The organism is Flavobacterium degerlachei (assembly GCF_900106645.1).
Classification (GTDB): Bacteria; Bacteroidota; Bacteroidia; order Flavobacteriales; family Flavobacteriaceae; genus Flavobacterium; species Flavobacterium degerlachei.
The window spans coordinates 1-115,343 of sequence record NZ_FNMV01000010.1; the positions used below are offsets into that span (position 1 = coordinate 1).

At 33.6% G+C, this 115,343-nt stretch carries 98 protein-coding genes and 1 tRNA gene (1 of these 99 running past the window's edge); 29 read left to right on the forward strand and 70 right to left on the reverse strand.

Annotation, left to right across the window (positions count from 1 at the left end; genetic code table 11):
* On the forward strand, nt 1-181 hold a 181-nt coding region (locus BLV91_RS17125; RefSeq protein WP_217636965.1), incomplete at its 5' end, for a hypothetical protein.
* On the opposite strand, the gene BLV91_RS10945 is transcribed toward BLV91_RS17125, so the two are convergent.
* Nucleotides 179-252: transfer RNA gene (locus BLV91_RS10945), tRNA-Arg, on the reverse strand. The two genes, BLV91_RS17125 and BLV91_RS10945, sit on opposite strands and share 3 nt — an antisense overlap.
* Nucleotides 253-365: 113 nt before the next feature.
* On the opposite strand from BLV91_RS10945, the gene BLV91_RS10950 reads away from it, so the two are divergent.
* Nucleotides 366-878: an adenine phosphoribosyltransferase gene (locus tag BLV91_RS10950; RefSeq protein WP_091433094.1), complete on the forward strand. Its 513-nt coding sequence runs from the start codon at nt 366-368 to the stop codon at nt 876-878.
* Here BLV91_RS10950 and BLV91_RS17190 read toward each other — a convergent pair.
* The 4 genes from BLV91_RS17190 to BLV91_RS10970 all read right to left on the reverse strand — a co-directional run bounded on the left by BLV91_RS17190 (nt 875) and on the right by BLV91_RS10970 (nt 4,540).
* Nucleotides 875-1,015, reverse strand: coding sequence for an SsrA-binding protein (locus BLV91_RS17190; protein WP_091433096.1), 141 nt, complete (start codon nt 1,013-1,015; stop codon nt 875-877). The genes BLV91_RS10950 and BLV91_RS17190 overlap by 4 nt on opposite strands.
* 76 nt (nt 1,016-1,091) lie before the next feature.
* The gene (locus BLV91_RS10960; RefSeq protein WP_091433099.1) at nt 1,092-2,687 is read right to left on the reverse strand and encodes a M56 family metallopeptidase; all 1,596 of its coding nucleotides are present in this window, start codon (nt 2,685-2,687) and stop codon (nt 1,092-1,094) included.
* Nucleotides 2,688-2,731: 44 nt separating this feature from the next.
* Entirely contained in the window at nt 2,732-3,100 is a 369-nt protein-coding gene (locus BLV91_RS10965; RefSeq protein ID WP_091433101.1) for a BlaI/MecI/CopY family transcriptional regulator, read from the reverse strand.
* 219 nt (nt 3,101-3,319) lie between these two features.
* Nucleotides 3,320-4,540, reverse strand: a complete 1,221-nt coding sequence (locus BLV91_RS10970; protein ID WP_091433104.1) for an MDR family MFS transporter — start codon at nt 4,538-4,540, stop codon at nt 3,320-3,322.
* 96 nt (nt 4,541-4,636) lie between these two features.
* Between BLV91_RS10970 and BLV91_RS10975 the strand changes: the two genes are divergently transcribed.
* The 5 genes from BLV91_RS10975 (at nt 4,637) to BLV91_RS10995 (ending at nt 8,302) form a co-directional block, all read left to right on the forward strand.
* Nucleotides 4,637-5,239, forward strand: a complete 603-nt coding sequence (locus BLV91_RS10975; protein ID WP_091433107.1) for a DUF1684 domain-containing protein — start codon at nt 4,637-4,639, stop codon at nt 5,237-5,239.
* Nucleotides 5,239-5,895, forward strand: a complete 657-nt coding sequence (locus BLV91_RS10980; RefSeq protein WP_091433109.1) for a TatD family hydrolase — start codon at nt 5,239-5,241, stop codon at nt 5,893-5,895. The genes BLV91_RS10975 and BLV91_RS10980 overlap by 1 nt, the downstream gene beginning before the upstream one ends.
* Before the next feature lie 77 nt (nt 5,896-5,972).
* Nucleotides 5,973-6,686, forward strand: a complete 714-nt coding sequence (locus tag BLV91_RS10985) for a tRNA threonylcarbamoyladenosine dehydratase (RefSeq protein WP_091433111.1) — start codon at nt 5,973-5,975, stop codon at nt 6,684-6,686.
* Between the two features lie 44 nt (nt 6,687-6,730).
* Nucleotides 6,731-7,402, forward strand: coding sequence for an HAD family hydrolase (locus BLV91_RS10990; RefSeq protein WP_091433113.1), 672 nt, complete (start codon nt 6,731-6,733; stop codon nt 7,400-7,402).
* Nucleotides 7,403-7,459: 57 nt separating this feature from the next.
* Nucleotides 7,460-8,302 carry a DUF2911 domain-containing protein gene (locus BLV91_RS10995; protein WP_091433115.1) on the forward strand — a complete coding sequence of 281 codons (843 nt, stop codon included), beginning with the start codon at nt 7,460-7,462 and terminating at the stop codon, nt 8,300-8,302.
* A 79-nt stretch (nt 8,303-8,381) separates the two neighbouring features.
* Here the strand turns inward: BLV91_RS10995 and BLV91_RS11000 are convergent, their stop codons facing one another.
* The 12 genes from BLV91_RS11000 to BLV91_RS11055 form a co-directional block, all read right to left on the reverse strand.
* Complete coding sequence (locus BLV91_RS11000) at nt 8,382-10,097, reverse strand: sodium:solute symporter family transporter (protein ID WP_091433118.1); 1,716 nt, start codon at nt 10,095-10,097, stop codon at nt 8,382-8,384.
* Nucleotides 10,098-10,218: 121 nt separating this feature from the next.
* Complete coding sequence (locus BLV91_RS11005) at nt 10,219-12,750, reverse strand: PIG-L family deacetylase (protein WP_091433121.1); 2,532 nt, start codon at nt 12,748-12,750, stop codon at nt 10,219-10,221.
* Nucleotides 12,751-12,904: 154 nt separating this feature from the next.
* The gene (locus BLV91_RS11010; RefSeq protein ID WP_091433124.1) at nt 12,905-13,528 is read right to left on the reverse strand and encodes a hypothetical protein; all 624 of its coding nucleotides are present in this window, start codon (nt 13,526-13,528) and stop codon (nt 12,905-12,907) included.
* Between the two features lie 497 nt (nt 13,529-14,025).
* Entirely contained in the window at nt 14,026-14,511 is a 486-nt protein-coding gene (locus BLV91_RS11015; protein WP_091433127.1) for a hypothetical protein, read from the reverse strand.
* A gap of 172 nt (nt 14,512-14,683) precedes the next feature.
* Nucleotides 14,684-15,001 carry a hypothetical protein gene (locus BLV91_RS11020; protein WP_091433129.1) on the reverse strand — a complete coding sequence of 106 codons (318 nt, stop codon included), beginning with the start codon at nt 14,999-15,001 and terminating at the stop codon, nt 14,684-14,686.
* Between the two features lie 160 nt (nt 15,002-15,161).
* Nucleotides 15,162-16,982: a BamA/TamA family outer membrane protein gene (locus BLV91_RS11025; RefSeq protein WP_091433132.1), complete on the reverse strand. Its 1,821-nt coding sequence runs from the start codon at nt 16,980-16,982 to the stop codon at nt 15,162-15,164.
* Between the two features lie 78 nt (nt 16,983-17,060).
* Nucleotides 17,061-18,254 (reverse strand): AI-2E family transporter, encoded by a 1,194-nt coding sequence (locus BLV91_RS11030; protein ID WP_091433135.1) that lies wholly within the window; start codon nt 18,252-18,254, stop codon nt 17,061-17,063.
* 177 nt (nt 18,255-18,431) lie between these two features.
* Complete coding sequence (locus tag BLV91_RS11035) at nt 18,432-18,962, reverse strand: mechanosensitive ion channel domain-containing protein (RefSeq protein WP_091433139.1); 531 nt, start codon at nt 18,960-18,962, stop codon at nt 18,432-18,434.
* An 11-nt stretch (nt 18,963-18,973) separates the two neighbouring features.
* Nucleotides 18,974-19,558 (reverse strand): Maf-like protein, encoded by a 585-nt coding sequence (locus BLV91_RS11040; protein ID WP_091433141.1) that lies wholly within the window; start codon nt 19,556-19,558, stop codon nt 18,974-18,976.
* The gene (locus BLV91_RS11045) at nt 19,545-20,477 is read right to left on the reverse strand and encodes a geranylgeranylglycerol-phosphate geranylgeranyltransferase (RefSeq protein ID WP_091433144.1); all 933 of its coding nucleotides are present in this window, start codon (nt 20,475-20,477) and stop codon (nt 19,545-19,547) included. The genes BLV91_RS11040 and BLV91_RS11045 overlap by 14 nt, the downstream gene beginning before the upstream one ends.
* 60 nt (nt 20,478-20,537) lie before the next feature.
* Nucleotides 20,538-21,065 (reverse strand): KdsC family phosphatase, encoded by a 528-nt coding sequence (locus tag BLV91_RS11050; RefSeq protein WP_091433147.1) that lies wholly within the window; start codon nt 21,063-21,065, stop codon nt 20,538-20,540.
* A complete protein-coding gene (locus BLV91_RS11055) occupies nt 21,049-21,822 on the reverse strand; it encodes a Rossmann-like and DUF2520 domain-containing protein (protein WP_091433150.1) in 774 nt (257 codons plus the stop codon). Before BLV91_RS11055 ends, BLV91_RS11050 begins: the two co-directional genes overlap by 17 nt.
* Before the next feature lie 197 nt (nt 21,823-22,019).
* Between BLV91_RS11055 and ccsA the strand changes: the two genes are divergently transcribed.
* The 4 genes from ccsA to BLV91_RS11075 all read left to right on the forward strand — a co-directional run bounded on the left by ccsA (nt 22,020) and on the right by BLV91_RS11075 (nt 37,351).
* Nucleotides 22,020-25,211: a cytochrome c biogenesis protein CcsA gene (ccsA, locus tag BLV91_RS11060; RefSeq protein ID WP_091433154.1), complete on the forward strand. Its 3,192-nt coding sequence runs from the start codon at nt 22,020-22,022 to the stop codon at nt 25,209-25,211.
* Nucleotides 25,212-25,447: 236 nt separating this feature from the next.
* A complete protein-coding gene (locus tag BLV91_RS11065) occupies nt 25,448-25,921 on the forward strand; it encodes a T9SS type A sorting domain-containing protein (RefSeq protein WP_091433156.1) in 474 nt (157 codons plus the stop codon).
* 289 nt (nt 25,922-26,210) lie between these two features.
* Nucleotides 26,211-34,184, forward strand: a complete 7,974-nt coding sequence (locus BLV91_RS11070; RefSeq protein WP_091433159.1) for a beta strand repeat-containing protein — start codon at nt 26,211-26,213, stop codon at nt 34,182-34,184.
* 26 nt (nt 34,185-34,210) lie between these two features.
* Nucleotides 34,211-37,351: a beta strand repeat-containing protein gene (locus BLV91_RS11075; RefSeq protein ID WP_091433161.1), complete on the forward strand. Its 3,141-nt coding sequence runs from the start codon at nt 34,211-34,213 to the stop codon at nt 37,349-37,351.
* 219 nt (nt 37,352-37,570) lie between these two features.
* Here the strand turns inward: BLV91_RS11075 and BLV91_RS11080 are convergent, their stop codons facing one another.
* From BLV91_RS11080 to BLV91_RS11090, 3 genes are all read right to left on the reverse strand, one after another.
* Nucleotides 37,571-38,515, reverse strand: coding sequence for a tRNA dihydrouridine synthase (locus tag BLV91_RS11080; protein ID WP_091433164.1), 945 nt, complete (start codon nt 38,513-38,515; stop codon nt 37,571-37,573).
* Between the two features lie 181 nt (nt 38,516-38,696).
* Nucleotides 38,697-39,482, reverse strand: a complete 786-nt coding sequence (locus tag BLV91_RS11085) for an anti-sigma factor (protein ID WP_091433167.1) — start codon at nt 39,480-39,482, stop codon at nt 38,697-38,699.
* A complete protein-coding gene (locus tag BLV91_RS11090; protein WP_091433171.1) occupies nt 39,482-40,012 on the reverse strand; it encodes an RNA polymerase sigma factor in 531 nt (176 codons plus the stop codon). The genes BLV91_RS11085 and BLV91_RS11090 overlap by 1 nt, the downstream gene beginning before the upstream one ends.
* A 229-nt stretch (nt 40,013-40,241) precedes the next feature.
* Here BLV91_RS11090 and BLV91_RS17250 point away from each other — a divergent pair, with 229 nt between their 5' ends.
* The 5 genes from BLV91_RS17250 to BLV91_RS11115 all read left to right on the forward strand — a co-directional run bounded on the left by BLV91_RS17250 (nt 40,242) and on the right by BLV91_RS11115 (nt 45,810).
* Entirely contained in the window at nt 40,242-40,892 is a 651-nt protein-coding gene (locus BLV91_RS17250; RefSeq protein WP_091433462.1) for a DUF4331 family protein, read from the forward strand.
* 28 nt (nt 40,893-40,920) lie between these two features.
* Complete coding sequence (locus tag BLV91_RS17255; protein WP_091433174.1) at nt 40,921-41,472, forward strand: DUF4331 family protein; 552 nt, start codon at nt 40,921-40,923, stop codon at nt 41,470-41,472.
* Between the two features lie 95 nt (nt 41,473-41,567).
* The gene (locus BLV91_RS11105; protein ID WP_091433178.1) at nt 41,568-42,863 is read left to right on the forward strand and encodes a tetratricopeptide repeat protein; all 1,296 of its coding nucleotides are present in this window, start codon (nt 41,568-41,570) and stop codon (nt 42,861-42,863) included.
* A 7-nt stretch (nt 42,864-42,870) separates the two neighbouring features.
* Nucleotides 42,871-45,084, forward strand: a complete 2,214-nt coding sequence (locus BLV91_RS11110) for a TonB-dependent receptor (protein WP_091433181.1) — start codon at nt 42,871-42,873, stop codon at nt 45,082-45,084.
* A gap of 138 nt (nt 45,085-45,222) precedes the next feature.
* Complete coding sequence (locus tag BLV91_RS11115) at nt 45,223-45,810, forward strand: glutathione peroxidase (protein WP_091433464.1); 588 nt, start codon at nt 45,223-45,225, stop codon at nt 45,808-45,810.
* 76 nt (nt 45,811-45,886) lie between these two features.
* Here BLV91_RS11115 and BLV91_RS11120 read toward each other — a convergent pair whose 3' ends face one another.
* On the reverse strand, nt 45,887-46,384 hold the full coding sequence (locus BLV91_RS11120; RefSeq protein WP_091433184.1) for a GNAT family N-acetyltransferase: 498 nt from the start codon (nt 46,382-46,384) through the stop codon (nt 45,887-45,889).
* A 142-nt stretch (nt 46,385-46,526) separates the two neighbouring features.
* On the opposite strand from BLV91_RS11120, the gene menD reads away from it, so the two are divergent.
* From menD to BLV91_RS11135, 3 genes are all read left to right on the forward strand, one after another.
* Nucleotides 46,527-48,188, forward strand: coding sequence for a 2-succinyl-5-enolpyruvyl-6-hydroxy-3-cyclohexene-1-carboxylic-acid synthase (gene menD / locus BLV91_RS11125; RefSeq protein ID WP_091433189.1), 1,662 nt, complete (start codon nt 46,527-46,529; stop codon nt 48,186-48,188).
* A gap of 141 nt (nt 48,189-48,329) precedes the next feature.
* Complete coding sequence (locus BLV91_RS11130) at nt 48,330-48,671, forward strand: DUF2853 family protein (protein ID WP_091433193.1); 342 nt, start codon at nt 48,330-48,332, stop codon at nt 48,669-48,671.
* A gap of 149 nt (nt 48,672-48,820) precedes the next feature.
* Nucleotides 48,821-51,097, forward strand: a complete 2,277-nt coding sequence (locus BLV91_RS11135) for a hypothetical protein (RefSeq protein WP_091433196.1) — start codon at nt 48,821-48,823, stop codon at nt 51,095-51,097.
* A 129-nt stretch (nt 51,098-51,226) separates the two neighbouring features.
* Here BLV91_RS11135 and BLV91_RS17290 read toward each other — a convergent pair whose 3' ends face one another.
* On the reverse strand, nt 51,227-51,640 hold the full coding sequence (locus tag BLV91_RS17290; protein WP_317039694.1) for a fibronectin type III domain-containing protein: 414 nt from the start codon (nt 51,638-51,640) through the stop codon (nt 51,227-51,229).
* A gap of 104 nt (nt 51,641-51,744) precedes the next feature.
* Nucleotides 51,745-52,578, reverse strand: coding sequence for a M20/M25/M40 family metallo-hydrolase (locus tag BLV91_RS17295; RefSeq protein WP_317039695.1), 834 nt, complete (start codon nt 52,576-52,578; stop codon nt 51,745-51,747).
* A gap of 298 nt (nt 52,579-52,876) precedes the next feature.
* On the opposite strand from BLV91_RS17295, the gene BLV91_RS11145 reads away from it, so the two are divergent.
* The 9 genes from BLV91_RS11145 (at nt 52,877) to BLV91_RS11180 (ending at nt 61,625) form a co-directional block, all read left to right on the forward strand.
* Nucleotides 52,877-53,731, forward strand: coding sequence for a CvfB family protein (locus tag BLV91_RS11145; protein WP_091433200.1), 855 nt, complete (start codon nt 52,877-52,879; stop codon nt 53,729-53,731).
* Nucleotides 53,732-54,337: 606 nt separating this feature from the next.
* Entirely contained in the window at nt 54,338-55,168 is an 831-nt protein-coding gene (locus BLV91_RS11150) for a 1,4-dihydroxy-2-naphthoyl-CoA synthase (protein ID WP_074724270.1), read from the forward strand.
* A gap of 70 nt (nt 55,169-55,238) precedes the next feature.
* On the forward strand, nt 55,239-55,754 hold the full coding sequence (locus BLV91_RS11155; protein WP_091433203.1) for a PH domain-containing protein: 516 nt from the start codon (nt 55,239-55,241) through the stop codon (nt 55,752-55,754).
* Nucleotides 55,754-57,256 carry a PH domain-containing protein gene (locus tag BLV91_RS11160; protein WP_091433206.1) on the forward strand — a complete coding sequence of 501 codons (1,503 nt, stop codon included), beginning with the start codon at nt 55,754-55,756 and terminating at the stop codon, nt 57,254-57,256. The genes BLV91_RS11155 and BLV91_RS11160 overlap by 1 nt, the downstream gene beginning before the upstream one ends.
* 45 nt (nt 57,257-57,301) lie before the next feature.
* Nucleotides 57,302-58,264, forward strand: coding sequence for a 1,4-dihydroxy-2-naphthoate octaprenyltransferase (gene menA / locus BLV91_RS11165; RefSeq protein ID WP_091433209.1), 963 nt, complete (start codon nt 57,302-57,304; stop codon nt 58,262-58,264).
* Nucleotides 58,265-58,284: 20 nt separating this feature from the next.
* Complete coding sequence (locus BLV91_RS11170; protein ID WP_091433211.1) at nt 58,285-58,962, forward strand: metal-dependent hydrolase; 678 nt, start codon at nt 58,285-58,287, stop codon at nt 58,960-58,962.
* Nucleotides 58,963-59,090: 128 nt separating this feature from the next.
* Complete coding sequence (locus BLV91_RS11175; RefSeq protein ID WP_091433214.1) at nt 59,091-60,293, forward strand: tetratricopeptide repeat protein; 1,203 nt, start codon at nt 59,091-59,093, stop codon at nt 60,291-60,293.
* A gap of 5 nt (nt 60,294-60,298) precedes the next feature.
* Nucleotides 60,299-60,475, forward strand: a complete 177-nt coding sequence (locus BLV91_RS17020) for a hypothetical protein (RefSeq protein ID WP_175514001.1) — start codon at nt 60,299-60,301, stop codon at nt 60,473-60,475.
* A gap of 94 nt (nt 60,476-60,569) precedes the next feature.
* The gene (locus BLV91_RS11180) at nt 60,570-61,625 is read left to right on the forward strand and encodes an o-succinylbenzoate synthase (RefSeq protein WP_091433216.1); all 1,056 of its coding nucleotides are present in this window, start codon (nt 60,570-60,572) and stop codon (nt 61,623-61,625) included.
* On the opposite strand, the gene BLV91_RS11185 is transcribed toward BLV91_RS11180, so the two are convergent.
* The 44 genes from BLV91_RS11185 to BLV91_RS11395 form a co-directional block, all read right to left on the reverse strand.
* On the reverse strand, nt 61,609-63,336 hold the full coding sequence (locus BLV91_RS11185; RefSeq protein WP_091433466.1) for a PAS domain-containing hybrid sensor histidine kinase/response regulator: 1,728 nt from the start codon (nt 63,334-63,336) through the stop codon (nt 61,609-61,611). The genes BLV91_RS11180 and BLV91_RS11185 overlap by 17 nt on opposite strands.
* Nucleotides 63,337-63,525: 189 nt before the next feature.
* Nucleotides 63,526-64,755, reverse strand: coding sequence for a cation:proton antiporter (locus BLV91_RS11190; RefSeq protein WP_091433218.1), 1,230 nt, complete (start codon nt 64,753-64,755; stop codon nt 63,526-63,528).
* Nucleotides 64,756-64,757: 2 nt separating this feature from the next.
* Nucleotides 64,758-65,657, reverse strand: a complete 900-nt coding sequence (locus BLV91_RS11195; protein WP_091433221.1) for a mechanosensitive ion channel family protein — start codon at nt 65,655-65,657, stop codon at nt 64,758-64,760.
* Between the two features lie 5 nt (nt 65,658-65,662).
* A complete protein-coding gene (locus BLV91_RS11200; RefSeq protein WP_091433223.1) occupies nt 65,663-66,472 on the reverse strand; it encodes a mechanosensitive ion channel family protein in 810 nt (269 codons plus the stop codon).
* A 56-nt stretch (nt 66,473-66,528) separates the two neighbouring features.
* Nucleotides 66,529-68,271, reverse strand: coding sequence for an APC family permease (locus BLV91_RS11205; RefSeq protein WP_091433227.1), 1,743 nt, complete (start codon nt 68,269-68,271; stop codon nt 66,529-66,531).
* A 650-nt stretch (nt 68,272-68,921) separates the two neighbouring features.
* Nucleotides 68,922-69,365, reverse strand: coding sequence for a DUF1572 family protein (locus tag BLV91_RS11210; RefSeq protein ID WP_091433230.1), 444 nt, complete (start codon nt 69,363-69,365; stop codon nt 68,922-68,924).
* The gene (locus BLV91_RS11215; RefSeq protein WP_091433232.1) at nt 69,365-69,838 is read right to left on the reverse strand and encodes a nuclear transport factor 2 family protein; all 474 of its coding nucleotides are present in this window, start codon (nt 69,836-69,838) and stop codon (nt 69,365-69,367) included. The genes BLV91_RS11210 and BLV91_RS11215 overlap by 1 nt, the downstream gene beginning before the upstream one ends.
* A gap of 354 nt (nt 69,839-70,192) precedes the next feature.
* Nucleotides 70,193-71,281: an alkene reductase gene (locus BLV91_RS11220; RefSeq protein ID WP_091433235.1), complete on the reverse strand. Its 1,089-nt coding sequence runs from the start codon at nt 71,279-71,281 to the stop codon at nt 70,193-70,195.
* Between the two features lie 259 nt (nt 71,282-71,540).
* Entirely contained in the window at nt 71,541-73,571 is a 2,031-nt protein-coding gene (locus BLV91_RS11225; RefSeq protein ID WP_091433238.1) for an OmpA family protein, read from the reverse strand.
* A gap of 78 nt (nt 73,572-73,649) precedes the next feature.
* On the reverse strand, nt 73,650-75,428 hold the full coding sequence (locus BLV91_RS11230; protein ID WP_091433241.1) for an Ig-like domain-containing protein: 1,779 nt from the start codon (nt 75,426-75,428) through the stop codon (nt 73,650-73,652).
* Between the two features lie 549 nt (nt 75,429-75,977).
* Nucleotides 75,978-76,778, reverse strand: a complete 801-nt coding sequence (locus tag BLV91_RS11235; protein ID WP_091433244.1) for a diguanylate cyclase — start codon at nt 76,776-76,778, stop codon at nt 75,978-75,980.
* Between the two features lie 159 nt (nt 76,779-76,937).
* Entirely contained in the window at nt 76,938-77,276 is a 339-nt protein-coding gene (locus BLV91_RS11240) for a hypothetical protein (RefSeq protein ID WP_091433248.1), read from the reverse strand.
* A 1-nt stretch (nt 77,277) separates the two neighbouring features.
* Nucleotides 77,278-77,625 (reverse strand): hypothetical protein, encoded by a 348-nt coding sequence (locus tag BLV91_RS11245; protein WP_091433250.1) that lies wholly within the window; start codon nt 77,623-77,625, stop codon nt 77,278-77,280.
* A gap of 33 nt (nt 77,626-77,658) precedes the next feature.
* Nucleotides 77,659-77,991 (reverse strand): YtxH domain-containing protein, encoded by a 333-nt coding sequence (locus BLV91_RS11250; RefSeq protein ID WP_091433253.1) that lies wholly within the window; start codon nt 77,989-77,991, stop codon nt 77,659-77,661.
* A 32-nt stretch (nt 77,992-78,023) separates the two neighbouring features.
* Entirely contained in the window at nt 78,024-78,176 is a 153-nt protein-coding gene (locus BLV91_RS16885) for a lmo0937 family membrane protein (RefSeq protein WP_139262324.1), read from the reverse strand.
* A gap of 337 nt (nt 78,177-78,513) precedes the next feature.
* The gene (locus BLV91_RS11255; RefSeq protein WP_091433256.1) at nt 78,514-78,699 is read right to left on the reverse strand and encodes a CsbD family protein; all 186 of its coding nucleotides are present in this window, start codon (nt 78,697-78,699) and stop codon (nt 78,514-78,516) included.
* A 226-nt stretch (nt 78,700-78,925) separates the two neighbouring features.
* Nucleotides 78,926-79,663: an MlaD family protein gene (locus BLV91_RS11260; RefSeq protein WP_091433258.1), complete on the reverse strand. Its 738-nt coding sequence runs from the start codon at nt 79,661-79,663 to the stop codon at nt 78,926-78,928.
* Nucleotides 79,664-79,686: 23 nt separating this feature from the next.
* Nucleotides 79,687-80,466, reverse strand: a complete 780-nt coding sequence (locus BLV91_RS11265; protein WP_394331837.1) for an ABC transporter ATP-binding protein — start codon at nt 80,464-80,466, stop codon at nt 79,687-79,689.
* Entirely contained in the window at nt 80,467-81,225 is a 759-nt protein-coding gene (locus BLV91_RS11270) for an MlaE family ABC transporter permease (RefSeq protein ID WP_091433261.1), read from the reverse strand.
* Between the two features lie 99 nt (nt 81,226-81,324).
* On the reverse strand, nt 81,325-81,768 hold the full coding sequence (locus BLV91_RS11275; RefSeq protein ID WP_091433264.1) for a PA2169 family four-helix-bundle protein: 444 nt from the start codon (nt 81,766-81,768) through the stop codon (nt 81,325-81,327).
* Between the two features lie 210 nt (nt 81,769-81,978).
* Nucleotides 81,979-82,362, reverse strand: a complete 384-nt coding sequence (locus BLV91_RS11280; RefSeq protein ID WP_091433267.1) for a hypothetical protein — start codon at nt 82,360-82,362, stop codon at nt 81,979-81,981.
* 299 nt (nt 82,363-82,661) lie between these two features.
* Nucleotides 82,662-83,585, reverse strand: a complete 924-nt coding sequence (locus BLV91_RS11285) for a YihY/virulence factor BrkB family protein (RefSeq protein ID WP_217636966.1) — start codon at nt 83,583-83,585, stop codon at nt 82,662-82,664.
* 220 nt (nt 83,586-83,805) lie between these two features.
* On the reverse strand, nt 83,806-84,234 hold the full coding sequence (locus BLV91_RS11290; RefSeq protein WP_245709678.1) for a hypothetical protein: 429 nt from the start codon (nt 84,232-84,234) through the stop codon (nt 83,806-83,808).
* A gap of 131 nt (nt 84,235-84,365) precedes the next feature.
* Entirely contained in the window at nt 84,366-84,839 is a 474-nt protein-coding gene (locus BLV91_RS11295; RefSeq protein WP_091433273.1) for a Dps family protein, read from the reverse strand.
* Nucleotides 84,840-84,946: 107 nt separating this feature from the next.
* Nucleotides 84,947-85,162: a hypothetical protein gene (locus tag BLV91_RS11300; RefSeq protein ID WP_091433276.1), complete on the reverse strand. Its 216-nt coding sequence runs from the start codon at nt 85,160-85,162 to the stop codon at nt 84,947-84,949.
* Nucleotides 85,163-85,276: 114 nt separating this feature from the next.
* Nucleotides 85,277-85,471: a hypothetical protein gene (locus tag BLV91_RS11305; protein WP_091433278.1), complete on the reverse strand. Its 195-nt coding sequence runs from the start codon at nt 85,469-85,471 to the stop codon at nt 85,277-85,279.
* A 300-nt stretch (nt 85,472-85,771) separates the two neighbouring features.
* Nucleotides 85,772-87,136 carry an NAD-dependent succinate-semialdehyde dehydrogenase gene (locus tag BLV91_RS11310; RefSeq protein WP_091433283.1) on the reverse strand — a complete coding sequence of 455 codons (1,365 nt, stop codon included), beginning with the start codon at nt 87,134-87,136 and terminating at the stop codon, nt 85,772-85,774.
* A 242-nt stretch (nt 87,137-87,378) separates the two neighbouring features.
* Nucleotides 87,379-88,209, reverse strand: coding sequence for an ice-binding protein (locus BLV91_RS11315; protein WP_091433286.1), 831 nt, complete (start codon nt 88,207-88,209; stop codon nt 87,379-87,381).
* A 212-nt stretch (nt 88,210-88,421) separates the two neighbouring features.
* Entirely contained in the window at nt 88,422-88,856 is a 435-nt protein-coding gene (locus BLV91_RS11320; protein ID WP_091433289.1) for a response regulator, read from the reverse strand.
* Nucleotides 88,856-92,218 (reverse strand): PAS domain S-box protein, encoded by a 3,363-nt coding sequence (locus tag BLV91_RS11325; RefSeq protein WP_091433292.1) that lies wholly within the window; start codon nt 92,216-92,218, stop codon nt 88,856-88,858. Before BLV91_RS11325 ends, BLV91_RS11320 begins: the two co-directional genes overlap by 1 nt.
* Before the next feature lie 15 nt (nt 92,219-92,233).
* Nucleotides 92,234-92,809 (reverse strand): helix-turn-helix domain-containing protein, encoded by a 576-nt coding sequence (locus BLV91_RS11330; protein ID WP_091433295.1) that lies wholly within the window; start codon nt 92,807-92,809, stop codon nt 92,234-92,236.
* A gap of 335 nt (nt 92,810-93,144) precedes the next feature.
* The gene (locus BLV91_RS11335; RefSeq protein WP_091433298.1) at nt 93,145-93,618 is read right to left on the reverse strand and encodes a hypothetical protein; all 474 of its coding nucleotides are present in this window, start codon (nt 93,616-93,618) and stop codon (nt 93,145-93,147) included.
* 4 nt (nt 93,619-93,622) lie between these two features.
* Nucleotides 93,623-94,303: a peptidoglycan DD-metalloendopeptidase family protein gene (locus tag BLV91_RS11340; protein WP_091433301.1), complete on the reverse strand. Its 681-nt coding sequence runs from the start codon at nt 94,301-94,303 to the stop codon at nt 93,623-93,625.
* A gap of 95 nt (nt 94,304-94,398) precedes the next feature.
* On the reverse strand, nt 94,399-94,653 hold the full coding sequence (locus BLV91_RS11345) for a hypothetical protein (RefSeq protein WP_091433304.1): 255 nt from the start codon (nt 94,651-94,653) through the stop codon (nt 94,399-94,401).
* Nucleotides 94,654-94,764: 111 nt separating this feature from the next.
* Nucleotides 94,765-97,173, reverse strand: coding sequence for an alpha-ketoacid dehydrogenase subunit alpha/beta (locus BLV91_RS11350; protein WP_091433307.1), 2,409 nt, complete (start codon nt 97,171-97,173; stop codon nt 94,765-94,767).
* 186 nt (nt 97,174-97,359) lie between these two features.
* Nucleotides 97,360-100,107, reverse strand: a complete 2,748-nt coding sequence (locus BLV91_RS11355) for an aminopeptidase (protein WP_091433309.1) — start codon at nt 100,105-100,107, stop codon at nt 97,360-97,362.
* 192 nt (nt 100,108-100,299) lie between these two features.
* Entirely contained in the window at nt 100,300-101,028 is a 729-nt protein-coding gene (locus BLV91_RS11360) for an LOG family protein (protein WP_091433312.1), read from the reverse strand.
* A 121-nt stretch (nt 101,029-101,149) separates the two neighbouring features.
* Nucleotides 101,150-103,981 carry an excinuclease ABC subunit UvrA gene (uvrA, locus tag BLV91_RS11365; RefSeq protein WP_091433315.1) on the reverse strand — a complete coding sequence of 944 codons (2,832 nt, stop codon included), beginning with the start codon at nt 103,979-103,981 and terminating at the stop codon, nt 101,150-101,152.
* A gap of 100 nt (nt 103,982-104,081) precedes the next feature.
* On the reverse strand, nt 104,082-105,035 hold the full coding sequence (locus BLV91_RS11370) for a Fic family protein (protein ID WP_091433318.1): 954 nt from the start codon (nt 105,033-105,035) through the stop codon (nt 104,082-104,084).
* 58 nt (nt 105,036-105,093) lie between these two features.
* Nucleotides 105,094-106,878, reverse strand: coding sequence for a chloride channel protein (locus tag BLV91_RS11375; protein ID WP_091433321.1), 1,785 nt, complete (start codon nt 106,876-106,878; stop codon nt 105,094-105,096).
* Between the two features lie 35 nt (nt 106,879-106,913).
* On the reverse strand, nt 106,914-107,588 hold the full coding sequence (locus BLV91_RS11380) for a DNA alkylation repair protein (RefSeq protein WP_091433325.1): 675 nt from the start codon (nt 107,586-107,588) through the stop codon (nt 106,914-106,916).
* A 4-nt stretch (nt 107,589-107,592) separates the two neighbouring features.
* On the reverse strand, nt 107,593-109,278 hold the full coding sequence (gene ggt / locus BLV91_RS11385) for a gamma-glutamyltransferase (RefSeq protein ID WP_091433328.1): 1,686 nt from the start codon (nt 109,276-109,278) through the stop codon (nt 107,593-107,595).
* A 51-nt stretch (nt 109,279-109,329) separates the two neighbouring features.
* On the reverse strand, nt 109,330-111,015 hold the full coding sequence (gene ggt / locus BLV91_RS11390; protein ID WP_091433472.1) for a gamma-glutamyltransferase: 1,686 nt from the start codon (nt 111,013-111,015) through the stop codon (nt 109,330-109,332).
* A gap of 38 nt (nt 111,016-111,053) precedes the next feature.
* Nucleotides 111,054-111,641 carry an acyl carrier protein phosphodiesterase gene (locus BLV91_RS11395; protein WP_091433331.1) on the reverse strand — a complete coding sequence of 196 codons (588 nt, stop codon included), beginning with the start codon at nt 111,639-111,641 and terminating at the stop codon, nt 111,054-111,056.
* 97 nt (nt 111,642-111,738) lie between these two features.
* Here BLV91_RS11395 and glmM point away from each other — a divergent pair, with 97 nt between their 5' ends.
* Complete coding sequence (gene glmM / locus BLV91_RS11400) at nt 111,739-113,142, forward strand: phosphoglucosamine mutase (RefSeq protein ID WP_091433335.1); 1,404 nt, start codon at nt 111,739-111,741, stop codon at nt 113,140-113,142.
* 112 nt (nt 113,143-113,254) lie between these two features.
* On the opposite strand, the gene BLV91_RS11405 is transcribed toward glmM, so the two are convergent.
* From BLV91_RS11405 to BLV91_RS11415, 3 genes are all read right to left on the reverse strand, one after another.
* The gene (locus BLV91_RS11405; protein WP_091433338.1) at nt 113,255-113,653 is read right to left on the reverse strand and encodes a DoxX family protein; all 399 of its coding nucleotides are present in this window, start codon (nt 113,651-113,653) and stop codon (nt 113,255-113,257) included.
* Between the two features lie 100 nt (nt 113,654-113,753).
* On the reverse strand, nt 113,754-113,999 hold the full coding sequence (locus tag BLV91_RS11410) for a DUF1059 domain-containing protein (protein WP_091433342.1): 246 nt from the start codon (nt 113,997-113,999) through the stop codon (nt 113,754-113,756).
* 497 nt (nt 114,000-114,496) lie between these two features.
* Nucleotides 114,497-115,343: the final stretch of a TonB-dependent receptor gene (locus BLV91_RS11415; protein ID WP_091433346.1), read on the reverse strand. Its footprint extends 1,682 nt past the window's final position; the window shows 847 of its 2,529 coding nt (coding positions 1,683-2,529); its start codon lies beyond the right edge, outside the window — the gene reads right to left on this strand; it ends in the stop codon at nt 114,497-114,499.

A 115,343-nucleotide genomic window follows, 5' to 3' on the forward strand; every position in this document is an offset into this window, starting at 1 on the left:
TTCAATGCAAAAATTAAAGCTTTTAGATCGCAATTTAGAGGCGTTAGAAAAATTGATTTCTTCTTGTTTAGATTATCTAATCTTTTTGCTTAATCCCCAACTTTTGAACTTGATCCATTATAGCTTTGCAATTTTCGCTAAAAAGCATAAAAAAACCCCAACATCTGTTGGGGTTTTGTGACCTTGACTGGATTCAAACCAGTAACCTCTTGAGCCGTAATCAAGTGCGCTATTCAGTTGCGCCACAAGGCCTTTTTATTTGCAAACCTTTATTTTCATAAACGTTGTGTCAACGTGTTTGCGGGTGCAAAGATAAGGATAAATGTGTAAATTGCAAGTCTAATTTAATATAAAAATCAAAAAAAATGCAGTTAGCAAATTATATACGTGATATTCAGGGATTTCCAAAAGAAGGAATTTTGTTTAAAGACATTACACCCTTGTTAATTGACCAAAAAGCGAGAAAAGAATGTCTGGAAATTTTAGTTTCATCGCTAAGAGATAAAAAAATAGACAAAGTTATAGGGGTAGAGAGTCGTGGTTTTTTCTTCGGGATGCTAATCGCACAAGAATTGAACGTAGGCTTCGTTCCGGTTAGAAAACCCAATAAGTTACCTTATGATACTATTTCGGCTTCCTATGAACTAGAATATGGTTCGGATAGGCTAGAGATTCATACTGATGCTATCTGTAAAGGCGATAGAGTGCTTATTCATGATGATGTTCTTGCCACTGGAGGTACGGCCAAAGCAGTTTGCGAATTGGTGGAGCAATTAGGCGGAGAAATTGTCCAATTCAATTTCCTGATGGAGCTAAGTTTCCTCAATGGAAGGGACAGAATTAAGGGGTATGATATTTTTGCGGCAATAACATATTAGCGCAATGCACGAGTAGTTACATAATAACGGTAGCCAATGATTGCCATTTGCCATTTTTTGGCTTTGGCTAGATCCATTCGCTGTTTGCTGAAACTCGGTAAGAGCACTTTATTTATCTGAGCTAAAATTTTGAACATAAGTATATTATTTGGTGCAAAGGTATAAAAAAAGACGGTCTAGTGGTAGACCGTCTTTTTTAGATTTATTGAGTTACTATTTTTCTTTTTTAGTGATTACTTTAATTATTTTTTCACCGGTACTGGATTTATTTACATCCATTCTTTCGATTATGCCTGGATCAATTTTATCTAATTCCGTTTTGTCCGATTTTATACCATCGATATAAATTTCAGTTTCATAAGGAATTCCGTCTTTTTGCTTGGCAATTACTTTAATAGTTCTAGTTGTTTTACTAGTTTGTAGGTTATTGATGTTTTTGGGATCAATTTTCTCTAAGTTTAATTCGGTCATATTAACTCCGCCTATCATCAATTGCGAGCTATTAGAAATATCATTATAATTTTTAGTAATTATTTTAATTGTTGGTTCTTTTCCATTTTTACTGACGTCCATGCTTTCAATTAAATTAGGATCCAATTCATCTAATTCTTTTTTGCTTGTTTTTTTTCCGTTAATAAAAATTTCAGTGTTATCTGGAACCTCATTTGAGTTTTTAGTAACTATTTTTATACTTGAAGTTTTTCCGTTTTTATTAACGTTCATGGACTTAATTACTTCTGGATCCATAGCATCCAACTCTGCTTGGCTTGCTTTTTCACCATTAATATAGATAGTGGTTACTTCATCATTATCACCGTCTTTTGTTGAGTGTACTGTGATTGTTTTAGTTTTTTTAATAGTATCACCTCTGTTTTCGCTAAGTTCTGTAGTCAATTCTTTATCAGAACTTTCTTTGACTGTAGTCATCGTTTTATTTACTTTCTCTTGAGCAATTACTTCAATTTGGAATAATAGAATAAAAGCTATTAATGCCGGAAGTATTGATAAGTACTTCCAGGAATTCCTTTTTTTAGATTGATTTTTGTTTAACATAACGATTCGTTTTTTGATTAATGATTGATAAAAATGATTGGATAAGGCAACACAATTTTCATGGGTTGTTATTTTTAAAAGCGTGATTTGATAGGCTTTTTTGTCTGAAATTTTCAATAAGGCTTCACTATCAGCGATGAATTCCAAATTTTGAAGAATGGCTTTCTGGTAAAGCCAAATTATTGGGTTGAACCAAAATAGGATGCTAAATATTCGAGTTACTAAAACATCTATCGTGTGATTTTGTTCGGAGTGTACTTTTTCATGCTCAATGATATTTTCTAGTTCAGCTTCGCTATATAAAGCTGAATTGTATACAATAGTATTAAAAAATGAAAATGGAGCTAGTTTTTCATTGACATCAATAAACTTAAAATCGGCTTGCTTTTGAATAGTTTGGCCTTTAAATACTTTAGTTAAACTGTAATAATCCAATCCAAATTTGATTAAAAAAACGACTATTCCCAAAGCATAACCAATTCCTACAGTCAAAAACCAATCTATTTCAAAAGTGCTTTTTTCGAGTGAATCAGCGGCAGAAATTTGCGACCAATCAATCCTTGTGGGACTTGCTTCTACCCAAATCGTCTTCGTGAAAACCAGTAATGGAAGTAGGACGGAAGTGATTAAACCGGCCAACAGAAACCAACGGTTACTGATGAAAAAGGTTTCTTTTCGCAATAAAACATAGTATGCCAGAAAGAACAAAGTAACTAAGCCACTTGATTTTATGAGGTAAATAAATAGTATTTCCATTGTTTGAATTTTTAAATACACAATTATTATTACTTAGAAAAAGTCTATTTTTCGTCTTTCGGATTTTCTATCATCGCTAAAATTTCACGAAGTTCTTTGGCTGATATTTTCTCTTCTTTGGCAAAAAAGGACACCATATTTTTATACGAACTATTAAAATAATTATCAATTGCCGTATTCATAAAACCTTTTCTGTAGTCTTCAATCGCAATGATTGGGTAGTATTGATGCGTGTTTCCATAGGCATTATGTGCAACATATCCTTTCTCCTCCAGGTTGCGTACAATGGTCGATAAGGTGTTGTAGTGAGGTTGGTCCTCTGTGATTTCCGCCATGACTTCCTTTACGAATGCTTTTTTCAGCTTCCATAATATGTGCATGATTTCTTCTTCTTTGTTGGTCAATTTTTGCATAGCTCAGATTTATTTGGGCGTTACCCGCAAGGGCGGGTCAGGCTTTCGGCTATATCTCTTCGTTTCACTACGAGGATACCGCCTCAATCCTTAACGCAATTCAAACTTACAACTATATTTATAGTTACGCAACTATAAAAGCAGTTAATTAACTATTTTTCAAGTTTAATGGTTTAAATCAACTAAAAAAGAGAGTTTTTAAGAAATAAAAAAATAGTATTAGATAGTTTGGTTTTCAAGTTTCAACAGCTTTTGTATCCAGATACAACAAACGGCAGCTGCAATACCTAAAGTCCCCATAACAACCCAATTTACTTGGTATCCAAAACGGGCAATGACTTCTAAACCCACTTTAGAACTTACAATATGTGCTAAACTAAAGCTCATCGTGTACAGAGCCATATAACGACCTTCATGTCCTTTAGGTGCTCTGCTCATGGCAAAAGTATTCGAGAACGGAAAAGCAAATATTTCGCCTATTGATATAAAAATCATGGCTATAATTAAAATTCCCGCCCAAACATTGAAAAGTAATAAATAAAAACTGCTTCCCATTAGTAGCGATCCCCAAAGAATAATTTTGAGTTTCTGCACTTTTTTCCTTTCAAAATAACCAACAAAAGGCATTTCTAAAGCAAAAATCAACAAACCATTTAGGGTCATCAACAATCCAGTTTGTAACTCACTCAACCCAAATTGTTCACTATGGTATAAAGGTAGCGTAGTAAATAGTTGAAAGAAAATCATGGCTGTGGCGAAACTTACAAATAAGAAAACCCAGAATATTTTATCTTTAAATACTGAAGCAGCTTCTAAAATAGTCGCATGTGGATCCTGATGAGAACCTTTTTTCTTTTCTTTTACCAATACAGCAAAAATCAAAATTGCGACAATGCAAGAGGTTCCATCAACCCAAAATAAGCCCTGATATCCCATTCCCATAATTATCAAACCACCCAAAGCAGGTCCGGCAGCAAAACCAAGGTTTACGGCTAATCGAACTAAAGTTAAGGATCGTGTTCTGTTTTCGGGTTTTGCATAGGCACCAAGGGAAACAAACATCGCTGGTCGAAACATATCGGCGAGCGTCATAATACTGAACATTCCCAAGCATAAGCCCCAAAAACTCGTTATATATTGTAGTGCAAAAAAGAATAGTCCACTACTGAACAAACTAAAAACCATTACTTTATAAAAACCTATTTTGTCGGATAGTTTCCCGCCCAGCCAGGAACCCAACATGGATCCCATACCAAAAGCAACCATAATCCAACCCACCTCACCGTAGCTAAACTGTAAATCTTCCTTTAAATATTTAGATAAAAAGGGAAGAACCATCGTTCCAGCACGATTAATAAAGGTAATGAGGGTAAGTATCCAAATTTCTCTCGAAACCCCCTTGAAATTGTTAATATATCGATTGAAAGCAGTTGTAAGCATTATAATTAGGTTCTTTTTCGTAAAGGTAAAAAACTTTGTAACTTTCAGTCTTTGTGGCTTTGTAACTTTTAAACTATTTTTGCTAAAATTAAAAAAATGAAAAAGATTCTAATTCTGGTGTTTTTGATACAATTCAGCTTTGGCTTTGCCCAAGGGAAATTTGATAGCAAGACCGCAGAAAAATTTCAAAAGGAAATCAATTCTGAGTATGCTGATGCCAAGACCAGTCCACTAATGGCAGCTGATTTGGCTACATTCAAGTCGCTGGATTTTTACCCTATAAATGAAAAATACTTCGTGACGGCTACTTTTGTAAGAACAGCTAAAGAGAAGCCATTTGGAATGAAAACATCGACAGAAAGAACACCAACTTATATTAAATACGGAGAAGTACATTTCAATATTGATGGCAAAGCATTAAAACTAAATGTTTATAAGAACATCGAGCTTTCAAAAAAGAAAGAATATAGAGATTATCTTTTTCTACCTTATTCAGATCTTACTTCGGGCAAAGAAAGTTACATAGGAGGGAAATATATCGATTTAAAAATACCAAAAGGCAACACCATTGCGATTGATTTCAACACTTCTTACAACCCGTATTGTGCCTATAATCACAAATATTCGTGTCCAAGAGTACCTTTAGAAAACGATTTAAATATCGAAATAAAAGCGGGCGTTAAAAAATTTCACGACTAATGAAATTATTTAATTTGCATACGCACAGCTTCACCAATCAAACGGATGTGTTGGAATTGGTGAATCAATATCCACAAGAATTTGATGCCTCGATTCCTTTTTATTCCATTGGGATTCATCCTTGGTATATTGTGGAGGAACGACTGGAAACCGATTTGGAAGTAATAGAAAACAAGTTAAAGGAGATCAATTGCCTTGCCATAGGCGAATGCGGTCTCGACAAAAGAGTTGAAATGCCAATGGATTTACAGCAAGTGGTTTTTGAAAAACAATTGCTTTTGGCACAAAAATACAACAAGCCCGTTGTGATACATTGTGTGGCTGCTTTTCAAGAAATAATAGCCATAAAGAAAAAATTGAACATCAGCGTTCCCATGATTATTCACGGTTTCTCTAAAAATGAGCAAACGGCAAAGCAACTAGTAGACAACGGATTTTATATTTCGTTTGGGAAATATCTATTAAGAAATCCAGAACTAGAATCTGTTTTTAAAAGTGTTCCCAACAATAGGTTTTTTCTGGAAACGGATACTATTGCAGAAAATATAGATGTTGTATATGCTTTAGCAGCAAAATACAAGGACGTAAATTTGGAGGAAATCCAAAAACAAATAAGCAGTAATTTTCAAGTCGTTTTTAAAACAACCTTGATTTAGAATAATAAATATTCAGAAGGAGAAGTTTTTTTTGAACTTTAAACCTTAAACCTTAAACTTTTAAACAAAAAATAGCAATGGCAGAATGGACAGAAAGAGCGGAACTTTTATTTAAAAAAGAAGGATTAAATAAATTGCAAAATGCTAACGTTTTAGTCGTTGGATTGGGTGGAGTAGGATCATTTGCGGCTGAATTTTTGGCAAGAGCAGGAGTAGGGTCTATGACAATTGTAGACGGCGATGTGGTAGATATTACCAATATTAACCGACAATTACCAGCCTTGCATTCCACCGTAGGACAACCCAAAATTAAAATTGTAGGAGATCGCTTGATGGATATTAATCCAATGTTGAAATTGACCCAAGTACAAGAATTTCTTTCGCCAGAGCGCGCTTTCGAAATCGTTACTGAGGAATTTGATTACGTTTTGGATTGTATCGATAGCGTGACACCCAAATTAAATTTGATTATTGGCGCCAAGCGTAAAAGAGTTAAAATTATATCAAGCATGGGCGCTGGTGGAAAAATGGAAGCTGCAAAAGTGAAAGTTTCTGATATTAATAATACAGAAAATTGCTTTTTGGCAAAAACCATTCGAAAAAGATTAAAAGAGCATAAAATTGATAAGTTGAAAGTCGTTTTTTCATCAGAAATTCAAGATGATGCTAGTTTGAAAATGACAGATGGATCTAACTATAAAAAATCATTTTACGGAACTAACAGCTATATGCCAGGATTGTTTGGTTTATATGCCGCAGAAACAGTAATCCGATACTTGCTTAAAAAGTAGTATCCCGATTTGGTAAACTAAAACTAAAAATTTAAAATCATAATATGATACAAACCGTAATTTTTGACATGGATGGTGTAATTGTAGACACTGAACCGGTACACCGTTATGCTTATTTTCAGCAATTTAGTGAACTTAAAATTGATGTTACCGAAGAGATGTTTACTTCTTTTACCGGAAATTCGACTCGAAATACGTTTCAGAAAGTGAAAGATATTTTTCAGCTTGATCACGATGTTGAAGATTTAATTCAGAGAAAAAGAACTATTTTTAATGATGCTTTTGATAAAAAAGCAGATTTAGAATTGTTAAGTGGTGTCGAAATCTTGATCAAAGATTTTTATCAAAAAGGGATGCAGTTAATTTTAGCATCATCAGCTTCAAAAGTAACAATTGAGCGTGTTTTTAACCGATTCAAATTACACGATTATTTTACCCATATTGTTAGTGGGGAGGATTTTCCTAAATCAAAACCGCACCCTGCCATATTTGAACATGCGGCATCTTTATCGATAGCTCCTAAAGAAAATTGTATCGTTATTGAAGACAGTACAAATGGTATCAAAGCAGCAAAAGCAGCGGGGATATTTTGTGTAGCGTACAATAGCTTTCATTCAAAGGACCAGGATTTATCAGAAGCAGATGTGGTAATCAACCATTTTAATGAAATTGATTATGAAAAAGTGGCGCGCTATAGATTAGATATTAATAAATAATTAACAGCATCATTGGCTGTATTTTGTAAATTTGGAAAAACATATAAATTTTAGAAAATGAAAAAAATACTTATTGCATTAGCGATCATCATTACTCAATTTACAATTGAGGCACAGGTTCAAACGCCACAGGCAAGTCCTAAGGCGACAATAAATCAAGTCGTAGGCTTGACTGATGTAGAAGTTGTTTATTCTAGACCTTCGGCTAGAGGAAGAGCTGTTTTTGGCAATTTAGTTCCTTTTGGTAAACTTTGGAGAACTGGAGCAAATGAAAATACAACCGTTTCTTTTAGTGATGATGTAATCATTGGTGGTAAAACGCTGAAGAAAGGGAAATATGCATTATATACCATTCCAAATATTCAAAGTTGGGAAGTACTATTTTATTCGACTACTGATAACTGGGGAACTCCGCAAGAATTTAAAGAGTCAAATGTGGCATTAAGAACTACTGTAAAAGAAGAAGCAATGCCAAAAGCAACTGATACATTTACCATAGGAATAAATGGTTTAAGCAGTGATTTTGCCTTTCTTGAAATATCTTGGGAGAATTCTTACGTGGCTATAAAATTTGAAGTACCTACCCAAAAGACGGCTATCGCAAATGTAGAAAAAGCTTTGGCTGGTCCTTCATCTGGTGATTATTTTTCAGCAGCACAGTATTTTTATCAGTCGAATGGCGATATTAGTAAAACAAGATCTTATGTTGATAAAGCATTAGAATTGAATAGCGAGCAACCCTTCTTTTACTTGAGATTAAAATCATTAGTACAAGCTAAGCAAGGAGATAAAAAAGGAGCTATTGAAACAGCTAAATTATCATTAGCAGCTTCTGAAGCAGCAGGTAATCAAGACTACGCTAAAATGAATAAAGACAGTATTTCTGAATGGAGTAAATAATCAGTTCTATTTTCTTAATACTATAAATCCCGTTTCAAATAATTGAAACGGGATTTATTTTTTATAATATATTTATCATTTAGCTTTTTTCTTTTCTGAAAATAGACAGTTGCATTAGGGAAGATAATACAATGGTAAGCATTGCTCCAATGAAATTCAGCCATAAATAACCCAGTTTCTCTTCGCCAGCTGGATATATATAAATAGCGTAATAGTATATGATGAAAATGGTAATTTGGCTCACAAGAGCACTATAAAATATGGCTTTCGCTTTTACAAATTTGATGTAAAATCCGACCAAGAAAATTCCCAATACGGTTCCGTAAAAAATAGAACCAATGATGTTTACCAATTGGATTAGGTTTTCAAATAGGGTACCAATACTTGCAAACAATATAGCTACAATTCCCCAAAATAAAGTAAAGAATTTTGTAGCATTGAGATAATGCTTTTCGGATTTTTCTTCCTTTAAATTACGTTTGTATATGTCGATAGCCGTTGTAGAGGCTAATGCATTTAGTCCAGAAGCTGTTGAAGACATGGCTGCCGATATAATTACTGCCAGCAATAATCCGATTAATCCTTTAGGCAGATAATTCAAAATAAAATGGAAAAACACATAATCTTTATCATTTGTTTCGCTGCCACTATCTGCTTTTAATATGATTTCTTTGGCACGGTCTCTCAGGTCCTTTTCTTTGGCTGACAAGCCTATCAATTCCTTGCGTAGAATTGGATTGTCATAATCTTGGTTGAGTTGGTCGATATACAATAGATTAATTACTTTTTTATCTTCTGAAAGGGCATCCAGTTTCTTTTCTAATGCATGGTACTCGTTTTTATATTGCGATTTTTCTATCGTTACTTTATTGTTTGGATTAAAGTTTAAAGGAACGGGGTTAAATTGGAAAAAGACAAAAACCATTACTCCCGTAAGCAAGATGAAGAATTGCATTGGCACTTTCAACAAACCATTCATAATTAGTCCCATCTGGCTTTCACGAACCGATTTCCCAGATAGATAACGGCCCACTTGTGACTGATCTGTTCCAAAATAAGCCAAAGCTAGGAAAAAACCACCCGTTATACCACTCCAAAAAGTGTATTTTTCTTCGGGATCAACAGAGAAATTAACGATGTTCATTTTGTCGTTGGCACCAGCAATATGCAATGCATTACTAAATGTCATTTCATTGGGTAGAAAATGTAGAATGAGGAAAAAAGTAATCAACATTCCAGACATGATTACAAACATTTGCTGCTTTTGTGTAACGTTCACCGCTTTTGTACCTCCTGAAAAGGTATAAATAATAACGAGAACCCCTATGGCAATGGTCATATAATTAAGATTCCATCCTAATATTGCCGATAAGATGATTGCAGGGGCATAAATGGTGATACCGGTTCCCAAACCTCTCTGGAACAAGAAAAGAATGGCGGCGAGGGAACGCGTTTTCAAATCAAACCTTTTTTCTAGATATTCATAGGCCGTATAGACTTTATATTTATGATAAATGGGAATAAAGGTCAAACAGATAACGACCATGGCAATGGGTAAACCAAAGTAGAATTGCACAAAACCCATTCCGTCATGATACGCCTGTCCAGGTGTGGATAGAAAGGTTATCGCGCTGGCTTGTGTTGCCATTACGGATAGCCCTACAGTATACCAGGGTGTTTCGTTTCCGCCAAGAATATAATCTTCAACATTTTTACTTCCCTTGGTTTTCCAAGCGCCGTAAATTACTATAAATAGTAAGGTTACAATAAGTACAATCCAATCAAATAGCTGCATAATTTATGAATATAATTTCATTATTATATAAAATATCAAAATGTAAATCGCATTGGCGACCAGAACCCAAGTATAGTTCTTTTTCCAATTCTTTGTTTTTTCTTGTTCCATATTGCTTGTGTTATGGTTTTATTTTTTGGGAAGGTAATGTTGTAGCAGCCTTTAACGAAATGATGTTTGCTAATATACGGTATGCACCAGATACGCCTTCGGGCAATTCTCTAAATAAACTTAAACCGGTATAAATATAATATCCCTTTCCGTACGGAGCAACTAATAAGGCTCCATTTTTTGGACTCTCGCCCTGGTCATTGGAAGATATAATAGGAGTGAAGGCTTTATCAAATTCATTGGGATAGTATAATCCTTGTTCTTGTTTCCAGCCCACAAAATCCTTAGCAGTAATTTTATTTGGATAGTTTAAAACGGGATGATTAGGTGCTAAAAATCGAACTTCTGCATTTTCTTCTGTAACTCTGTCTCGAGAAATTTGTAATGGATAAGGAGCAATATCCGTCGTCTGAAATTGATCTGGCGTATTGTATTGCACTAACATCGTTCCTCCTGCTTTTACAAAATCAAACAATATATTTTGTTTGTTAGCCAATGTTTCCACCGTATTGTAAGCACGTATTCCAGTAATTACAACATCAAATGATTCTAGTTTTTCAGGTGTTATTTCCTCTGGATTTATTATACTTACGCTGTAACCCATTTGAGCCAAACTTTCAGGAACTTCGTCACCGGCTCCCATGATATAAGCAATTTTTTGTCCGTCAGTCTTCAAATCCAGTTTAATGAATGTGGCTTCTGAAGGTTCTAAAACTTGCTGTTTCGTAATATGATTGTAGTCAATTATTACTTGGTCTTTATCATATTTTACAGTATTGACAGTAGCGATACTTTTAGCAATAACTTCAGAAGATTCTGTTGGAGGAGTAACGTCAAAGTATAGTACTTGTTCCATTCCCTTTTTAGCTAAGTCGAAAGGAATTAATTTTGGGGAAACTGTCCAATTCTTTGGTAAGTCCAATTGCAAATCACCTTTGACATTGTCTTTTCCTGATTTAATTTTAACGGCTATTGATTTATGGGCACCATTATTAAAAAGTGCAACTTTGTTAAGTATACTTGTCGTTATTTCTGGAACAATATCAAGATAGTTGTACATTTCTCCTTTTACACTGTCGTTGTATTTGTAAACTACAGTTCGTTCAAAAGGGATTTCGATTCCGTTAATAGTGATGTTGAAAATAACCTTTATATCTCTAATAACATCTGGAATCCCAATGTTTTTTTGATCCTCTACCGTGTACATTCCCACAGTTCCTTTTTCTTTTAACCAATACGGTTGCGTGTATTCTATGGTCGATGGAATTTGCAAATCAAGTGCTATATTTTGCAAATCGTTGTTTTTAAGAGCTATATTCTGAGCAATATTTTGTTGATTTGGTAGCATGGTTACGCTTTTCAATTCCATAGACGTAGAACTTCTATTTATTGCTTCGAGACTAAGTATTAAGCGGCTTCCAGGAGTTAATTCTTGAGTGTGAGTAACAGCTTCAAGATACAAGCCAGCACATGAAGCAATAATTTGCTTTATTTCTTCGGTTTTTATTTGTTTCCAATGACTTTCGTCCAAAGACTGAATCATTTGATATGCTTTTACCAAATTAGGGATACTAGCGGAAGGATTTGTGAAATCAAATTTCGAAGTAATTTCGGTAATTAATTCGCCGATAGGTTTTCCGCCTTTTACTCGGTTCCAACTGGTGTCAATTCCTTCAAAAATATTGGATTTGTCTTTTAATGGTTCACCATTAATAAATTCAAGGTACTCAGTGTCTTCACCGCGACTTCCTGTGCTACCAAAGCCTTGTGACTGATGGCTACTTCTACTCAAGGCGGCAATTTCTTGGTTTGATTTCCCTAAATTTGGATAGTAAACTCCAGTTTTAATTGTTGATAAATTAGATTTGTCAGCAGCATCAAATTTTTCTTTACTACCATAAAACCACCAAGAGGTATTAAAGAACTGGCGTTTTGGTTGCCAATTCTGCACTAATTTTAACTGATCGGGAAAAGCGGTTGGATTATTTGTCAAATGAAAACTTTCTGTGCTCAAAAGAGCCGAAGCCGTATGATGACCATGCGTTGTGCCCGCAGTTCGATGGTCGAACCTATTTATGATCACATCAGGCTGAAATTTTCTGATGGCCCATACCACGTCGGACAAAACCTTTTCTTTGTCCCAGATTTGCAATGTTTCCTCGGGATTTTTTGAGTATCCAAAATCATTGGCTCTTGAGAAAAACTGTTCTCCACCATCTATTTTTCTGGCTTCGATTAGTTCTTGAGTACGAATTACACCTAAGAGTTCCCGTAATTGCGGCCCTATTAAATTCTGGCCTCCGTCACCTCTAGTCAAAGACAAGTAGCCAGTTCTGGCCTTTACATCATTAGATAAATAGGAAATTAAACGTGTGTTCTCATCGTCTGGATGTGCAGCTATGTAAAGAACGGAACCTAAGAAATTAAGCTTCTGAATTTGATTGTATATTTCTGCTGAATTCAGTTTTTGTGGCTTTTGGGCCAATAGTATTTGAAAAGAAAAAATAAATAGTAGTAAATACTGAATTTTGTTTTTGTACATTTTTTTTTGATTTTTTGTGCAATTAGTTCAAATGTAGTAATTAAATATTTTTCTGTAAAATGATTCTTATTTTCTTTAGCAAAAAGGAGTATTATGGCAACAAAAAAAGAGCCCCATTGTGGAGCTCTTTTAATTTTCAATCAATGATCAGGAATTAACGTTTCCCGTGACCTCTATTTTCTTTTTTGTTTTTATTTCCATGGTCGTTGTTTCTGTTGTGACCTCTCTTGCTATAATACTTAGCATGATTGTTTGAAGATTTACGGTTATCAGCATATCTACGATTTGTCGAATTTTTATGATTGTTTGAATATTTACGGTTTTCAGCGTATCTGCGAGAATCATATTTTCTATGATTTACAGCGTTTCTGTTGTTAGAATATCTGTGATTATCATGTCTTTGTCCTATTGCTCTTTGGTTCCCACCTCTATATCCCTTGTAATATGTTTTTCTATCATTATGGAAATTTGCGTAAGGTCTATTACCATGGTAATTATTTAATACTACTTTATACCCACGATTCAAATCATAGTCTCTATATTGTCTTGGTAAATATCTTGATCTTACCCATCTTCCGCTTCCAAAATAGATAAATTGAGAAGCCCTAATATCGTAGTAAGCTTGAACATCAGGTAAATAATAGTAATCTACATTTGCATATCCTGAAGGCCCCCATGATGGTGCTGTTCCTATATTTAAACTTACTGATAATTGAGCTTGTATTGAACTTGATACGAGTAGAATTATTCCAACGGCGAGTAGTTTTAATGTTTTCATCTTTTCTAATTTTTACAATTATTATATTAATTTTTTATTCCTTTTGTATATACTTTCAAGCTAAATCCAACAACTGTGCCACAATGGCTTTATAGATGTTTAATTAGGGGTATGCTTAGAAAAAGAAGGATAGCTTTTCAATATGTCTTATTGTGGTAACAGCTAGTTTCACTGAAGCTATATCGTTTTTATTCTTTTTACGCTAGGGTGATTATTGCTTTGGTTAAGCTCTTACTGGTATTGTCTTTGTTTATATAGTTTAGTTAACTTGCTCTTCCATAGTAAATTAAAGTAATGACCTTGAGAAATAATAAGCTTCTAAATAGGGCAAATAGTGCTATTGTTTGAGAACACTATACTTTATTTTTTCCCTTTGTAAAAAAAAAATCAGTTCACTATTGTGCAATGTTGAATTTCTTATAATATAAAGAAGCTTATGTCGCAAAAAAAAAGAAACGCAATTAGCGTTTCTTTTTTTAATTTTTAATATTTGAGAATTAATGTTTCCCTTTTCCATGACCTTTATCTTCATGACCACTCTTGCCATTTCCTTTTTTATGATGATCGTTTCCTTTTTTAGAATAGTTATTATGTTTATAATTTCTGTTACCTATGGATTTTTGTGGTTTACCTTTATATCCTTTGTAATATTTAACTTTATGTTGTTTATAATGGGTATAAGGTGTTTTACCGTGATAATCGTTTAATACCACTTTGTATCCATTATATAAGTTATAGTTACGGTATTGTCCGGGTAAATATCTTGATCTTACCCAATTTCCGCTACCTAAATAAATAAATTGAGAGGCTCTGATATCATAATAGGCTTGAACATCAGGTAAATAATAATAGTCGACATTAGAATAGCCTGCTGGACCCCATGAAGGAGCAGTACCAATATTTACGTTAACTGAAACCTGAGATTGCATGGAAGTCGATACAAAAAGTACAATTCCTAAAGCAAGTAATTTTAATGTTTTCATTTTGGTTTTTTATTTAAATCATTTTTGAGGCAAGGATAATATCAATGCTTTATAGTGTAGTTCAACTATTGTGCCACAGTATTAAATTAACGTTTAATTGTATTTCATTTTTGGCAAAAAAAAAGAAACGCAAAAAGCGCTTCTTTCTAACTTTCAATACTATTGAAATTTATTATAATAATAAAATCAATAGTAGGATAATGATAATTATAGCACCAACTGAAAAGTAAACACCATTTCCAGTGGATCTTAATTCCGATTTAAGTTCGCGAACTTCTTTGCGCAATTCTTTCTTTTCAGAAGAATTTAAAGAGGATTTGTCCATCGCTTTTATTTCCTCTAAGCGATTAAGCATAGTCTTTACTTCAGCAGGAATTTCCTTTGGTTCTGGTTCGACTGCAACTCCATTTTTTTCAGCAGCAAACAATGTGGTTGGAAAAGCACCTAATGATAATACCATTACCATTAAGTAGAATGTTAATTTTTTCATCTTTTATTTGGTTTTAAGTTAGTACGGTTAATGGTATAAAGATAATAACAAATTAGCTATTAGGATTATATAATTGATTATAAAACTTACAAAATTTACACTTCTTTAAAAAATAAACAGGACGGTGCTATAACTATGACTCTATAAAAAGGTTTGTTTTTTATTTGAACAGTACAGTTTTTGGTTTTGCCAACTCAAAATCCTGTAGGCCAAAATCACCAGTTTCAAAAGCATTAGTCCTGAAAATATTATCACCATCAAAAGGTATTGTAGGATAGTACGAAAGAGATAGCTGGAAAGAACTAAATACTAAGTAATCATTAGTAATAATAACTCCTATTCCTACTTTTGAATACGCTTTTGTCACTTTTCCTCCATTTTCTTTTTGCCCCAATAAAGCTATAGAATAGTTAAAATAGGGATTCAATCTAAACCCCCAAACGTCATGTGGAGCGTAGGCTTGTGTTTGTAATGTGAGCACCATTTTATTAGTACCATATACTGCACTATTAAAACCCTGAATTCCATAGTTGCCATTAATACTCAATTCATCTCCTATCGAATTTTGGCGGTTTATTCCAACAACAACTTGAGGTTTGATGAATTGCCTTAGTTTCCATTTTCCAAATTCAGTGAGATTAGTAAAATAATTAGCTTGAAAGGAAAAAACGGTCTGTTCTGTTACTGATTTATTAAAGAAAGTGCCTAGTTCAAAGTTGGTGCTTAAGAAACCCCATTTATGATAACTTCCAAAGGAAACTTGGGCTCCCAAATAAGGTCTCCAGTTGTTGTTTTTGTATTGATAACCTAGGGTTAGTCCATATATTCTCCCTATAGGAACATCTTCAACGACTCCATTTTTAAAAATATACTGGTCTTGAATAAAGTTACGTGTATTAATACCAATTCCAGAAAGTATGAATTTTTCATTGGAATAAAAATCGATGGGGTCGTAAGCTGCAGTTGGACTTTCGACATAATTTATATTTAAGAATCTTCCAGAAATAATTAAATTTGTGGTCTTCGAATTTACAGCACTGCCTTTAAAAATTGGAACGGATTTTCCAATCCAGAAATCATGTGAACTATATTTGAAGTTTTGGTTTTCGTATTTTGAATCTATTCCCTGTAAAGTGTCTTTTCTAAATTGTTGTGCTAAAGAAATACCTCCTGCCCATTTAGTTAAAGGAGAGTAAAAAGGGCGTTCTAATGAGATGCTTTTTTCATAATAATTATCTAGATCTATTTGGTATTTAAGCTTTGTTTTAATGAATGTGTTTCTAATGTTTGGGATAGTATATGCTAAATTATTTGCAGTTTTCCCATCGCTTGACCTATTGGTAAACTTATAATCAAATTGGTGACCTATTCCAAAAAAGTTTCTTTCATTTAACCCTACAGAATTTTGCGAACCAGAAACAGAAATTTTTGGTATTGTACTCCATGAATCGAGTACGCGTATGGTAATATCAACGGAATCAGCTTTTGTACTAGTGAATTCCTCGCTAATTGTTACTCGGTTAACAAACTTTTGTGCTCTAATAATACGCTCAGATTCCTGTATTTTTAATAAACTATATGCCGTGTTTTTTTTGAAGAGTAACAAGTCTTTAATTGCGAGTTTTTTTGTTTTAAGATGAAATCTGTTTCCAGTTCTTTCTCCCCAATTTCCAGGCCTCCTCAAGGTATCTGTATCAGAATACCCAAAAGGATCTAGTGTTATGATCTTGATGTTTCTAATTATTTTGTCCTCAGCGGCTATTCTTTTTATGGGCTTAACAACAGGAAGTGGCTTTTTTGACTTTATGGGTTTAAAAATCAAGCCGTGCATGAACTTAGTAAATTTATTTTTTTTAGAATAGGTATGAATTTGCTTATACACTTCGGTACTATCTTTCTCTTGTTTTGTGATTTGTGAAAAAGAGTTCTGAACGCCCAAAAGCATCAAAATTAGTAGTGCTATTTTTTGATTTTTAGACATTTAGATGTTAATTTTCGACAAAATAAAAAAAGTCGCTTTGGTTCAAACTATTGAACAGTAAATTTAATAATAATAGTATTATACTACTCCGTTTTGGTTAAAATCAGAAGAATTGATATCATTGTCAAGTGGATCATAAGTAATTCCTTCATTTGTCTCAATTGTTGTTTTTTTAATAGTTTTTTGAGATTTTAAATGTTTCCAAATGAATGTTTTAGGCATATTATCTCCCATGAGATAGCCCCAAGGTTCTAAGCTTTCGATTCGGTCAAAAATTATTTTTAAGATTGCCAATATTGGAATAGCTAAAAACATCCCTGCAACTCCCGCAATACCACCTCCGATAATAATCCCTACAATTGATACGAATGCATTTATCTGAACTTTTGTGTTTATTATAAGAGGAACCAGTATATTATTGTCAATTACCTGAACAACGATGTTTACACCTATTACCCCCAAAATTATGGATAGATCAGGAGCCCCTGTCAGTGAAGACAAGATAGTTAAAACACCTGCGACAAGTATACCTACGTAAGGGATAAGATTAAGAATTCCCGTTATAATTCCCAGTAAAATTGCATATTTTACACCAATAAAATAGAGTCCAGCACTTGTCAAAACAGACACAAAAATCATTTCTATAATCAAACCTACGATGTAGCTTTGCACAGATCCTTTGATTTGCGTTAAAATTTCTTGCAATTTTGGATGATGTTCTTTTCTAAATAGTTTGGCAAAAAACAAAATAAAGTGAGTTCTGTAAAGCAGAATTAAGAATGTATAGATAGGCACTAATATAATATTAGTTATCGTGTCTGAAACTGATATTAATGTGGTTGCCATGCTTTCTTTCCCCTTTTTAACAGAGTCCTGAGTAACATCTTCTATGTATTTTCTTTGTTCCCAAATACTAACATTAAAACTAGTTCGGATGTATCGTTGAATATCGGTTATAAAAATATTGATGTTTTTCCTGATAGTATCAAAGTCATCCGCAATATCACTAATCTGATAAGATATAAATGCTAAAATTACAATAATGCAAAAAACAAATAAAATAACAGTGATGAACACCGCTAACCCTTGCGGAAAACGCAGTTTTGAATTTAAAAAATTAACTACTGGCAATAATAGAACAGCAAATAAAAAAGCCATTAATACTGGGACTAATACACTCTTACCAAGATAGAAAATATAGGTAATACTTATTAAACATATTAAAGAAAAACCGAGTCTTATATAAAACGGATATTTGGTAGTGGTTTCCATAGAACTTTCGGAATTTAGTGAGACGGTAAATTTATTTTGCAATCATCTATTATTTAGTAAACAAATATGATGTTTTTTTACTTTTAAAAATTATAGTGTTTTTAATATTTTTTATATAATTACCACTTAAAATGGATAAAGATAAAGCGAAGAATCGGGGCTTTTTATAACAATATATTAGTCGACGAACTCAGTTTCAGGGAAATGATCTTTCATGATAGATATCCCTTTTTGAAACAGTAAATTATTAGGGTATACAATTCTCTCGCCATCTTTTGTTTTTAAGGCAACGTGAAAAGCACGAATATCTTCGATTTCTGCGACTATGGGGAAATCTTTATCGTGAATTCTGATAACGTCCCCAATTTTAAAAGGAAATGAAAAGAACAGTATTATTCCAGATGTTATGTTACTTAAAATAGACCATTGTGCAAACATGGCAACCCCAACTACTGTCGTAATGGAAGAAATAGCTATTATAATGTCTTTGGGTTGAACGCCCCAAATTATAATTAAAGCAATTATTGACAAAATATTAGTTAACAAATGAATGTATTTGATTACCAGATTTGTTCGATGTTCAATTCTATGTGTTGTTTTTGCAAAGCGCCTCACTAATTTTGAGACTATAATTCGCAATGTTACCATCAAAATTATCAAAACTCCAGTTGCAATTGCTTCTTTGAAAAAATCATTAATAAAAGTCATCTTTTTCCTTTTTATGCTAATTTACTTAAATATTCGTAAACTTTGTCAACAGGTAATCCCATAACATTAGCATAAGAACCTTCAATTTTTGAAACTCCAATAAACCCAATCCATTCCTGTATTCCATATGCACCCGCTTTGTCATAAGGTTTGTATTTGTCTATGTAATAAAGAATTGATTCGTCACTTAATTCGTTAAAGGTGACTTTTGTTGTCTCTGATATAATGTCTGTTTTTAAATTGGTTTTAAAACAAACAGATGTTATTACATCGTGAGTTGAATTTGACAGTGATTTGATGATTTCAAAGGCATCTTGTTTGTCTTTTGGCTTACCTAAGGCTTTTTCATTGTGCCAAACTATAGTGTCGCTGGTAATTAGGATCTCATTGTCCTTCAAGTCGCCTTCAAATGCATTGGCTTTTAATTCAGCAAGAAAGTTCGTGATTTCAGCCGCTTTTAATTCTGGTGGAAAAATTTCTTCTATATCTTTTAATCTTATTTCAAAATCTAATTCTAAATCTTTAAAAAACTGCTGTCTTCTAGGTGAACCGGAAGCAAGGATTAGTTTGTACTGTTTTAATTTATTTTGAAGCATTGTATTTTATATTTAAAGTAATGATTGCAATGGATATAATTCCGAAAAACAGAATCCATTTTAGTAGTAAACTAAATTTCTGGAACTCCTTCTTTGTTTTGGCTGGCCAGACTTTTATACTGAAATAAAGCAATGGTGCTACCACAAAAATAAAAGCGTAGATTGTTGTTGCGAGCAAATTGTTAGCAACAAAATAATTGTTGATGTACACCAAAAGGAATACTGTAGGGATTAATCCTAAAGTAGCGGCTAATTTTGATGTGTTTTCAACTCCTAAAACAATTGCTAAGGTTTTCATTCCTTGATTAGAATCTCCTTTTATATCTTCTAAATCCTTCACAATTTCCCGTATAAAATTGATCATAAATGCAAATACAGCAAAGTCCAATAGAATTGAAAAAAGGTTTGCCATTACTGGCTGATTATTTTGATTAATAACAGGAAATAAATCAAAAATACCGATGATGATAACGCTAAAGGAAAGTAATAAAGCAACAATTAAGTTTCCTAGAATCAGCATTTGCTTTAAGCTTGTCGCGTAAATATAAAGTGTCGCTGCAATTAAGATAAAAATGGCAGCAAAACCAGGTTTTAATATCACATTCGACAAATAAAAACCAATCACAACTCCTGTAATGTTTAAAGCAATATAAATGTTGTATGCTTGCGTTTCAGTGATTTTATTACCTACAATAAGTTGTTTTGGTTTGTTTTCAATATCAGTATCCTGATCAAAAATATCGTTGATTACATATCCTGCTGCGGCTAATAAAACAGTACTTAAAACTAATAAGCCGTATTGCCAGTCTGCTAAAGCCAAAGGGACATTTTGCAACTTCAAAAAACCATATCTGAAAATCAATTGCATGAAAGCCAGCATCAGTAGATTTTGATATCGAATCAATTTAAGAAAATTCATAGATGAGTTTTACGTTAACGGTTTACTGTTTTGTATTATTTGGTAGCTACTGACTGTTCGCTAGTCAAGTTTTCCGTCAAAATGTGCCATCCACTTTCCTTGTACTTTCATTACTTGTTCTATAACATCACGTGCAGCACCTTTTCCACCATTTTTATTGGAAATGTAAGTAGAAATAGCTTTAATCTCAGGGCTGGAATCTTGTGGGCAAGTAGGTAATCCAACTAATTTCATAACATGATAATCGGGTATGTCATCACCCATATAAAGAACTTGTTCAGGATTGATATTGTATAGTTCGGTGTATTCTTTAAACGTTTCCACTTTATCAGGTGTTCCTAAATGGATGTCAGTAATCCCTAAATTTCTTAAACGTACACGAACTCCCTCGTTACTTCCTCCTGAGATGATACATACGTTATATCCACTTTCTACTGCTGCTTTCATGGCATAACCATCACGAATATTCATTGTTCTTAAAATTTCGCCTTCGGTGGTTACAAATACTGAGCTGTCTGTAAGTACGCCGTCAACATCAAAAATAAAAGTAGTGATGTCATTCATTAATTCTTTATAACTTTTTGCCATTATCTTGTATTGATTGTGTTAGTATTTTATAAATGTTTGATTGATTGCTGTTGGTCAAAAATAATTGATGTGCTTCAATTGTTTGCTGATCATTACGTTTTGCAGGCCCTGTTTGAGCATCTTCTGGAGAAAGCGTCGTTATTTTTTGAGCTGTTTCTTGAATCAAAGGCTTTAAGATGTCAAAAGGGACTTGATGATCCTTACAAATTTCATTACCTAAATGGTATAGATGATTGGTGAAATTATTGACAAAAACCGCAGCCACATGCAAAGCTTTTCGTTGTTGAGAGTTTATAGCAAAAACCTTGTCAGAAATTGATTTCGCCACTTTCTCTAATAGTCGAAAATCAGTACTATTTTCACTTTCTAAACAAATAGGGATATTCTTAAAATTGACTTCCTTGTTTTTAGTAAAAGTTTGAAGCGGATAAAAAACCCCTTTTCGGTTGTTATTATTCAAGGAGTCTAGTGCAACACTACCTGATGTGTGAACAACTAATCTGTTTTTGAAAGGGAGTTGGTCAGAAACACTAGCTATAGCATCGTCAGAAACGGCTATTATATAGAGATCAGCTTCTACTAGATCATTAAAATCGGTTACAATTTTGCTAGAATCTAGTAGGGCAGTAATGGATTCTCTTTTTCTAGAATACACTTGAACTAATTCAATTTCGTTCCCAGTATTTTGGTTTTTTTGTAGGGCAGCTATCAAATGTTGCGAAACATTTCCAGAGCCAATGATAGTAACTTTAAGCATTCGACAAAATTAGCATTTTTTTTTAAAGTGTTTACAACTATTCGTACTATACATTTTCGATAAAAAAACCAATAAATCCAATTGATTGACTGACAATAAAAGGCTTAATTTTAGATTAAATTAACAATTATACAAATATAGAAGTCAACATTTTTAAGTACTTTTGTCGGACTTTTATAAAACGTAATTACTTACAAATGAATAAAAAATATTTTTCCTTTTTATTTTCTACACGCTTAATGGCTCTTCTTTTCTTGACTTTTGCAATAGCAATGGGTGCAGGAACCTTCATCGAAAGTAAATACAATACAGATACCGCTAGAATTTTAATATATAACTCTTGGTGGTTTGAAGCAATAATGGTGTTTTTTATGATCAATTTCATTGGGAATATAAAACGTTATCAATTGCTAAAAAAAGAGAAATGGGCTACATTAATGCTTCATTTGGCTTTTGTTTTGATTCTGTTAGGTGCTTTTGTAACACGATACATAAGTTATGAAGGAATGATGCCAATACGTGAAGGGGCGGCTGAAAACCAATTCTATTCTGATAAAACTTTCCTTACTGTCTTTGTTGATGGTGAATATAAGGGAGAAATGAAACGTAGAGTCTTTGAGAAACCATTACTACTTTCTCCAGTAACCAATAATAATTTTTCTATTTCTGAAAAGTTCGCTGATACTCCATTTAAAGTCGAGTACAAGGACTTTATCATGGGAGCTAAGGAATATGTGAAAGCAGATGATAAAGGTGTTTTCTATTTAAAATTAGTGGAAGCAGGTGATGGAGGTCGTGAAGAACATTTCTTGAAAGAGGGAGAAGTTCAAAATATTCACAATGTTCTTTTTGCTTTAAATAAACCTACTGAAGGCGCTATAAATATCAATACAACAGGAACTGAATATACCATTCAAACTCCTTTTGAAGGAAATTTTATGAGAATGGCAGACAAACTGGAAGGCGCAGTTACTAAAGATATTGTGCAACCGTTAATGATGCGCTCGCTTTATACCATTGGAGAAAAACGTTTTGTATTTCCTGATCCAGCCGTAAAAGGAGTAATTGCTTATGAGTCTAATAATGATTTTAAAGCTAAAACTCATGATGATGCTCTAATATTGAAGGTAACAGCGGACGGACAAGAAAAAGAAGTTACCGTTGTGGGTTCAAAAGGTAAAATAGGACAGTTTCAAACAGTTAAAATAGGGGCTATTGATTATACTTTTTTCTTTGGAAGCAAAGCCTATGTTTTGCCATTCAAAATTAAACTGAATGATTTTATTGCTGAAAAGTATCCTGGTACAGAAAAAAGTTATTCTTCGTTTGAAAGTAAAGTTACTGTACAAGATACGACTGAAACTTTTGATGCCAGAATATTTATGAATAATGTATTGGATTATAAAGGATATCGCTTCTTTCAATCTTCATTTGATCCAGATGAAAAAGGGACTGTGTTATCAGTAAATCATGATTTTTGGGGTACTGGTATAACTTATGCAGGATATTTCATGTTGTTTTTTGCCATGATGGCTATTATGTTTACGAAGCACTCTCGATTTACTGATATAAAAAGAAAATTAGAAGTGGTAAAAGATAAAAAATCAAAACTAATCACCGTTTTAGTATTATTGTTAAGTTTTAATGGATTTGCTCAAACCCATAATCATGATCATGATGCTGATGGCAATCATGCAGACCATACGGAAAGTGCAACTCATACGCGTGTAGCTCCAACTGAGAAGCAATTGGATTCTTTGCTAAATAAATTTAAAGTTAAAGAAGAGCATGCGTCTAAATTTGGTAGATTAATTATTCAAGATGCGGGCGGAAGGATGAAGCCAATTAATACTTTCTCGTCAGAGTTATTAAGAAAGGTAAGCCATTCGAATGATTACGAAGGGATGAATTCTGATCAGGTTTTCTTATCGATGTCTCAATATGCACAATTATGGATTGAAATTCCGTTGATTCATTTAAGAAGCGGGAATGATAGTATCCGTAAATTAATAGGAGTAGATGTAAAAGCTGAAAAAGCGCCATTTATCGCTTTCTTTGATGAAAAGGGGAATTATAAATTATCACCTTATTTAGATGCTGCCTATAAAGCTGCAAATCCAAATCAGTTTGAAAAAGACTTTATCGAGACAGATAAAAAAGTAAATTTAATGGAATCTGCCTTGAGCGGTAGAATATTAAAGATTTTCCCAATTCCGAATGATCCAAATAATAAATGGGTTTCTTCATTAGAATTAGGTGAAGCAGGATTAAAGGGAATGGATTCTACTTATACTAAGAGTGTTTTGCCTTTGTATTTTGGATCATTAAATAATGCTTCAGTCTCCAATGATTATAAAAATGCAGATGATTTAGTTGAAAGTTTGAATGGTTTCCAAAAGAAATTTGGAGAAAAAGTAAGACCTAGTGAAGATAAAATTTCAATGGAGATTTTGTACAACAAGTATGATTTACTTCAAAAGTTGCCATTTGCATATTTATTCGCTTCAATTTTAATGTTAGCTTTTACTATACTTCAAATTTTTAAAGAAACGAAGCTAATGCGGACTCTGGTTAATACCATGCATATTGTAATTGCGGTATTCTTTACACTACATACTTTAACATTAGCTGCTCGTTGGTATATTTCAGGTCATGCTCCTTGGAGTAATGCGTATGAAGCCATTGTATATGTGGCTTGGGCAACGATGTTCTTTGGTTTGGCTTTCGATGTTAAATCAAAATTAACAGTTGCTTCTGCGGCATTTGTTACGTCTATGATTTTATCAGCAGCGTACATGAACTGGATCGATCCAGAAATAGCTAATTTACAACCTGTGCTTAATTCGTACTGGTTAATGATTCACGTGGCTGTAATTGTTGCGAGTTACGGACCATTTGCATTAGGAATGATATTAGGTTTTGTATCCTTATTGCTTATCTTTTTTACCAATGAAAAGAACAAAGCGAAAATGGATTTGAATATTCAAGAGATTACGTATATTAATGAAATGGCTTTAACTATTGGATTGATAATGCTAACTATAGGTAACTTCCTTGGAGGGCAATGGGCCAATGAAAGTTGGGGACGTTATTGGGGATGGGATCCAAAAGAGACTTGGGCACTAATTAGTATCATGGTTTATGCTTTTGTGATTCATGCTCGATTTGTACCTTCATTAAGAGGGAAATGGATATTTAACCTGATGAGTATGTTTGCTTTTGTATCTATTTTATTTACCTATTATGGAGTAAACTTTCACTTAGTAGGATTGCATTCATATGCGAGTGGAGAAGCACATTCATTAAGTTGGATATGGTATTCACTGGGGACAATAACATTTATAGGTGCTATTACGTATCCAAAATATAAAAAGTATTATAAGAAATAAGAGTAATTAGTTTATTTCAAAAAATAGTAAAGGCTCAACTGAAAAGTTGGGCCTTTTTTTGTTTCGTACATTCTTTGTAAAGTATTATTTGAAAGTAATTTTATAAGTATTGTTTTACATAAATTTATGTTAAAATGTATTTTACCGTTTTTTATTGTATTTCATCGTGTATTTATGAATAATAGGTTACATTTATTCATGATATATTTGTAAACATTTAATTAAAAAGAATTCGCATGAAATTTTTGGTGTTGTTTTTTTCTTCTTTCACTTTTTATGGCCAAGTACTACATCACCAAATGATCTCTTCACAGGGAGGTTCTGTAAAGTTGCCTAGGGGTTTAATTGTGAATCAAACTATTGGTCAACAAAGTAGTATTGGTAATTCAAATAAGAACTATATTATCATGCAAGGTTTTCAACAAAGCCTATGGAGTACTTTTATATCTTCTAATATTGTGGATGTTATTTCTACGAAAACCTATCCAAATCCAGTTACAAGTATTGTTAATTTTCAGTTTTCTCAATTAATTTTGGAAGCCATAGATATTCATATCTATGATGCAAGTGGACGTTTAGTTTTTAAGGGGAAGAAAAGTGCAACAGATGCAATTCTAAGCGTTGATTTATCAAATTTGCCTACAACACAATATTTAGTTCACCTACATACAAACAGTTTCAGTTATTATACCCAAATTATTAAAATATGATAAAAAACTACTCTTCATCTACTTTTATTATTATAAATCACTCACTTTTTCTCAAGGACTATATTTCTATTCTTGTGAAAATTCCGCAAAGTATATTTATAAAAAATCAAATCGTCAACCTGATTTAAACCTTCATAGTAAATTTTATAATTACTGCGAAATCGTTTATTAAGGGAGGAAGTATATTGTTTCCTCGTATTTATACTATACTGAAATGGTGTAGCCAAAATTTAATTTTTACCAAAAGATTTATAATCGAAAGGTCCATTCAATACTAATTCATTTCCACATGAAAAAAATAATTATATTATTACTGTTTTTTACAGTAGCTAAAAATTTTGCACAAACTAATGGAATTACTTATCAAGCAGTAATTATGAATGCGCGAGGAAACCAGTTGCCTAGTGTTGCTGTGCCAAATATTCCTTTAGTTGAAAAAGATGTTTGCATGATTTTTAAATTCATTGATGAGTTTTCAAATATTGAATACCAAGAAAGTATTCAAACCAAAACAGATCAATTTGGGATGGTTAATTTAATCATTGGTACTGGAACACAAACGGCAGGATATGCTGAATCTTTTAAATCTATAGTTTGGAGTTCTTTAAGTAAAAATTTAGTCGTTGGCATTAATACCGATGGTAATTGTTCTAGTTATACTGAGATTAGTAATCAGCCTTTTAGTTATGTTCCGTTAGCTTTTTCGGCACTAAATGCTGAAAATGTTACGGGTGTTGTAGCAATTGAAAATGGAGGTACAAATGCTATTACGGTTTTGGGAGCAAAAACTAATTTTGAAATTCAAAATGTAGACAATACAAGAGATATAGATAAACCTATAAGTGCTTTGACTCAATCTGGTTTAAACCGCAAAGAGGACTTGGTAAATAAAAGCATCAATCTAACAATTGATAGTGAATCCGACACGAAATATCCAACAGTAAAAGCAGTTAAAACCTATGTTGATGCCAGCCTTAATTTAGGATCTACAGCAGTAGTAGCAGAAGTTGAAAGAGCTACAGCTGCAGAAAATGCTATTACAGCGAATTTGGTAGCAGAAAGTAATGCAAGATCTACAGCAGATGGAGTCTTGACAACCAACTTGAATTCAGAAGTTACTAACCGTACTGCAGCAGTTGCCTTAAAAGAAGATTTAGCTAATAAAAGCACAGATGTTTCAACAGATGGAACTTCTGATACCAAATACCCAACAGTAAAATCAGTAAAAAACTATGTTGATGCTAGTTCAACTTCAAGTTCATCAGCATTAACAGCAGAGATTTCGCGAGCTAAAACAGCAGAAATTGCTAATGCAGATGCTATCGCAACGGAAACCACTAACCGTACTTCAGCAGATGCAACTTTAACAAGCAACTTAGCTTTGGAATCGTTAACAGCTAGAGCAGCAGAATCAGCAAACGCTACAGCAATTGCAACGGAAACTACTAATCGAATTTCTGCAGTTGCCTTAAAAGAAGATTTAGCTAATAAAAGCACAGATGTTTCAACAGATGGAACTTCTGATACCAAATACCCAACAGTAAAATCAGTAAAAAACTATGTTGATGCTAGTTCAACTTCAAGTTCATCAGCATTAACAGCAGAGATTTCGAGAGCTAAAACAGCAGAAATTGCTAATGCAGATGCTATCGCAACAGAAACTACTAACCGTATTTCAGCAGATGTAACTTTAACAAGCAACTTGGCTTTGGAAGTATCAACGGCGAGAGCTGCAGAATCTGCAAACGCTACAGCTATTGCAACAGAAGCTACTAATCGTACTACTGCAGTTGCCTTAAAAGAAGATTTAGCAAATAAAAGCACTAATGTTTCAATAGATGGAACTTCTGATACAAAATACCCAACAGTAAAATCTGTAAAAAGCTATGTTGACGCTAGTTCAACTTCAAGTTCATCAGCATTATCAACAGAGATTTCGAGAGCTACAGCAGCAGAAACAGCCAATGCTACAGCAATAGCAACAGAAACTACTAACCGTACTGCAGCAGATGCAACTTTAGCAAGTAATTTAGCTTTGGAAGCATCAACGGCGAGAGCTGCAGAATCTGCAAATGCTACAGCTATTGCAACAGAAAACACTAACCGTACTACTGCAGATGCAACTTTAGCAAGTAACCTAACTTTAGAAGCGTCAACAGCGAGAGCTGCAGAATCCGCAAACGCTACAGCTATTGCAACAGAAACTTCTAACCGTACTACTGCAGATGCAACTTTAGCAAGTAACTTGGCTTTAGAATCGTCAATGGCGAGAGCTGCAGAATCTGCAAATGCTACAGCTATTGCAACAGAAACTTCTAACCGTAGTACTGCTGATTTATTAAAAGAAGATTTAGCTAATAAAAGCACTGATATTTTAACAGATGGAGCATCTGATACCAAATACCCATCAGTAAAATCAGTTAAAACTTATGTTGATGCTAGTTCAACTTCAAGTTCATCAGCATTAGCAGCAGAAATTTCGAGAGCAAAAACAGCAGAAATCGCTAATGCAGATGCTATTGCAACGGAAAATACTAACCGTACTGCAGCAGATGCAACTTTAGCAAGTAACCTAACTTTAGAAGGGTCAACTGCGAGAGCTGCAGAATCTGCAAATGTTGCAGCTATTGCTACAGAAACTACTAATCGTACTACTGCAGATGCATTAAAAGAAGATTTAGCTAATAAAAGTACTGATGTTTCAACAGATGGGGCATCTGATACCAAATACCCAACAGTGAAATCGGTAAAAAGCTATGTTGATGCTAGTTCAACTTCAAGTTCATCAGCATTAACAGCAGAAATTTCAAGAGCTACTGGGGCAGAAGCTACTAATGCTTCTACAATTGCAACAGAAACTACTAATCGTACTATTGCAGATGCAACTTTAGAAAGTAACTTGGCTTTGGAAGCGTCAACAGCGAGAGCTGCAGAATCTGCAAATGTTGCAGCTATTGCAACAGAAACTACTAATCGTACTACTGCAGATGCATTAAAAGAAGATTTAGTTAATAAAAGCACTGATGTTTCAACAGATGGAACTTCTGATACAAAATACCCAACAGTAAAATCGGTAAAAAGCTATGTTGATGCTAGTTCAACTTCAAGTTCATCAGCATTAACAGCAGAAATTTCAAGAGCTACTGGGGCAGAAGCTACTAATGCTTCTACAATTGCAACAGAAACTGCTAATCGTACTATTGCAGATGCAACTTTAGAAAGTAACTTGGCTTTGGAAGCATCAACGGCGAGAGCTGCAGAATCTGCAAACGCTACAGCTATTGCAACAGAAACTACTAACCGTGCTACTGCAGAAGCAATTTTAGCAAGTAACCTAACTATAGAAGCTTCAACGGCGAGAGCTGCAGAATCTGCAAATGCTACTGCTATTGTAGCAGAAACTACTAATCGTACTGCTGCAGATTTATTAAAAGAAGATTTAGCTAATAAAAGCACTGATGTTTCAACGGATGGAGCTTCTGATACAAAATACCCAACAGTAAAATCAGTAAAAAGCTATGTTGATGCTAGTTCAACTTCAAGTTCATCAGCATTAACAGCAGAAATTTCAAGAGCTAAAACAGCAGAAATTGCGAATGCAGATACTATTGCAACGGAAACTACTAATCGTACTACTGCAGATTTATTAAAAGAAGATCTAGCAAATAAAAGTAACGATGTAACTACTGACGGAGCATCTGATACAAAATACCCAACTGTAAAATCAGTTAAAACTTATGTCGATGCCAGTTCAACTTCAGGTTCAACAGCATTAACAGCAGAGATTTCGAGAGCTAAAACAGCAGAAATTGCGAATGCAGATGCTATTGCAACGGAAACTACTAACCGTACTACTGCCGATGCAACTTTAGCAAGTAACTTAGCTTCGGAAGCGTTAACGGCGAGAGCTGCAGAATCTGCAAATGCTACAGCAATTGCAACAGAAACTACTAATCGTAATACTGCTGATTTATTAAAAGAAAATTTAACTAATAAAAGCACTGATGTTTCAACAGATGGAACTTCTGATACAAAATACCCAACAGTAAAATCGGTAAAAAACTATGTTGATGCTAGTTCAACTTCAAGTTCATCAGCATTAACAGCAGAAATTTCAAGAGCTAAAACATCAGAAATTGCGAATGCAGATACTATTGCAACGGAAACTACTAATCGTACTACTGCAGATTTATTAAAAGAAAATCTAGCAAATAAAAGTAACGATGTAACTACTGACGGAGCATCTGATACAAAATACCCAACCGTAAAATCGGTAAAAACCTATGTTGATGTTAGTTCAACTTCAAGTTCAACCGCATTAACAGCAGAGATTTCGAGAGCGAAAACAGCAGAAATTGCTAATGCAGATGCTATCGCAAATGAAACTACTGACCGTACTACTGCAGATGCAACGTTAGCAAGTAACCTAACTTTAGAAGCGTCAACGGCGAGAGCTGCAGAATCTGCAAACGCTACAGCTATTGCAACAGAAACTACTAACCGTGCTACTGCAGAAGCAATTTTAGCAAGTAACCTAACTATAGAAGCTTCAACGGCGAGAGCTGCAGAATCTGCAAATGCTACTACTATTGCAGCAGAAACTACTAATCGTACTGCTGCGGATTTATTAAAAGAAGACTTAGTAAACAAAAGTACTGATGTAACTACTGATGGAACTTCTGATACAAAATATCCAACTGTAAAATCGGTTAAAACTTATGTTGATGCCAGTTCAACTTCAGGTTCAACAGCATTAAGTACAGAGATTTCAAGAGCTACTTCAGCAGAAGCTACTAACGCTTCAGCAATATCCACAGAAACTACTAATCGTACTGCTGCAGATGCAACTTTGACATCTAACTTAGCTTCGGAAGCATTAACTGCTAGAACTTCGGAAGCTGCAAACGCAACTGCAATTACTACAGAAATAACCAATAGAACGAATGTGGATTTATTAAAAGAAGACTTAGTAAATAAAAGTACTGATGTAACTACTGACGGAGCATCTGATACCAAATACCCAACAGTAAAATCAGTTAAAACCTATGTTGATGCAAGTTCAGCAACAAGTTCTACAGCATTAACAGCAGAGATTTCAAGAGCTAAAACAGCAGAAATTGCGAATGCAGATGCTATTGTAACAGAAACTACTAACCGTATTTCGGCAGATGCAAGTTTAGCAAGTAACCTAACTTTAGAAGCGTCAACAGCGAGAGCTGCAGAATCTGCAAACGCTACAGCTATCGCAACGGAAACTACTAACCGTACTACTGCAGATGCAACTTTAGTAAGTAACTTAGCTTTGGAAGCGTCAACGGCGAGAGCTGCAGAATCTGCAAACGCTACAGCAATTGCAACGGAAACTACTAATCGTAGTACTGCAGATGCATTAAAGGAAGATTTAGCTAATAAAAGCACTGATGTTTCAACAGATGGAGCATCTGATTCAAAATATCCAACAGTAAAATCAGTAAAAAGCTATGTTGATGCAAGTTCAACTTCAAATTCATCAGCATTAACTGCAGAGATTTTGAGAGCTAAAACAGCAGAAAGCACTAATGCGGATGCTATTGCAACGGAAACTACTAACCGTACAACTGCAGATGCAACTTTAGCAAGTAACTTAGCTTTGGAAGCGTCAACAGCGAGAGCTGCAGAATCTGCAAATACTACAGCTATTGCAACAGAAACTTCTAACCGTAGTACTGCTGATTTATTAAAAGAAGATTTAGCTAATAAAAGTACTGATGTTTCAACGGATGGAACTTCTGATACAAAATACCCAACTGTAAAATCAGTTAAAAGCTATGTTGATGCAAGTTCAACTTCAAGTTCATCAGCATTAACAGCAGAAATTTCAAGAGCTAAAACAGCAGAAATTGCGAATGCAGATACTATTGCAACGGAAACTATTAACCGTATTTCAGCAGATGGAACTTTAACAACAAGTTTGGCTACGGAAGCGTCAACAGCGAGAGCAGCAGAATCAGCAAACGCTACAGCAATTGCTACTGAATCTACTAATCGAATTTCTGCAGATGTCTTAAAAGAAGATTTAGCTAATAAAAGCACAGATGTTTCAGCAGATGGAACTTCTGATACAAAATACCCAACAGTAAAATCAGTAAAAAACTATGTTGATGCTAGTTCAACTTCAAGTTCATCAGCATTAACAGCAGAGATTTCGAGAGCTAAAACATCAGAAATTGCGAATGCAGATGCTATCGCAACAGAAACTACTAACCGTACTACTGCAGATGGAATTTTGACAACCAATTTAGCTTTAAAAGCGAATTTGGCTTCGCCAACATTTACAGGAACAGTTTCTGGGATATCCGCTACAATGGTTGGTTTAGGAGATGTAGACAATACTTCGGATGAAAACAAACCAGTTTCAACAGCTACACAAACGGCTATTGATTTGAAAGCCAATCTGGATTCACCAACATTAACGGGAACTCCATTGGCTCCAACAGCGACAGCTGAAACGAATTCGACACAAATTGCTACAACTGAATATGTAACAACTGCAATTGCCACTTCTGGTAGTAATTTTTTACCGATAACTGGTGGAACTTTAAGCGGATCCTTAAGCGGTACAACGGGAGATTTTTCTTCAAATTTTAGTGTTTCTTCTTTAACTTTAGCAGGAGCTAGTATTTGGGAATTTGGAATTTCAGGTACAAGTATGAATCTAATGCAAGGGGGGTGTTGCAGAAGACTAACCATTGATGAAGAAGGTAGATTTGGTATAGGTGCAAATTATGATCCTTTATATCAACTAGATGTTCAAGGTGACGGTCGATTTACAAGTGCAGTTACAGCAACATCCTTTAAAGTGTTAGATGGAACAGCTTCTCAATTTTTAAAAGCGGATGGTACAGTAGACGCTACTAATTATTTGACGTCAACTGATGCAACAAACTTTGTAGACTTAACTTCAAATCAACTTGTAGCTGGTGCTAAATCCTTTAGTTCAAATGTATGGGTAAATGGTATTTCTTTTGGTAAAAATGGTTCTCAAAGTTTATTTATTGGTGAATCAGTTAATGACGGTTCAGCCGAAAACGCTACTGCCATTGGATTTATGACCTTAGATGGTAATAGTGGGTCAGGTAATACAGCCATTGGAACAAATTCCATGCGAAATTCGGGTGCTACTTCAAATAATACTGCAGTAGGAGAAAATGCTGGATCTGGTTCCAATACCGGTGGTTATAACACATTAATTGGAAAGAATGCAAATGTAGATTACAATACCCCTTCCATCACAAATGCTAGTGCGATAGGGGCTGGTGCTGTAGTGTTAGCGAGTAATACAATTCAGCTTGGTAATACAGCTATTACAGATGTAATTGCTTCAGGAGTCTATACAGGCTCTAGTTTTAAAACTCCGACAGGTACATCGTCTGAATTTTTAAAAGCTGATGGTAGCGTGGATTCTAATACCTATTTAACACAGAGTTCAGCTGGAACAAATTTTGTTAATTTAACGGCTAATCAAACTATCGATGGAACTAAAACTTTTAGTTCTGATGTAAATATAAACGGACTAACAATTGGTCGAGGTAATTTTAATGAAAATTCAAATACTGCAATTGGTCTTGGTGCTTTGGGGAACAACGCAGGGTATGCAAATACAGCGATAGGTAGGGGAGCTTTAGCAGCTAATGATACAAACGGTGGAAATACCGCTCTTGGTTATATTGCATTGGCGAATAATATTTCTGGCGCTGATAATGTCGCAGTTGGAACTCAATCATTAGAAACAAACATTTCAGGTTCAGAAAATACAGCAATTGGTAAAAATGCAGATGTAGCTTCTGATGGAATTTCAAATTCTGTCGCTATTGGCGCAAATGCAATCGTAACAGCTTCTAATACAATTCAGCTTGGTTCTGACGGAACCGGTTCTCATACTGCCATTACAAACGTAAAAACCAGTGGAGCAATTACCGCAGCATCTTACATCAAATCAGGAGGGACTGCTATTCAGTATTTAATGGCAGATGGAAGTGTTTCGACAGGAGCTGCTCCTGTTCGTGAAGTTGCCGATGAATTTTCGGCAGCAGCTAATCAGACTGATTTCACTTTGACACAAACACCTTCTGTAAATAGTAAAGTAAAACTGTATTTGAATGGAATAAGGATAAGTAATACAGCATATAATTGGACAGGAAAAGCTTTAATTTATGTTCCTGCAAATAATGGAGGATATGATTTATCTGCAGATGATAGAATTCAGTTTGACTATTTTTATTAAAGTATAGATTCCAAAACAGATTTACCATGAAGTTTTATAAAAAAATACTTTGCTTTTTCTTTCTATTTGTCACGTTTCAAGGCTATTCTCAAAATACCTTAAATAATATCGGATTGACAAGTTCTACACCTTCAGTAGGAGCATATAGTTTGAGAAAATTAAGCAGCTCTTACGTTGGTAGTGCGATACGAGTTCGACGTAGCTCCGACAATACGACTCAAGATATCGGATTTGCAGTCAATGGTGATTTAGATACTGATTTTCTAACATCTTTCGTTGGTTCAGGAAATGGTTTTGTGACTGTTTGGTATGATCAAAGTGGTAATAATATCAATGCAGTTCAAAATACACTTTTAAATCAACCAAAGATTGTAACGTCGGGAGTTATTGAGAGAGCGAATGGATTAGCCAGTATTATTTTTTCAGGTTCGCAATTTTTAGTTGTAACATCCACTGCATTTAATAATGATTTAACGGGTTGTCTTGTTCATAAAGCCTCGAGTTTGAATACACGTAGTGGCGGTAGCGGTAGCTGGTATAATATGAATGGTATATTTGGTTCTGAACAGCCTGGAGGAACTAGAGATTTTGCATTTGGAATTTATAATAATAAATTTACTGCGGGAAATGGTCCTTCGGATAATTCTGTTGGAGGAAATACAGTTGTAAACGATAATAGTATGCGACAAAATTCTTGGACTAGAAATAAAGCAACAGGGCAAATAACTTTATATAGCAATGGTGCTAGTGATGGTAATGCAAATCTTAACACTGGAACTTCTTCAGCAGTGACATCGGTCGCAATAGGGGCAAATCAAACTTTTAGCGGGGGACAAGTATTTTATAATGGAAATATAAGTGAGTTAGTGCTATTTTCGGCAGTATTAGCCAGCCAACGCCAAACAATTGAAAAAAACCATGGTCTATATTATGGTATTTGTATACTAGCCAGCCAACCTAGTTCAAATAATCAGTCTGTTATTTTAGGGGGAACTCCTTCAGGTTTAAGTGTCTTATCTAGTGATCCTACAGCAACTTATCAGTGGTATAGTAACACTGTAAATTCTAACTCTGGTGGAACTTTACTCTCTGGGGAAACAAATGGTAATTATATGCCAAGTACATCGGTAGAAGGGACTTTGTATTATTATGCAGTTGTTACTACCGCAACAGAGACTTGTTCAAGTAAAGTATCTGGCTCGGTTAGAGTAGGAATTGAAATTACTACTCAGCCTTCAAATAGTAATCAAACAGTAATTCAAAATAATCCTGTAAATAGCTTAAATGTTGTTGCAACAGGAAGTAGTATTACTTTCCAATGGTATAAAAACGGAACTAAAAGTAATACAGGAGGAACGTTAATAAGTGGAGCTACGACTAATTCTTATACACCACCAAGCACTGTTTTAGGTACGACTTATTACTATGTAGTTGTGTCTGGAAACAACACTGTTTTAATAACTAATCCTTCTGGAGCTATTAAAATAACCACAACTCCCGTAATTTGGAACGGGCCAACTATAACTTTTCAAAAAGTGGACTATGCAAATTACAATCAAGTTCAGAATCAAGATATCATTACTAATCTAGTAAAGATTACTAGAGCAAATAGTCAAGGCTTATTCAACATTGCTACAGAAAGTGGTTTTGGTGGGGCCTCTCCTTCAGATACTGAGTGGGCATTGGGGACATTGTCAAACTATGCGAACTTAACTTATAGAAACTGGCAACAAGCGGTTTCATATTCTCCTCCTACTAGTGTAAATAAAACTTATGTAGTTCATTTAATTTCTGAGAATATTTATTTAGAATTAAAAGTACTTTCATGGACTGACAATGCGAATGGAGGTGGATTTTCATATTCTAGAAGTACTTGTTCACCACCTTCAGAACCCACTGCAAATAATCAAAGTTTTAATTCGCCAGCAACAGTAGCTGATTTAGCAGCAACAGGAACAAATATCAAATGGTATTTAGCAAGTACAGGAGGAAGTGCTTTGCCAACTTCAACCAATTTAGCTACGGGGACTTACTATGTAACACAAACTGTTAATAGCTGTGAAAGTGCCAGAACACCAATTGCAGTCACTATAATTAGCTGTTCCACACCAACTTTAAGTAATTTTAATAATAGGACTAAAACTTATTTTGACATCAATTATACGATTACCCCTCCTTCGAGTAATAGTGCTGGACTTTTTACTTATACGAGTAGTAATTTAGCAGTAGCAACAATAAGCGGAACCACAGTAACTATTGTTGGTCCAGGTAGTACGACGATTACTGCTACTCAGGATGCTGATGGAAGTTATTGCAGCGGCACTTTTGCCTCTACCTTAACTGTAAATAATGTTTCAGTTGTTACTAAAAACGGCCAAGTTTCAACTACGGATTTTAATTTTATTAATAAAAATGGCGCTATAGGCGCTAGTTTTGGTGTCAACAATAATGGAATGAATTTGCAAACAAAAACATTAGACGTAATAACAGCTGGTTTAGTCATGCATTTAGATGCTGGTAATGCAGCCAGTTATTCAGGATCTGGTACTACTTGGACAGATATAAGTGGATTTGGAAATAATGGAACCATAAAAAACGGAGTTACATTCAATAGTACTAGCAACGGCTCTATGGTTTTTGATGGTGTAAATGATTATTTTGTAACAGATAACAATTTGAATTTGTCTGATACGGATAAATTAACCATTCAACTCATTTTAAAAACGGCATCTACTGCTACAGCAATGGTTTTAGAACATAGCGTTAATTGGAATAGTAATAATGCGTTTGGCATTCTTTCAATAAACAATAAAATGCAAATTACAGATCATAATCAATATTATAATGTATACAATTCAGTTACTTCCATAAATGATAATAATTGGCATCTTTTGTCAACAACTATGGATAGAAGTTTAGGTGCTAACGATCAATCTTTAATTTATATTGATGGTAACGCTCCAAATAAGGTAAACGTCCCTGGACTTAATAATGACAACAACGGAAACTTCACGAGTCATAAGCTGTTCATATCGTCACGAGCTGGAGCTGTAGATAATTTATTTTTTAACGGAAACATTGCTCAAGTATTAATTTATAAAAGAGTACTTTCTGCCGCAGAAATTCAACACAATTTTAATGCAGTAAAATTAAAATATGGTCTTTAAAATTAACAAACAGGAATATTTTAACCCTTGTAAAAAATGAAGTTTAAAAGTGTTTTAACGAGTACAATAAATAAAAGTAGAAAGCTAATTTTTAATGGAATGAGCTCGATACAATCAACATCGAGGTCATTCCATTATTAAAAATTTGTATAAAATTGTGGGGGCAGTCAAATAGGCTTAACCTTTTGATTTTAAGATGATTTAAGATTTCAGTGAATATTATCCCGCTTTTACGATTTCCGCAACAGCCTGCTCATAATTCCGGATACTCTTTGCTTTTTTTATCTTTTTATGCACTTTGTGTGGATTTGAAAAGATAACCGAAAAGTACTCCCATAAATGATGCATTTTCAAAAGAATGTGAGTGGATCCAGATAGGGACTCGGAGTATCCTTCATATAAGGTATCATGAAATTCACTAAATAATTCCATTTTGTTTTTAGGATATTCAAACGAATCATTTTTAATCATACTGGGCAAAAACGGATCGGCTATTAAGCCTCTTCCTATCATCCAATGGTCTATCGTAGGAAATCGCGCTTGCATTTCCTTGAATTTAGCTACTGAAGTAATATCACCGTTATAATACAATTTCAATTTGGTGTTGTCAACGCAAGCCTGAAAGGCATCTAAGTGAACTCCGCCTTTATATAATTGCTTTCCTATACGCGCATGTATGGCAACATTCTTTATAGGATACTTTTCTAGAATAGGAAAAACATCCAGAATCTCTTCGGTAGTATCATATCCCAAACGCATTTTCATGGAAACGATAATATCAGATTCGTTATGCACTTTATGTAGAATCTGGTTGATTTTTTCGGTGTTACTAATCAATCCTGAACCCATACCGCATTTGGTAACCATAGGGTAGGGACAACCTAAATTCCAGTTTAATTCTTTATATCCTAATTCCTGAACATACTTAGAAACAAACAAAAACTCATCGGCATCGTTTGTGATTATTTGCGGAATTACTTCAAGGGTATTATTGTTCTCTGGTAACAAATCACGTTGATATGAGGATTTTATAACTAGTTTTCCATTTAAACGAATATAAGGAGCGTAGTAAGTATCAATACCACCAAAAATCTTGTTTTGGGCATTTCTAAAACGAAAATCAGTAAATCCTTGTAAAGGAGAAGAAAGTAAGGTGTAGTCCATGTAATATTTAAAAATGCAAATATAACACACTTTAAACGGTTATGGTTTTCATTTAACAGTTATGTTAATTAAAGTCATTTTTATCTATTAGAGATAGAATTAATAGGATAAAAAAAAACCAGACTTTCATGTGAAAGTCTGGTTGTAAGATGAATTGAAATTGTATATTTTAAGACTTAAATTAAACCTTTCCTAAGGTATATAATTGTTCCATTGTAGGAGTTAAACTTCCGCCAGCAGGCTCAAGTGTAATTCCAAATGCTTCTGCGTCTGCAGTACTGTTTCCAGCAAACATGCGCTGGTCATTTTTATCGAAATCATCCAATAATCCAATACTCGTAGGTGTCAAAGGGTTTAGTTTTAATGACCAAACTTGATATACCATTCCTTTTGGAGGCTCTGGTAATCCAGCTGCATCAATATAAACCAATTGAGTTTCCTTGTTCCAATATACTTTTGCAGAAGATTGTGGTGCAACAGCTTGTCCAGCTAACGCCACGACTGTGTTAGATGGATCTCTTACAACCGCTAAACTGATTTCACTTGCTCTGTTTTTTAGCTGTAGCTGGTTCAGCTCTTGCTCCATTTTTACTTTCTCAGTATTAGCATTTACAACCTCGTTGTTTGTTAGCTCTAACTGATTGTATTGGTAACCAATACCTACTAACAATAAGATTGCAGCGGCCCAACCGATGTATTGTGACCAATTTCTTGTTGGTTCCATTTCAATCACCTTTGTGGGCGTTAGTTCTAGTTTGGCTTTAATCTTCTCATAATTTTCCACCGAGTGAAAAGGTGCAAAACTAGAAGATAAAGACACAATTGCTTTTTCAATTGCAATTATTTCGGCGTTTATCTCAGGGTTATTCTTTGCCATAGAGGCAACTTCTTCACTTTCAGTTTCACTAAGTAAACCATAAACGTAGAGTTCTAAAATACCTGATTCTATATATTCTTTGTTTTCCATTATACTTTCAAATAATTTCGTAAATCATTAATACAATTTCTATTATGCGTTTTTACGGTTCCTAAAGGAATTTCCAACTCATCCGAAGCTTCTTGTTGGGTATAACCTTTAAAAAATAATAAATCTATTATTTGGATGCATTTAGGTTTCAATCTTTTGACAAATTCTTGAATTCCTATTGTATCCACTTTGCTCGTCAGTTTGTTACTGTCGTCTAATAGATGTACGAAATTATCTGAGGAAAGGTTTTTTTGGCTGTTGTTAAAGTTTTTCGAACGTAGCTTATCGATAGAGGTATTGCGAGCAATATTTAATATCCATGTATAGAAGCGACCTTTGCTTTCATGGTAAGAATCAATGTTCTTCCATATTTTTACAAATACCTCTTGAAGGACATCTTCAGCTTCTTCTCTATTTCTTACTAGGACGTTAATCACTGAAAAGAGGCTTTTTGAATACATATCATATAGATGTGTAAATGCTCTTTCGTCCTTTTTGTAAATTAATACTAATAACTCGTCTTGGGTCATATGGTTTAGTTTTCAATCACAAATCTATAAAAACTTATTTACAAATAGATTTATTTATTCCTTAGGAACTCTTGATATGTATAGTTTCAAAATAATTGTATTTTTTTTAATCATTTAAAGTGTTGTTAATAAGTACATTATGATTTTTGTTAACTTTTTTTTAATTTTTTTAAAACCAAAAGCAATCCAATCGCGTAAATGCTTTTATAACCTTTTAAATCATAACAAAATGAAAAAGACAAAAATGATGTTGGGTCTATCGCTTCTTGCGGTTTCAGGCTTAATCTTAGTAGCAGCGGATCACGTAGATGCTCCATCAGTAACAGGTAATGCAGCAGACATTACTGATATGTACACATTTCAAGGACAAGAGACTTCTAATTTAGTATTTGCAGTTAATACCCAAGGGTTATTAAGTCCAAATGCTACAGCAGCGGCAAGCTTTAATGAAAATGTGATGATCGAAATTAACATTGATAACACTGGTGACAATGTAGAAGACCTAGTAATACAAGCTATCAAAAAAGGAGACAAAATGTATTTCTTCGGACCATACGCTCCATCTACAACTGGAACATCTAGTTCAATTAAAACAAGTGCAGCTTCTGGAAGTGTAGCCATTTCTAAATACGGAGCTACTCCTGTAACTTCTACAGAAAACGGAATGAAATTTTTCGCTGGACCAAGAGACGATCCGTTCTTTTTTGACTTAGGTCAATTCCAAGCGATCCTGGGAGGAACTGCTTCAGGGTTTAATAATCCAGGTACAGATACTTTTGCTGGATCAAATGTACTATCAGTAGTTGTTGAAGTTCCAAAATCAATGTTAGGTACCGCAGCTTCTTTAAACGTATGGGCTGAAACAAAGAAAAAACAATAATAAATTTTAATCTGAAAAACTCAAAATTATGAAGACAAATAAATTCAAAATCATAACTCTAGCACTTGTATGTGCAATAACTACAGTAAGCTGTAATGATGACGACAATAATAATGATTCTATGGCAAGTGCAGACTTCTCTGGAACTTATGTACAACAAGATCAAATGGCAAGACCTGCAATAAATACTGTTTTTATTGCTTCAGGACAACCTAAAGACGATTTTAATGCAGCGATTCCTTCTGCAATGGGAGCAAAATACCAATCTATTTTTCAATCTAGACTTTTGGCTTTAAATCCTGCATTTACAACTAATGCACTGGGACAAACAGCTGCTCAATTTACAGGATTGTTAGCAACGGATGTATTGAATGTAAAAACTTCAGGTAAAACGACTTTCTTCGACGGAACAAATGTTTTAACTGGTAGAGCTTTGGCTGATGATGTTATTGATGTGGAATTACTATTAATCTTTGGAGGTACAAATGGTGCGGCTAACCCTGGACTTACTTCTGACCACGTTGATGCAAATGATAAAGCATTCACTACTTCTTTTCCATACTTAGCAGCAGCTTGGTAATATATTTTATATAAAAAAAAACAGAGCTCTGTCAGAATTAGTGAGCTCTGTTTTTTTTCTAACAATAAAACAACAACAAACAAAAAATACAGATTATGAAACCTTATAAACTTATCCCCGCCCTGGTTTTTACAATCCTTTTTATTTTCGCTTGCGATAATAGACCAAATCAGATAACAAATACTTCTGATTATGATAAATACTTGCATGTAGCAGGAAATGAATCGGTAGATTTTGCAAACAAGGAAATTGAATTCTGGCAGTCTAAATATGATGCCGCTCCTAACCAAAAGACTTATTTGGGCGTAATTGCGTCTAAATATGCTACTCTTTTTGAATATTCAGGAAATATAAAAAACTTATATAAAACAGAAGAGTTATTAAAGCAATCAAATGAAGCTAGTAATTATTCTAAAGTATCAACATTACGTTCTTTGGGACGAAATTATATCGCACAACATCGATTTAAAGAGGCTTTGGTATTAGCTAATAAAGCACTTGCTATAGGTGAAGGACGAAAAGAAACTCAAAAATTGCTTTTTGATGTCCAAATGGAATTAGGTAATTTTGCGGAAGCGGAAACAAATTTGAACGCCATAAAAGACATGAAGGATTTTGATTATTTGATACGTTTGGCAAAATGGAACGATCATAAAGGCGATTTAGAAACAGCAATCACTTTTATGGAAAAGGCAAGAGACATTGCTGAAAAAGAAGATAATAAAACACTAAAAATATGGTCTTACTCGAATCTAGGTGATTTTTACGGTCACGCTGGAATGATACAAGAATCGTACGATAGTTATTTAAAAACATTAGCAATAGATCCCAATTATTCCTATGCTTTAAAAGGAATTGCTTGGATTGTTTTTTCTCATGAGAGAAATACAAAAGAAGCAAAAAGAATTGTGGAAGCGATTGAAGTTACGCACAACACTCCAGATTTCTTTTTGTTGAAATCGCAAATCGCACAATTTGAAGGCAATAAAGAAGAGGCTGAAGCCAATGAAAAAGCCTATTTCACAATGTTAAATGCAAATAATTATGGTGCGATGTATAATAAATACAATACTTTAATTTATGCAGATGAAAAAACAAATGCTACAAAAGCACTTGAAATTGCAAAAATTGAAGTAGATCATAGACCTACTCCAGATTCTTATAATCTATTGGCCTGGTCGTATTTAAATGTAGGTCAGCCTAAAAAAGCGTTAGAAATTGCTAAAGCACATGTAATAGGGAAATCTTTTGAACCTACAGTGCAGTATCATTTGGCTATGATTTACAAAGCGAATAAAGAGACTCAGAAAGTTGCACCTATTAAAGAAGAGTTGCTTGGGAGTATCTATGAATTAGGACCAAATTTCGAGAAAAAGGTAAATCAATTATAAAATACAGATGAGATATTTTTTAACTATACTACTGTTCTTAATAGGATTAGTAACGCACAGTCAAGCCCAGAAGGGAATTATCGTAGATGAATTTGGTAACGCAATCGAAAATGCCTATTTAGTAAACACAAGTTCAGACAGTCATGCACATACTAATGATTTAGGTATGTTCAGTATTGATAAAACAAATATTGGAGATGTTGTAAAAGTAAGTGCTTTAGGATATAAGAAATCTAATTATACTATCACTGAAACTGAAAATAGAATTGTTATGGAAGATGATATTTTTAGATTGAATGAAATTGTCATTCAACAAAAACTATCGGCTATGAATGTAATTTCAAAAATTGATTTGGAAACCGCTCCCGTAAATTCTTCGCAGGAAATTCTAAGGAAAGTACCGGGCTTGTTCATAGGACAGCACGCTGGTGGTGGTAAAGCAGAACAAATATTCTTGAGAGGTTTTGATATCGACCATGGTACAGACATTGCCATTTCAGTAGATGGAATGCCAGTGAATATGGTTTCACATGCACATGGACAAGGTTATGCCGACTTACATTTTGTGATTCCGGAGACTGTAGAAAAGATAGATTTTGGAAAAGGCGCGTATTATGCGGACAAAGGGGATTTTGCAACCGCAGGGTACGTTGCCTTCCAAACTATCGAAAAATTAAATAAGAGTAGTATCAGTGTTGAAGCTGGTCAATTTAATACAGTAAGAACAGTGGGTTTATTTGACCTATTGGGAAAACAAAAAAAACAATCGGCATATATCGCCACAGAATATATCTTAACAGATGGGCCATTTGATTCTCCCCAAAATTTCAATAGAGTCAATCTGTTGGGAAAATATTCAGCTATTTTAGATGACAACAGTAAGTTTTCAATTTCTGCCTCTCGTTTTTCCAGTAAGTGGGATGCTTCTGGTCAAATACCACAACGCTTGGTCGATAATGGAACCATTTCTAGATTTGGATCTGTTGATGATACAGAAGGTGGAAATACCTCAAGAACTAATATAAATGCTAGTTTAAGCAAACCTATAGATGAGAATACATTCTTTAAAGCGAATGCTTTTTATTCGAAGTATGAATTTGAATTGTATTCTAACTTTACTTTTTTCTTAGAAGATCCTATTAACGGAGATCAGATAAAACAAAAAGAAAGTAGAGATATATACGGAATGAATGCGGAGCTAAACAAGAAAATAAAAAATAACGATTGGGACGTATTGTTTCAGTTGGGTGTTGGTTTTCGTGCCGATGCAACTATAGATACTGAACTTTCTCATACTTTGAATAGAAGTACAACATTAGAAAGAATTAAGTTAGGAGATATCGATGAAACTAATGGTTTTACTTATTTAGATTCAGAAATTAAGTTTGGTAAACTGCTAATTAATCCTGCTATCAGATTGGATTATTTTAAATTTAATTACCAAGATAAATTAGCTCCTATATATAGTACACAATCAGAAACTGAAGTGAAGGTTTCACCAAAGTTGAATTTTATCTATTCCCAAAATAACGATCTTCAGTTTTTTGTAAAATCGGGAATGGGTTTTCATTCTAATGATGCTAGGGTAGTGGTTCAAAATAATGGAAAACAAATTTTGCCAACAGCTATCGGTGCCGATGTAGGAACGATCTGGAAACCATTTCCTAAATTAATTGTGAATTCGGCTTTATGGTATTTGTACTTAGAACAAGAATTTGTTTATGTAGGAGACGCTGGAATCATTGAACCTAGCGGAAAATCAAAACGCATGGGAATTGATTTGGGTTTGCGTTACCAACTAAATGACTATTTGTACTTTGATGCTGACGCCAATTATACGTATGCGAGAAGCATTGATGAACCTACTGGTCAAAATTACATTCCTCTAGCTCCAGATTTCACTTCGACTGGCGGATTGAGTTTCCAGAAATGGAATGGATTCTCAGGAGGATTGCGCTACCGTTATTTAAAAAGTCGCCCTGCTAATGAAGATAACTCAATTGTAGCCAAAGGATATGCGATAGCTGATTTCAATGTGAATTATACTTATAGTAAAGTCACTTTTGGAGTATCAGTTGAGAATTTATTGAATACGGAATGGAACGAAACTCAATTTGCTACAGAATCGAGATTGCAAAACGAGCCCAATAGTGTTGAAGAAATTCATTTTACGCCAGGAACTCCTTTTTATATGAAAGGAAAGATTACCTATACATTTTAAAAGATTAATTTTGAATTCGAGCCTAACGTTATTTGTTTGACGTTAGGTTCTTTTTTTTTAACAACTGTTCAATTAAAAAATAAAATTTATACGAAGTATAAGTATTCCGATTTGTTTAATTTTATCAAAAATATAAATATGAAAAACCTATTATTTGTAGCTTGCACAGCACTACTGCTTTTTAGTTGCCAGAATCAGGCACAAAACAAAAAGGCGGATAAAAACAAAACTGAAATAGCTATGACAAAACAAAACATCTACCAATTTAAAGTAGAAGATTTATCAGGAAACACTTTTGACTTTGCTAGCCTGAAAGGCAAGAAAGTGATGATTGTAAATACGGCTTCAAAATGCGGACTAACACCACAATACAAAGATCTGGAAGCCATTTATAAAGAATACCAAGACAAAGGTTTTGTGATAGTGGGATTCCCTGCCAATAATTTTGCTTCACAAGAACCGGGTACAAACGAAGAAATCGCTTCTTTTTGCCAAATGAATTATGGAGTAACTTTCCCCATGATGGACAAAGTATCCGTAAAAGGAGATGATATGTGTGAAATATATCAGTTTTTGACTCAAAAATCTAAAAATGGATTGCAAGATTCCGATGTGGAATGGAATTTTCAAAAATACCTGATTAATGAAAATGGAGAATTGGCAAAAGTGATTTCTCCACAAACATTGCCTACGGACCCTGAGGTTATAAACTGGATTAAAGCTTAATATATTGCAAGGATATAGTACCGCTAATTCACTATTCTATTTGGATATCAAATAAGTAGTGAATTAGCGTTTTTTTTTACTCTAAAATCAATTGCACAAAAACAGAGTGCAACCAGCGGTCAAATTTAAACCCTGAATCCTTAATGGTTCCAACGGTTTTGAATCCAAATTTTTCATGAAAATCGATGCTACTTTGATTTTCGGCATCAATCACACCTACCATAGTGTGCAATCCTTGGTTTTTTGCTAGTTCAATCAATTCAAGTAGTAATAGTTTACCAATTCCTTTTCCATGAAAATCATTATTCACGTAGACAGAATGCTCTACGGTGAATTTGTAGGCTTCGCGGAATCTAAATTCACTATACATTCCAAAACCAGCAACAACTCCATCCAATTCCGCTACAATAACAGGGAAGTTTTTGGCTATTTTTTCTTCTAAAATTGCTTTTTGTTGCTCATAACTTCTAATGTTATAATCATACAAAGCAGTTGAATTTAAAATATTGTAATTGATAATATCTAATATCGCTTGTGTATCCTCAGCGTGGTATGGTCGAATTTTGATTTCCATTTTGATAAGTAAATTTTGTTGTCAAATTTAATAAAAATCAGTTAAAATGAGGCGAAAAGAGGGAGCAAGTTTGTAACTTTGCTTGGCTTGAGGTTTCGAACAACTTTAAACTTTTAAACCTTGAACTTTAAATTAAAATTGAATGATTTACCCCAAAATACCTTTAGCACAAAGCATAATTCAAACTTGTTTGGCCAAAGGAATCACTACCATAATAATTTCTCCAGGTTCACGTAATGCACCACTAACAATTGGTTTTGCAAATAACCCTGCTTTTCAATGCTACAGTATTGCTGACGAGCGTTCGGCAGCTTTTTTTGGTTTAGGAATTGCACAGCAAACGAAACAGCCAGTTGCTCTAGTTTGTAGCTCTGGTTCGGCATTGTTGAATTACTATCCCGCTTTTGCGGAAGCATTTTACAGCCAGATTCCATTGATTGTAATTTCTGCTGACCGCCCGCAAAGCAAGATTGATATTGGCGATGGGCAAACGATTCGTCAGGAAAATGTATTTGCTAATCACTCTCTGTTTAACGCTAATCTTAAAGAAGAGGATAGTGCTGAAAATGAAGGTAAAATTAATGAGGCCATAAACAGAGCAATTGATAAAAAAGGCCCGGTACATATCAATGCGCCATTTGAAGAACCTTTATATGAAACGGTTTCTGAACTCTCTGTTGTCGTCAATACTATCGCTTCCGCAAATGATGATCAGACGATTTCCATTGATGATTTGACCGAATTCGCTAGTATTTGGAATAATTCAACTAGAAAAATGGTTTTGGTGGGAGTAAATGATCCTAATGTTGTTAGCGATAGAACAATTGAAGCATTGGCTGATGATAACTCGGTTGTTGTTATGACTGAAACGACTTCCAACTTACATCATCCTACTTTTATTAATAATATAGACACCATAATTACTCCTTTTACAAACGAAGATTTCGAAGAGTTCTGTCCAGATATTTTGGTGACTTTTGGTGGAATGATTGTCTCTAAACGAATAAAGGCTTTTTTACGAAAATACAAACCCAAACAGCATTGGCATATTGACACTTTAAGAGCTTACGACACTTTTGGAATCTTAACGAAGCATTTTGAAATGGATACCAATACGTTCTTTGATGCTTTCTTGCCACTTACTAAAACGCTTACTAGTAATTATTTTGAAAAAGTCCAAGCAGTAAAACATTTGCGCAAGCAAAAAAGCGATGTTTATTTGGACAAAATTCCATTCTCTGATTTTAAAGTTTTTGAGAAAGTGATTGAGTCTTTACCTAATAATAGCCAATTGCAAATTAGTAACAGTTCGGCCATACGGTACGCACAATTGATTGATATTGATCCATCGGTTGAGGTGTATTGCAATCGAGGAACCAGTGGTATAGATGGAAGTACGTCTACAGCTGTGGGAGCGGCTGTTGCCAATGGAAAACAGACTGTTTTTATAACTGGTGATATTAGTTTTTTATATGACAGCAACGCTTTATGGAATAATTATATCCCTAAGAACTTCAAGATTATTCTAATTAATAATGGAGGAGGAGGGATCTTTAGAATCTTACCAGGCCATGAAGAAACGCCTGTTTTTAATACTTTCTTTGAAACGGCACACTGTCTTACAGCAGAACACTTAGCTAAAATGTATGGATTTGGATATAGTATTGCAAGTGATGAAAGTACTCTCGAAAAGGGTTTAACATCCTTTTATTCCAAGAATGAAAAGCCGTGTATATTTGAGATTTTTACGCCAACATTAAATAACGATGCTATTCTATTAAAATACTTTAAGGAATTAGTATAGTTTTATTCGAAAGCATAAGTGTTTTATGGAAGGCATTGCATGTATTTTGCTTTATTGAGTTGAAAAGTGCTTGGTTTATAAATTTAATTCTTAAATTTGAGAATGTAAGAATTTAATAATCAACATTTAAAACTATTATTTATGAGTGCAAGAGACGAATTAATTGTAAAGTATGCTGCTGATTTGAAGGACAAATGTGGTATAACCCCTGACATGGATTTATTGACTAAAGTAACTATTGGTTGTGGTCCATCAATTTATAATAAGGATTCCTCAACAGTTGCAGGTAGCCAGCAATCAGAATTAGATACGGTAAAAAACAACTTTTTAATTAAAAAATTAGGACTTGCAGACGGACCAAGTTTAGATGCTGGAATTGATGCTGTTATTGAAAAGTATGGTCGCTCAAATGCAAATAAATACAGAGCTGTTGTTTATTATCTATTAGCTATTCATTTTAAAAAGGAAAGTGTTTACAATTAGTAAATTATTGATATAAAATTAAAAGCGCCTTATGGGCGCTTTTTTTTTAAGGTGATTTCTTTGAATTTAATTATCAAAAAAACAAGTTCTAATGAATAATAATTATACGATATACTTACTTTTACTAAAAAATAATAAGATTTAAAAATATGTCTGCAAAGAAATTTATAATTGATCAGCTAAAAACATTAGACAAACCTGAATTTGATAAAATTGTAAAAGTTTATTTAAAAGAAATTTATAATAAAAAAAGGATAATTAATACTGATGGAAAGGGAGATGTTGGTATGGATATTAAAATATTTGATTTTGGGGATGAAAAAGCTCAATATCAATTAACTGTACAAGAATCAAATTCAAAATCTAAATTAACCGCTCTAAAAAAGAAAATCATTGAGGACTTAGATAAAGCATGTTTAAATTATAAAAAATATGGTTATTCGAATAAACTTTTCTTTTTTTATTCAAAAGAACTGACTAATCAACAAATAAGAGAATTTGAAAAGGAGGCCTTAAATAGAGATATTTATTTGACTTTTATTGAGGCAAAAGTTATTGCTGAAGATGCTGAGAATAGTTCAGATTTAAAACGTGCTATTTTTGATATTAATGATCTAGAAAACATAATTAAAGAAAGTAAGATATTTCCAAATTCCGATAAAAACTTAATAATGGATTTGGTAAGTTTTGGAAGTGCTTCGGATTTTAAATTACACATAATCGAAGCATATATTCTTGAATTGATATACAATGAAAAAATTATAAATAAAGATAAAATTGTTGAAAAATGTGAAATGAATTTTAAATCAGGTGATAATCTTATTTTTTATGAAAAATTATTAAATAGACTTTTAAGTAGTAAAAAAGTGTTATTAAATCAGAAAGATTATACATTAGAAGAAAGTGAACTAAAGAGAATTTATAGTTTAAAAGAAAACTTTATATTAAAAGAAAATGAATTTTTAAGTGAAATTGAAGAAATTTTAGGGTTGTTTAATCAAAAGTCATTTAAAGAAGAATATATTGAATATTTAAGAACAATTTATACAGACAATTTTCATTCAGAGTTGTTTGCTTTTGAAAAAGAAATTGAGGAAGAAAATATTAGTACTATTGCTACAGCTTTTTTGAAGTTTGCAACGGACAAATTGAACAAAGTTGAAGAAGCGACTAAATTAGTTTTAAAATTATTGAATTATTGTAAAAGCAACAAGTTTATTCAAAAATACAGTGCTAGTATTATTTTTAGTAAACACACAAGTTTGTCAGATTGTCAGAATTATTTAGACCATAAAAAAAAGATTTTTATTGATACACAGATAGCAATTCATGCATTATGCTATTTTTATAATTCTGAAATAGAATTTGAAAATTATTATTATAACACAACTCGGTCTTTAATTGAATTTTCAAAAAAGAACAACGTAAAGTTATTTCTTACAGATAAATATTTGAGTGAGACGCAGAGTCATATAAAAGAAGCTTTGAATTTAATTCCATTTACGAGACTAGAAAGTTTTAAAAGTTTAGGTAGATCAAGAAATGTTCTGTACAATTTTTATTTAAGAATAAATGAATATGAAAATAATCTTAGCTTTGAAGAGTTTATGAATAAATTTAAATTCAAAGCTGATGATGGCTATAGAACTCATTTACAATATATAGAGACTTATCTTGATGAATTAAATATAGAGAAAGAAACTATTTCAAAAAATTATGATTTAGAACAATCAAAGAAACTTATATGGAATTATCTTTCTGCAAGTAAAAAATTTAAACCAATACATGCAACAGAAAATGATGCGAGTATGATGGAGTTTTTAGGAGATGATGACATTAATATTCATCAATTAACTCCTGTATTTATAACGTGGGACAATGCTTTTTTTAATATTAAAAAAGAATATTTTTTAAAAAATCCAAAAGCTCAGAAATGGCACTTGTTTAGACCTGGAAAATTTATCGATTTATTTTCTTTAGTTCAATTTTCTGTTGAATCAGAAACTTTAACGAATACCATTATTGCTCATATTTCTGATGAAATAATTGATTCTGCACATGCTTTGATTGATTCGATTACTACTATATTAAATCCAAATAATGAGGTGGGGATAGAATATACAAGTAAACTAGCTGATATAAAGAATAATGAAATACATAAAATTCAGGATAAAGAAATAATACCTCCCGATGAAATTGAAAACGAGACGGTAATTGATGATGTTTTGTATAAGCTAATTAAATATTATAATGATAAAAATAAGCTAGATGATCTTAAGTTATTATTTCAAGAAAAAAAATATGTTAATAAGGTAATTAGTTTAATTTCTGATTCATGTAAGGAGTTTTATAGAACAAAAAAAATGAATGATAATATTTTTACCGAGTTTGATAATTTAATTTGTGAGATTAAGACATCTAGTTAAATCAAATTATACGGTTTTTTATTTATTAGCTATTCATTTTAAAAAGGAAAGTGTTTACAATTAGTAAATTGACATAAAAATATTAAAGCGCCTTTTGGGCGCTTTTTTTATGAGTAATAGTATGGGTTTTTAGCGAATTGGTATTGGAAACACAGCTAAACTTGCATGTCCTAATTGATCAATTGATTGCACCGCAAAAAGAAAATTATCTTTTGAATATGGTATCGTTGTTTTTGTATCTGATACAAAAATTGATTTTTGCCAATTGGTATCCGAAGTTTCTCTTACTAATACTTGGTAACCATATACTTTTTTACCTTCTGGAGCTTTCCATACCAAGGTCGAAAAGTTAGTAAGGTCTTTTACTTCAATACCCACATTTGTTGGGGCTTTAGGGGCTGAAGCTAAATTAGCCAATGTGGCCAAATTTGAAGCCGCTATTTTTCTGAGGTATTCAAAATCCATAAATTCAGGAAGATCACCATATTTAATCTCATTTTCTGTTCTTAAATCTTGATGCTGGTGGTCGTGATTTTCATTCATTTCGCAAAAACGAATCGCTGTAAAACCATTTTGACTAAAAGGAGTGTGGTCCCCCCCGCGTAAAAAACGATCATTTCTATAAACAAGATTTATTTCTAGCTGGTCTACGTATTGATCAGTAGTTGTTTTGAATAACGTGCTAATAATCTTGATGGGCTATCATTATCTCTGTTGATTAGCTTTCGCATTTTAGCTTCGTCTTCTGTTTCCAGATAAGGAGTAGCTTCGCTAAAAACTCTGACTTTAGTATTGTCTCTTAAATTAGTTCCGCTTGATAAACTGTTTCCTATCATATCATTGTTTAGCATGGCAATAATATTCCAATTTTCTTTTTTAGCTAGTTCGGCTAAATGTCTTGCACCATATAATCCTTGTTCTTCTCCTGTAACGGCAACAAAAAGGATTGTATAAGGAAAGGCTCTTTTGCTCATAATCTTGGCAAGTTCCATCATGGCGGCTACTCCTGAACCATCATCATTTGCACCTGGCGCATCTGATTTAGCATCCATAACATCAGAAACTCTAGAATCTAAATGACCACTAATGATAAGTACACGATTATCTGTTGGGTCCGTTCCTTTTAAAGTAGCTATAACATTTCCTAGTTGGCTATCAACTGCAATGCGTCTTCCATCTGCTTTTATGGTGAAATAATCAATGACTGAAGTTAGTCTGCCGCTGGATTGCAAGGCGTATTTATCAAACTCTGATTTGACCCACTGCTGTGCAGCGCCAATGCCTCGCGTTTTACTTTTGGTATCGCTTAAGGTATGTCTTGTTCCAAAAGAGACTAATTTTTTAACTGTGTTTTCAAGGCTTTCTGCTTTGATTTCAGTAATCATCTTTTTAATTTCAGGATCGTCATTAATAATTTGTGCGCCAGAAATTTGCGAAAAAAACAGAAATACAAAGAGATAGCTAATAGGATTTGGTTTCATTTAAATTGGTTGATTATTTTAGACTTTAAAAATAAATAAAAATAAATAAAAATTATATAGGAGTGTTGATTAATAACCGACTATTTTAAAGACAAAAATGTCTTTGATAGCCCTGATGGGAGCAAGTATCCTTTTTTGGCTGGGGTTCAGCCAAAAAGATACTGCGTACAGCGGGACGATTTATGATTTGGAAAATGAAATTTTTGCTACTAAAATGTAAAATATTTGGGAATTCTAAGAAGTCATGAGTTTACTATTTTCAAACTTCGTACCTTTGCGCCTTAGAAAATAGAATATAATGATTGAAATAGGAAAATACAATACGCTTACCATATTACGTGATACCAAAGTTGGTTTGTTTTTAGGAACGCCAGAAACGGATCCTGAAGGATTACATGACATACTTTTACCTAATAAGTATGTGCCAAATGAATTTGAAATAGGTGAGGAGCTTATTGTTTTTGTTTATTTAGATCACGAAGAACGCCCAGTTGCTACCACATTAGAGCCTTATATTTTGTTGAATGAATTTGCGCTTTTACGTGTGAATTATGTCAATCAAATAGGTGCTTTTATGGATTGGGGAATGGAAAAAGATATTTTGGTTCCGTTTAAAGAGCAAGCTCGTCCTATGGAAAAAGGAAAACGCTACTTGGTTTATCTCTATATGGATGAAAAAACTAACCGTTTAGTTGCTTCAAGTAAGACGAATCAATTTCTTAAAAATGATGAGGTTACTGTTGAAAAAGGAGAAGAGGTTGATTTGATTGTTTCGCATATTACGGAACTTGGAATCAATGTTATCATAAATGAACGACATAAAGGTTTGTTGTATAAAGATGAGGTTTATGATGATGCTATTCGTACCGGAGATCGTATGCGTGGTTATATTAAAGCGATTCGTCCTGATAATAAAATTGATGTTGCGCTTCAAATTCAAGGATATCAAAGTATCGAACCTAATGCAGATATTATTCTGGATGAACTTAGAGCGAGTCGTGGTTTCTTGCGATTAACTGATAGTTCGCATCCTGAGGATATTAAAACGGTTTTGAAAATGAGTAAGAAAACCTTTAAAAAGGCGATTGGAGCTTTATACAGAGAGAAATTAATTGAAATTAAGGAAGACGGGATTTATCTCGTTAAGGAATAAAAAAAAAGAAAGACTAATCGAGATGATTAGTCTTTCTCTTTTTAGTTTGTTTCGAATGAATCGAAGTACAAAACTAAAAATAATCTAGGTGAAACATTTACTTACAAGCTAGACTTATTTATAATAAAAACCATTTGGTTTCTTTTTATTGTATAAAGACAGTTATTCCAAAGTTTTGCTGCTATGTAACTTTATAATTGCAGCGATTTGGTTCTCAAATCTTTTATTTTAACCGTAGGTGTTACTATAGTCCTTTCACAATTTCGGTAAATTGCTTTCCCGTTTTCTCCCTTTTTGGGTTCTTATTTAAAACCATAAAATCAAGAGAGACAAAATTTTTAAATTTAATCAAGGTATTCTTTTTTTAGGTTAATAAATCAGTGAAATTCGGGCTAAATCAGTGTGATTTGTTTCCAATTAGCTGATTATCATTGTCTAAAATTAATAATTATTTCTTAAGTGGACTGTTAATATTTTATTTTATTTAAAATTTTAACACTTTGAGGTCATTGATTAATGACCTATTGCTAAAGCTTCCCTTGATAGAATAGTATAAACTGCAAAAAATGATTTATTTTTACAGTTAAATAATTTAAATCAATTATAATGGATTGGATTACCGCCAAAGAATACGAAGATATCACATATAAAAAATGCAACGGAGTAGCCAGAATAGCGTTCAACAGACCTGATGTACGAAATGCATTTCGTCCTAAAACTACTGCTGAATTGTATAATGCGTTTTATGATGCACAAGAAGATACTTCAATAGGAGTTGTTTTACTGTCTGCTGAAGGACCTTCGTCTAAAGATGGGGTATATTCTTTTTGTAGCGGTGGCGATCAAAATGCGCGCGGTCATCAGGGCTATGTGGGAGAAGATGGGCAACATCGTTTAAACATACTTGAAGTACAGCGTTTGATTCGTTTTATGCCTAAGGTAGTTATTGCTGTGGTTCCAGGATGGGCTGTAGGAGGTGGACATAGTTTACACGTAGTTTGTGATCTTACTTTAGCTAGTAAAGAACATGCTATATTCAAACAAACAGATGCTGATGTTACCAGTTTTGATGGCGGATACGGTTCTGCTTATTTAGCAAAAATGGTAGGTCAGAAAAAAGCACGTGAGATTTTCTTCTTAGGTCGCAATTATTCGGCGCAAGATGCAATGGATATGGGAATGGTAAATGCTGTTATTCCTCATGCTGAATTAGAAGATACTGCTTATGAATGGGCCCAGGAAATTTTAGGAAAGTCACCTATGGCTATCAAAATGTTGAAATTTGCGATGAATCTTACTGACGACGGAATGGTAGGACAACAGGTTTTTGCTGGTGAAGCTACTAGACTTGCTTATATGACCGAAGAAGCTAAAGAAGGAAGGAATGCATTCTTAGAAAAGAGAAAGCCAAACTTTGAGAAAAAATGGTTGCCATAAAAGGTTTAAAGTTTTTTAAAGTTGTCTCGAGTACTTTAAATTTTTAAACATTAAACTTTAAACCTGAAAAATGGAGAATTTTACAAATGAAATAATTGATACGACACAGCTTCCTAGGTTTGAAGAAGTAGAATTTTCAGTTTTGCATTCCAATTACTGGAAGGTGACTTTGATTAATGCCTTTTTCTTTTTTTTAATTTTGGCTGTTGGTCTAGGGGCGCTATTGTTTTTCAACCAAGGTCTATTAGTGTTTCTAATGGAAATTTTAGTCATTTATTCTGTTCTGTTAATTGCGGTTCTGCTGCTGTCCAGAATAGGTTTTAAGAAAAAAGGATTTGCTTTTAGAACTCATGATGTGTTGTATAGATACGGAATAATAGCTACGAATACAATTGTAATTCCTTATAATAGAGTGCAACACGTGGCGTTACATGAAGGTTTTGTTTCCCGTTTTTTTGGGCTGGCTAAAATAGAGGTTTTTACTGCTGGTGGTAGTTCAAGCGATATTCAGATTCCTGGAATCGAAATGGAACAGGCGGAAAATATCAAACAGTTGTTGATGGGTAAAATTCAAAAAGAACTGTAATGGAGGACGGATTTAAACAACCGCAGCGGCAATCTTCCATAGGTGTTTTATTGATGTTTGTTAATACTTTGCAGCAATGGGGAAGGGCTTTGTGGCCTATAGCGCTGGTGTATGTTTTTAAGATAGATGAACTGAATAAAGCCTATCTATTTACTGGCATTACTTTTTTTTTGATTGTTATTGGGATTATAGCCTACCTGAAATACTTGAATTTCACCTTTTATTTGGATGATGAAAATAAGGAGTTTGTTATAAATGAAGGGATTTTGAATAAAACAAAAACCATCATTCAACTTAATAAAATACAACAGGTAAATATTAATCAGTCCTTGATTCAAAGGTTTATAGGAGTTTACGAACTCGATGTCGATACTGCAGGGAGCAGTAAAAAAGAAGGGAGAATAAAAGCGATTTCGCATCCATCGGCTTTAAGTTTAAAAGCTAGCTTATTGGAAAATGAAAAAGTAGAGGCTGACTCTGAAAAGCTAGAAATGGCATTGCGGTCAGAAACGGCGGAAGAACGTCCTTTTATGGAAATCAGTTTTTTGAGTTTGTTGAAAGTAGGGATCACGTCTAATTATGTAAAAAGCCTTGGTTTAATAGTGGCTTTCGTTGCAACAGTTTTTGAAAATAGTAAGAACTTTATAAATCAATATGATTTCGACGATGAAAAGATAGACGCTTATTTAGATAAAACTAGGATCATTCAGTCCGTAGCTATTATTGCTTTTTTGTTAATTTCAGCCATTTTGATTATCAATTTAATTCGGGTTGTTTTTAGGTATTTTGATTATAAAATTACCAGACAAAACGGTTCGCTATTGCTGTCATTTGGGTTGATGAGTACAAAAAGCACGATTATTAAGCCCGAAAAGGTGCAGATAGTGACCATTACTAGAAATTTTTTCCAAAAAAAAATGAATATTCTGGAGCTTAAAATAAAACAGGCAACCAGTGGCGAGAAAGAAGAACGCAAATCAGTTATTGAAATTCCGGGTTGTAACGAAACGGAAAGTGTTGAAATACTTAAATTACTATTTCTTAAAGCACCTGAAAAGGGAATAATGTTAAAGCCAAATTATCGCAAATTAGTTTTTTCGATATTTCTGTCGATAGTATTACCTTTAACTGCTTATTTTACTTTTGCGAAGTACATCGAGCCTCGATTTTGGGATTATGCATACCTAGCGCCTTTATATGTGTTTTTTGTCGGGAGTATTGTGTTTTTCGGGTTTAAAAATAATAGGCTTTTTATTAATGATGACTTTATCATTAAGCAAAGTGGCGCTTGGGATGTCGATAATATGATAATTGAGCCGGGGAAGATACAAGCTATTACAACCTCGCAATTGTTTTGGCATAAAAGCGCTGATATTGGGTCAATAACGATACATACTGCTGGGGGTAATATTGCCTTTCAATTGGGAGATTATTCTAAAATTAAGCAGTACGTCAATCTTTGGCTTTTTGAATTGGAGACTTCAAACAGTAATTGGATGTAGTCTTTTGAAGAAATGAAATAATTAATAATACAAAAATAAAATAAAATGAAGCATTGGATAGAAGCCGCACGATTAAGAACACTACCCTTATCGGTTTCCGGTATTATTGTGGGTAGTATGTATGCGCTGGCAAACCCAACAGATAATATATTGACACCAACAGACGTTTTTAACTGGAGACTATTTGGTTTTGCAATGTTAACCACTCTTGGATTACAGATTTTATCCAATTTCGCTAATGATTATGGCGATGGGGTAAAAGGAACAGATAATGAAGATCGAGTAGGGCCAAAACGCGCTATTCAAAGTGGTGTAATTACCCCAGAGGCGATGAAAAAAGCTATAATAATTACCTCAGGGCTTACTTTGCTTTCGGCAATGCTATTGATTTATTTCGCATTTGGGGACTCAAATTTTTTCTATTCATTTTTCTATTTAGTATTGGGAATTTTAGCAATCGCATCAGCGATACGTTATACAATAGGAAGCAAAGCTTACGGATACCGTGGTTTTGGCGATATTTTTGTGTTTGTATTTTTTGGATTAGTAAGTACTTTAGGTGTGAACTTTTTGTATTCAAAACAATTGGATTTGGAACTCTTTTTACCGGCAATGGCGATTGGATTTTTAAGTGTTGGTGTTTTGAATTTAAACAATATGCGTGATGAGGAGTCTGATAGAAAAGTAGGGAAGAATACATTAGTAGTTCAAATTGGAGGTAAAAAAGCAAAGTTGTACCATTATTTTGTAGTCACTTTTGGAATGGCTTTGGTTGTGATTTTTGCTTTATTAAACAGCTTTAGGTTGGATCAATACTTGTTTTTACTGGCTTTTATTCCTTTAAGTGCTCATTTAGTTAGAGTCTATAAAAATAAAGATGCCAGACTATTAGATCCTGAATTAAAAAAACTAGCTCTTAGTACATTTGCTCTTTCGGTATTGCTTGCTTTAGGGATGGTATCGTTAATTTCGGATATTATTGTGAATCTGTTTTTAGGAGGAAGATAAAAATTTAAAAATATATAATTATGAAAATTACATTTTACGGACACGCGTCTCTTGGGATTAAAGTAGGAGGAAAACATGTATTAGTGGATCCATTTATATCTGAAAATCCATTGGCGGCACATATTGATATTGACAGTTTAAAAGCGGATTATATTTTATTGACTCATGCACATGGAGATCATATTCTAGATGTAGAGGCAATTGCAAAACGCACTAATGCCGTTATTGTCTCAAATGCTGAGATTGCGGGTTATTACTCTGCTAAGGGGTTTCAGGCACATCCTATGAATCATGGCGGAAGCTGGAATTTTGACTTCGGGAAAGTGAAATACGTAAATGCAATTCATTCTAGTTCATTTCCTGATGGGACATATGGAGGGAATGCAGGTGGGTTTGTGATAGAAGGCGAACATAAAAATATATATGTCGCTGGCGATACGGCTCTTACAATGGATATGAAGTTAATTCCTATGCGAACTAAGTTGGATTTAGCAATTCTTCCTATTGGTGATAATTTCACTATGGATGTTGAAGATGCGATCCTTGCGTCAGATTTCGTTGATTGTGACAAAGTATTAGGTTACCACTATGACACCTTTGGATATATAAAAATAGATCATAAAGAAGCTATCCAAAAGTTTTTTGATAAAGGGAAGGATTTGATGTTATTAGCAATTGGTGACAGTATCGAATTGTAATTTTTTTTAGGAGCTATTTCCAGCTGTTTGTTGCAATCTTATGTGCCGTCCCGGGGTTTCGGTACCAGCACATAAGGATTTCCACTTCCATCTGGGCTAGGGGTATATCAGTAATTAAGAAAACACAGGTGAAGAAAATAGTTGTATTGCTATTCATTAGCATTTTTTATCAGTCGGCTTTTGCTCAAAAAGACGGCTACTGGGACAAAGACAGGGCTGCCACAAAAGAAATTATCGTTTCTGCCCGAGATAGAATTGTTGTGAAAACCGACGATTTCCCCATCGGAACTACTGAATTGATTTATAGAATCACCTTACTTGATGACAATCAGCAGTTGGCTGGAAGTTTAGTTTCGGTGTTGAAATCAATTCCTGATCCTACAGGAATTAGTCAGGGTTCAGCGGGAGCGGTATTTTTAATGTCAAAAATTTCAGGAGACGACAAGTGCAAGTATGCTGTTTTTTCGTCAAATGAATTGGCTTCAGATTATCAAAAAACAGGTGCAATGTTTAAGGCGTGTTTGGCTCAGGAGAGTCCAGTAAGCAAAGATGCTAAGCGACTTTCGTTAGATAAATCTGCTTGTATGCAATCTGGTCTAGGGAATTTGTGGTTTGGTTTTGAAAGTACAAATTGGATGATGAAGCAAAAAATCATTCTTGAAGTAGTGCCGTGGGTAGACACGAAACTCAGCAGAGGATGGACCTTAGAAAACCGAAAATTCATCATTAATCAATGTAAAACTTCAGCATTAGCAAGTAAAATGGTGAGTTCAGACGATTTTTGTATTTGTCTAGAAGAGAAAATCCAAAAGCAATACAAGTTTCAGGAATTTCAAAAGTTGCTTCTAATAGAGCAAACAAAAGCGTATAAGGACTTTGGTAATAGCTGTATTAATGAAGCGGGAGTTTCTAAGGGTATAAATGATGATTTACGTATACAAGCATTAAATTTCAGTAAAAAAGGCGATTACGGCAGTGTTATTACTCAATACACAAGGTTAATCAACAATGGAAAGGCAAAGGCTTTAGATTATAATGCGATTGGATTTAATTATATTTTAACGAAACAATACGGGAAAGCCATCAAATTTTTGCAAGAAGGTGAGAAGTTAGATGATACAGAATTGTTGATAAAGCTCAATTTGGCACACGTCTATTTGCTTAATGATGACTTTAGAAAAGCAAAATCAATTTACAAGGAGTGGCAGTCTCAAAACGTCAATGATAGCTTGAGTTGGGGTCAAAAAATAAAACAAGATTTTGCACTGTTTAAAAAGGTAGGGATTCAGAATGATGATTTTGAGAGAGTTTTAAAGCTAGTAACAAATTAGAAAATATGAAAAAAGCAATTGGTATTATGCGACTATTAGGTTTGATTTTTCTTTTTGTAGGGGTGATTTTAAATCTCCAAATGTATATTTATGAAGGATGGCCAACTTATTTATACCTGGTATTGTGTCTTTTCGGAGTTTTATTAATTGGATTGTCCTATTTAATGAAACCTAAATCATAATTAAATATTAGTATTTCTGATGCAATCACCAACACTTCAACTAACGAAACGAACCTTGTAAAAGAACTTAATGGCTTAAACTGTTAAAGAATATATGAAAGCAACTTATCATAAATATATACTCGATTTTAAACGCCCTTCAGGAACCTCCCGTGGTGTAATGACTGAAAAAGAAACTTGGTTTATCGTACTTGAAAAAGGCGGAAAATACGGAATAGGTGAGTGTGGGATTCTACGAGGTTTGAGTGTTGATGACCGTCCTGATTATGAAGTCAAATTGCAGTGGACTTGTGAGAATATCCATTTGGGAAAAGACCTGCTTTGGGATGCTTTAATCGAGTTCCCTTCAATACAGTTTGGAGTAGAAATGGCCTTTCAATCTCTGGGTAGTGAATCACCATTTTTGTTGTTTCCTTCAGAGTTCACTGAGGGGGTAAAATCGATCCAGATTAATGGTCTTGTGTGGATGGGTGAAGCCGCTTTTATGAAGCAGCAAATTGAAGAAAAATTAGCTCAAGGTTTTAACTGTATAAAACTAAAAATAGGAGCGATTGATTTCGATAAAGAATTGCAATTATTGCGTTATATTCGGGAATATTTCGATCCAGAACAGATTGAAATCAGGGTCGATGCTAATGGTGCTTTTAGTTCAAATGAAGCTTTAATTAAAATATCACAACTATCTGAATTTAAATTACATAGTATAGAACAGCCGATACAAAAAAATCATACTGACAGGATGGCAGAGCTGTGTAAAACGACTCCTCTGCCTATTGCGCTTGACGAAGAGCTAATTGGTGTGTTTGGCTTAGAAGAAAAAGAGGAATTGTTAGTAAAAATTAAGCCACAATATATCATTTTGAAGCCTAGTTTTATAGGTGGTTTTCGTGGAACTCAAGAGTGGATTTATTTGGCTGAGAAATACCAAATTGGCTGGTGGGTCACATCTGCTTTAGAGAGTAATATTGGATTAAATGCGATAGCACAATGGACTTTTTTACAGCATAATTTAATGCCTCAGGGACTAGGTACTGGAGCGCTTTACACCAATAATTTTGAATGCCCTCTAGATGTATCTGAAGGGCAACTTTGGTATAAAAAAGGCACTGACTGGAAGTTTAGTTTAACTGATATTATGGAGTTGTCTTAGCTTTGGATTTTGATTTTGAAGCGAGGATTTGTTTTTTGATATGGTCAATTAATTGGTTTTTATTAATTGGTTTTGAGATATAGCCATTGCCGCCAACTTCAATTGCTTTTTCAGCTTCATCTGTAAATACGAAAGCACTTTGGGTAATTATAATTACCTCTTCATTAAACTCTCTTATTTTTTTAATGGCTTCATAACCATTCATCACAGGCATCTGAATGTCCATTAGAATGATATCGATATCTGGATTGTTTTTGCAAAGATTTACTGCTTCAAATCCATTTCTAGCTATTAATAAGTTTTCTCCAAATATCTTTAAAATTTTAGAAATGAACTTTAGTGAAATACTATCATCTTCAGCAACGAGTATTTTTAATTTTTGAGTCTCATGAGGAATTATTGATAGCTGGATTTCTTTATCAATTTCATTAGGTTTTATAAAAGGGATTTGAAAATAGAAAACAGCACCATAATCGGCATTGTTCGCTGCCCAAATTTTACCTCCTAAGAGGTTCACATAGGACTTTGCAATATATAAGCCCAAACCGGCACCTTCATAATTTCTGTTTAAAGAATCATCTTCTTGAGTGAACCTTTCAAACATAATGTCTGTCTTATCAGAATTAATTCCAATCCCTGTGTCCTTTACATAAAAAGTGATTGTATTATTGTTTTTAAAGCATCCTATTTCAATTGATCCTTGTTCAGTAAATTTTATGGCATTTTTAAGCAAATGTGATAGTACAGAAGAAACTTTTTCTTCGTCAGTTCGTATTAAATTTTCTTCTTCGCTTAAAGAATTACTTATTTTAAGTTCAATATTTTTTTGCTTGGCTTCTAATTTAAAAAAGTCATATATGATATCAATTTGATCTTTAATTGAAGTTTCCTTATAAGAAAGATTCATTTGTCCAGATTCTATTTTAGAGATGCTTACTATATCATTTATAATATTAAGCATTCTGCTACCGCTCTTTTCGATTACTTTGATATATTCCTGTTGTTCCTCCCCAGTTAGCTTTGGTTCCTTTAGAAGTTCTGTGAAGCCTAAAATGCCATTCATTGGAGTGCGAATTTCATGACTCATGTTAGCTAAAAATGAAGATTTTAAACGATCGCTCTCTTCTGCTTTCTCTTTTGCGCTAATTAATTCAGTATTAATTTTTTGAATTTGGATAATGCTCTCGTATAATTCTCTATTTCGTATTTTTAGTTTCGTGTTAAGGTCTTGTAATTTATTTTCAGCTAATTTTCGTTCCGTTATATCCTGAAAAAAAATAACTAGTCCTTCTTTGCTAGGTATGACACGATTTTCAAACCAGCGATCCCATGGAGCATAATAATCTTCAAAAACTATTTGCTTTTTGGTTTTCATTGCTTTGTAATAGATTTTGTAGTACGGTTGTCCAATAGCTTCCGGAAATATAACCCAGGCATTTTTGCCAACGAGGTCTTCGGGTTGCTTTCCAAACATTATAGCTGCTTTTTGGTTTACAAAAGTGTATTTCCAATCGTTGTCTATAGCAACAAAAGCATCCGACATGTTTTCTAAGGATTCTGTGAGCTTTTCATTAATGTGCTCAATTTTATTTTCATTAAATTGATTCTTGTCATTAATTGTATCAAAAAGTTGTTTTAATGAGTTGTAATCTTGCTGTAAAGTATAAAAATCAGTACTTGCTGTACTGGTATTTGAATTCTTATATTCCATTTCCAATAAATTAAAGTTAGGAATACACATAAATGTATCCCGTAGTAATTTTTAAAAATATATAAGTCTAATATATAGCAGATTATGGGTTTATAAATTTAATAAAAAAATAACACAAACTTCAAAATTAGTGTCTTTTTTTTAGTAATTAAATGCCTTTTAATTTGTTGGTAAAAAACTGATCTTGAATTACTGCATTCTTTTAGCAAATTTGCCAATCGTCATTCCTTGTACCAAAATGGAAAAGCAAACAATAACATAAGTGATTGTTACCCAGATGTCTTTACTAAATTCCGGATCAATTGATAGCGCAAGAGCGATGGAAATTCCGCCTCGTAAACCTCCCCAAGTTAAGATGAGTAGCGTTTTTTGGCTGATTCGTTCTTTTAAACGAACCGCTATTGAAGGGATATAAACCGAAATGTATCTTGTAATCAGCGTTATAAATAAAATGAGTATGGCTGCAAAAAGGATTTTTTGGTTGGTTTGTATTATAAGTAATTCTAACCCTATTAAAACAAAGAGCAACGCATTTAAAATTTCATCGATTAATTCCCAAAATTTATCAACGTATTCTGCCGTAATATCTGACATTCCTAGGCTTTTGCTTTGGTTTCCAGTAATTAAACCCGCGGCAACCATGGCAAGTGGCCCAGAAACATGAGTGTAATGTGCAAAGGTATAGCCTCCCATAACGATAGCTAAGGTAATTAGAACTTCTACCTGATAGTTGTCAATACTGGCAATTAGCTTATATCCAATATAACCAATTAATATGCCTAGCAATAGTCCCCCTATAGCCTCTTGACCAAATAGCATAAGAATACTACTAATATTTAAGTCGGCACCTGGTTTTGCTAATTTTAAAATAGTGATAAATACTACAACAGCTACACCGTCATTAAATAATGATTCTCCGGCGATTTTAGTTTCCAAAGATTTAGAAACCCCAGCCGTTTTTAGGATGCTTAAAACCGCAATAGGATCGGTAGGGGATATAAGGGCGCCAAATAACATTGCGTGAATGAGATTTACATTAACTCCCATGAAATTCAGTAAATAATAAGTCGTAAAACCTATAATAAATGTACTGATGAGTACACTAATAGTGGAAAACAGAAGAATACTAAGTTTTTCGTTATTTAAATCTTTAAATTTTATATGAATTGCTCCCGCAAAAAGCATGAAACTTAACATTCCTTCAAGAAGTAACTCACTGAAGTTAATACTATTCATTTTTATAGCTACACTATCTTTAAAAGAAGGAAAGTAATAACCCATTACTAAAATAAAAAAGGAAAATAGTAATGAAACTAACATCAGTCCAATTGCATTAGGTAGTTTTAATATCCTAAAGTTAATATAAGCAAAGCCAGCTGACAATACTATTAGTATAGAGAAAAGATGAAATAAATCCATAGCTATTTTTTTATGTTGACATTGAAGTCGGGGGCCTGTACCAATTGGAAAGTTGCCGAAGCCATTTTTACTTCTCCATTGGTTGCTTCTATTTTTGTAAGGATTTTTGAGAATAATATGGTTTTTGTAGTCCTCCTTTTTTTGTAATCAACAACATAGCGCAAGGTGTATTCTGCCCAGTTATCATTGGCAATCAAGGAAATCATTGGAGCTGTTTGCGCATCTTCTAAACGGTATTTATATTGCAGTGATTTCCATTTATCTTTCGATTTTTCAGTTAAATCTCCTGCAACTTCAACACCAGCATTTAGTATTATTTCTTGGGCTTTTTCATAGTTACTTCCAAACTGAATGGGGATTTTGATTTCATCCCATAAAAAGGGAAAATCGCCAGAATAGTTGAATACAGGCTCTTTGAAAACGTAACTATTGGCTATTAATACGATCCTACCGTTGTATAAGTCACCATCAACCCATTGTCCTGTTTCCATGATTGTGGTCCTTAAAACACCAATATCCATAACATCTCCTTTTATTCCGCCTAGCTGAACGCGGTCTCCCGAATTGTAAAAACCACCGAACATGATAGCCAGCCAGCCAGCAAACGAAGCGATAACTTCTTGTAATGCAAAAGCAATACCGGCTCCAGCAACACCTAAGGCAACAGTGAGACCTCCCAGTTTTTCGCTAAAAATTACTGTTAAAAAAATCACGGTCGCTAAATAACCAACGAAAGTGCTTATTTTTTTTGCTTTGTACCGATTGTCATTGTCTTTAATTTTTGAAAAGAGATTCTTTTGGACAGCCTTAATTAACATCCAAATTACTGCAACTCCAATAAGGAAGGTTACAATTTTACCAACTGTTGGATTGTATAAGTATTTTTGGATCTCTTCTTCCATTTTTTTTAGTTGTTGATGTGAACTACCCTTTGTGGAAATGGTATTGTGATATTATTCTCTTTGAATAATTCAAATATTTTTATTCTCAGGTCACTTTTAGTGGTTTCAATACGAAATAACTCTTCAGACCAAAATATTACGGAGAAATTGAGAGAGGAATCCCCGAAATCTGTAAATCGGATAAATGGACTTGGCTCTTTTAAAACATTATTTTGACGGTCTACAGCTTCTTTTAAAATTTGGATGACTTGTTGAATGTCTGACGAGTAATCAACCCCCACGGTAACTTCAAAACGGGATGCAAGGTCATTATGAGTCCAGTTGATTAACTGGTTTTTTGTCAGGTCAGAATTTGGTAAAATAATATATTTGTCATCCCTAGTCAGCACTGTAGTAGTTCGTAAATTGATGTCTTGAACGGTACAAACCAATCCATTTAATTCTATAACATCATTTACTTTTACAGAAGAATCAACTAAAAGTATAATTCCTGATACAAAATCGCTAAAAAGATTTTGTAACCCCAAACCAATACCTACCAATAATGCGGCAGAACCTGCCACTAGAACTGATAGATTAAAACCAAACATCTGCAGTCCAGAAATGATTGAAATAACTATAACCAGATACCTAACCAAGCTATAGATTGAGTACTTTTTAGCAATGTCAATTTTATCGACCCTGAAAATTGCTTTACGGATAATTTTCAATAAAAGAGTAACCACAACTAAAAAAGCAAACACCTTTAAAATGTTAATTACTTTAATATTAAAATCACCATCTTGAAAAAGCGTGTAGTCGATAATTTTTTTCATGTATTTTTATTTTTCCAGTTGTAATCTTAAAAGGACAGCATATGAACAAATTAAAGTTACATAATTAAACGTACTCCTCCTAATTCAGATACCCTGTAGGAAAATCGATCTCCCGGTGAACCAATGAACATGAAATTTTTTGGAATTCCCCATTTTTTTGATAATTCATCGATGATAGTAGGGCCAAAAACACCATCCATCTCAATAAATTCAATGTCAATCTCAGGGTAGGCACGATCTAGAACCCTTATGTCTGTGATAAGAAGAGAGTTGTTTTCGCCTTCGCGCTTTATATTTACAATCTTTAATTTTTTAGTTGTTTCATTATTCTGAACGTATTGCATTACCTTATTTATAATGGCAACATCATCCCCTTTAGTAAAGAAAACAAGCTCTTGAGAACTTATTTTCAAATTCATTTTTAGTAAATAACGATTGCTGAATATAACCATTCTTCTTAACGGTTTGTAAAAATACTCCAAAGCATCTATTAACACTTTTATTAAAAATGATCGATTTAGCATTATTGAAATAAACAGCAATGAAGGAACCAGATATTTTATAAAAGTATAAAAGGAATCTACGTTTAGTTGAACATTTCCTATAAATGCAGCAATGATTAGTGATACGGCAAAGACAACGGCTATTCCTCTAGCTTTCTCAGGTCTTGGAAGTTTTTTACGTTTAAATTTCAATAAAAGATTTCCAATACCAAATAACCCCATTACCGCTAAGAATGAGAATGTATACACTCCAGCCAATGCTATAAGATTTCCTGATGTTACGAATAAAACTGATACACATAAAATTAAGAAGCTAATGATTATTCGATAATTAGACCCACGTTTGTTTTGCTTCAAAAAGTAATTAGGCAAAATCCTGTCTAAAGTCATACGATTTAATAATCCAGAAACCCCAACAAACGAAGTTAAGACAGCACCACATAATACTAAGACAGCGTCGATAGAAATAAGGTAAGCTAGCCAAGAACCTCCTGTTGTATGTCCTAAATAGGCTAATAAGGATTCTTGATGTTCTCCCACTTGTGCAAGGGGAATGATGCAAATTAATAGTAAGGCAATTACGGGATTAAAGAAACTTACAATAGCCCACATATTACGAAGTGTTTTCGGGAAAACACCTTGCTCTTGTTCTTCAACAAAGTTTGCAGAACTTTCAAAACCTGAAATTCCCAACATAGCCGCTGAAAACCCTAAGAAAAGAGCATTTATTATTCCGCCTGCCGAGATAGGAAGGCTCCAATTGATATTAAAAGTATCTAGTCCGTTATTGAAAATAAACCAAGAAGAAGCTAGGACTAGTAAGGTTAAAGTTGACAAGTGAATAATAAAAATCACTACTGCAACAATAGCTGATTCTCCAATTCCTAAAATAGCTAGTCCAGTAAACGTAAGTAAAACAACAATTGTTGCTATTGTTATATTGATTCCAGGAGCTATTCCATGTAGATAGTGCATTCCTTCAGAAGCTGATATTACTGCGGTGGCCATATACGATAGTACCGTTAAAGTTGCTGCTAGGGAAGCTAGTCTTTTGGAAGAGGTATTTAATAATACATTGTAAGCACCTCCATTAAGGGGAATTGCACCTACAACTTCTCCGTATATTTTTCTAAACAAAAACAATACTACAGCTACTAACAGTAGTGAAATCCAAGCATACTGTCCCGCATACATAATTGTAAGGGCTGATACGTAAAGACAAGAGGAACTAATGTCATTTCCACAAATTGCCGTTGCTTGTAATTCGTTTAATTTTTTGTGCAATACTTTTTTCATTATATTTTTAGATTTAACTCAATATTTGTTTTTAAACATGGTGCGCAAGATAATCATTTGAGATAAATAGCCAAATAAGAAATTAATTCCTTTTTTTTATCACTAATTCGAGATAAGTAGGCATTAATGCAAAAACAATTAGCTGTTTTTAAACTGCTTGTTGAAATGAAATAACATGTAAAAATACGTTTTTAAACAATTGATTTTAAATTATTTATATCGTTTTTAGTTTTTGATTTTTTTTCGATGCTAGGAGTTGATACTAACTATTAAAATCATTAAAAGTGAAAAAATATTGGAAAATTTTATTGATTGATGACAGTTGTATTGATGATTTTTGCTAACGCTAAAGTGCAGAAAATTGCTAAAATGATGTTAAAAGATAATAATAAGTAAAAAAAAAGAAATATTGTGATTATTTGAAATTCCATTCAAACCAGACAATTTAAGTAAAAGTCAAAAAAAAATGATCCATAAAAGAGCCCCTATAATGTAGCTAATGGAAAATGTCACTGTTCTAATATGATGTACTCATTTTGAATAAGGCTGGGGAAACAAAATAGTGGGAGGCAATGAGTATTTAGTAATAATTAGAGGAAAAGGAAAAATAACTAACTTAGATCATTTATTATTTGCCAATAGCGTATAATCTAATCATTCAATAAACGCCTGTGGTAGTTTATTTGTCCAAGATGATAGTTTAGGTGAGTTGTCAAGTGGATTAGCAGAAACTCAGTTGACGTTTTTTCTGCCAATACCAAGATAGGGTATTCCATTTTTAATTCCTTTTCAGACACCATATCTAAAGAAATATTAACGACGATAATGGTTTCCTCGATTTTTTTTATCAGTTCTGATTTAGAGATATCTTTTGAAGAAAATTCAAGTTCTCTGTTTCTGATATAATTTGTTTTTCCAATAACGTTTCCTATGTAGGTATTAAGATTTCCTATCAAATGCAAACAAAGGTTTCCTGCGGAATTAGATATTCCTTTCTGCGTTTTCCAAATGTCATTTTCATTGGGGTACAATTCAATTTCAGTCTTTAGCCTAGTCAAATCTCGATAAAAAAGTGCTTTTAAAGTTTCAATCATTAGGTATTAGATTCTTTATATTTTTTAAGGGACGAAACGGCCTTTTCGTGTATTTTCTTATGCATATAACCAGTCCAGCCAAATAAAAATCCCTTTAGCCCAAAAGCTTGTTTAGACCATTTCCAAAGATCAAAATCATCTGTATGTTTTATAATTAATCCGTCTTGAAAATGAAAATGAGCCTGAATTACATTTACAACTTTCCTATTGGTCTTGCTGAAGGTATAGGATGCTGTCCACTGGGCTGAGCCAATGTATTCATCTGCTTTTATGTCTGAAACATTAATTGTTAAAGCTCCTTTACTGCTTGCAATTAACATTTTCCACATTTTGGAAACATTATCTCCTTTAAGTAATCCAAAAACAGGATCACGAAAAGCAACGTTCGAATGGTAGCATTCACTCATCGTTGAAGCATCATTACTCGCAAAAGCAGAGTAGAATTTGACAAGGGTTTTTTCGTTTTCCGTCATATTTACATAAAATGAAATGTAAATTTAAGGTTTTTTTTTGATTGAATAATTTTTATTTAAAAAATAATACGTAAGAAAATTATTACTATAATAGAAATATTGAATAATTATCACCGATTAAGTTAATGTAAACTATGGTTTAAATGCAATTGGGTTATTATTTTTTGCTTTTGTACAAAATAGTTAATAGAGCCGCGATAGGAGTATGGTAAATTAGTATGGTAGGTCACATTACAGGCACAATTTAGCAAATTGTCCTTTTTTACTAGCTGTTAAACCTGACAAGAAGAGTTAATTTTCCAAATTAAACTTACTTTGGATGAATCTGGTAATGTGTTAAGAAAGTAGTTTAAATCAAGGTTTGTAAAAGGGATAGTCTGTGTATCCTTTTTCATCAGCAGTGTAGAATAAATCAGCATTCAAATCTTTTGCTAAAGGCCAGTCATTTTTAAATCGTTCGACAAGATCAGGATTGTTGATAAAGGGTCTTCCAAATGCTACTAAATCAGTGATTCCGCTTTCAATTGCTTTTTCAGCAGTTTCTTTGTCAAAACCACCGCACTGAATAATTGTATTTTTAAAATTCTTACGGATCAATTGTTTCATTGCTACTGGAACGGGAGGTGCGCCCATAGCAGAATGATCTACAAGATGTATGTATGCTATATCCAGGGCATCGAGTTGCTTTGATAAATAATCGTAAGTGTCATCTATTTCTGGATAATGTGGCATATCACTCGCTACTCCGTAAGGCGATAACCGGATAGCTGTTTTTTCCTTTCCAATGACCTGAGCTACTGCCTTGGTCACTTCAAGTACAAAACGGCAACGGTTTTCAATACTTCCTCCATAGTTGTCGTCACGAATATTGCTTATGGGTGAAAGAAATTCTTCTAATAAATAACCATTTGCTGAATGCAATTCGACTCCGTCAAATCCTGCAAATAAGGCGTTTTCTGCAGCACTTATAAATTCAGTTTTTGCATGGATTATATCCTGCTGTGTCATTTCTTTTGGGGTTTCAAAATCTTGAAAATCTTTATAGTCAGTCCACATTTGCCCACTAGCTTTTACAGCTGAAGGAGCAAGAATTTTTGATCCGGCTGGCATGTTGAGTGGATGACTGATTCTTCCTGAGTGCATTAATTGAACAAATATTTTGCCTCCATTTTTATGCACTGCTTCCGTAACGTTTTTCCATCCTTCAACCTGTTTTTTACTAAAGATCCCTGGAATTCGAGCATAACCCAATCCGTTAGCTGATGGTGATGTCCCTTCTGTGATAATCAAGCCTGCACTTGAACGTTGTTTGTAATATTCAATCATACATTCATTAGGAATGTTTTTAATGGCTCTACATCGAGTCATTGGAGCCATAACAATTCGATTTCTTAATTCTATGGAGCCAATTTTTGCAGGTTGGAATAATTGATCTTTTTTCATGTGATTTAGACTTAAGTTGTTGTTATAAAGATAATTATATTTATTGACTTAAATGTCTGAATTGACTATGGAATTGAATTTTCTATTCAATAACTTTATTTTTATAATTTGAATATATTTTAATTTTTACTGTTAACTAAGTGATTTCTGGACATGCTTAGGATTTATTTTGGATATATTAGGAAACAAAAAAAGAGGATAGACTTTTAAGTTTCTATCCTCTTTTTAAAATTGTAAAAATGTATTCTCTATTCTTGACTTATTTTTTTGCAGGAATAATATCGATTATTACAGTTCTGTTATAAGCACGTTCTTCAGGAGTATTGTTCTCAAAAGGCGCTTTGTTAGCATCCTCTCCAAATCCATTTAACTCAAACTTAACGTCATTTCTTCCTGTTTTAGCAAGACCATTTTCAATAATGTTTTTCACATCGTTAGCACGAGCCAAAGACAAATCTTGGTTATGAACTTCTTCACCAATTGCATCTGTGTGACCGTGAATAATTACGGTTGCTCCAGCAGGAATTTTTGGAGTTATTACATCAGTAAGGTATTTTTCATAGATAGTAATCGCTTTAGATTTATTAAATTCATAAATGATACTGTATCTAATACCTTCTTCAACCTTAGCTGGTGTCCAAAGGACAACATGCATATTACTTTCTTTCTCTACAATCGCACCGCTTTTAGTTTGACCAATCATTTTTACTCTGTAATCTCCTTCTGGACGACTTCCTAAAATTGATTTTCCAGGAATACTAACTACATCTTGAGTATAAGGACCAAAAGACTGTATTTTTCCTTGTTGATTTGCAAGTTGCAATGACCATGAAGAAAAAGCTTCTGTAGCACCTTTATTATCAAATGTTACATAACTTTCAGCAGGAGCTTCTTGAAGAGCAACAATTTTTACAGGTTTTAACTGAGCATCAGGTCCACTTTGAAATTCCATCAATAAATCTGGAGAAGTACTTTCAACAGAAACTCTACGGTCACCTTCACTAAGAAGTTCCAATTCTAATGTTCCACCAGGTTGTAAAGAAGGGACGTTAGGTTTGTTTTGACCTTTAGTTTTTATTCTTGACTCGTCTATAGCAAATACATTAACTAAATATGTTTTAACTGATTCAGCCATTACTAAGCCATCTTGAGGTCCTTGTTCTGACGAACCTACTAAGGAAATTGTCGCTGATGGATTTTTTTGCATACGGTCACCTAGAATGTTTAATACATTATAATAAACAGTCATTTGTCGTTTTGAACGATCAGATAAGTTTTTTGGAGCATAGGCTTCCAACTGGTCTTCTTTAAAATCTTTCACTTGATCGTTGGTCAATAGAACGTAACGATTTGGTATTTCAGTAGATCCTGCATTAAAATAAACATAGTTTCTAAGAGGGAATATTTCATTATATCTAGCTTCACCAGGTGCATTACTTGGAGAATTGATAGAAAATTGAACTTCAGCATCTTTTAACATATCAGTAGACTGTTGGACATTTTGTCCTTGTCCAAATTTAAGTGCAACACCTGCTCTAATAGTTGTGTTATTCCATGTTTCAGTTGAACGTGGGTTTTGACCAAAATACGGTTGGAAAGAAACGAAAGGAGACAGTACAAATTGTGTCTTATTGCTGTCAGTTGAAAGTGGGATATCATATCCTGCTCCAATTTGCATAGAAACAATCGTTTTATTAACGTTGTCAAAATCACCTTTTACTGCAGGGTTTGCAGTTTGTTCTGGATATGCTGGATTAGTACCTAATTGGTAAGTAAATGATTTATCCATGTTGAAAGCCAAACGTGGTCCTCCATATAAGTAGAAATCAGATTTAAAAGGTGCAAAACGCAAACTTGGTTCTATAGTGATATAGCTTACGTTAGCTTTCAAATCAGCAGGGCAGTCACAATCAGTAATTACTTGATCGAATTTCCCTTTACGATTATCATATCCAGCTTGTAACATAACTCCCCATCTTGAATCAGCAGGACGGTATTCTAAAAGTGGTGCAATAAAAAGTCCAGTACCAAATCCATCATGAAATGTTTTTGGAGAAGTGAAACTTGCATTCATTTGTTGCGTTGAACCACGGTAAAAATTAAAATTAGCACCACCCGCTAAACCGAAGTACCAAGAAGGTTTTGTGTATTTAACTTCAAGGGTTTCCTGTGCCTGTACAGAAGTTTGAAAGCTTAACATTGATAAAGCGATTATTGCAGCGCTTTTGGTAAGATTATTAGGAGACCATGCAGCAGATGGTTTCTCATTATATTTAGTTTTTGATCTCATTTTTGTGTCTTTTATTATTAGGTTTGATTTAAATGAATCCCGCCCAAAGACGGGATATTTAAATCTTATGTTAGTTACTTAGTTAGCAGGGATATTAATGATAGTATTTACCATAGTTACCGAAGAAACTAATGAAATTACTCTACCGTTTAATACAGTTTCTTGGCCAGGTAAAGTTGTGCTATTACCAGGAGAAGACAATGTCACGCCATTATTGGCAAGAACGTTTCCAGTCATTACACCACCACCTGCGTAGTTGATAACAGCTGTGCTACCTACATACCAGTAAACATTTTTAGCTAGAGCTCCACCTGTCAATTTAACATTTCTGACAGCTGCTGGAGAACCTACTGTTAAGGAAGACTCTGCTTGGAAAATCCATACATCAGTTGCACTTCCTGATAAAGTTAAATCTCCATTTGTGATTTTGTAAGTACCACTGGCTGATTTATAAACTCCTGCGGCCAATGTTAATCCACCTAGCTCACCTGATCCTTGATCACTTCCTCCTGGTTTGTTAGTTGGAGAAATACTGTTATAAAGTGCTCTTGCTTCATTCAATCCTTCAAGTGCTTTTTGTGCTTTCGTTGCATTACCTGGAGCAGGTGCTGCAGCGAATATTCCACCAGATACAAGTCCGTTATTAAGTGGCGTAACTGTATAAACTTCAAAAGGAGTAGCTAAAATATCAGTGAATCCAGTTACTAATGTAGAAGCGGCAGTTGTTCCGATACCTCCATTATTAATCCTTGTATTCAGACCTTGATTAGTGATTCCAGCGTTTCCACCAAATACTCCGAAGAATAAACCTGCAGTAGGAGCGGGAGTATTAACAACTAATGTTGTAAAGTTCCATGTATAGTCATTTGCTAAAGGTGTTCCTGCAATATTTTTTGCAGCGATTGTAATTTTAGCTGTATAAACTTTACCTTCTAGTAAAGCATTTGTAGGATTGAAAGAAACTGTAGTTCCAGTATATGTTACTGCTCCTGCAATAACTGTTGTACCTTGTGTTAATGTGAAAGTTGTTCCATTAATAGTTAATGGATCCATGATCATACTAAAGTTAGCAGTAATAGTTTTAGTAAGACTAACTCCAGTTGTATTGTTGATAGGGTCTGTAGAAGTTACAGTAGGAGCAATCAATGCACCTGTTGTGAATTTCCATACATAATCATTTAGTAAAGCATTGTTATCTAAATTAGTCGCTGCCTTAGAAACAGTCGCTGTATAAACAGTATTAGGTAGCAAAGGTGCCGTTGGAGTAAAGATTGCTGTTGTACCACTGTAAGATACAGTTCCCGCTACTGTTGTAGCTCCTTGTTTTAAAGTATAGGTAGTCTCAGTAATAGTTGAAGCCTTCATTGCCATATTGAAGTTAACAGTTACTAATTTATTTAAAACCACATTATTAGTGTTGTTTTCTGGATCAGTAGCTGCAACCATTGGAGTAACTGTTAAACCTGTACTAAAAGTCCAAATTGTTTCAGTTTGTAAAGCATTACCTGTAAGGTCTTTTATTGTTCTCGTTATTCTAGCAGTATAAGTTGTGTTAGGAGAAAGTAAAGCCGATGGAGTAAATGTGGCAGTTTTGTTACTGTATGAAACTACACCTGCTACCTGTGAGCTACCATTTAAAGTAAATGAAGACTGATTTATTGTTTCAGGATTCATTTCTTCATTAAAGGTTACGGTGATTAGTTGATCTATTGAAACATTAGTAGCTCCATTTATTGGGCTAGTAATTTCCACAATAGGACAAACGCCGTCTACTTCTTCAAAATCGTCTTTCGCGCAACCGGAAATTAATGCAATAAATAGCATTGCAAAGGTTAATAGTAAATTTTTAGTTTTCATTTTACTGATTTTAGGGGATTGATTATTATATCGGTCAAAGATGCGTCTCTTAATAGGGCATAGAGTTACACAATAAAGAGCATTAGTTGTATAATTCACTTATAAAAAACGCGTTAAATGTGTTAAGTGTTTATTAATGAAAGATTTATTGTGTTTTGTCTTATTTTTTGGTTTAATATAAAATCAAGAATATTGGCTGTGTTACACTTAATTATGTGTACAGATAGGGTAATTGTTCAAGCCAGATTATTGTTTTTTTTTTCCGCAAAGACCAAGAAGGTTTGTATAGGTAATGGAGGTTAACTTAGGTATAAAAAAAAATCGAGAATATATTTCTCGATTTTTTAATAATTAGTTTTTTAGGTACTAATTTAAGTCCATTTTTTATTTGTCATTTCAAAAGTGAAATCATAATTATAGGTTGCTCTACCAGCGGATCGAAAGATATATTAGATTGAAGTATCTGCTACTCATCGCTATAATTATCCGATTTCCAAAAATCTAAATTAATTAGGCTACAAAACTAAAAGGATAGCCATGCAATAGTTTTTATATTTTTAATTTTTTCTTCAGATATAAAACGTGCGCATTTAATTCTCTCGTCACAATATCTAGCGATAAAGCAGATTTTTTAATGTGGTCTATAGATTGTGTAATATCCTCTTTGGAATCATTAAGCAAATCTAACATCACTGCTAAACCTAAAATATTTGCAATTGGTTGTCGGACTTTATGTGAAGTCAAATACATAATTTGTTCTAATCCTCGAATGTATTCTTTTTGAGATTCTTCGGCAGACTTAAGTTCTAGATTTGTCAACATGAGTTCAGCAGCTCTTTTTTCTTTTTCGTCATTTTGAAAAGCAAGTTCCGTATTGGCAATAATTAATTCAGCTGCTCTTTTTTCTTTTTCATCATTTTGAAAGGCAAGCTCTTTGTTAGCAATAATTAATTCAGCTGCTCTTTTTTCTTTTTCATCATTTTGAAAGGCGAGCTCTTTGTTGGCAATAATTAATTCAGCTGCTCTTTTTTCTTTTTCATCATTTTGAAAAGCAAGCTCTTTATTTGCAATAATTAATTCAGCTGCTCTTTTTTCTTTTTCATTATTTTGAAAAGTAAGTTCTTCATTGAATATAATAAACTCAAATGTTCTTTTTTGCTTTTCAATATTTTGATTAGATGGGGCTCTTTTTGCAATCTCTAACTGAGATTTAAGTTTTGCAATTTCTTGCTGTTTACTCTGAAGTTCTAGATTGAAGGACTTTAATTGTATTGTATTTCCTAGCTCTTTATTTTGAAAACAAAGGTTTATATTGCAGTAAACTAAATTATTTTTCTTTGGGGTAACCATAATCTTTTTTTCAAAATTATTAAATAAATATAACTTATAAGATACAGTTTTTGAATCTTGTTTGTTTCAATATTCCCCTGCTAAGATATTAAATATGATTTTAAAAAAATAATAATAGTTACAACTGTAGAATGTTGTAACTTTCTATTATAGCAATTCCTAAGACTTTACAGGATCAGTATGTTTAGTGACTACATTTGTGATGACAAATTGTAAGACAGTCCCTAAAATTCGCCTCACAGGATTGTGACTTGATCCTAGCAAAAGTTTCTTAGAAATGTAACCTGTTGACATACCTATAATATTATTAATGATATTTCCTTTTAAGTCTGATGCAGTTGACATTTCTTTAAACGCACCTTTTATGATGTTTAAAGGTTTTAAACTGTCATAAGTTAATTCAAATTGTTCTTTGAGGATCCTTAGTTCTTGCTTTTGCCTATTTTGTAATAAAGCGATAGTCTCATTTAAAGTGTCCGTTTCGTTTACCTTTTTCATACTATCTGTTTTTTAACAGTTTAGAAATAATTAGATTACTCACTGGCATTTTTAGCCATTGATCTTTAAAATTGTTCATTAAGATCGCCAAAATTAAGTAAGCGCATGCAACTGCAAAATAGCCATAGTACGGTTTGCCGAGAAGTTCGCCAATCCATATAGATAGCCCAATGTTAAAAATTAGGGCAAACATTGCAACAACAATAAGAATAGTTATTCTCGAAAATAGGGAAGACAGAACGTCAGCAGACTTATCAATGGCATTTAGCTTTGCTAATTCTACAGTTGTTCTAGTATAATCCTCTGCTTTTTCAAAAAGCATTTCTATTGTTGTTGCCTTGTTGTCCATAGTTTTTTTATTATAATTGAAGTTTAGAAAATATTAGATATCTAAATTTCTAACTTCATTTTTCGTTTTTTCAAATTTTGATTTTTCTTCAGCTAGGAAATCTTTTCCTTCTTCTTTAAGGCTGTCAAATTTTGATTTTCCCTCTTTAAGTAGAGATTTTCCTTCTTCTCTAAGGGTATCATATTTCTTTGAAAGGCTATTTGCCGTTTCTCCGTATTGATATTTTAGCTCGTCAGCATAATCAATTCCTTTGTTTTTGATTTTTTTTCTTGTTTTTTCACCTTTATCTGGTGCAAACAATATTCCTAGTATTGCTCCGGCAGCTAAACCACCTAAAAGTCCTAATATTACTTTATCTGTTTTCATAATTAATTTTTTAATTCTATTTAAATTTTATTTTATAATCTTCTTCCTTGGATAAGTCTTAATAGCACTGCTATTACTGCTATAATTAGTAGAACATGGATAATTCCTCCTGCACTAAATGCGAAGAATCCAATTGCCCAAAAAATGATTAAAATTACTGCTAATGTGTAAAGAAGGTTGCTCATGATTTCTATTGTTTATGATTAATATTAAATTATATGTATGTTAAAAAAAATGTAATTAAACTGCTGTCGTCATTTTCAAAATGCTAAAGAGTTTAATATTTGTTGATCAATTTTGTACTACTACAAATATCTATAACAATGTGAGGCAAAGTGTTATAGAAATTTCAGTAAATGTTGTAATATTTACAGTTTTAAGAAATTAATGTTTTTAAAACCTCATACTTCTCCAAAAAAATAAAAGTATGTTCAGCAATTAATTTCATTTTCTTCATAATCTGTTACAATAAAAAGACAGTCTATAATGCTCTATATTTTAGGATTTTAGAAATAAACTTAATTAAATAGCTTTAATTATTTTGTAGACTTCCTCTTTGGTTTTACCTAGCTTAAGCGCGAGTTTAGTAACCATTTCATTTTCCATCCCCTCTAAATATAGCAAATCATTATCCGTCAAAGCAGCAAATTTTTGTTTCAATTTTGCTTTTTGCTCTTCCCAAGCTTTATGTTCGTCTTGTGCTCTCATTTCGGTTGTATTGTAAATGTGTATTTGATTCTTTTACAAAGATGATTAGATTAACACTTAAATGTATTACATAACTAAATTGGAAATTTATGTAATTCACTTATTTATAAGTTTATTGCCCATTTTAAAAATTTGCATAAAAAAACATCTCAAATTTGAAATTGGAGATGTTTTTAAAATTATTTTCGTTTTAATTGTACAAAGTTTAAATCCTGAGTAGCAAGTCTTATTTTTTAATTTCAGAATCTGCTTTTTCCTCTTTTATTTTTTGCATTTCTTCAATTTTTTTAGCCTCTGCTTTTTTCTTTTTATTAAAGTATCCTTTCAAAAGAATATTATGTTTTGCAGCTTCCATATTTTCACTCAGCCCTTTTGATCCAGTTTGAAGGTTCGTAAGCGTTTTTGTCATACTGTTTGCAAATTTTTCATCAGTAATTAACTTAGATAAGGCACCATTTCCATGATTCATATTATAAGTAAATTGGGCTAGTTCAGCAGTAATGATACTGGCATTATCCATACTGACTTTAACACTTCTCATTATTTCATCCATTTCTATGGCCTTTATTGAGGCTATATTGTCATTATCTTTCACCATTTTTTTAGAGGATGTTCCCGCTGAGATTGACAGTACTTTATCACCCATTAATCCATCTGAGCCTATACTTGCCATAGCATCGCTTTTGATAAATTGTTGGACGTCTTCTTTAATTAATAATCGGACAACAACAGAGGTATCCGTAATCAATTGAATCTCACTGACTGTTCCTACATTTATCCCTGAAAAAAGCACATTATTACCAACTTCTAAGCCGCTTACATTGGCAAAGTGCGAGTTAAGACGAAATGTAGAACCAAACAAATTCTTTTGTTTTCCAACAAAATAAATGGTGGTCGTAAAAGCTACCAATCCCATTATAACAAACATTCCTAACTTCCAAGAGGATCCAGATTCCTTATTCATAGCTAAATTCTTAAATTAAATAATTATATAAAGAAGGAACGAACCCATTCGTCCTTACTATTTTCCAATTCCGTATAACTTCCTTCGGCGTGAATTACACCATCTTTTAAAATTACAATACGGTCGGCAGTAAGTTTAGCACATGCCATATCATGGGTAATGATGATTGAAGTGGTATTGTTTTTTTTCTTGATGTTCAAAATCAACTCACTAATTTCTCGAGATGTAATTGTGTCTAATCCCGTTGTAGGTTCATCATAAAGAATAATTTCCGGTTTTAGGATTAGAGTGCGAGCAAGGGCAATTCTTTTGCGCATACCACCAGAAAGCTCTGAGGGCATTTTGTGAATTGCTTCTGCTAAACCAACACTTTCCAGGACTTCAATGATTTCTTTTTCGACTTCTTCATCATTCAAATCTTTCGCATGACGTTGCAACGTAAAAGCAAGGTTTTGCCTAACGGTCATAGAGTCGTATAAGGCTGAGTTTTGAAATAAAAATCCAATTCGAACTCTAATTTCATTAAGTTGGCCCGTATTCATATCAAGTATTTCTTGACCAAATACTTTTATTTCTCCTTTGTCCGCCTGAACCAAGCCCACAATACATTTTATGGTTATTGATTTACCTGAACCTGATTTTCCTAAAACCACCACATCTTCTCCTTTGTGTACACTAAGGTTAACTCCCTTTAGAATGGGATTGTTTTTTCCAAATGCTTTAAACAGGCCCTTTATTTCTATAATGGGTGCTTGTAAATGCTGAGCAACGGGGATTTCTAAATTTATTAGTTCTTGCATCATTTAAAAAAATAAATCGGTTAATTGAACAGCTAACATGTCTATAATAAAAATAGTAAGCGATGCAGTCACTACGGCTGAATTTGCGGCTTTACCCACACTTTCAGTTCCGTTTTCTGCAGTAAACCCTTTATAACAGCCAATCATTCCTATAAAAAAACCAAAGAAAAAAGTTTTGATTGTCGCAGGCACAATATCTAAAAAAGACAATGATTCGAAAACTTTGGATATATAGCGTACAAGCGTGATATCACCGTGCATATTGACGCCTATAAATCCACCTAAGATGCCAATTCCATCTGCAAAAATCACCAATAATGGTATCATAAGCGTTGTTGCTAAAATACGTGTCACTACAAGGTATTTGAATGGGTTTATTGCTGCTACTTCCATTGCGTCAATTTGTTCCGTAACTTTCATGGAACCTAGTTCAGCTCCTATTCCGGATGAGATTTTTCCGGCGCAAATTAAAGCGGTTATAACTGGTGCTATTTCCCTGATTAGAGAGAGTGCTACCATTCCTGGCAACCATGATTCTGCGCCAAATTTAGCTAGGGTAGGGCGTGACTGGAGTGTAAGTACCAAGCCCATTATAAAACCAGTAATGGCTACTAAGGGTAAAGATTTGTATCCAATAACGTAACACTGTTTTATGAACTCTTTAAATTCATAAGGTGGTGTAAAAACTTCTTTAAAAAATTTAGATGCAAACTCGGTTACCGTACCCACATCATTAAAAACATTTTTAAAATATATGATCAAAATTTCAGGTGTTATAAAGATTAATGTTTTTCCGTTGAAAATGTTTTTTGTTTAATATAAAAATGTAAGTGGTAGGAGTTGCTTTAATAGTTTGTTAGACTATATTTTTAATGATTTCATCATATCGTGATCATCATTTATTAAATAATATTGGTCATTCAGCATCGCCTTTTGTTTGTTGCTCAGATAGCCTAAATTATTATAAATAGCCTCATAATAAGTTTGTATGATGATATTGTCATTTCGGTTACAAGAATAAATGATGTCTTCTGAATCTTTAGAAATAAATACTTTAGCTATCTTTAGCCAGTACTCATGAAATAAGCCTTCAGTGTTTTTTACTTCTACTGGAGTTCCCCCCAATTTTATAATTTCTGCACTCAGTTGCCTTTTACAGGCTTGACTTGTTTTTTGAAAATTCGTGAATATTTTTTTTAAAAACGATTCCTCGGTGTCTGTTGAAGCAGTTTTATATCGTTTGATTCTAGCATCATTGATTATAATAAATGAATTCAATACGCTAATTGTCATTTCAGTATTCATTTTATTTAATTTTTAAAGTTTAGTAATCAGGATAATATAAAGGGCAAATATCATTATTATAAGTAGTACTAAAGTTGCATAACTTTTGAATAAATTTACATTTTTCACAGTTTTAGAATGTGACAGAATCATTATTCTTTTTTATGATTTTGTATACAAAAGTCATACTTTAAATTAGCTAATAACAGTTTTTTTTAATCAATGAATCCATCAGTTTTTTGCAAAGTATTCCAAAATGAAATCGTGTTGCTGATGCATACTCATTTTATCGGTTTCTCTAATTTCAAATTTTATTTTTACAAAACGTTCGTCTTCACTTAAAACATCAAAGAACTCCATTTTTGCATCAGATGGTCCAAATAGCACTATTTGCTTATAGTTTTTTATAGCCTCGCCTATTTTGTTATAATAATCATATAGAACATGCCTTTCCTTATTAATCAAATCTGCCGCCAATTTTGATGATTTTAACTTTTTTTCATCAATTGAAAATTTTGATTCAATCGTTTTTATTTCAAAAGGATTGTTTGTGAACTCCATTAAATACGCAATGGAATGATCCATCCATATTCCTAATTTTTTTACTGTTTTCATGGTATTTATTTTTTTAATAAAATGATATAAATCGTAATGTACTTTGATGATTTATAAAGATCTAAAATTCAGTAATTTAAAAGAAAAATATGTTATATAACTTTCTGGTAATATTATATAATTTACATATCGAGTGTCTAGGAAGGTGTTTTTATAAAGTTATTAAGCGCTCTAGTTATAAAAATGTAGAAGTGCTTTCCAACCTTAGCTTCAATTGGAATACCAAGTAAAAACGAATCTCAATTTAATAAGTAAATAATGGTTTGCGCAAACTGAAGCGTAGCATTAAAATAATAGTCTTAAATATTTTTTTTTATAGAAGTATCAACTTTCGCAATTTCTGTGGGAGGTACCACTCCGGAATAGATTTTGGCATAACTGGCAGTAAATTCAGCGCCAAAAAAGAGAATCATAGAAGAGTATGAAACCCACAATAAAATTAATATGACCGATCCCGCAACTCCATAAACTGATGCAGGATTTGCAGTGCTAAAATAAAAGGCCAGAATGGTTTGGCCAATAGTAAATAAAATACCGGTTACAACTGATCCTAGCCATACATGTTTCCATTTAATTTTAGCGTCGGGTAATATTTTGAACATTAGCGCAAAAAGGATCGATATTATTGCTAATGAAAAGACGAAATTAAAAACATTAAAAAACGAAATCATGTATCCGTAAGTATATGTTCTCATCCAATTACCCATGCTCGATAGGCCTGTAGAGACGGCTAATGAAACCATAAGTAAAAAGGCGATGGCCAGTATTAATCCAAAAGAAAAGAGTCTTGCCTTTAGTATTTTTAATATTCCTTTTTTGGGGATTACCTCGACCTGCCAGATTAAATTCAATGTTGTTTGCAGTTCAACAAATACAGCGGTAGATCCTACTAACAGGATTATAATCCCAATTACTGAGCCCCAAAAGGTGGTTTTTGATTGCGTGGATTTGATCAATATTTCACTGATTTGGTCAGCCGTTTCTGATCCCATCGTGCTTGAAATTTGTTCCAGAATATTTTGATTTACACTGTCATTTCCAAAGAAATAGCCAGCAATTGATATCACTAGAACTAATAAACCAGGTATGCTAAAAACAGCATAATAGGCTATTACGGCACTTTGTCTAAACGGATCCTTATCACTCCATTCATTAAAAGTCATTTTTAATAGTTTACCGATATCTTTAGTTTGAAATTGCATTTTTGGGCTATTTTGTTTCATTTAATAAGGCGTATTTTAGTTTTTGCGATTCGAATATTTTAAAAAATGGCAATTTAAAATATAAAAGGGCTGTCTTTTACAACAGCCCTTCACCAAACCAAACCAAACTAATTTTTTGAAGTACTATCGCTACAATTTTAATTGGGACAGGTTCAATAACGTATATAGATCAATGCTTTTTAAATTTATTCTTTTTCCTTTTTTTAGATAGGAAAAGGAATTAAAATCTTTTTGTTTCCATGATCAATTGTTTACCAGGAAATTGAACGTCAGCGTCATCTTCCGCGGTAATGTATATTTTTGATGGTTTTACGGGTGTTACCGTTTCAAACGAAGCTTTAAGCTTTGAAGATAAAAATTTTGAGTCACTTCTTATTTGACCTATGTTTTTTACCATTGAATCCTCACTTTCCATCCAAACTACGTAAGCATTTTTTGATGGTTCTAATCGGCTTACTTCAGCTAGGTTTTCCAATTCAACTTGAATTAAATAATTCTTATTTTCGTCTTGCTTTATTTTGACATCTCCACGAGCAGCAGGAACAATACTTGAGGTTTGGAAAGTTATTTTTTTAGCACATGAAGTAAATGACATTGATATCATTAATACCAAAAGTCCTATCGATATATTTTTTAAAATTAATTTCACTTTTTTATTATTAAATGGGTTATTAAAACGCTATTATTTGAATTAGTAGAAAGAAATAATAGCTTCGAGATTGATAGTACAGATTCGTATAATTGAAATAGCCTTAAAAATGATTAATTTAAATTGGATATTTAACTTAAATACCTTCTTAAAATCCACGCAATTGTTTCATGCTGTGCCATTAAACCTGTAAGGAAATCAGCAGTACCAATATCTTTGTTTTCTTCTTCACTAATATCGATATCCTTACGTAATTCGACTATAACTTTTTCATGATCGTCTAGTAATTCTTTCAACATTTCCTTTTGCGAAGGATACTTGTTTGGAGATTCTGTTAGGTTCGTCAATTCTGAAAATTCAGACATAGTTCCAATGGTCTTACCGCCTAATTTATTGATGCGTTCTGCAACTTCATCAATACTTTCTTCTAGTTGTTTGTATTGGTCTTCAAATAATTTATGAATTTCCATAAAACTTTCACCAGCAACGTTCCAGTGAAACTTTCTTGTTTTGACATATAAAGTCATTTCATCTGCCAAAACAGTTGAAAGTAAGCTAACACTATTTTTTAAATTTTTTTCTGTAATTCCTATTTGAGGTTTCATAATCTATGTTTTATTTTAATTTGTAATTTTTATGACATAAAAAACACTTTTCTTAGCGAAAGATGCTCTGTTAAGTTCTATCCTTAAAAGTAATTTAAGATTGCAGTTTATTTCTTTTTGTCAGTTACTACTAATACGACACCACCTATAACTAATATTACACCAACAATTGGTGACCATTGAACAGGATGTGACTGCTCTTTATTTATTTCTATTGGACCTATATCAACTACTTTTTCTTTTGTTACATAATTAAAGCCTGTATAAAAAATCATGATTGCTCCAATAATTATTGTTACTATTCCTAAAGTTTTTGTGTTCATAATATTAGTTTTAATGTTGTAATTTAAAATAAGACTCCTTCATCTTAATAGTATTCTGCATTGATATCAACTGCGACTTTTAGCCTCATAATCTTATATCAAATGTAGCTTTAGCTATGACTCATCTTTTGTTGTGCGAACTAAACTAATTCCCGAAGTGAAAAAGATTAAACCAAGGATCCCGTAAATGATTAGAGATTTAATATCTTGATTACTTCCAGATGTGTTCGTAAATAATACAGCTGCATAAATAAGAGCACCTATTCCAAGAGCTGTAAGTAATGCGCCAAAGATTCTTTTAAGATTCATAATTTTGTTTTTTAAGATTTATAATTTGAGTATTGGTTTTTATCAGTATGCCCAATAAATCAGGGATGTTGATAGTGTATTTATCCATAACAGCGATTCGCTAAAGCGTTGAGCTGTTGGATAATTGTAGTATCAAAGGTAAATAACTAACTCCTGATATGTTTTATATTATTTATATAAAAAGTTACATCATTTACGTATTAGACTTCATTTAAAACACTCTTTTTGAATTATAAATCAATATTAGGTGCTTCAGAAAAAAAATCAATTTTGTTTTTTCAGTGAAGCACCATTTTTTATTTAAGTGACTCTAATTAATTTTTTATTTACAAACTCAGTTATACCTAGTTCTGATAGTTCACGGCCATATCCTGACCCCTTTGTTCCTCCAAAAGGTAAATCTGGACTTGTAGAGGTAGGTTGATTAATGAACACCATTCCGGTATCAATTTGATCTGCTATTTTAATAGCTCTTTTTATGTCCTTGGTATATATTGAGCCTCCTAATCCAAATGGGGTATCATTAGCTAACTCAATTGCTTCTTGCTCATCTTTTACTTTATAAAAGGACGCTACTGGACCAAATAACTCCTCGTAAAAAGTAGGTTCGCCTCTCTTTAGGTTAGTTAAAATGGTAGGCTGCATGTATGCACCAATGTCTGAAGCTCTTTTTCCTCCAACTAAAACTGTAGCCCCTGCTTTTTCAAATCGTTTTACTTGGTCTAAAATATTTAGTAATGCATCTTCACTACTTAGTGGACCAACTTGAGTTTCTGGATCCATTGGATCACCTACTTTAAGAGCGGCAACTTTTTTCGAGAATTTATCTAAAAATTCATCTGCAATGGCTGCTACGGCAATAAACCTCTTGGATGCAACACAGCTTTCCCCATTGTTATTCATTCGACCTACAATAGCCATTTCGACTGCTTTATCAATATCTGCATCTTCTAAAACAATAAAGGCATCACTACCACCTAGTTCAAGAACTGATTTCTTTAGGTTTCTACCTGCGGCTTCCGCTACGCTTGCACCAGCAGCTTCACTTCCTGTCAATGATACTCCTTTGATTCTGTTATCGCTGATTAACGCAGAACTTCTTTTACCAGAGATCATTAGGTTAGTGTAAAGTCCCTCTGCTGCTCCAGCTTCTAAAAATATTTTTTCTATAGCTATAGCGCATTGCGGTACTATGGATGCATGTTTTAGCAGAATTGTATTTCCTACCATAATATTTGGAGCTGCAAATCGAACTACTTGGTAAAAAGGAAAGTTCCAAGGCATAACACCAAATAAAACACCTATTGGACTATTTCGAATAAAAGCTTCGCCTGATTCGGGATTTAATTTTGTATCCGCTAAAAAGCTAGCGCCATTATCAGCATAATAGTCGAGAATATTTGCGCTTAAATCAATTTCACCTTCCGATTGTGAAATTATTTTTCCCATTTCCAGTGTAATTAATGTAGCAAGTTCCGTTTTTCTATCGCGCATTATTTTAGCGACTTTATGGAGTAGGGTAGCACGTTGTTCGAAACTGGTATTCTTCCATTCATTGTAAGTTTTGTCAGAAAGAGCAATGGCATCTTGTACTTGCTTGTCAGTCATTTCATCAAATGATTTTACGACTTTATTTGTTGCTGGATTTGTTGTTTGAATTGACATAGTATGTAATTTTAATTAATATAATTGAAAATCGACGGTGGACTTAATTTACTAATGGTCAGTTAGTCGATAGCCATATCATCAAAGATAAAGGACTTATCTGGAGTTCGTTTTATATTGTTTTATGAAAAACTTTCATGATTCCCACATTTGTTAATGTTGCTATTCGTTTGAGCACAAAAAAACGCTGTAAGTCAAATGACGAACAGCGTTTTTTTTAAGTTTCTAAAACTACTTGTTATCTATTGTGGTATCGTAACAGTATTCATTTGTAGAGTGACTGCAGTTTGTGCCATCATTCTTCCGTTTATTGAAGCGCCTGTTTTTAAATTAATACCAGTTTGGCTTAATATATTCCCTTCAAAATGACTGGATGTATCAAGCGTAACTGCTCCAGATGTTTGCCAAAAAATATTTTTGGCTTGTGCTCCTCCAGCTAAAGTTATTTTAACTGCAGAACTCATATTAAGGTTTCCTGCAACCTGGAAAATCCAAACATCCGTAGGGCTACCTGAAATAGTAATGTCTGTAGGGATATTTAATGTACTTGTCCATTTATATAAACCTGGCGTAAGTGTTTTTCCACCGATGCTTCCAGCTCCTAAGTTTAGGAAATCTGGGTTAACACGTCCTGCGGCATTTGTGTAGGCTATCTGCATATCACCTACGGCAGTAGTTAAACGAGTCGCATCAGTTATTTTGCAGGCAGGTCCTGCAGCATCAACTGAAAATATTGTGCCGGTAACTTCATCACATTTTAAAAGAATAGCGGCTCCTGTAATTGGACTTGCACCAACATCTCCCGTAACAGCAGATTTATATACATCAGTTATTCCTGTCTTTGACAGTATCGCAAAGTTAGCAGCAACTCCAAGGTTCACTGCTTGCAAGGTTTTGCTACTTGACAAATCAGAATTGGGCTGACTAGTTGAAGAATCATTTGAATTTAGAGCTGTTGTTTCGTAAATGGAATTTGCAGCTATTGGTGCGCTTGATTCCGTATCATTACTACAACTCGTCATTAAACCTACTAAAAGCACTGCTAAGACTGGAATTCTTTTTAATATCCTCATAATTTTTTATTTGAAATGTGATTTATTTATCACATTTCAAAGTTGAGGCGTTTATATGCGTAACTATTGTTGTATTGTCCTTTAAAGTTATGACATTGACACTTCTTAGTGTTAATGGTGTTTTTATTCAATAAAAAAGAGCGATTTTTATCTATTGATAAAAATCACTCTTTTTAGCTATCTGATTTCTCAGTATTAAGATAGGCAGAAGTTTACATTCTAGCCATATACCAATTTAATTCTTTTTCGATTCTTTCAAAATGAAAAAAGGCTGTGATATTTTTCTGAAGACGTAAAAAAGCCGTTTCACTTTTTACAACGTAATCAAAAGCTTTGTGGTGCATACAGCTGATAGCTACATCTATTTTGTCTTGAGAGGATAGCATTACAACAGGAATATCAGGATTAAACTCCTTAATTTTATCTAATGTTTCAATGCCATTCATTGCGTTTTTGTCAATGCCATCTAAATGGTAATCGAGAATGATTACATCTGGTTTTTTCCCTAAATTAGCTATGCATAGTTCGCCAGTTGCGTATGTTTCAACTATAAAATCAGTGTGATGTAGAAATTCTATTTCTAATGATTTTAAAAAAACGGCATCATCATCGACTAAAAAGAGTTTTATTTTGTTATCGTTTTTCATTAGTTTGTGTTTTTTATATTATTAAATTCAATTTCTAATTCTTTACAGGCTTGATTACAGATGTTTTCAAGCTGCAGAACTAAATTATTTATTTCGTCCATGTTTTCATGGGCTGTGGCGGAATCTTGTACTTTTTTGGCCATATCTTCAAATTCTGAGCTTAATCCCATTATTGAAAAGGAAGGGATCATCTTATGAACGGATGATTTTAGTAAGGCCCAATCTTTATTTTGCAAACTTTGTCTCATTGCATTTATTAATGGAGGTGTCTGCTGTAAATATGCAGCTATCATTTCCATCATTAATTTTGGATTTGATTTCGTTCTAACGGACAAGTACTCTAAGTCGATACATTTTTGCTTTTTCGGCATATCTTTTCTTTTATGTTGAGCTGATTTTATAATGGAAGTCTTTCTAACTGTGCTTACGATTTTACTATACAATAGTCGTTCATCAACTGGTTTTGCAATATAATCGTTCATGCCAACGGCCTTACACTTTGCTAAGTCAACCGTTGTTACATCAGCCGTTAAAGCAATAATAGGAATCTGCGAATTTAAGGTTTTTCTAATATATTCAGTAGTTTCAAATCCATTCATTACCGGCATTTGTAAATCCATCAAAATGACATCATATTCTTTTTCTTTTAGCTTTTCAATAGCTATTTTTCCATTCTCAGCAATATCACGTTCAAACCCAAAATCATCCAAAAGCGTTTTCATCAACAACTGATTTAAGGCAATGTCTTCAACAACTAAAACTTTGATGTTGTTTATATCAGAGTCCAATTCAAGAATTTCTGTATCTAATTCCGCATCAAGATTTGTTTTTTGAAAGTTCAACCTAAAACTAAATGTAGTTCCCACACCAACTTCACTTTCAACATTGATAGTACCTCCTTGAGGCTCTACTAATTGTTTTACAATTGCCAGTCCCAATCCAGTACCGCCATAAATTCTAGAAGTTCCACTGGAAGCTTGTTGAAAATTATCAAATATTCTAGCTATTTTCTCTTTTGGAACGCCAATACCAGTATCTGTAATAGCAAATTCTACGGTTGTATTTTCATTGTCCTCATCTATCAAACGTACACTAACGGTAATTTTCCCTTTAGAGGTAAATTTAACTGCATTACTTACTAAGTTTAAAATGATTTGGTGCAAACGAACAGGATCTCCTACTATAACTGCAGGAATATTCGGGTCGTATTCTGTTATTAATTTTAAATTTTTCTCTTGTATTTTTGTCTCAAACAAATGAAGCATCGACATAATAGAAGATTTTAGTTTGAAAGGTATTTTTTCAAAAGTCATCTTCCCAGCATCTACTTTTGCTAAATCAAGAATGTCATTAATCAGCACAATTAGAGCATCACCACTCATTTTTATAGCGCTTAAATATTCTTTTTGTTTATCTGTTAAATCTGTTTTTAATACCACTTTTGTAAAACCAATAATGGCATTCATAGGAGTTCTTATTTCATGACTCATATTTGACAAGAATTGCTGTTTTGCTTTAACGGCATTTTCAGCAATTAGAGCTGCATACTCAGCATTTCTTTTTTCCTCTTCTGCAATCCCTGTAGCTAACTCGGCAAATACTTTTGCTTCGATTAGCTCTGTCTCAATCATTTTTTGATCTGTAATATCTCTGGCTACAACAACAACACCAAGCACATTTCCATGTTCGTCTTTATAAACTGATCCATTAAATAAAACATCTGTCAATTTACCGTCCTTATGTCTTAAGGTTAGAGGGGAATCGGCCACTGACCCTTTTGCGAATACTTCTTGGTATACTTCACGCGCCTTTTGTGGCTCAGTAAAATAGGTAAAGAAATCAGAGTTTAGCAGTTTTTCTCGTTCTAATCCTGTAATTTTTACAGTAGCCTCATTCATGTCGGTGATTTTCCCTTCAATACTGATTGTGACTAATGGATCACGGCTAGCCTCTATCAAACTCAAGGAATATTGTGATGCTAATTTTGCAGATTTACTAAGAGACTCAAGTTCTCTATTTACGATTTCTCTTTTTTCTTTTTCTTTGGTCTGAAAGTCAAGTTCGATGTCAGCAATTACTAATTCAGCCGCTCTTTTCTCTTTTTCTCCAGTTTGAAATATAAGTTCTTCGTTGGCTACATATAATTCTGCAGCCCTTTTTTCTTTTTCGTTATTTAGAAACAAGAGTTCTTCATTAGCAATTACTAATTCAGCAGCTCTTTTTTCTTTGACTGTATTCTGAAAAGCAAGCTCGTGATTTGCGATAACCAACTCAGCAGCTCTTTTTTCTTTTTCGTTATTTTGAAAAGCGAGTTCCCTGTTAGCAATTCGTAAATCTAATGCCCATTTTTGCTCAGCAATATCACGGGCTACAATCACAATCCCTAATACGACTCCCTTATCATCTTTATAAATTGATCCATTAAACAATACATCAGTTAATTTTCCTTCTTTATGGCGAATCGTGAGTGGCGAATCTGAAACGGATCCTTTTGCAAATACTTCTTGGTAAACTTCTTGGGCCATTTGTGGCTCAGTGAAATAATCTAAGAAATCTGAACCTATTAGTTTTTCACGTTCTACACCAGTAATCCTAACTGTTGCTTCATTCATACCGGTAATCTTACCGTTTATATTTATGGTTACCAATGGATCTTGGCTAGCTTCTATAAGACTATGGGAGTAATTGGAAAGTAATTTTTGTGAAGCGGTATAAGCTTCTAATTCATCATTTCTAATTTTTAGGTTTTTTACAATAACAAAAACTAGAGTAAAAATTACAAAAATCAATATTAAGAGTATGAAGAATAATATTTCCGCATTTTGGATATTATTTTCATTTTCAACTTTCCTTTGTTTTAGAGAATTATACTCATCATAGTTAATTTCTGAAATTATATCCTTTATTTCGTCAGTAATAATTTTACCACTCTTAAGAATAGCTGTTTTTTCACTCTCTTGTAATAAATTTTCATTCCGGTCATCTATCAGTTTTCTAATTAGAACTAATTTTTCGGCTGTTTTTATTTTTAAGGAAGCAACCTGCTCAGCTTGCTCAGGGTTGTTTTTGGTAAGAACTGACAATGAAGCTAAGTTCTTATTCATAGCCAGTACAGCATTGTTGAAAGTTTCTAAGAAAAGGTTGTTTTCCGAGATGATATAACCCCTTGTACCTGTTTCAATATCAAGAATATCCAAAAGAACATTGTCGTTTTTACGTAATATTTCTTGTGCTAGCTCCGCAGAATCGCTGGTTGATTTTACTTTTAAGTTATTGTAATAAAAAATCGCCAAAACACATGCCAATATAATAGCAACGAGAATATAGTAAAGTTGAAATTTTTTTTCTGAGATTAATTTCATGATAGATAGAGAACTTTAATTCTCGTTATTTCTGTTGATGTTATTTTCGATTCCTATTTCTTCAATAGGACATCTTCTTTTGTCTTTCATGTTTTTGAAGTGGGAGGGAGACAGGCCAGTAACTTTTTTAAACTGACTTGACAAATGTGCTACGCTACTGTATCCCATTTTCCACGCTATTTCAGTGATATTGTGTTCCCCGTAAATAATTAACTCCTTTACTCGTTCTGTTTTATGAGAAATGATAAACCGTTCGATTGTAGTTCCTTGAACTTCAGAAAATAAATTGGATAAATAGGTATAATCGTGATTTAGCTTTTCACTTAAATGAATGGAAAAATTTACTTTGATTACTTCATCAGAATGATGAACCATTTCAATAATTACATTTTTAATCTTTTCAATAAGCATGGATTTTTTATCATCCATTAGCTCAAAACCTGAGTTTAGAAGTCCAGCTTTAAGCTCTTGTCGCTGGTCTAGAGTGATGTTTTCCATGACATCAACTTCTCCTAAATCAACAACAATAAAATGCAATCCGAGTTTTTTTAACTCTTCTTTCACTGCCATTTTGCAGCGATTGCTTACCATGTATTTAATATATAATTTCAAATTATTTCTTTTTAAATAGATTATGTAAAAGTTGTGCTATTTTCATTAGTATGGCTTATATAATAGGAGATAAAACTTGTATAATTTACAGTTTCAAAAATATGCCAATTAAATTTATTTAGTTGTAAAAAAGTTAATTGGCAGCTTTTTAGAACTTAGAATCAATTTTTTAATAATTTAGCTTAGTAAATTTATGATGTAATGTTAGTCATTTTAGGTATAAGTGTCCAAGGGATGTGTATGATAAGAAATAGGAATGTAATTGATACGAATATCAATGCTTTCCTAGATATTATAGTCTTATAATCAACGATTTACTTATTATCATAAGTATCAACCCAGTCCATTGTTTTTATCGAAGAAAGCTTGTTTTCATCATTCATAAATAAACGAAGTTCCTTATTAGCTACTTTTTTAGTGTACAACGCCTTATAGCGAAAAATGGTTGTTTTATCATCATTGTTTTTAAAGACTTCAATTAATTGAAGGTCTATAAATGTGCCATATCGTTGTCTGTAAATACCACATGTTTTAGATAATTTCTTCTCTGTAATGTTGTTGATTACTGATGCTGTGGCTTCGCTATTGTTATAAGGTTTGAATTTTGATGTATTACAGGTCATCAACATTCTTTTTCCAAGTTCGTAGGCCTTATTTTTTAGGTTGTAATTAACCGCTGAAAGGGCTAATTTTTCTACTCTTGGCACTGCAGGTTCGATTACCTCTATTTTTTTTGCTTTACATCCCGCAAGGATTATTATAGCTAATATCAATACTACTTTTTTCATTTTTTTATGCTGTTATTTTTAATAATAGGTTAGGATCTGGACAGTTTTCTAAATAAAAGGGTAATTCTTTTTTGCTACAGACACCAGGATAATCGCCAAATTTTTCCGCAATGTTTTTTATGATTTGAAAATGTAAATGCGGTGAGTAATCGCCATTAACCGCTGCATTACCTAAAGTTGCAAATTGCTCTCCCTTTTTGAACACAGTTCCAATTTCGAGATCTTTTAAACTATCTAACGATAAGTGGCCGTAAAGTGTATAAAAAATTTGGTTTTCGAGTTGATGCTCTAAAATTATGGTGGGACCATAATCTCCAAAACCTGCATTGAAATTAAAACTATGTACTTTTCCATCAAGAGCTGATAGTACCGGAGTTCTGGCTTTTATCCATAAGTCTAAACCAATATGTATATTTCGTTCCTCTGTTTTCTCATCCTTAAAAACAGTACTACGTTGATAGAGATTTCTTTGTTCATTGTAGCCTCCAAAAGCTACTTTGGCATCATTTAAAGTCAAATGTTTCTCAATAAATTCTTCAAAGCTTACCGCACATTTAATATCAAATTTTGATAATTCAGGGTTGAAAGCTGATAAGTCAAGCGGAATATATTCGTTATAGTCTATCGATCGATCTATTACTTTAACGTCTTGGGTATTTCTCAAGAGTGTTTCTAAACTAGTCATCAAGGGATTGTTTTTTATTGGAATCTAAAATAAAAAAATAAAGCCAACATAAAAACTTATGTTGGCTTTATAACTTTTAATTAAGAAAAATGGTCTTATTTCTTAACTTCAACTTGTGCATCACCTCCACCAACGTTTACATTGGTTTCATTTGATCCGTTTTTAGTGCTAACATCCACACCATCATTACCAACACTTATTGAAGTACCATCAGCTTCCTCTTCAACTTCTGGAGCTGGAGCATTTACTTCAATAGTAGTTTCGCTTGGTTGTGGAGCTTCTTCTTTCTTTTTACAGGAAACAATAGCTAAGATTGAAAGCATTCCTATTAACATTGATATTTTTTTCATATTTGTTATATTAAATTATACATTAATTAGCTGACAAGATACTATTTTTATTAATACAAAAAAAAATCCCAAGCTTTTTAAGGATGGGATTTTACTTTATTGAAAAGTTTTTTAATACAAACTTGGAAATTGCGAAGGATTAACTTCATTCATCATAGTGTATACTTTTTCAAATATGTCTTCGATTGACGGTTTCGAGAAGTAATCTCCATCCGTTCCATAAGAAGGTCTATGTGCTTTAGCAGTCAAAGTTTGTGGTTTGCTGTCCAAATAATTATATCCATCTTGTTGCTCAACTATTTGTTGTAAAATATAAGCCGATGCTCCACCAGGTACATCCTCATCTATTACTAACAGACGATTGGTCTTAGTGATACTTTTTACAAGATCATGGTTGATGTCAAAAGGGAGTAAAGATTGAATATCAATCACCTCACAGTCGATACCAACTTCCTGTAGCTCTTTTGCCGCTTGTTCTACCAATCTTAAAGTCGAACCGTAAGAAACTAAAGTGATGTCAGTCCCTGTTTTTATGGTTTCCACAACTCCAATAGGTGTTTTGAATTCACCGTAATTCAAGGGCATTTTTTCTTTCAATCGGTAACCGTTCAAGCATTCGATTACTAACGCTGGTTCGTCACATTCTAATAGAGAATTGTAAAAACCTGCTGCTTTGGTCATATTTCTTGGAACTAAAACATGAATACCTCTTACGGCATTTATGATCATTCCCATCGGAGATCCAGAGTGCCATATGCCTTCTAATCGATGTCCTCTTGTACGTATGATTAGCGGTGCTTTTTGCTTTCCGCCTGTTCTGTATTGTAAGGTTGCTAAATCGTCGCTGATAATCTGAATAGCGTACAATAAATAATCCAAGTATTGAATTTCGGCGATAGGGCGTAAGCCTCTTAATGCCATTCCAATTCCTTGACCTAAAATAGTTGCTTCGCGAATACCTACATCGGCAACACGTAGCTCACCGTATTTTTCCTGCATTCCTTCTAAACCTTGGTTTACATCACCAATGTTTCCTGAATCTTCACCAAATATTAATGCTTCAGGATATTTTGTGAAAATAGCATCAAAATTATCCCTTAGAATCATTCTACCGTCCGTATCTTCTTTGGCATTTTCTGGATAAGTAGGTAAAACTTGATCTACAGAAAACACATTCATATCAGAATCCGAATATAAATGGCTACTAAATTTTTCTTGGCCAATCTCTGTATATGATTTAATCCAATTTGACAATTCGACTTTACCAGTTTCATTTAGGACAAGACGCAAGGTTTTACGTGCAGCAACAAGGATTTCCTTTCTTAATGGGTCTTTTATGCCGTTTAAGGTGGTAGCAATTTTCTTGATTTTATCTTTGTTGGCGCTTGAATTAGCAACTTTTTCTAACAAAGTAACTAGCTCTTTTTTATCAGCAACAATTGGGTCAATAAATTCGCTCCATGCTGCTTTTTTCCCTTCAAGAACTTCTTTTTTAGCAGTTGCATCAATTTCAGCAATTTCTTCTGAAGATGCAATGTTAATTGCAATCATCCATAGCCTCATCTGTCTGATACAGTCATAATCTCTTTCCCATGCAAGGCGATCTGCATCTTTATACCTTTCATGCGAACCTGAACTTGAATGCCCTTGTGGTTGCGTTAGTTCATCAACGTGTATCAGTACGGGAACATGTTTTTCACGAGCAATAGCAGAAGCTTTTTCGTAGGTAGCTATCAAATCAGAATAATCCCAACCTTTTACTTTAAGTATTTCGAAACCATTGGTGTTTTTTTCCTTTTGGTATCCTTTTAAAATTTCAGAAATATTTTCTTTGGTGGTTTGATGTTTTGCATGAACAGAAATTCCATATTCATCATCCCAAACACTTATAATCATAGGTACTTGTAAAACACCAGCTGCATTTATAGTTTCAAAAAACAAACCTTCTGAAGTACTTGCATTTCCAATGGTTCCCCAGGCAACTTCATTTCCATCAATTGAAAATTTAGTTTTATCAGTTAATCCAGAAACTTGTCTGTATATTTTTGATGCTTGCGCAAGTCCCAATAATCGAGGCATTTGTCCAGCTGTTGGAGAAATATCAGCACTTGAATTTTTTTGCTTAGTCAAGTCTTTCCAAGAACCATCTTCATTCAAACTATGGGTGGCAAAATGACCTCCCATTTGTCTACCTGCAGACATTGGTTCTTGTTCAATATTTGTATTACCGTATAATCCGGCAAAAAACTGTTGTACTGTCAATTGACCAATCGCCATCATGAATGTTTGATCGCGATAGTAACCAGAACGGAAGTCACCGTTTTTAAAAAATTTAGCCATAGCTAATTGAGGAACTTCTTTTCCGTCTCCGAAAATTCCAAATTTAGCCTTACCGGTCAACACTTCCCTACGTCCCAATAGACTGCATTCTCGGCTAGTTATAGCGATTTTGTAGTCGTTCAACACTTCGGTTTTAAAATCTTCAAATGTTAATGTAGTATTGCTTTTTTCTTTTATCATAGTTGAAAGGTATAACTTAGTGTTGCAAATTTAATTAAAAACTAGCGATTATCATAATTCATTGAAATAAATATAATTTAATTATTGATAGTCAAACACGGTTAAAGATATTTATTTTTTAATTATTCGTAATTTAATAGTTATTTTATTGTAAATAACTCAATACTAAATCGGTAATTCTTACTATTAAAACCATTTTCGATTAAATAAATTGATTAATATTTTAGGTGATAAAGTGATAACAAACCGTATTTTTTCATTGTAATTTTTCTGACCTATTTCCCAACCGTTTGAGGAATACACAGGAAGGTATAATTCAAAATAGTCAGGAACTAAATTTAAACGGATCCCACTGTCGTATAAAAAACGTGCGCTAAGCTGTTTGTTTTTAATTAAACCTAAATCTCCATATACTTCTATCCAATTCCATATGTTGTATCCACCATTCAAAGTGGTCATCCATTGGTTAGCATATGGGTTGTCTAATTTCGATTTAAAACCACCCTCGGCCACAATCAACTGTTGACTAAAAAAACCACTGCTTTCGGAGCGTCCGTAATAACTATAGTCAAAAAGATAATCAGTAGGGCGGTCTAAGGCGAAACTAAAAAAGTCAGAATTGGTGTTATTATAAAGAAAGCTACCGGCATACAAACGAAGGTTTACCTGACGGTTGTTTTCGAAAAGTTTTCTGTACTCAAATTCCGCTGCCACTTTCCCAAATTTCCCCGAAAATTGAACATCGCCCATAAAGCTCAAATGTCCAGTAATTTCAGTATTGGTATTGAAATATTTTGCATTAAATACGGAATAATTTTGAGCAATATTGTCTGTTACAATTTCACTTTTTTCCCTATTCACTATAACCTGGCGCAAGAGGATTAATTGTTTCCGATTATCTCTAAAGTCACTTTCCCGAAATCTAAACTGAACCATAGGGTTGATTTTTAGATAGGTTGCATCTGGTGCATAATGAAAATAGTTACCCGAAAGGGAATATTTCATGTTGTATAGAGAGCTATTTCTGTAATTCTGATTAACCACAAAAGCCGCTGAACCTGAGAAAGTTTGCGCTTTTGTGGAATACGAAGGGTTAATATCAAAAATAAAAGGTTTGTCTAATATTGTCTTATTATGCAGTCGTAATCCTGGAGACAAACCATCATATAAGTTATAAGTAAGGGTAGGAACATACAATACCTGATTGTAATAGGGATCCTCGAGATCCTTCATAAAAACAAATTTTACAGGACGATTGTTTGGAAAAAAGCCTTTTAAGGATTTCCAATTATTTCTTAAATTGTACTCTGGAACTTCATTTTTATAGTTTAAAACAATTTTGTCGGCATCTTTTCTTTCCAAAGTAAAGATGCTGTCTTTTACTGCTGGATCTACCCATTTTTTAAATACGATTTCACCATTCTTAATTCCATAAATAGGAACAGGGACTATGACATTTGTCTTATTTTTAAGTGAAAAAGAAACGGAATCTTTCGTTTTGGACACCTCCGAAAATTTAAAATCAATTATGTCTCTTGAATTGATAACGGTGTTGAAAAACCAATTGATATCCTTATTGGTGTTTGATTTTAATACAGATTCAAAATCTACTGCTGAAAGCTGATTATCTTTGTTATTTAAATAGAATTGGCGCATACTATTGATTACAACATGGTCTCCAAGATAATTGTCGAGATATCTCAAGCTTAATCCTGCACGATATTTACTGGCAATCTGTTCATTAAACTTTATAAGAGAATTTTTGGGAGCACCAAGTGGCTGGTCTAAATTCTTTCGAGCCATTAACATATAAAAATAGCTGTATTGCTCGTTGAAGTCCAAATTGGTTAAATTATAACTTTTCAATAACTTAAAAGAGGAAGCGCTCCCCAGCATTTTAGTATTCGGATGATTTTCTTCTATATATTTCATCATCGCAAAGACTTGAATACCATCATAGATCCAAGCATCTTTCCTATTGTCTAAGCGTAGGCTGTTTTTTAGGTAAGTATGTAAATACGTTTTAAGGAATTTAATTTCATAAGTGAATTCATCCGAAAAAGGACTGATGAAAGAGGGCAATTGATTTAAGCCATAAAAAGGATTTCGTTCATAATCAGCCTGGGAAATGACAATCTTATCAAATGGATATTTTCCAATTAAATCATTTACAAAATGAACAATGCAATCAATAGCTAAGGCTTGTTGCACGGTACTGATTTTTTCCTCTTTCAAATTGGTGATTACTTCAAGAGGTTTAATGTTGAAGCTGTTAAAACTGGATTTTGGTTCTATAAAAAGACTAAAACTTGTTCGGTTCTTTCCAGACAAGCTGAAGATAGAAAAATCTCCTTTTTGTACGGATCCTGCATTGTTTAAATCAGAGCTTACTTCAAGACCCTTTGAAAGCTTAATATCGATATCAAAATCAGAAACGCCATTGGCAATATCATCCAGATTGTCATTATTGTATTTGATGAATTGATGATTTTCATATCGAGCAGGAGTGAGGAACCATGTTTTTAAGTTCATTCCGCCAATAGCATCATAGCCGTATTTGGTGAATTTGTCACTTGGTATTTTTACAATATAAGTAAGATGTAACTTTAATTTCTGGTGTGGAGCCAGTTTTTCCCTTAATTGAACGGTGATAATATCTGGATTTTTGTCAGTTCTTGCCGAGCTAAGGAATAATTTATTGTCATCAATAATGGTTAAATTAGTAGTGCTACCGCGTTCTTCTTCGTTTGCCAAATGGAAACCACGATAAAACTCATCAGAAAACCTTTTGGCAAGAGGTGAGTTGACATTGGAATAGGCATTATTCCAGTCATTTAAAACTATCGAACTCAAATAATCATCCGACTCATTATAAAAAGTGATTTCCTGTTGAATATTCAATGTATTAGTATCAGAATTCACTTCAACGAACATTTGGGAATGATGTTGAGCATATTGCTTTATTGATGCCAATAAAAACAGAACACAAAATATAAGTCTATAAAATGGTTTCAATTGTAGGTTCAAATTTAGTACTGCACTAATTTACATTTATTTGGTCAAAAACACCAAAAAACAGTAGTTAAATTAGTAAAAAAAAAAGCCGTTTAAAAAACGGCTTTACTTTTAAAAATTGGGTTTTAAATTGTATTTCTTATAGAAATTATCCAAAACATCTACGACTTCATCTTCGGTGTCTACAATTTTAATTAGTTTCAAATCGTCTGGACTTACCGTTTGTTCTCCTTCTATCAATACTGTCTTTACCCAGTCAATCAATCCTGACCAAAAGCTTCTTCCTACTAATATAATAGGGAATCGTGCTATTTTCTTTGTTTGTATCAAGGTCATTGCCTCAAACAATTCATCCATAGTTCCAAAACCACCTGGCATTACTACAAAACCTTGTGAGTATTTTACAAACATTACTTTTCGAACAAAGAAATAATCAAAATTCAAGTTTTTGTCCCCATCAATATAAGGGTTAAAATGCTGCTCAAATGGTAAAACGATGTTTAAACCCACAGAAGTTCCACCACCTAGATGTGCACCCTTGTTACCGGCTTCCATGATTCCAGGTCCTCCACCAGTAATCACACCATAACCAGCTTTACTGATTTTATATGCAATACTTTCAGCAAGTTTATAATATCTATCCTCTGGTTTTGTTCGTGCTGATCCAAAAATCGATACACATGGACCTATTCGCCCCATATTTTCATAACCATTTACAAATTCGGCCATAATTTTAAAAATCGCCCAACTGTCATTGGTACGTATCTCATTCCAAGTTTTTTGTTTTAATCGATCTTGGATTATTTTATCCTCATCATTATCGAAATCTTCTAATCTCATATTTTGTGTCTTTTAACTATTATATTTTTGGAGCTTTTTCCTGCTGTCCGCTATATCTTTTACTTGTTGAAAAGAACAAGTAAAAGGATACCGCTACCATCAGGGCTAAGGATCCAGAATACTAAAGTAATTCTTTTTTCAAAAACTGTGCTGTATAGCTTTTCTTATTTTTAATTATTTCTTCTGGAGTACCCTTGGCAACTACTTGTCCGCCGCCTTTTCCTCCTTCGGGACCAATGTCTATAATATAATCAGCTAGTTTAATCACGTCCATATTATGTTCGATAATTAATATCGTATTCCCTTTATCTACCAGTCTATTGATGACGCCCATTAAGACTCTAATATCCTCAAAATGCAAACCGGTTGTAGGTTCGTCAAGTATATAAAAAGTGTTTCCTGTGTCTCTTTTTGATAATTCGCCAGCTAATTTAATTCGCTGTGCCTCACCACCAGAAAGGGTTGTGCTTTGCTGACCTAATGTGATGTATCCTAAACCAACATCTTGTATGGTTTTTACTTTGCGGTATATCTTTGGTATCATTTCAAAAAATGGAACCGCTTCATCCACAGTCATATTCAGTACATCTGAAATTGATTTTCCTTTGAATCGAATTTCTAAAGTTTCCCTGTTAAAACGTTTCCCTTGACAGGTTTCACATTCGACATAAACATCTGGTAAAAAGTTCATTTCAATTGTGCGTACACCTGATCCTTGACAAGTTTCGCAGCGTCCGCCTTTTACATTAAAGCTAAAACGTCCCGCTTTGTAACCCCTAATCATACTTTCTGAAGTCTTGGTAAACAAATTCCTGATTTCAGTAAATACCTCAGTATATGTCGCCGGATTAGAACGCGGTGTGCGCCCAATAGGGCTTTGATCTATATTAATCACTTTATCGATAAGGTCTAAACCTTCTATTTTTTTGTAAGGCTGTGGTTTTTTTACGCCATTAAAGTAATAAGCGTTCAAAATAGGGTAGAGGGTTCCATTTATCAAAGTCGATTTACCGCTACCTGAAACTCCCGTTACGCAAATCATTTTTCCTAAAGGCAATTCAATGGATACATTTTTCAGGTTATTCCCTGTCGCACCAGTTAGTTTCATGAATTTACCATTACCTTCACGGCGTTTTTCAGGAATTTCGAGTTTCATCGTCCCATTTAAATATTGAGCAGTAATGGTATTTGATTTTAGGGTTTCGGCAGGAGTTCCTTTGCTGATAATTTCACCACCAAATTTTCCCGCTTTAGGACCTATGTCAATCACATAATCGGCACGTTCAATCATGTCCTTATCATGCTCAACCACAATAACTGAATTCCCAATATCACGTAATTGCTCTAAAGAATGTATTAATTTATCGTTGTCTCTTTGGTGTAAACCAATGCTTGGTTCATCAAGAATATAAAGTACTCCAACTAATTGAGATCCAATTTGCGTGGCTAATCTAATGCGTTGAGCCTCTCCACCAGAAAGGGATTTTGAACTTCGGCTTAATGATAGATATTCCAATCCTACATTCATCAAAAAGTTCAATCGGTCGTTTATTTCTTTGATGACTTCAGTTGCTATGCGCTTTTGTTTATCAGACAAATGACTGTCCAAATCTAGGAACCAAGCCGTCAAATCAGAAATATCCATGCTGCATAATTCCGAAATGTTTTGTTCGTTGATTTTGAAAAATAGTGCTTCTTTTTTCAATCTGGAACCATCGCAAACCGGGCAATTTATCTCGTCCATAAACTCCTTAGCCCAGCGTTTGATTGTGGTAGAACCGCTTTCATCATGTTGGTTTTTTATGAAATGGGAGATTCCTTCAAAATCAATTTTATAATCGCGAGCGACTCCTAAATCTTTAGAGTTGATTGTGAATTTTTCCTTTCCGCCATTCAAAATCATTTCCATGGCTTCCTCTGGAATTTTCTCGATAGCATCGGTAAGTTTGAACCCATATTTTTCACCAATGATTTCCAATTGCTTGAAAATCCAAGAAGATTTATATTCGCCCAAAGGCGCAAAACCACCGTTTTTGATTGACAATTTGGGATTTGGGATAATCTTTTTAGTATTGATTTCGTTTACCGTTCCTAGTCCGTTACAATGGTCACAAGCTCCTTTTGGGGAGTTAAAAGAAAATAAATTTGGTTCTGGATTTTGGTAGGAAATTCCAGTTGTGGGGCACATAAGATTTCTACTAAAATAGCGCACTTCATTCGAATCCTGATCTAAAACCATTAATACATTTTCACCATGATGCATTGCCGTATTGATGCTTTCGCTCAAACGTTTTTCATTGTCGGGAGTAGCTTCAATAACCATTCTATCAACGACAATCTCAATATCATGCGTTTTATAACGATCCAGTTTCATTCCAGTCGTGATGTCTCGTACTTCGCCATTCACACGAACTTTCAAGAAACCTTGTTTGGCGATTTGCTGGAACAACTCCCCGTAATGTCCTTTTCTAGCTCTAATTACTGGAGCAAGGATATTTATTCGCTTTCCAGTGAAATCATCAATAATCAGGTCTTTGATTTGTTCATCAGAGTAGCTGACCATTTTCTCGCCCGTATTGTAACTGTAAGCGTCAGCAGCACGTGCATAAAGTAATCTTAGGAAATCATATATTTCAGTAATGGTTCCCACTGTGGAGCGGGGACTTTTGCTGGTTGTTTTTTGTTCAATCGCGATAACGGGTGATAGTCCATCTATTTTATCCACATCTGGACGCTCTAAGCCTCCAAGAAACTGTCTGGCATAAGCCGAAAATGTTTCCACATAACGGCGTTGTCCTTCGGCATAAATCGTGTCGAAAGCTAGGGATGATTTACCAGAACCTGAAAGACCAGTAATAACTACCAGTTTTTCACGAGGAATGGATATATCTATATTTTTAAGGTTGTGAACACGAGCTCCTTGAACGTCAATAGTATTGTCTTTGTCTAACATAATTTTTGCAAAAAAGCAAAGTTAACCTTTTGGTTTATTCTTTCAATAGAACACTTTAGAAGTTTATGTTAAAATGAGAGATAAAAAACGCCAATCGAAGTTAGCGTTTTCTCTTTCTTGTGCTGATATAGTTCTCAACTGCTTCTCTTGTGGTAAGCCAGTTTCTACCTTCTTTGTAGGCATCAATTTTTCCTTGTCGAGCTAATAAACTGATGTATTCTTGGCCGTAAGGCATATTAGGTTCTTGAACTAAATTTGAAATTTCGATGTATTCTTTATCGTTACCAGGAAGCGCATTAATGTAAATATTAAGCGTACGCTCTAGCGCCTGGCACATCAAAAGAGTAAGTTTTTGATAGTTGCCAGCATTAGCTTGATTGAGTGCTTCATAGTATTTCTTTCTGTCATTTTTTAGAATGATAGCGGGAGGAAAGCCACAACGCATCAATAATAAATTCATTACTAATCTTACGGTACGACCGTTACCATCAAAAAAAGGATGGATCCAAACAAGTTTGTGATGAAAAACAGTCGCTAGTTCAATATCGTTAAGCTGTAACGGATTTGTATTTATGAAATCGATCAATTCATCTAATAAATCCGAAACTTTATTGGCATTTGGTGGGACAAAATTAGCTCCTGAAATACGGACACCGCCATTGCGTAAACGCCCAGCAAAATCTTCTTCGATAGAGCGTAAAACCAGGGCATGTAAAGAAAGAATATCGATGCTTCGTAAAACATATTGATCATTTACTACTGTAAACAAAAAATCAATGGCTTTGTCGTGGTTGTAGGTTTCAAAATGCTCCCGTAATGATTTTCCTTTTATAGTAATTCCCTCTTGAATGACCATTTGTGTTTCTCGTAAAGTCAGTGAGTTTCCTTCAATACTATTAGAGTTATAGGTCCATTCTATAGAAAGACTTTCCTTGATTTTATTCAAAGCGATTGTAGGCAAAGGTCTGCTGGATTGCAAAATTTGCTTTTTTTCATACAATCTGTCAAAGGTTGTTTGAAACTCTTCTCGATAGTTTAGGTCTATGTTCCACATAACCACAAAGATACTATATTATCGGGGAATATTAAAATATAATCTATCCGATATTAACTTACTCTATTGTCATCGATTTCAGTTTGGTACGATAGGCTTCAAGAGCTACAGATTTTGAGATAAAACCAAAATATTTGTCATCCTTGATAACTGGCAGGAATGCCACTTTTGATCGTTCAAACTTATTCATAACCGTTTCCATACTGTTGAATGGGTAGATTATCTCAGTAGGTTCAGCCATTATGTTTTTGACCAAAGTGTACTTTACTCTATATGTATTAAAGATGATTTCTCTAATATTATTGAAATGAACAATACCTAATAAATGCTTGTCTTTGTCCACAACGGCAAAAATAACCTGATTGGAATGGGATATTAAATCGACCAATTTTTCTAGATTTTCATCTGGAGAAAGGGTTAAATAATCCGTTTGAATGATGGAAGTAGTATCTAATGTTGCAAGTACATTGGTATCTTTATTACTTGTAAAAGCATGCCCTTTTTGAGCCAATTCTTTTACGTCCATGGAGTGTTTTTCAAATCGTTTTGAAATGGCAAAACTGATAGATGCGACAATCATTAGCGGAAGCATTAAACTATATCCTCCAGTAATTTCGGCAATAAGGAAAATCGCGGTTAGTGGCGCATGGAATAATCCACTCAAAATACCTGCCATTCCTACTAGGGTGAAATTGCTGACAGGCAAACGCGTAAGTCCAGTTAAATTTATAAATTTTGAAAAGAAATAGCCAACATAAGACCCCATGAATAGAGCGGGGGCAAAGTTTCCTCCATTTCCTCCAGAGCCTAATGTAATTCCAGTTGCGAAAACCTTTAACATCATAGTACAACCCACAAATGCTAAAAGAACCCAGGGGTTATTTCTAAAATCGCTAAAAAGGGTGTTTTCTAATAATTTACCAGGATCACTATCTGATAATACTTTTATACTTTCATAACCTTCACCAAATAAAGTAGGAAAAATGAAAATTAGCACAGCCAAAATTGAAGCTCCTAAAAATGCTTTCTTGTAAGGGTTTAATTTTAATTTATGAAAAAAGTGTTCTGTCCTTTGAAAGTTCCTAGTGTAATAAATGGAAATAAAACCGGTGAATATTCCCAAAAGAATATAAAAAGGTATTTTATGATAATCAAAAACTTGTTGTTGTCTGAAATTTAATAAGATCGTTTCATCTAATACAATTTCAGAAACAAGTGCTCCCGTTGCAGCGGCAATCATAATAGGTGTAAAAGCGGAGATGCTTACATCGACCAATAAAAATTCCACAGCAAACAATACTCCAGCTATTGGAGCGTTAAAAGCAGCAGCAATTCCAGCAGCTACACCACAACCAATAAGTAAAGTCCGGTCTTTATAGCTTAGTTTATATTTTTGGGCATAATTAGATCCAAAAGCTGCTCCGGTAACTACAATTGGACTCTCTAAACCCGCTGAACCTCCAAGACCAACAGTTAGAGAACTGGTGATAATCTGGGCATACATTTGTTTTTTTGGTATGATACTAGCTTTCTTTGCGACACCATATAAAATTTGAGAAGTTCCTTTTTCAATAGAGCCCGCAAGAACTCTTTTAACAACAAAAACGGTAAGTAAAAGTCCCGCAATTGGTAAAACACTGTTTATAAAACTCAGTTTTAAAATTCCATTGATGTAGGTGGCAAATGAAAAAACCCAGTGAGCAAATGTTTTTAAAACAATTACGGCCAATGCTGAAGTGATTCCAACAAGTACGCTAGATAAGAAAATAAATTGCTTTTCTGTCAAAATGGATTGTGACCAAGCTATTATGCTTTCTAATCTATTTCTAATTTTTTTAAACATTTATCTTTTTTTAAAAATGCTAAATTACTATTAATTTAAGCATTACTTAAGTTTTTCAAGGCTTCTTTTTTGCTCAATGGTTTTAAGTTATTAACGGCTACAAAATTTTTTACCGCTTCTGAATTTGTTTTGGCGTATTCACGTAAAGACCATCCAATTGCTTTCTGAATAAAAAATTCTGTTGAATTTTGATGCTTTAGGCAAATCTCTTTCAAAATCTCAAAATCCGTCTTTTCTTTATATCCCAATTGGAATAAAATGGAGCTTCTATTCAACCACATATTATCGGAACTAGAAAACTCAGAAATAGTTACTTCAATAACGTTTGGGAATTCAATTAAATATTGACCTAAAATGTTTTTGGCAATCGTATCAACACTGTCCCACCAAGAATGGGTTGTGATTAATTTTTCAATCAGTTCAATATCTTCAGAATGATATTTCCCGTTGAGTTCTTTAATTAAAATTTCAATCGCACAATAATGAAATTCACGTTGTTTTTTTTCAAATAAAACCACCGCTAGTGCTCTTGCATTTGCGGTGACTTCTATTTCATTTTTTTTCAAAATAGCTTTGAAAAGTTGCCTTCTTTCAGGAGTTTTTATTCCAAAAAAGATAAATTTATTTTTGAGGTATTTTGCCATAGCAAAAGCATTTTCAGCATTGCTGTTTTCTTGAAAAGCATTTTCTAATTCGACAATAAATCCCATAATATTAAAACCCTACTGCTTTGTCATCGCCTCTAAAGTCGGCGCCACCTTCTAGTTTTCCGTTTGGCAGCGCAAGAATAGCATCTACTTTTCCTATTACTGGTGTCGTTTTTTCATTAATCAAATAGCCTTTTGATTTTAAGCTTTCTAATGTTTTAACATCAAAAGCATTGGGCTCAAAAGTAATTAGATCAGGTAACCATTGGTGATGAAAACGAGGTGCATTTACCGCTGCTTGCATGCTTAATTGGTATTCATATACATTCAAAACAGTTTGTAATACTGATGTAATTATGGTAGAACCTCCTGGAGATCCAACAGACATAAAAAACTTTCCGTTTTTTTCTACAATTGTAGGAGTCATTGAACTCAACATTCTCTTTTCGGGTGCAATACTATTTGCTTCATTTCCAACCAATCCAAACATATTAGGTACTCCTGGTTTTGCACTGAAATCATCCATTTCATTATTCAACATAAAGCCCAATTCGTCACAGTAATACTTAGAACCATATCCTGCATTTAAAGTTGTAGTTGCAGAAATAGCATTTCCAAACTGATCTACAATAGAGTAGTGGGTTGTTTCCATGCTTTCGTTATAAACTACTTTACCTTCTTTGATATCAGAAGACAGTGTTGCTTTATTAAAACTGAAAGTGCTCATTCTTCCTTTTAGATAAGTGTCGTCCATCAAGGCTTTCAAAGGAATTTTTACGAAATCAGGATCTCCAAGAAAGTAACTTCTATCCGCATAAGCTCTTCTTTCAGCCTCAACTATAACTTGGATTCCTTGAGCCGAATTGTGACCCATTTTAGCCAAATCAAAAGGTTCAACCATTTTCATGATTTGTGCCAAACAAATTCCTCCGCTACTTGGTGGAGCCATTGAAATAATGTTCAAATCTTTGTATTTAAAAGTAATAGGGTTTCTCCATTTGGCCTCATATTTGGCCAAATCTTCCATAGTAATGATTCCTCCTTTATCTTGTAGATATGCGACTAATTTTTTTGCTGTTTCTCCTTTATAAAATTCATCTCTACCGTTTTTCGAAATTCTTTTTAGAGTATTAGCCAGTGCTGGATATTTAATGATATCATTTTCCTTATAAACTTTAGAAAGTACGGAGTTGGCTCCGTTTATTTTTGTCAGTTCATCACGATAGTCATTTAATCGTTCTTCTTGTTTGTGAGTCACTACAACTCCACGTTCTGCCAATTCGATTACGGGTTTAAGGATTTCAGCTATGGGCAGGGAGCCAAATTTTTTATGAGCTGCAAAAACCCCTGCAATGGTTCCGGGGATTCCTATTGCCAGTGGCGTTTTTGTGCTTTTTCCAGGAATTACATTTCCATCCTTATCAAGATACATATCTTTTGTTGCAGCTAGTGGTGCTTTTTCACGATAATCTAATGTACCAGTATCTCCATTGGCTTTTCTATAGACCATAAATCCGCCACCGCCAATATTTCCTGCGTATGGATAGGCAACAGCGAGAGCTAACTCTGTACCAACCATGGCATCAAAAGCATTCCCACCTTTTTTCATGATGTCAGCGCCAATTTTGGAAGCTTCTTCTCTTGCCGAGACAACCATGGCTTTATTAGCAATAAGGCCTGTAGGTTGAACTGTAGTAGTTTGGGCTTTACAGCCAAAACAAATAGCACATAATAGAATAGTGATTTTTTTCATTTCCAAGGTATTTATAATATTGATTTGAATAGAATTTTTAAGAACATATTTTTAGAAACCAACAGCTTTATTGTCTTCTCTTTTATCGGCTCCGCCTTCTAATTTTCCATTTGATAAGACTAAAATTGCGTCAACTTGACCTACAATTTCTTTACTCGTTTCGTTGACTTTATATCCTTTGTCTTTTACTTTTTCCAATAGTTCTTTGTCAAATGAAGCAGGCTCAAAAGTAATTTCATCTGGCAACCATTGATGATGGAATCGAGGTGCATTTACCGCTTCTTGCATGCTCATATTAAATTCATATACATTTAGAATGGTTTGTAATACTGATGTAATAATAGTAGAGCCACCTGGAGTTCCTAAGACCATGAATAATTTTTTGTCATTTTCAACTATAGTTGGAGTCATAGAACTCAACATTCTTTTGCCTGGAGCAATGCTATTGGCTTCTGTACCAGTAAGTCCATAAAGGTTTGGAACACCCGGTTTAGCACTAAAATCATCCATTTGATTGTTTAGAAAAAAGCCTAGTTCATCACAGTATATTTTAGAACCATAGTTATCATTTAAAGTAGTTGTGGCAGACACAGCATTTCCTTCTGAATCCACAATAGAGTAGTGTGTGGTTTGATTACTTTCATATCCAGGAATTTGTCCTTTACCAATTTCAGAAGATTTTGAGGCTTTATCGAATGAAAAATCACTCATTCGGTTTTTGATGTAAATAGAATCTAATAATTCATTTACAGGAAGTTTTACAAAATCAGGATCTCCCAAGAACGAGTTTCTATCAGCATAAGCTCTTCGTTCTGCTTCTGTAATTACTTGAATTGCTTTCACACTGTTGTGTCCCATTTCGGACAAATCAAAAGGTTCAATCATTTTCATGATTTGGTTCAAACAAATACCTCCACTGCTAGGTGGCGACATAGAAGTGATTGTTAATTCTTTGTATTTAAAAGTGATTGGCGCTCTCCACTTGGCTTCGTAAGCATTCAAATCTTTGACCGTCATATTGCCGCCTTTTTGAGTCAAAAAAGCAATCAGTTTGTGAGCAGTTTCGCCGTTGTAAAATTCATCACGTCCGTTATCAGAAACGCGTTGTAATGTAGCCGCGAGAGCTGGGTATTTAATAGTGTCACCCGCTTTATATACTTGCGAAAACAAACTATTTGGGCCGTTTGTTTTGATGAAAGTAGCTCTGTAATCAGATAAGCTTTTCGCTTGATGTTCAGTCACAACAACTCCTTTTTTTGCCAAAGCTATTACGGGAGCTAGGATTTCTGCGATAGCAAGAGAACCATATTTTTTGTGTACAGCAAATAAACCTGCTAGGGTTCCAGGAACTCCTGATGCAAATGCGGTTGCAGTACTTTTTCCTTCAATCACATTTCCGTCTTTATCCAGAAACATATCTTTGCTTGCAGCTAATGGTGCTTTTTCCCTATAATCAATTGCGCCAGTTTCTCCATTGGCTTTCCTGAAAACCATAAAGCCTCCTCCACCTATGTTTCCCGCTTGAGGATAAGATACTGCCAAAGCCAATTCAGTTGCTACCATGGCATCAAATGCATTTCCGCCTTTTTTTATGATCGCGACACCTATTTCTGAAGCTTCCTCACGTGCCGAAACGACCATCGCTTTATCTGTTAGTAAACCTGTTGGAGCAATTGCTTTTTCATTCGATTTACATCCTATAATACTTAGGCATAGTAGTACTATTATTTTTTTCATGGTTGGAGCTGGTTTATAGTATTGGTTCATTATAAAATTTATGGCAAAGAGATTAATTTTTCGTTGGCATGTTCTCTTAAATCCTCAAAGAAAAGCGTAAAATCCTGCTCAAATTCTGTATAAAATTCTTTGAGTTCATCAGTAGCGTAACGCATTTTTGATTTGTTTTTTGTTCGGCTATCCATTTGAGTTAAGATGGTATTTATTCCCTCAATTGTTTGATAACTCGACAACCAATTTTGTTGAAACATATAAGGCATAATTCCTATTGTTCGTTCGGTTAAAATTGGGCGGTTGTCTTCTAGTGACTTATAAAAGAATTGAATGTATTCTTCCAAATTTTCATTAGAATAAATACTCCAGTTTTTAGCTAAAAAATGATCGTAAAAAACATCGACAATTACACCAGCATAATGGTGGTATCTGCTGTGTAGCTTTTTGGTACTTTGTCTAAAAACAGGATGTGCATCTGTAAAAGTATCTATGGCTCGGTGAAGGACGATTCCTTTTTGAATTTCCATCGGAAAAGTTTCAAAATGTTTCCCCCTAATCCCATCTGCCATAAAATTGCCAATTTTGATTAAATCATTGTCGCCGGAAAGATAGATGTGTGCTAGAAAGTTCATTCGCCTAAATTATGAATTCTAAATGACTTTATTAAACTGTCAATTATTATATTTGTGGAAATTATAAAGAACTAAATCAAAATTTAAAAACATAAGAATGACTTTAATAAAATCAATATCTGGAATTCGTGGAACTATTGGAGGCAAAGTTGGGGATAACCTTACGCCAGTTGATGCTGTAAAATTTGCTTCGGCATATGGAACTTGGTTGAAAAACAACACAGCTTCAAGAAGTAATGCTGATGAAAAACTAAAAGTAGTTGTAGGTCGCGATGCCCGTATTTCTGGACCTATGATTCATAATTTAGTGGTAAACACTTTAATAGGTTTAGGAATTGATGTAATTGATTTAGGATTGTCTACAACTCCTACTGTAGAGGTTGCAGTTCCTTTGGAAAAAGCTAATGGAGGAATTATCCTTACAGCTTCTCACAATCCAAAACAATGGAATGCTTTGAAATTATTGAATGGAAAAGGAGAATTCTTGAATGGTATCGAAGGAGAAAAAATACTTGTAATTGCTGAAGCCGAAGCTTTTGATTTTTCAGATGTGGACAGTTTAGGAGAGATTACAGAGAATGATGCTTATATGGATATTCATATCGATGAAGTTTTGAACCTTCCTTTAGTGGATGTTGAAGCTGTAAAAGCGGCTAAATTTAAAGTTGTTGTAGATGGAGTGAATTCATCTGGAGGAATTATTATTCCAAAGTTACTTGAATTGATGGGAGTAGAGGTAGTGAAATTATACTGTGAACCTAATGGACAATTTCCTCACAATCCAGAACCCTTAAAAGAACACTTGACTGATATATCAGAATTGGTAGTGAAAGAGAAAGCCGATTTAGGTGTTGTGGTTGATCCAGATGTGGACCGTTTGGCCTTCATTTGCGAAGACGGTGAAATGTTTGGTGAAGAATATACTCTTGTTGCTTGTGCGGATTATGTTTTAGGTAAAACTCCAGGAAATACAGTTTCGAATATGTCATCTTCTCGAGCTTTGCGTGATGTGACAAACAAACACAACGGAACTTATGAAGCATCTGCTGTAGGTGAAGTGAATGTAGTTGACTTGATGAAGAAAAACAATGCAATTATAGGTGGTGAAGGAAATGGCGGAATCATTTACCCAGAGTCTCATTATGGTCGCGATAGTTTGGTGGGTGTGGCTTTGTTTTTAACGCACTTGGCTAACAAGAAAATGACTGTTTCTGCGTTGCGTGCTTCGTATCCAGAATATTACATGAGTAAAAACAAGATTGAGTTGACACCACAAATTGATGTTGATGCCATTCTTGTTGCTATGACTGAGAAGTACAAAAATGAAGATATCACAACAATTGACGGGGTTAAAATTGACTTTGCTACTGAATGGGTACATTTAAGAAAATCGAATACAGAACCAATTATTCGTATTTATACAGAAGCGCCTTCACAAGCACAGGCAGATACTTTGGCCTTGCGCATTATTGATGAAATTAAAGCGGTGGCAGGAATTTAAAATTGGCACTTTCTAAATATATAAAACCCTTTCAAATTTGATTTTGAAAGGGTTTTTGTTTTTATGATTAAAATAGAATAATCGTCATTTAAATAAATGAGTCGACTTTAATTTAATCCCAATTATTTGTTGTTGAAGCGGCATATTTTCCGCTACCAGTAAAGAATAAGCATAAAGCTCCTAAAAGAAACAAACCTATTAGTTCTAATTCCCAGCCACCATTCTGATTTAAAGAAAAGATATCTGCTGAGTGCACAAGTGCCGTAGCAAACAATAAACCAAAGATAAAGGCTAGAGAAGCTAACCTAGTTCTGTATCCGATAAGGATTAGAATAGGTGCAACAATCTCGGTGATGTAAACACCGTAGGCTAGGAAGGAAGGCAAACCTTTTCCTTCTAACATCCCTTCAATAAAAGAGACACCGGATAGTTTAGCGATTCCGTGGAATAACATCAAAGCCCCTACAGAAATACGAAGGATTAGTAATCCAAGATCAGTGTTTTTATTCATCGTTTTAAATAATTGAGAAATTCGTATTAATGATTTTTGGCGTAGTAATGGCGTTTTTTAGCAGTGCCATTTGTCTGTATTGTACTTCTTTATCTTCTGATTATTGCATGACATCTTGAGGCAGACGATCAAATATTTTTCTTCTGTTTTCACACCACGCATTCATGCCTTCAGAAAAATGTGTAAGCTCTTGCGTTTCTCTCAATGCTATTCTATGTTCTTCATCGCCTTTGTCAATCATTTCCAAAGCGTGTTTTTTACTTAAATCTACCATTTCCTCAAAAGTTTCAGCATGAAATTCTGTATCACATGATCCGCCTAATTGTTTACAAGTCATTGTTTTCATAAATGTCGTTTTTAATAGAATAATAGCAATAAAAGCATGATTTACGTTAAATAAACAGCTATTATGGTCGTTATTCTGCGTTATTTATTATTTGATATATGGTAAATATAAAGGAATTAAACTACAATTTGAAAGGTTTTTAGAAAAAAGTGTTCAGAATACTCTGGATGACATTAAATTTTAAAGCTCCATTTTAAGCCTGTTATTATAAAGATATCGAGTGTTTTGATAGGGAAAGTTACATTGTTTTTTTTCATAGTTTATTAGAGCGAATTGGCGTTTTACGATGTTTTTATTGGGGTAATACAAAGTTGAAAGTTGGCTTGTTATTTAGTTTTCTTTCTTAAACGGGCTATTTCATTATCTAAAGCGGATTTAAGTCACAATTTCCCATTTAGAATTTATGTTCTCATTTCCCATTTTTTTTTTTTTTTTTGATTTAGAGCTTGCGGTTTTGGCGCTCTAGTTGCGGAACTATTACTGTAAAGATTTTTGTCTTAAAAACTCACTCTAAAACTGACGTTCGGAGTCAAACCAAGGGATTTGTTATCCACTCTTATTGTTTTATCAGAATCGTTTGGGTCCACTTTGTAATAGCGGTTAATCACATTGTCTTCATTTGTAGTATTAAGTACTCCTGCACGAAGAACCCCTTTTATAGCCGGCGAAAATTTGAAGCTATAACTGAGCGAAGCATCTAGACGCATAAAGTCATCTAGGTTTTCACTGTTTGGCGAATCATAATTGACCATAATAGTATTGCCGTTTTGTACTGTTTCGTTTCCTGCAAGAGGAATTGTGTAAGGTTGGCCGTTTCTCCAAATACCACCCACAGAAACCTTGAAGTTACTGTTGATGTCATAATTGATCCCCAAAGAAGCAGAATGTCTTATATCAGTATTATTTGGGAATGTAGAAGGAGTAAAGCTATCAAAATGATAATCGTTTACGCTAAAGGTATAACTGATCCATGTGCTGAATTGGCCCGAAGTTTTATTAGTTAAAAATTCAACTCCTTTGGCGGTATAACTTCCATGTGCTTTCTTGTATTGAAAATTATTGTAAAAACCTTGATTAGATGCTGTTATTCCGTCCACAATTTTGTAGAAACCCGTAATGTCAATATTGAGTTTGTTTTTGTTGAATTCTACTCCAAACGATGCTTGCTTGCTAGTAGCTATAGGAATACTTTCGTTATTTACCAGAACCCAACGTCTTTTTTCGACACCGAGGAAATCATCTTCAAAATCGATAATTTGAATTGCGGTTTGGTTTTTAAATTCGCCTTCCAGTTTTAACGCAAATGCGTTTGATAGTTGTTGTCTGATGTTTATCCTTGGTTCA

Coding starts and splice junctions, on each gene's coding strand:
- BLV91_RS10950 (WP_091433094.1), top strand. CDS start 366: ATGCAGTTAGCAAATTATATACGTGATATTCAGGGATTTCCAAAAGAA.
- BLV91_RS17190 (WP_091433096.1), bottom strand. CDS start 1,015: ATGTTCAAAATTTTAGCTCAGATAAATAAAGTGCTCTTACCGAGTTTC.
- BLV91_RS10960 (WP_091433099.1), bottom strand. CDS start 2,687: ATGGAAATACTATTTATTTACCTCATAAAATCAAGTGGCTTAGTTACT.
- BLV91_RS10965 (WP_091433101.1), bottom strand. CDS start 3,100: ATGCAAAAATTGACCAACAAAGAAGAAGAAATCATGCACATATTATGG.
- BLV91_RS10970 (WP_091433104.1), bottom strand. CDS start 4,540: ATGCTTACAACTGCTTTCAATCGATATATTAACAATTTCAAGGGGGTT.
- BLV91_RS10975 (WP_091433107.1), top strand. CDS start 4,637: ATGAAAAAGATTCTAATTCTGGTGTTTTTGATACAATTCAGCTTTGGC.
- BLV91_RS10980 (WP_091433109.1), top strand. CDS start 5,239: ATGAAATTATTTAATTTGCATACGCACAGCTTCACCAATCAAACGGAT.
- BLV91_RS10985 (WP_091433111.1), top strand. CDS start 5,973: ATGGCAGAATGGACAGAAAGAGCGGAACTTTTATTTAAAAAAGAAGGA.
- BLV91_RS10990 (WP_091433113.1), top strand. CDS start 6,731: ATGATACAAACCGTAATTTTTGACATGGATGGTGTAATTGTAGACACT.
- BLV91_RS10995 (WP_091433115.1), top strand. CDS start 7,460: ATGAAAAAAATACTTATTGCATTAGCGATCATCATTACTCAATTTACA.
- BLV91_RS11000 (WP_091433118.1), bottom strand. CDS start 10,097: ATGCAGCTATTTGATTGGATTGTACTTATTGTAACCTTACTATTTATA.
- BLV91_RS11005 (WP_091433121.1), bottom strand. CDS start 12,750: ATGTACAAAAACAAAATTCAGTATTTACTACTATTTATTTTTTCTTTT.
- BLV91_RS11010 (WP_091433124.1), bottom strand. CDS start 13,528: ATGAAAACATTAAAACTACTCGCCGTTGGAATAATTCTACTCGTATCA.
- BLV91_RS11015 (WP_091433127.1), bottom strand. CDS start 14,511: ATGAAAACATTAAAATTACTTGCTTTAGGAATTGTACTTTTTGTATCG.
- BLV91_RS11020 (WP_091433129.1), bottom strand. CDS start 15,001: ATGAAAAAATTAACATTCTACTTAATGGTAATGGTATTATCATTAGGT.
- BLV91_RS11025 (WP_091433132.1), bottom strand. CDS start 16,982: ATGTCTAAAAATCAAAAAATAGCACTACTAATTTTGATGCTTTTGGGC.
- BLV91_RS11030 (WP_091433135.1), bottom strand. CDS start 18,254: ATGGAAACCACTACCAAATATCCGTTTTATATAAGACTCGGTTTTTCT.
- BLV91_RS11035 (WP_091433139.1), bottom strand. CDS start 18,962: ATGACTTTTATTAATGATTTTTTCAAAGAAGCAATTGCAACTGGAGTT.
- BLV91_RS11040 (WP_091433141.1), bottom strand. CDS start 19,558: ATGCTTCAAAATAAATTAAAACAGTACAAACTAATCCTTGCTTCCGGT.
- BLV91_RS11045 (WP_091433144.1), bottom strand. CDS start 20,477: ATGAATTTTCTTAAATTGATTCGATATCAAAATCTACTGATGCTGGCT.
- BLV91_RS11050 (WP_091433147.1), bottom strand. CDS start 21,065: ATGGCAAAAAGTTATAAAGAATTAATGAATGACATCACTACTTTTATT.
- BLV91_RS11055 (WP_091433150.1), bottom strand. CDS start 21,822: ATGCTTAAAGTTACTATCATTGGCTCTGGAAATGTTTCGCAACATTTG.
- ccsA (WP_091433154.1), top strand. CDS start 22,020: ATGAATAAAAAATATTTTTCCTTTTTATTTTCTACACGCTTAATGGCT.
- BLV91_RS11065 (WP_091433156.1), top strand. CDS start 25,448: ATGAAATTTTTGGTGTTGTTTTTTTCTTCTTTCACTTTTTATGGCCAA.
- BLV91_RS11070 (WP_091433159.1), top strand. CDS start 26,211: ATGAAAAAAATAATTATATTATTACTGTTTTTTACAGTAGCTAAAAAT.
- BLV91_RS11075 (WP_091433161.1), top strand. CDS start 34,211: ATGAAGTTTTATAAAAAAATACTTTGCTTTTTCTTTCTATTTGTCACG.
- BLV91_RS11080 (WP_091433164.1), bottom strand. CDS start 38,515: ATGGACTACACCTTACTTTCTTCTCCTTTACAAGGATTTACTGATTTT.
- BLV91_RS11085 (WP_091433167.1), bottom strand. CDS start 39,482: ATGGAAAACAAAGAATATATAGAATCAGGTATTTTAGAACTCTACGTT.
- BLV91_RS11090 (WP_091433171.1), bottom strand. CDS start 40,012: ATGACCCAAGACGAGTTATTAGTATTAATTTACAAAAAGGACGAAAGA.
- BLV91_RS17250 (WP_091433462.1), top strand. CDS start 40,242: ATGAAAAAGACAAAAATGATGTTGGGTCTATCGCTTCTTGCGGTTTCA.
- BLV91_RS17255 (WP_091433174.1), top strand. CDS start 40,921: ATGAAGACAAATAAATTCAAAATCATAACTCTAGCACTTGTATGTGCA.
- BLV91_RS11105 (WP_091433178.1), top strand. CDS start 41,568: ATGAAACCTTATAAACTTATCCCCGCCCTGGTTTTTACAATCCTTTTT.
- BLV91_RS11110 (WP_091433181.1), top strand. CDS start 42,871: ATGAGATATTTTTTAACTATACTACTGTTCTTAATAGGATTAGTAACG.
- BLV91_RS11115 (WP_091433464.1), top strand. CDS start 45,223: ATGAAAAACCTATTATTTGTAGCTTGCACAGCACTACTGCTTTTTAGT.
- BLV91_RS11120 (WP_091433184.1), bottom strand. CDS start 46,384: ATGGAAATCAAAATTCGACCATACCACGCTGAGGATACACAAGCGATA.
- menD (WP_091433189.1), top strand. CDS start 46,527: ATGATTTACCCCAAAATACCTTTAGCACAAAGCATAATTCAAACTTGT.
- BLV91_RS11130 (WP_091433193.1), top strand. CDS start 48,330: ATGAGTGCAAGAGACGAATTAATTGTAAAGTATGCTGCTGATTTGAAG.
- BLV91_RS11135 (WP_091433196.1), top strand. CDS start 48,821: ATGTCTGCAAAGAAATTTATAATTGATCAGCTAAAAACATTAGACAAA.
- BLV91_RS17290 (WP_317039694.1), bottom strand. CDS start 51,640: ATGAATGAAAATCACGACCACCAGCATCAAGATTTAAGAACAGAAAAT.
- BLV91_RS17295 (WP_317039695.1), bottom strand. CDS start 52,578: ATGAAACCAAATCCTATTAGCTATCTCTTTGTATTTCTGTTTTTTTCG.
- BLV91_RS11145 (WP_091433200.1), top strand. CDS start 52,877: ATGATTGAAATAGGAAAATACAATACGCTTACCATATTACGTGATACC.
- BLV91_RS11150 (WP_074724270.1), top strand. CDS start 54,338: ATGGATTGGATTACCGCCAAAGAATACGAAGATATCACATATAAAAAA.
- BLV91_RS11155 (WP_091433203.1), top strand. CDS start 55,239: ATGGAGAATTTTACAAATGAAATAATTGATACGACACAGCTTCCTAGG.
- BLV91_RS11160 (WP_091433206.1), top strand. CDS start 55,754: ATGGAGGACGGATTTAAACAACCGCAGCGGCAATCTTCCATAGGTGTT.
- menA (WP_091433209.1), top strand. CDS start 57,302: ATGAAGCATTGGATAGAAGCCGCACGATTAAGAACACTACCCTTATCG.
- BLV91_RS11170 (WP_091433211.1), top strand. CDS start 58,285: ATGAAAATTACATTTTACGGACACGCGTCTCTTGGGATTAAAGTAGGA.
- BLV91_RS17020 (WP_175514001.1), top strand. CDS start 60,299: ATGAAAAAAGCAATTGGTATTATGCGACTATTAGGTTTGATTTTTCTT.
- BLV91_RS11180 (WP_091433216.1), top strand. CDS start 60,570: ATGAAAGCAACTTATCATAAATATATACTCGATTTTAAACGCCCTTCA.
- BLV91_RS11185 (WP_091433466.1), bottom strand. CDS start 63,336: ATGGAATATAAGAATTCAAATACCAGTACAGCAAGTACTGATTTTTAT.
- BLV91_RS11190 (WP_091433218.1), bottom strand. CDS start 64,755: ATGGATTTATTTCATCTTTTCTCTATACTAATAGTATTGTCAGCTGGC.
- BLV91_RS11195 (WP_091433221.1), bottom strand. CDS start 65,657: ATGGAAGAAGAGATCCAAAAATACTTATACAATCCAACAGTTGGTAAA.
- BLV91_RS11200 (WP_091433223.1), bottom strand. CDS start 66,472: ATGAAAAAAATTATCGACTACACGCTTTTTCAAGATGGTGATTTTAAT.
- BLV91_RS11205 (WP_091433227.1), bottom strand. CDS start 68,271: ATGAAAAAAGTATTGCACAAAAAATTAAACGAATTACAAGCAACGGCA.
- BLV91_RS11210 (WP_091433230.1), bottom strand. CDS start 69,365: ATGATTGAAACTTTAAAAGCACTTTTTTATCGAGATTTGACTAGGCTA.
- BLV91_RS11215 (WP_091433232.1), bottom strand. CDS start 69,838: ATGACGGAAAACGAAAAAACCCTTGTCAAATTCTACTCTGCTTTTGCG.
- BLV91_RS11220 (WP_091433235.1), bottom strand. CDS start 71,281: ATGAAAAAAGATCAATTATTCCAACCTGCAAAAATTGGCTCCATAGAA.
- BLV91_RS11225 (WP_091433238.1), bottom strand. CDS start 73,571: ATGAGATCAAAAACTAAATATAATGAGAAACCATCTGCTGCATGGTCT.
- BLV91_RS11230 (WP_091433241.1), bottom strand. CDS start 75,428: ATGAAAACTAAAAATTTACTATTAACCTTTGCAATGCTATTTATTGCA.
- BLV91_RS11235 (WP_091433244.1), bottom strand. CDS start 76,778: ATGGTTACCCCAAAGAAAAATAATTTAGTTTACTGCAATATAAACCTT.
- BLV91_RS11240 (WP_091433248.1), bottom strand. CDS start 77,276: ATGAAAAAGGTAAACGAAACGGACACTTTAAATGAGACTATCGCTTTA.
- BLV91_RS11245 (WP_091433250.1), bottom strand. CDS start 77,625: ATGGACAACAAGGCAACAACAATAGAAATGCTTTTTGAAAAAGCAGAG.
- BLV91_RS11250 (WP_091433253.1), bottom strand. CDS start 77,991: ATGAAAACAGATAAAGTAATATTAGGACTTTTAGGTGGTTTAGCTGCC.
- BLV91_RS16885 (WP_139262324.1), bottom strand. CDS start 78,176: ATGAGCAACCTTCTTTACACATTAGCAGTAATTTTAATCATTTTTTGG.
- BLV91_RS11255 (WP_091433256.1), bottom strand. CDS start 78,699: ATGAGAGCACAAGACGAACATAAAGCTTGGGAAGAGCAAAAAGCAAAA.
- BLV91_RS11260 (WP_091433258.1), bottom strand. CDS start 79,663: ATGAATAAGGAATCTGGATCCTCTTGGAAGTTAGGAATGTTTGTTATA.
- BLV91_RS11265 (WP_394331837.1), bottom strand. CDS start 80,466: ATGATGCAAGAACTAATAAATTTAGAAATCCCCGTTGCTCAGCATTTA.
- BLV91_RS11275 (WP_091433264.1), bottom strand. CDS start 81,768: ATGAATACTGAAATGACAATTAGCGTATTGAATTCATTTATTATAATC.
- BLV91_RS11280 (WP_091433267.1), bottom strand. CDS start 82,362: ATGAAAACAGTAAAAAAATTAGGAATATGGATGGATCATTCCATTGCG.
- BLV91_RS11285 (WP_217636966.1), bottom strand. CDS start 83,585: ATGAAACAAAATAGCCCAAAAATGCAATTTCAAACTAAAGATATCGGT.
- BLV91_RS11295 (WP_091433273.1), bottom strand. CDS start 84,839: ATGAAACCTCAAATAGGAATTACAGAAAAAAATTTAAAAAATAGTGTT.
- BLV91_RS11300 (WP_091433276.1), bottom strand. CDS start 85,162: ATGAACACAAAAACTTTAGGAATAGTAACAATAATTATTGGAGCAATC.
- BLV91_RS11305 (WP_091433278.1), bottom strand. CDS start 85,471: ATGAATCTTAAAAGAATCTTTGGCGCATTACTTACAGCTCTTGGAATA.
- BLV91_RS11310 (WP_091433283.1), bottom strand. CDS start 87,136: ATGTCAATTCAAACAACAAATCCAGCAACAAATAAAGTCGTAAAATCA.
- BLV91_RS11315 (WP_091433286.1), bottom strand. CDS start 88,209: ATGAGGATATTAAAAAGAATTCCAGTCTTAGCAGTGCTTTTAGTAGGT.
- BLV91_RS11320 (WP_091433289.1), bottom strand. CDS start 88,856: ATGAAAAACGATAACAAAATAAAACTCTTTTTAGTCGATGATGATGCC.
- BLV91_RS11325 (WP_091433292.1), bottom strand. CDS start 92,218: ATGAAATTAATCTCAGAAAAAAAATTTCAACTTTACTATATTCTCGTT.
- BLV91_RS11330 (WP_091433295.1), bottom strand. CDS start 92,809: ATGGTAAGCAATCGCTGCAAAATGGCAGTGAAAGAAGAGTTAAAAAAA.
- BLV91_RS11335 (WP_091433298.1), bottom strand. CDS start 93,618: ATGAAAAAAGTAGTATTGATATTAGCTATAATAATCCTTGCGGGATGT.
- BLV91_RS11340 (WP_091433301.1), bottom strand. CDS start 94,303: ATGACTAGTTTAGAAACACTCTTGAGAAATACCCAAGACGTTAAAGTA.
- BLV91_RS11345 (WP_091433304.1), bottom strand. CDS start 94,653: ATGAAAAAAATATCAATGTTAATAGGAATGCTTTCAATCTTAGCTATT.
- BLV91_RS11350 (WP_091433307.1), bottom strand. CDS start 97,173: ATGATAAAAGAAAAAAGCAATACTACATTAACATTTGAAGATTTTAAA.
- BLV91_RS11355 (WP_091433309.1), bottom strand. CDS start 100,107: ATGTTCGTTGAAGTGAATTCTGATACTAATACATTGAATATTCAACAG.
- BLV91_RS11360 (WP_091433312.1), bottom strand. CDS start 101,028: ATGAGATTAGAAGATTTCGATAATGATGAGGATAAAATAATCCAAGAT.
- uvrA (WP_091433315.1), bottom strand. CDS start 103,981: ATGTTAGACAAAGACAATACTATTGACGTTCAAGGAGCTCGTGTTCAC.
- BLV91_RS11370 (WP_091433318.1), bottom strand. CDS start 105,035: ATGTGGAACATAGACCTAAACTATCGAGAAGAGTTTCAAACAACCTTT.
- BLV91_RS11375 (WP_091433321.1), bottom strand. CDS start 106,878: ATGTTTAAAAAAATTAGAAATAGATTAGAAAGCATAATAGCTTGGTCA.
- BLV91_RS11380 (WP_091433325.1), bottom strand. CDS start 107,588: ATGGGATTTATTGTCGAATTAGAAAATGCTTTTCAAGAAAACAGCAAT.
- ggt (WP_091433328.1), bottom strand. CDS start 109,278: ATGAAAAAAATCACTATTCTATTATGTGCTATTTGTTTTGGCTGTAAA.
- ggt (WP_091433472.1), bottom strand. CDS start 111,015: ATGAAAAAAATAATAGTACTACTATGCCTAAGTATTATAGGATGTAAA.
- BLV91_RS11395 (WP_091433331.1), bottom strand. CDS start 111,641: ATGAACTTTCTAGCACACATCTATCTTTCCGGCGACAATGATTTAATC.
- glmM (WP_091433335.1), top strand. CDS start 111,739: ATGACTTTAATAAAATCAATATCTGGAATTCGTGGAACTATTGGAGGC.
- BLV91_RS11405 (WP_091433338.1), bottom strand. CDS start 113,653: ATGAATAAAAACACTGATCTTGGATTACTAATCCTTCGTATTTCTGTA.
- BLV91_RS11410 (WP_091433342.1), bottom strand. CDS start 113,999: ATGAAAACAATGACTTGTAAACAATTAGGCGGATCATGTGATACAGAA.